General features: G+C 72.3%; 103 protein-coding genes and 5 pseudogenes. 44 read left to right on the top strand and 64 right to left on the bottom strand.

The features are described from left to right. Positions 1-144 precede the first annotated feature (144 nt). Positions 145-888 carry an acyltransferase gene (locus PV796_RS06520; protein WP_274911959.1) on the top strand — a complete coding sequence of 248 codons (744 nt, stop codon included), beginning with the start codon at positions 145-147 and terminating at the stop codon, positions 886-888. A gap of 60 nt (positions 889-948) precedes the next feature. Next, positions 949-1506, top strand: coding sequence for a YbaK/EbsC family protein (locus tag PV796_RS06515; RefSeq protein WP_274911958.1), 558 nt, complete (start codon positions 949-951; stop codon positions 1504-1506). 17 nt (positions 1507-1523) lie between these two features. Here the strand turns inward: PV796_RS06515 and PV796_RS06510 are convergent, their stop codons facing one another. The 3 genes from PV796_RS06510 to PV796_RS06500 are packed head-to-tail and all read right to left on the bottom strand — an operon-like array spanning position 1524 to position 3396. Further along, positions 1524-2033, bottom strand: coding sequence for a GNAT family N-acetyltransferase (locus PV796_RS06510; RefSeq protein WP_274911957.1), 510 nt, complete (start codon positions 2031-2033; stop codon positions 1524-1526). Positions 2034-2059: 26 nt separating this feature from the next. Further along, on the bottom strand, positions 2060-2467 hold the full coding sequence (locus PV796_RS06505; protein WP_274911956.1) for a CoA-binding protein: 408 nt from the start codon (positions 2465-2467) through the stop codon (positions 2060-2062). A 50-nt stretch (positions 2468-2517) separates the two neighbouring features. Continuing rightward, positions 2518-3396, bottom strand: a complete 879-nt coding sequence (locus PV796_RS06500; protein ID WP_274911955.1) for a helix-turn-helix domain-containing protein — start codon at positions 3394-3396, stop codon at positions 2518-2520. A gap of 203 nt (positions 3397-3599) precedes the next feature. Here PV796_RS06500 and PV796_RS06495 point away from each other — a divergent pair, with 203 nt between their 5' ends. Continuing rightward, on the top strand, positions 3600-4988 hold the full coding sequence (locus PV796_RS06495; RefSeq protein ID WP_274911954.1) for an MFS transporter: 1389 nt from the start codon (positions 3600-3602) through the stop codon (positions 4986-4988). A gap of 54 nt (positions 4989-5042) precedes the next feature. Here the strand turns inward: PV796_RS06495 and PV796_RS06490 are convergent, their stop codons facing one another. After that, a complete protein-coding gene (locus PV796_RS06490; protein WP_274911953.1) occupies positions 5043-5867 on the bottom strand; it encodes a sugar nucleotide-binding protein in 825 nt (274 codons plus the stop codon). A gap of 136 nt (positions 5868-6003) precedes the next feature. Continuing rightward, positions 6004-6768, bottom strand: coding sequence for a type VII secretion system-associated protein (locus tag PV796_RS06485; protein WP_274911952.1), 765 nt, complete (start codon positions 6766-6768; stop codon positions 6004-6006). Between the two features lie 237 nt (positions 6769-7005). Here PV796_RS06485 and PV796_RS06480 point away from each other — a divergent pair, with 237 nt between their 5' ends. Together PV796_RS06480 and PV796_RS06475 are read left to right on the top strand one after the other, a co-directional pair. Beyond that, positions 7006-7632, top strand: a complete 627-nt coding sequence (locus PV796_RS06480; protein ID WP_274911951.1) for a YigZ family protein — start codon at positions 7006-7008, stop codon at positions 7630-7632. A gap of 136 nt (positions 7633-7768) precedes the next feature. Beyond that, the gene (locus PV796_RS06475; RefSeq protein WP_274911950.1) at positions 7769-9238 is read left to right on the top strand and encodes an APC family permease; all 1470 of its coding nucleotides are present in this window, start codon (positions 7769-7771) and stop codon (positions 9236-9238) included. 52 nt (positions 9239-9290) lie between these two features. On the opposite strand, the gene PV796_RS06470 is transcribed toward PV796_RS06475, so the two are convergent. Beyond that, the gene (locus tag PV796_RS06470) at positions 9291-11696 is read right to left on the bottom strand and encodes a glycoside hydrolase family 65 protein (protein ID WP_274911949.1); all 2406 of its coding nucleotides are present in this window, start codon (positions 11694-11696) and stop codon (positions 9291-9293) included. Then, positions 11693-12457: an HAD family hydrolase gene (locus PV796_RS06465; protein WP_446750677.1), complete on the bottom strand. Its 765-nt coding sequence runs from the start codon at positions 12455-12457 to the stop codon at positions 11693-11695. The genes PV796_RS06470 and PV796_RS06465 overlap by 4 nt, the downstream gene beginning before the upstream one ends. 240 nt (positions 12458-12697) lie before the next feature. Between PV796_RS06465 and PV796_RS06460 the strand changes: the two genes are divergently transcribed. Then, on the top strand, positions 12698-13564 hold the full coding sequence (locus PV796_RS06460; protein WP_274911947.1) for a universal stress protein: 867 nt from the start codon (positions 12698-12700) through the stop codon (positions 13562-13564). A 13-nt stretch (positions 13565-13577) separates the two neighbouring features. On the opposite strand, the gene PV796_RS06455 is transcribed toward PV796_RS06460, so the two are convergent. The 3 genes from PV796_RS06455 to PV796_RS06445 form a co-directional block, all read right to left on the bottom strand. Continuing rightward, on the bottom strand, positions 13578-14939 hold the full coding sequence (locus PV796_RS06455) for a nicotinate phosphoribosyltransferase (RefSeq protein WP_274911946.1): 1362 nt from the start codon (positions 14937-14939) through the stop codon (positions 13578-13580). 73 nt (positions 14940-15012) lie between these two features. Continuing rightward, positions 15013-15312, bottom strand: a complete 300-nt coding sequence (locus PV796_RS06450) for a DUF1876 domain-containing protein (protein ID WP_274911945.1) — start codon at positions 15310-15312, stop codon at positions 15013-15015. Positions 15313-15450: 138 nt separating this feature from the next. Continuing rightward, positions 15451-16320 carry a universal stress protein gene (locus PV796_RS06445; protein ID WP_274911944.1) on the bottom strand — a complete coding sequence of 290 codons (870 nt, stop codon included), beginning with the start codon at positions 16318-16320 and terminating at the stop codon, positions 15451-15453. 277 nt (positions 16321-16597) lie between these two features. Here PV796_RS06445 and PV796_RS06440 point away from each other — a divergent pair, with 277 nt between their 5' ends. Then, complete coding sequence (locus PV796_RS06440; RefSeq protein ID WP_274911943.1) at positions 16598-17863, top strand: alpha/beta fold hydrolase; 1266 nt, start codon at positions 16598-16600, stop codon at positions 17861-17863. Positions 17864-17902: 39 nt separating this feature from the next. Here PV796_RS06440 and PV796_RS06435 read toward each other — a convergent pair whose 3' ends face one another. Further along, complete coding sequence (locus tag PV796_RS06435; protein ID WP_274911942.1) at positions 17903-19063, bottom strand: alpha-hydroxy-acid oxidizing protein; 1161 nt, start codon at positions 19061-19063, stop codon at positions 17903-17905. A gap of 139 nt (positions 19064-19202) precedes the next feature. On the opposite strand from PV796_RS06435, the gene PV796_RS06430 reads away from it, so the two are divergent. Next, the gene (locus PV796_RS06430; RefSeq protein WP_274911941.1) at positions 19203-20246 is read left to right on the top strand and encodes an Lrp/AsnC family transcriptional regulator; all 1044 of its coding nucleotides are present in this window, start codon (positions 19203-19205) and stop codon (positions 20244-20246) included. Positions 20247-20456: 210 nt separating this feature from the next. Here the strand turns inward: PV796_RS06430 and PV796_RS06425 are convergent, their stop codons facing one another. Beyond that, positions 20457-22175 (bottom strand): BCCT family transporter, encoded by a 1719-nt coding sequence (locus PV796_RS06425; RefSeq protein WP_274911940.1) that lies wholly within the window; start codon positions 22173-22175, stop codon positions 20457-20459. A 124-nt stretch (positions 22176-22299) separates the two neighbouring features. Further along, complete coding sequence (locus PV796_RS06420) at positions 22300-23169, bottom strand: class I SAM-dependent methyltransferase (protein ID WP_274911939.1); 870 nt, start codon at positions 23167-23169, stop codon at positions 22300-22302. Between the two features lie 47 nt (positions 23170-23216). On the opposite strand from PV796_RS06420, the gene PV796_RS06415 reads away from it, so the two are divergent. The 4 genes from PV796_RS06415 to PV796_RS06400 all read left to right on the top strand — a co-directional run bounded on the left by PV796_RS06415 (position 23217) and on the right by PV796_RS06400 (position 29161). Further along, positions 23217-23798, top strand: coding sequence for a helix-turn-helix domain-containing protein (locus PV796_RS06415; RefSeq protein WP_274911938.1), 582 nt, complete (start codon positions 23217-23219; stop codon positions 23796-23798). A 57-nt stretch (positions 23799-23855) separates the two neighbouring features. After that, positions 23856-24389 carry a GNAT family N-acetyltransferase gene (locus PV796_RS06410; protein ID WP_274911937.1) on the top strand — a complete coding sequence of 178 codons (534 nt, stop codon included), beginning with the start codon at positions 23856-23858 and terminating at the stop codon, positions 24387-24389. 483 nt (positions 24390-24872) lie between these two features. Continuing rightward, positions 24873-26039 carry an exonuclease SbcCD subunit D gene (locus PV796_RS06405; RefSeq protein ID WP_274911936.1) on the top strand — a complete coding sequence of 389 codons (1167 nt, stop codon included), beginning with the start codon at positions 24873-24875 and terminating at the stop codon, positions 26037-26039. Beyond that, a complete protein-coding gene (locus PV796_RS06400; RefSeq protein ID WP_274911935.1) occupies positions 26036-29161 on the top strand; it encodes an AAA family ATPase in 3126 nt (1041 codons plus the stop codon). Before PV796_RS06405 ends, PV796_RS06400 begins: the two co-directional genes overlap by 4 nt. Before the next feature lie 36 nt (positions 29162-29197). Here the strand turns inward: PV796_RS06400 and PV796_RS06395 are convergent, their stop codons facing one another. From PV796_RS06395 to PV796_RS06380, 4 genes are all read right to left on the bottom strand, one after another. Next, positions 29198-29644 carry an Lrp/AsnC family transcriptional regulator gene (locus PV796_RS06395; RefSeq protein ID WP_274911934.1) on the bottom strand — a complete coding sequence of 149 codons (447 nt, stop codon included), beginning with the start codon at positions 29642-29644 and terminating at the stop codon, positions 29198-29200. A gap of 132 nt (positions 29645-29776) precedes the next feature. Then, positions 29777-31471 (bottom strand): DUF885 domain-containing protein, encoded by a 1695-nt coding sequence (locus PV796_RS06390; RefSeq protein WP_274911933.1) that lies wholly within the window; start codon positions 31469-31471, stop codon positions 29777-29779. Between the two features lie 70 nt (positions 31472-31541). Further along, positions 31542-32969: a GNAT family N-acetyltransferase gene (locus PV796_RS06385; protein ID WP_274911932.1), complete on the bottom strand. Its 1428-nt coding sequence runs from the start codon at positions 32967-32969 to the stop codon at positions 31542-31544. An 83-nt stretch (positions 32970-33052) separates the two neighbouring features. Beyond that, on the bottom strand, positions 33053-33280 hold the full coding sequence (locus PV796_RS06380) for a hypothetical protein (RefSeq protein WP_274911931.1): 228 nt from the start codon (positions 33278-33280) through the stop codon (positions 33053-33055). Positions 33281-33495: 215 nt separating this feature from the next. Between PV796_RS06380 and PV796_RS06375 the strand changes: the two genes are divergently transcribed. Together PV796_RS06375 and PV796_RS06370 are read left to right on the top strand one after the other, a co-directional pair. Further along, on the top strand, positions 33496-33918 hold the full coding sequence (locus tag PV796_RS06375; RefSeq protein WP_274911930.1) for a VOC family protein: 423 nt from the start codon (positions 33496-33498) through the stop codon (positions 33916-33918). Positions 33919-34048: 130 nt separating this feature from the next. Beyond that, positions 34049-34984 carry an RNA polymerase sigma-70 factor gene (locus tag PV796_RS06370; RefSeq protein ID WP_446750564.1) on the top strand — a complete coding sequence of 312 codons (936 nt, stop codon included), beginning with the start codon at positions 34049-34051 and terminating at the stop codon, positions 34982-34984. Here the strand turns inward: PV796_RS06370 and PV796_RS06365 are convergent. Next, on the bottom strand, positions 34970-35632 hold the full coding sequence (locus PV796_RS06365) for an aspartate/glutamate racemase family protein (RefSeq protein WP_274911929.1): 663 nt from the start codon (positions 35630-35632) through the stop codon (positions 34970-34972). The two genes, PV796_RS06370 and PV796_RS06365, sit on opposite strands and share 15 nt — an antisense overlap. Before the next feature lie 355 nt (positions 35633-35987). On the opposite strand from PV796_RS06365, the gene PV796_RS06360 reads away from it, so the two are divergent. Next, entirely contained in the window at positions 35988-36734 is a 747-nt protein-coding gene (locus PV796_RS06360; protein ID WP_274911928.1) for a GntR family transcriptional regulator, read from the top strand. Positions 36735-36824: 90 nt separating this feature from the next. Here the strand turns inward: PV796_RS06360 and PV796_RS06355 are convergent, their stop codons facing one another. Further along, positions 36825-37982 carry an ROK family transcriptional regulator gene (locus PV796_RS06355; RefSeq protein ID WP_274911927.1) on the bottom strand — a complete coding sequence of 386 codons (1158 nt, stop codon included), beginning with the start codon at positions 37980-37982 and terminating at the stop codon, positions 36825-36827. Between the two features lie 265 nt (positions 37983-38247). Here PV796_RS06355 and PV796_RS06350 point away from each other — a divergent pair, with 265 nt between their 5' ends. Next, complete coding sequence (locus PV796_RS06350; RefSeq protein ID WP_274911926.1) at positions 38248-38775, top strand: hypothetical protein; 528 nt, start codon at positions 38248-38250, stop codon at positions 38773-38775. Between the two features lie 70 nt (positions 38776-38845). Here PV796_RS06350 and mug read toward each other — a convergent pair whose 3' ends face one another. The 5 genes from mug to PV796_RS41995 form a co-directional block, all read right to left on the bottom strand. Beyond that, positions 38846-39349 carry a G/U mismatch-specific DNA glycosylase gene (gene mug, locus PV796_RS06345; protein WP_274911925.1) on the bottom strand — a complete coding sequence of 168 codons (504 nt, stop codon included), beginning with the start codon at positions 39347-39349 and terminating at the stop codon, positions 38846-38848. Positions 39350-39554: 205 nt separating this feature from the next. Beyond that, the gene (locus PV796_RS06340; RefSeq protein WP_274918885.1) at positions 39555-40259 is read right to left on the bottom strand and encodes an IS6 family transposase; all 705 of its coding nucleotides are present in this window, start codon (positions 40257-40259) and stop codon (positions 39555-39557) included. Between the two features lie 215 nt (positions 40260-40474). Beyond that, positions 40475-41065, bottom strand: a complete 591-nt coding sequence (locus tag PV796_RS06335) for a hypothetical protein (RefSeq protein ID WP_274911924.1) — start codon at positions 41063-41065, stop codon at positions 40475-40477. A 647-nt stretch (positions 41066-41712) separates the two neighbouring features. After that, positions 41713-43851: an MMPL family transporter gene (locus tag PV796_RS06330; protein WP_274911923.1), complete on the bottom strand. Its 2139-nt coding sequence runs from the start codon at positions 43849-43851 to the stop codon at positions 41713-41715. A 428-nt stretch (positions 43852-44279) separates the two neighbouring features. Then, positions 44280-44432, bottom strand: a complete 153-nt coding sequence (locus PV796_RS41995) for a hypothetical protein (RefSeq protein ID WP_342456889.1) — start codon at positions 44430-44432, stop codon at positions 44280-44282. A 719-nt stretch (positions 44433-45151) separates the two neighbouring features. Between PV796_RS41995 and PV796_RS06320 the strand changes: the two genes are divergently transcribed. The 3 genes from PV796_RS06320 (at position 45152) to PV796_RS06310 (ending at position 49944) form a co-directional block, all read left to right on the top strand. Then, the gene (locus PV796_RS06320) at positions 45152-46432 is read left to right on the top strand and encodes a cytochrome P450 (RefSeq protein ID WP_274911922.1); all 1281 of its coding nucleotides are present in this window, start codon (positions 45152-45154) and stop codon (positions 46430-46432) included. A gap of 415 nt (positions 46433-46847) precedes the next feature. Continuing rightward, positions 46848-48128 carry a wax ester/triacylglycerol synthase domain-containing protein gene (locus tag PV796_RS06315; RefSeq protein ID WP_342456888.1) on the top strand — a complete coding sequence of 427 codons (1281 nt, stop codon included), beginning with the start codon at positions 46848-46850 and terminating at the stop codon, positions 48126-48128. Positions 48129-48291: 163 nt separating this feature from the next. Then, positions 48292-49944, top strand: coding sequence for an AMP-binding protein (locus tag PV796_RS06310; protein ID WP_274911921.1), 1653 nt, complete (start codon positions 48292-48294; stop codon positions 49942-49944). Positions 49945-50311: 367 nt separating this feature from the next. Here the strand turns inward: PV796_RS06310 and PV796_RS06305 are convergent, their stop codons facing one another. Together PV796_RS06305 and PV796_RS06300 are read right to left on the bottom strand one after the other, a co-directional pair. Continuing rightward, positions 50312-51139 (bottom strand): SDR family oxidoreductase, encoded by an 828-nt coding sequence (locus PV796_RS06305; protein ID WP_274911920.1) that lies wholly within the window; start codon positions 51137-51139, stop codon positions 50312-50314. Positions 51140-51304: 165 nt separating this feature from the next. Further along, on the bottom strand, positions 51305-51862 hold the full coding sequence (locus tag PV796_RS06300) for a hypothetical protein (protein WP_274911919.1): 558 nt from the start codon (positions 51860-51862) through the stop codon (positions 51305-51307). A gap of 197 nt (positions 51863-52059) precedes the next feature. On the opposite strand from PV796_RS06300, the pseudogene PV796_RS06295 reads away from it, so the two are divergent. The 3 genes and pseudogenes from PV796_RS06295 to PV796_RS06285 all read left to right on the top strand — a co-directional run bounded on the left by PV796_RS06295 (position 52060) and on the right by PV796_RS06285 (position 56429). Continuing rightward, a pseudogene (locus tag PV796_RS06295) lies at positions 52060-52815 on the top strand (transposase family protein). Between the two features lie 213 nt (positions 52816-53028). Beyond that, positions 53029-54099 (top strand): tyrosine-type recombinase/integrase, encoded by a 1071-nt coding sequence (locus PV796_RS06290; protein WP_274911917.1) that lies wholly within the window; start codon positions 53029-53031, stop codon positions 54097-54099. Then, positions 54096-56429 (top strand): tyrosine-type recombinase/integrase, encoded by a 2334-nt coding sequence (locus PV796_RS06285; RefSeq protein ID WP_274911918.1) that lies wholly within the window; start codon positions 54096-54098, stop codon positions 56427-56429. The genes PV796_RS06290 and PV796_RS06285 overlap by 4 nt, the downstream gene beginning before the upstream one ends. Before the next feature lie 322 nt (positions 56430-56751). On the opposite strand, the gene PV796_RS06275 is transcribed toward PV796_RS06285, so the two are convergent. The 4 genes and pseudogenes from PV796_RS06275 to PV796_RS06260 all read right to left on the bottom strand — a co-directional run bounded on the left by PV796_RS06275 (position 56752) and on the right by PV796_RS06260 (position 61580). After that, positions 56752-57258, bottom strand: a complete 507-nt coding sequence (locus PV796_RS06275; protein ID WP_274919401.1) for a hypothetical protein — start codon at positions 57256-57258, stop codon at positions 56752-56754. 131 nt (positions 57259-57389) lie between these two features. Continuing rightward, positions 57390-57872, bottom strand: a pseudogene (locus PV796_RS06270) (transposase family protein); the annotation flags it as partial. Positions 57873-58179: 307 nt separating this feature from the next. After that, on the bottom strand, positions 58180-60513 hold the full coding sequence (locus tag PV796_RS06265; RefSeq protein ID WP_274911918.1) for a tyrosine-type recombinase/integrase: 2334 nt from the start codon (positions 60511-60513) through the stop codon (positions 58180-58182). After that, positions 60510-61580: a tyrosine-type recombinase/integrase gene (locus PV796_RS06260; RefSeq protein WP_274911917.1), complete on the bottom strand. Its 1071-nt coding sequence runs from the start codon at positions 61578-61580 to the stop codon at positions 60510-60512. Before PV796_RS06260 ends, PV796_RS06265 begins: the two co-directional genes overlap by 4 nt. A 251-nt stretch (positions 61581-61831) precedes the next feature. Between PV796_RS06260 and PV796_RS06255 the strand changes: the two genes are divergently transcribed. Further along, positions 61832-62080 (top strand): hypothetical protein, encoded by a 249-nt coding sequence (locus tag PV796_RS06255; RefSeq protein WP_274911916.1) that lies wholly within the window; start codon positions 61832-61834, stop codon positions 62078-62080. Positions 62081-62108: 28 nt separating this feature from the next. Here PV796_RS06255 and PV796_RS06250 read toward each other — a convergent pair. The 4 genes and pseudogenes from PV796_RS06250 to PV796_RS06235 all read right to left on the bottom strand — a co-directional run. Next, positions 62109-62204 (bottom strand): annotated as a pseudogene (locus PV796_RS06250) (mismatch-specific DNA-glycosylase); the annotation flags it as partial. A 12-nt stretch (positions 62205-62216) separates the two neighbouring features. Continuing rightward, complete coding sequence (purB, locus tag PV796_RS06245; protein WP_274918883.1) at positions 62217-63650, bottom strand: adenylosuccinate lyase; 1434 nt, start codon at positions 63648-63650, stop codon at positions 62217-62219. A 111-nt stretch (positions 63651-63761) separates the two neighbouring features. Further along, positions 63762-63917 carry a hypothetical protein gene (locus PV796_RS06240; RefSeq protein WP_274911915.1) on the bottom strand — a complete coding sequence of 52 codons (156 nt, stop codon included), beginning with the start codon at positions 63915-63917 and terminating at the stop codon, positions 63762-63764. Positions 63918-64090: 173 nt separating this feature from the next. Beyond that, positions 64091-64927 carry an SGNH/GDSL hydrolase family protein gene (locus PV796_RS06235; protein WP_274911914.1) on the bottom strand — a complete coding sequence of 279 codons (837 nt, stop codon included), beginning with the start codon at positions 64925-64927 and terminating at the stop codon, positions 64091-64093. A 102-nt stretch (positions 64928-65029) separates the two neighbouring features. Here PV796_RS06235 and PV796_RS06230 point away from each other — a divergent pair, with 102 nt between their 5' ends. Beyond that, positions 65030-65656, top strand: a complete 627-nt coding sequence (locus tag PV796_RS06230) for a TetR/AcrR family transcriptional regulator (protein WP_274911913.1) — start codon at positions 65030-65032, stop codon at positions 65654-65656. Here the strand turns inward: PV796_RS06230 and PV796_RS06225 are convergent. From PV796_RS06225 to PV796_RS06200, 6 genes are all read right to left on the bottom strand, one after another. Next, positions 65628-66878, bottom strand: a complete 1251-nt coding sequence (locus tag PV796_RS06225) for an FAD-dependent oxidoreductase (RefSeq protein WP_274911912.1) — start codon at positions 66876-66878, stop codon at positions 65628-65630. The genes PV796_RS06230 and PV796_RS06225 overlap by 29 nt on opposite strands. Before the next feature lie 155 nt (positions 66879-67033). Further along, a complete protein-coding gene (locus tag PV796_RS06220) occupies positions 67034-68053 on the bottom strand; it encodes a hemolysin family protein (RefSeq protein ID WP_274911911.1) in 1020 nt (339 codons plus the stop codon). Then, complete coding sequence (locus tag PV796_RS06215) at positions 68050-69384, bottom strand: hemolysin family protein (RefSeq protein WP_274911910.1); 1335 nt, start codon at positions 69382-69384, stop codon at positions 68050-68052. The genes PV796_RS06220 and PV796_RS06215 overlap by 4 nt, the downstream gene beginning before the upstream one ends. A gap of 456 nt (positions 69385-69840) precedes the next feature. Further along, a complete protein-coding gene (locus PV796_RS06210; RefSeq protein WP_274911909.1) occupies positions 69841-70731 on the bottom strand; it encodes an LLM class F420-dependent oxidoreductase in 891 nt (296 codons plus the stop codon). 80 nt (positions 70732-70811) lie between these two features. Continuing rightward, positions 70812-71213 carry a phage tail protein gene (locus PV796_RS06205; RefSeq protein ID WP_274911908.1) on the bottom strand — a complete coding sequence of 134 codons (402 nt, stop codon included), beginning with the start codon at positions 71211-71213 and terminating at the stop codon, positions 70812-70814. A gap of 204 nt (positions 71214-71417) precedes the next feature. Then, positions 71418-72080, bottom strand: coding sequence for a GntR family transcriptional regulator (locus tag PV796_RS06200; RefSeq protein ID WP_274911907.1), 663 nt, complete (start codon positions 72078-72080; stop codon positions 71418-71420). 210 nt (positions 72081-72290) lie between these two features. On the opposite strand from PV796_RS06200, the pseudogene PV796_RS06195 reads away from it, so the two are divergent. After that, positions 72291-73091: pseudogene (locus PV796_RS06195) on the top strand (multidrug resistance efflux transporter family protein); the annotation flags it as partial. 9 nt (positions 73092-73100) lie between these two features. On the opposite strand, the gene PV796_RS06190 reads toward PV796_RS06195, so the two are convergent. After that, positions 73101-74582, bottom strand: a complete 1482-nt coding sequence (locus PV796_RS06190; RefSeq protein WP_274911906.1) for an APC family permease — start codon at positions 74580-74582, stop codon at positions 73101-73103. A 205-nt stretch (positions 74583-74787) separates the two neighbouring features. On the opposite strand from PV796_RS06190, the gene PV796_RS06185 reads away from it, so the two are divergent. Together PV796_RS06185 and PV796_RS06180 are read left to right on the top strand one after the other, a co-directional pair. Next, entirely contained in the window at positions 74788-75075 is a 288-nt protein-coding gene (locus PV796_RS06185) for a hypothetical protein (RefSeq protein WP_274911905.1), read from the top strand. After that, the gene (locus tag PV796_RS06180) at positions 75072-75443 is read left to right on the top strand and encodes a fic family toxin-antitoxin system, toxin component (RefSeq protein WP_274911904.1); all 372 of its coding nucleotides are present in this window, start codon (positions 75072-75074) and stop codon (positions 75441-75443) included. Before PV796_RS06185 ends, PV796_RS06180 begins: the two co-directional genes overlap by 4 nt. A 90-nt stretch (positions 75444-75533) precedes the next feature. On the opposite strand, the gene bioD is transcribed toward PV796_RS06180, so the two are convergent. The 3 genes from bioD to bioB form a co-directional block, all read right to left on the bottom strand. Beyond that, positions 75534-76265 carry a dethiobiotin synthase gene (gene bioD / locus PV796_RS06175; protein WP_274911903.1) on the bottom strand — a complete coding sequence of 244 codons (732 nt, stop codon included), beginning with the start codon at positions 76263-76265 and terminating at the stop codon, positions 75534-75536. An 85-nt stretch (positions 76266-76350) separates the two neighbouring features. Then, positions 76351-77655, bottom strand: coding sequence for an adenosylmethionine--8-amino-7-oxononanoate transaminase (locus PV796_RS06170; RefSeq protein ID WP_274911902.1), 1305 nt, complete (start codon positions 77653-77655; stop codon positions 76351-76353). Further along, entirely contained in the window at positions 77648-78787 is a 1140-nt protein-coding gene (gene bioB / locus PV796_RS06165; protein ID WP_274911901.1) for a biotin synthase BioB, read from the bottom strand. Before bioB ends, PV796_RS06170 begins: the two co-directional genes overlap by 8 nt. Before the next feature lie 229 nt (positions 78788-79016). On the opposite strand from bioB, the gene PV796_RS06160 reads away from it, so the two are divergent. Then, positions 79017-80255, top strand: coding sequence for an 8-amino-7-oxononanoate synthase (locus PV796_RS06160; RefSeq protein ID WP_274911900.1), 1239 nt, complete (start codon positions 79017-79019; stop codon positions 80253-80255). Positions 80256-80531: 276 nt separating this feature from the next. Continuing rightward, the gene (locus PV796_RS06155; RefSeq protein ID WP_274911899.1) at positions 80532-80960 is read left to right on the top strand and encodes an ATP-binding protein; all 429 of its coding nucleotides are present in this window, start codon (positions 80532-80534) and stop codon (positions 80958-80960) included. 86 nt (positions 80961-81046) lie between these two features. On the opposite strand, the gene PV796_RS06150 is transcribed toward PV796_RS06155, so the two are convergent. The 3 genes from PV796_RS06150 to PV796_RS06140 form a co-directional block, all read right to left on the bottom strand. Beyond that, positions 81047-81520 (bottom strand): C40 family peptidase, encoded by a 474-nt coding sequence (locus tag PV796_RS06150; protein ID WP_274911898.1) that lies wholly within the window; start codon positions 81518-81520, stop codon positions 81047-81049. A gap of 416 nt (positions 81521-81936) precedes the next feature. Then, a complete protein-coding gene (locus PV796_RS06145) occupies positions 81937-82242 on the bottom strand; it encodes a hypothetical protein (RefSeq protein ID WP_274911897.1) in 306 nt (101 codons plus the stop codon). Positions 82243-82249: 7 nt separating this feature from the next. Next, entirely contained in the window at positions 82250-82885 is a 636-nt protein-coding gene (locus tag PV796_RS06140; protein ID WP_274911896.1) for an ATP-dependent Clp protease proteolytic subunit, read from the bottom strand. 59 nt (positions 82886-82944) lie between these two features. Here PV796_RS06140 and PV796_RS06135 point away from each other — a divergent pair, with 59 nt between their 5' ends. Next, positions 82945-83259, top strand: a complete 315-nt coding sequence (locus tag PV796_RS06135; protein ID WP_274911895.1) for a type II toxin-antitoxin system Phd/YefM family antitoxin — start codon at positions 82945-82947, stop codon at positions 83257-83259. A gap of 57 nt (positions 83260-83316) precedes the next feature. Here PV796_RS06135 and PV796_RS06130 read toward each other — a convergent pair whose 3' ends face one another. Next, positions 83317-84246 (bottom strand): M28 family metallopeptidase, encoded by a 930-nt coding sequence (locus PV796_RS06130; RefSeq protein WP_446750676.1) that lies wholly within the window; start codon positions 84244-84246, stop codon positions 83317-83319. A gap of 537 nt (positions 84247-84783) precedes the next feature. On the opposite strand from PV796_RS06130, the gene PV796_RS06125 reads away from it, so the two are divergent. The 6 genes from PV796_RS06125 to PV796_RS06100 all read left to right on the top strand — a co-directional run bounded on the left by PV796_RS06125 (position 84784) and on the right by PV796_RS06100 (position 89422). Continuing rightward, positions 84784-85086, top strand: a complete 303-nt coding sequence (locus PV796_RS06125) for an urease subunit gamma (RefSeq protein WP_274911893.1) — start codon at positions 84784-84786, stop codon at positions 85084-85086. A gap of 17 nt (positions 85087-85103) precedes the next feature. Next, positions 85104-85415, top strand: a complete 312-nt coding sequence (locus PV796_RS06120) for an urease subunit beta (protein WP_274911892.1) — start codon at positions 85104-85106, stop codon at positions 85413-85415. Then, entirely contained in the window at positions 85408-87129 is a 1722-nt protein-coding gene (locus PV796_RS06115; protein WP_274911891.1) for an urease subunit alpha, read from the top strand. Before PV796_RS06120 ends, PV796_RS06115 begins: the two co-directional genes overlap by 8 nt. A gap of 42 nt (positions 87130-87171) precedes the next feature. Next, complete coding sequence (locus PV796_RS06110; RefSeq protein ID WP_274911890.1) at positions 87172-87846, top strand: urease accessory protein UreF; 675 nt, start codon at positions 87172-87174, stop codon at positions 87844-87846. A 62-nt stretch (positions 87847-87908) separates the two neighbouring features. Then, the gene (gene ureG / locus PV796_RS06105) at positions 87909-88604 is read left to right on the top strand and encodes an urease accessory protein UreG (protein WP_274911889.1); all 696 of its coding nucleotides are present in this window, start codon (positions 87909-87911) and stop codon (positions 88602-88604) included. Beyond that, positions 88601-89422, top strand: a complete 822-nt coding sequence (locus PV796_RS06100; protein WP_274911888.1) for an urease accessory protein UreD — start codon at positions 88601-88603, stop codon at positions 89420-89422. The genes ureG and PV796_RS06100 overlap by 4 nt, the downstream gene beginning before the upstream one ends. Positions 89423-89427: 5 nt before the next feature. On the opposite strand, the gene PV796_RS06095 is transcribed toward PV796_RS06100, so the two are convergent. The 4 genes from PV796_RS06095 to PV796_RS06080 all read right to left on the bottom strand — a co-directional run bounded on the left by PV796_RS06095 (position 89428) and on the right by PV796_RS06080 (position 91639). Beyond that, positions 89428-89802, bottom strand: a complete 375-nt coding sequence (locus tag PV796_RS06095; RefSeq protein ID WP_274911887.1) for a hypothetical protein — start codon at positions 89800-89802, stop codon at positions 89428-89430. A 127-nt stretch (positions 89803-89929) separates the two neighbouring features. Next, a complete protein-coding gene (locus PV796_RS06090; RefSeq protein WP_274911886.1) occupies positions 89930-90325 on the bottom strand; it encodes a roadblock/LC7 domain-containing protein in 396 nt (131 codons plus the stop codon). A 70-nt stretch (positions 90326-90395) separates the two neighbouring features. Continuing rightward, positions 90396-91247: a hypothetical protein gene (locus tag PV796_RS06085; RefSeq protein ID WP_274911885.1), complete on the bottom strand. Its 852-nt coding sequence runs from the start codon at positions 91245-91247 to the stop codon at positions 90396-90398. An 8-nt stretch (positions 91248-91255) separates the two neighbouring features. Beyond that, a complete protein-coding gene (locus PV796_RS06080) occupies positions 91256-91639 on the bottom strand; it encodes a hypothetical protein (RefSeq protein WP_274911884.1) in 384 nt (127 codons plus the stop codon). 1019 nt (positions 91640-92658) lie between these two features. Here PV796_RS06080 and PV796_RS06075 point away from each other — a divergent pair. Next, positions 92659-94293 carry an alpha/beta hydrolase gene (locus tag PV796_RS06075; RefSeq protein ID WP_274911883.1) on the top strand — a complete coding sequence of 545 codons (1635 nt, stop codon included), beginning with the start codon at positions 92659-92661 and terminating at the stop codon, positions 94291-94293. A gap of 224 nt (positions 94294-94517) precedes the next feature. Here PV796_RS06075 and PV796_RS06070 read toward each other — a convergent pair whose 3' ends face one another. After that, complete coding sequence (locus PV796_RS06070; RefSeq protein ID WP_274911882.1) at positions 94518-95246, bottom strand: lysophospholipid acyltransferase family protein; 729 nt, start codon at positions 95244-95246, stop codon at positions 94518-94520. A 282-nt stretch (positions 95247-95528) separates the two neighbouring features. On the opposite strand from PV796_RS06070, the gene PV796_RS06065 reads away from it, so the two are divergent. Continuing rightward, on the top strand, positions 95529-95945 hold the full coding sequence (locus PV796_RS06065) for an SSI family serine proteinase inhibitor (RefSeq protein ID WP_274911881.1): 417 nt from the start codon (positions 95529-95531) through the stop codon (positions 95943-95945). 36 nt (positions 95946-95981) lie between these two features. On the opposite strand, the gene PV796_RS06060 is transcribed toward PV796_RS06065, so the two are convergent. The 5 genes from PV796_RS06060 to PV796_RS06040 form a co-directional block, all read right to left on the bottom strand. After that, positions 95982-96140, bottom strand: coding sequence for a hypothetical protein (locus PV796_RS06060; protein ID WP_274911880.1), 159 nt, complete (start codon positions 96138-96140; stop codon positions 95982-95984). A 145-nt stretch (positions 96141-96285) separates the two neighbouring features. Continuing rightward, positions 96286-97245, bottom strand: coding sequence for a cytochrome c oxidase assembly protein (locus tag PV796_RS06055; RefSeq protein ID WP_274911879.1), 960 nt, complete (start codon positions 97243-97245; stop codon positions 96286-96288). A gap of 116 nt (positions 97246-97361) precedes the next feature. Beyond that, the gene (locus tag PV796_RS06050; protein ID WP_274911878.1) at positions 97362-98387 is read right to left on the bottom strand and encodes a 6-phosphofructokinase; all 1026 of its coding nucleotides are present in this window, start codon (positions 98385-98387) and stop codon (positions 97362-97364) included. 185 nt (positions 98388-98572) lie between these two features. After that, a complete protein-coding gene (locus PV796_RS06045; RefSeq protein WP_274911877.1) occupies positions 98573-99301 on the bottom strand; it encodes a type 1 glutamine amidotransferase in 729 nt (242 codons plus the stop codon). 29 nt (positions 99302-99330) lie between these two features. Then, complete coding sequence (locus PV796_RS06040; protein ID WP_274911876.1) at positions 99331-100569, bottom strand: MurT ligase domain-containing protein; 1239 nt, start codon at positions 100567-100569, stop codon at positions 99331-99333. Between the two features lie 187 nt (positions 100570-100756). Between PV796_RS06040 and def the strand changes: the two genes are divergently transcribed. After that, positions 100757-101323: a peptide deformylase gene (gene def, locus PV796_RS06035; RefSeq protein ID WP_274911875.1), complete on the top strand. Its 567-nt coding sequence runs from the start codon at positions 100757-100759 to the stop codon at positions 101321-101323. An 11-nt stretch (positions 101324-101334) separates the two neighbouring features. Here the strand turns inward: def and PV796_RS06030 are convergent, their stop codons facing one another. Then, the gene (locus tag PV796_RS06030) at positions 101335-102015 is read right to left on the bottom strand and encodes a TetR family transcriptional regulator (RefSeq protein ID WP_274911874.1); all 681 of its coding nucleotides are present in this window, start codon (positions 102013-102015) and stop codon (positions 101335-101337) included. 178 nt (positions 102016-102193) lie between these two features. Between PV796_RS06030 and PV796_RS06025 the strand changes: the two genes are divergently transcribed. Continuing rightward, a complete protein-coding gene (locus PV796_RS06025; RefSeq protein ID WP_274911873.1) occupies positions 102194-103444 on the top strand; it encodes an acyl-CoA dehydrogenase family protein in 1251 nt (416 codons plus the stop codon). 71 nt (positions 103445-103515) lie between these two features. Here PV796_RS06025 and PV796_RS06020 read toward each other — a convergent pair whose 3' ends face one another. The 5 genes from PV796_RS06020 to PV796_RS06000 all read right to left on the bottom strand — a co-directional run bounded on the left by PV796_RS06020 (position 103516) and on the right by PV796_RS06000 (position 108390). Further along, complete coding sequence (locus PV796_RS06020; RefSeq protein ID WP_274911872.1) at positions 103516-103689, bottom strand: hypothetical protein; 174 nt, start codon at positions 103687-103689, stop codon at positions 103516-103518. A gap of 160 nt (positions 103690-103849) precedes the next feature. Then, on the bottom strand, positions 103850-105178 hold the full coding sequence (locus PV796_RS06015) for a glycosyltransferase family 2 protein (protein WP_274911871.1): 1329 nt from the start codon (positions 105176-105178) through the stop codon (positions 103850-103852). Positions 105179-105218: 40 nt separating this feature from the next. Continuing rightward, a complete protein-coding gene (gene wecB, locus PV796_RS06010) occupies positions 105219-106352 on the bottom strand; it encodes a non-hydrolyzing UDP-N-acetylglucosamine 2-epimerase (RefSeq protein ID WP_274911870.1) in 1134 nt (377 codons plus the stop codon). A gap of 203 nt (positions 106353-106555) precedes the next feature. After that, on the bottom strand, positions 106556-107254 hold the full coding sequence (locus tag PV796_RS06005; RefSeq protein ID WP_274911869.1) for a response regulator transcription factor: 699 nt from the start codon (positions 107252-107254) through the stop codon (positions 106556-106558). Then, positions 107251-108390 carry a PAS domain-containing sensor histidine kinase gene (locus tag PV796_RS06000; protein ID WP_274911868.1) on the bottom strand — a complete coding sequence of 380 codons (1140 nt, stop codon included), beginning with the start codon at positions 108388-108390 and terminating at the stop codon, positions 107251-107253. The genes PV796_RS06005 and PV796_RS06000 overlap by 4 nt, the downstream gene beginning before the upstream one ends. A 265-nt stretch (positions 108391-108655) precedes the next feature. Between PV796_RS06000 and gcl the strand changes: the two genes are divergently transcribed. From gcl to PV796_RS05980, 4 genes and pseudogenes are all read left to right on the top strand, one after another. After that, on the top strand, positions 108656-110437 hold the full coding sequence (gene gcl / locus PV796_RS05995) for a glyoxylate carboligase (protein ID WP_274911867.1): 1782 nt from the start codon (positions 108656-108658) through the stop codon (positions 110435-110437). A 126-nt stretch (positions 110438-110563) separates the two neighbouring features. Then, positions 110564-111403 (top strand): TIM barrel protein, encoded by an 840-nt coding sequence (locus PV796_RS05990; RefSeq protein WP_274911866.1) that lies wholly within the window; start codon positions 110564-110566, stop codon positions 111401-111403. 26 nt (positions 111404-111429) lie between these two features. Continuing rightward, positions 111430-111591 (top strand): annotated as a pseudogene (locus PV796_RS05985) (NAD-binding protein); the annotation flags it as partial. Positions 111592-111876: 285 nt separating this feature from the next. Continuing rightward, the gene (locus PV796_RS05980; protein WP_274911865.1) at positions 111877-112104 is read left to right on the top strand and encodes a hypothetical protein; all 228 of its coding nucleotides are present in this window, start codon (positions 111877-111879) and stop codon (positions 112102-112104) included. Positions 112105-112235: the final 131 nt, after the last annotated feature.

Genomic DNA, 112235 nt, shown 5'->3' with positions numbered 1-112235 from the left:
CTGCGCTTCTCCTCGCCTCTCGGGTGCCGCGCCACCAGCACCGTAGACGACCAGGTGGCCGGGTGGCGGGGGTGGTTGCGGGTGGGGCGAAGATCACAGCACGGTGCGCGGTCGGCGGCCGGGCGTGCTGAGTACCGTGAGCGGGTGCCGATAGACAAGAACGTGTTCTCGTCCCTGACGGCCTGGCGGCGCCGCGCGGTGTCGCGGGCCGTCCACAGCGGGGCGCACTGGGTGCGCCGGGCCGCGGCCGTCACGGTCGAGCGCCCCGGCCCGTACCGCTTCCGCCGGATCGGTACCGGCACCCGGCTGGCGTTCCCGCAGGGCACGATCTTCGGCGACCCCTGGATCGAGGTGGGCGAGCACTGCATCATCGGCCAGGACGTCACCCTCACCGCCGGCATGATGCCGGACCTGGACCTCGGCCCGGACCCGATCCTGACGCTCGGCAACGGCGTGGTGCTGGGCCGCGGCAGCCATGTGATCGCCGACGTCCGGCTGACCATCGGCGACGACTGCTTCTTCGGCCCCGGCGTCTACGTCACCACCACCAACCACAGTTACGACGACCCCGAGACGCCGGTCGGCAAGCAGTGGCCGCGCAGCGCGCCGGTCGCCATCGGGCCGGGCGGTTGGATCGGGACCGGTGCGGTGATCCTCCCCGGCGCCCGGCTGGGGCGGAACGTGGTGGTGGCGGCCGGGTCGGTGGTCCGCGGGGAGGTCCCGGACCACGCGGTGGTCGCCGGGGCGCCCGCCCGGATCGTCCGCCGCTGGGAGCCCGGCGAGGGCTGGCGGCCGCCGCTACGGACGCCGGCGCCGGTGCCCATCCCGGAGGGCGTCACCCCGGAGCAACTGCTGGCCCTGGGGGAGTGGGAGAAGGCGCAGGGGTAGCGCCGCGGCCGCTCGTTTCCGGCGGCCCACCGGCCGTGCGGCGACTGCTAACTTGGCGGCATGCCCGTGCCGATGGATGCCTTCGACGTGGTCCGGCCCGCCACCGAGTGCCTGGACCTGCTGACCGAACCGGTCGCCGCCGCGCTGCGCGCCTGGCGCGGCTCCGTCCCCGTCGAGGAGTTCCGCTTCGTCGACACCGACCCGGCCATCGCGGACACCGAACGCCTCGTCGCCCACTACGGCCAGTGGCTGCTCCAGCAGTCCGCGAACTGCGTCGTGGTGGCCGGCAAGCGCGGCGGCGAGGTCACGCTCGCGGCCTGCGTGGTGCTCTCCACCACCCGCGTCGACGTCAACGGCGTGGTCCGTCGCCATCTGGGCGCCCGCAAGGCGTCGTTCGCGCCGATGGACACCGCGGTCGGCGAGAGCGGCATGGAGTACGGCGGCATCACCCCGGTCGGCCTGCCCGCGGCCTGGCCGCTGTTGGTGGACGCCGCGGTCGCCGACACCCCCTACGCCCTGATCGGCAGCGGCAGCCGCCGCGGCAAGCTCATCGTGCCCGGCAAGGCACTGACCGAACTGCCCGGCGCCACGGTCCTGGAGGGGCTGGGCGTCGGCTGACCGCCCCGCCCGGCCGGTCAGTCGGCCCGCGCCTCGCGCCACCGCCGCAGGTCCAACGACAGCGGCGTGGCGTGCTCGGTGAACCCCAGGCTGCGGTAGAGCCCCTCGGCGTCGTCCGTGGCGTGCAGGTCGACCCGGCCGATGCCCTGCTCCGCGAACCACCCCAGCAGCGCCTCGGTGGTCGCCCGGGCGTAACCCCGGCCGCGGTAGCCGGGATCGGTGCAGACGTTGAACACGAAGCCGCGCCGGCCCGTCGGGTGCACCGGCGACGGCAGCCGCTCGTCGATCGTGCCGAGCGCGCACGCCGCCAGCCGGGGCCCGGCCGCGCCGGCGGTGTCCCCATCCGCCTCCACCACGAAGCCGACCATCCGGCCGTCCGGCCGGGCCAGTTGCCGGCGGGCCACCGCCTCCGCGTCCCGCTCCCAACTCCCCGGCTGGTCCCGCCCGTTCATCGCCAGGTACATCAGCCGGCGCAGCCGGACCAGCTCGGCGGCGTCCCCGGGGGCCGCGGCACGTGGTGTGATCATGGCTGGCACGCTAGCGCACCCGGCGCTCAGCCCAAACGGGGAATCTCGATGGCCGGACAGCGGTCCATCACCATGTCGAGACCGGCGGCCCGGGTGCGCCGGTACGCCTCGTCGTCGGTGACGCCGAGCTGGAACCAGACCGCCCGGGCACCGATCGCCACCGCCTTGTCGGCGACGTCCCCGGCCAACTCGCTGCGGACGAACACGTCGACGACATCGACCGGGAACGGCACGTCGGCCAGGGACGGGTAGCCCGCCGCGCCGTGCACCGTCTCGGCCTTGGGGTGCACCGGCACGATCCGTTTGCCGTGGCCCTGGAGCACCTCCGCGACGTGGTACGCGTCGCGCTGCCGGTTCGCGGACAGTCCCACGATCGCCCAGGTGTCCCCGAGTTCGGTGAGGATCTTGCGGATCGTCGCCTGGTCGCCGTGCATGGGCCTCCTGCCGTCGATGGTGGGGGCAGCGTACGCCCGGCGGGCGGCCGCTACCGCCCGGCCTCCTCGGCCAGCGCGCTCCCGGCGGGACTGGCCATGTCCAACAGCACCATCGCGTCGTGGTCCGGGGTGCCCGCCGGCGCCTGGTACGTGACCAGGCGCTGGCCGTCGGTGCGGAAGATCTCCATCACCTCGAAGCTCAGGCACATCGTGCCGACCTCCGGGTGGTGGAAGTGCTTCTGCCCGCCGCCGCGCAACCGCACCTCGTACCGCTCCCACCGGCGGGCGAACTCCGGGCTCTTGACGACGAGTTCGCCGACGAGCTGGGCCAGTTCCGGCATGTCGGGGTCGGCTCCGGCCATCGCCCGCAGATGGGCCGCGCTGTGCCCGGCCATCTCCTCCCAGTCAGGGTAGAGCCGGCGGCTCATGGGGTGCAGGAACAGGTAGCGGGTGAGGTTGCGGCGCTCCGGCGGCCAGTCCGTGATGCCGGGGAAGAGCCGCAGGCCGGGGCGGTTGGCGGCCAGCAGGTCGTTGGTGCGGCCGACGACGCACGCCGGGTGCGGGCGCAGCGTCTCCAACAGGGCGCGCACCGACGCGCGGACCGTGCGCGACCCGCCCGGGTCCGCCGGCGGTGGGGGTGCCTGGCCCGCGGCGAGCGCGGCCAGCTCGTGCAGGCGGTGGAGCGCCTCGGGGGAGAGGCGGAGTGCCTGGCCGAGCGCGGCGATCACGGCGGGCGAGGGACGGGTCTCCCGGCCGCGCTCCAACCGCGTGTAGTAGTCGACGCTGACGCCGGCCAGCGTCGCCAACTCCTCGCGGCGCAGCCCCGGCGTGCGGCGGATGCCCGTGCCGGCGGGCAGACCCACGTCCCGCGGGCGGATCAGTCCGCGGCGGGCCCGCAGGAAGCGGCCCAACTCCGTGCCTTGGCTCATCCGGCCATTGTCGCAAGGCGCGGCGCGCGGTGGGGGGCCGTATCAGGGCCAGGCACGGCGCTCCCCCGCACCGCCCGGTCTGGTGGGCACCGGACCGGGCGAGCAGGCTGCTGTCCGGATCCGGCGTGTGAAGGCGCCGTGTGGGGGCAGGGCCACCGCACGGCGGGAGCAGGGGCCGGCGCAACGGTGAGGAGCGGCGCACGATGAACGGGATACGAGCCTTTGCGGGCACGGGAGTTGAGCCGGGGACGGGGACCCCGCAAGGGTCGGGTCCCGTCGTCGCGGCCCTGGTCGCCGGCGTGCTCGGATTCTTCGTCATCACCGTCGACGTCTCCGGTGTCAACGTCGCGCTGCCCGCCGTGGGGCGGGAGTTGGGCGGTTCGCTGGCCGGGCTGCAATGGGTCGCCGACGCCTACACGTTGATGTTCGCCGCGCTGATGCTCTCCGCCGGCGCGCTCTCGGACGCGGTGGGCGCGCGGCGCGCGTACGGCTGGGGGCTGGCCGCCTTCACCCTCGCCTCGCTGGTCTGCGGGGTGGCGCCGACGCTCGGGGCGCTGACCGCGGCGCGCGTCGTCCAGGGCAGCGCGGCGGCGGTGATGGTGCCCGCCTCGCTGGCGCTGATCCGGCAGGCGTTCCCCGAACCGGGCGCGCGGGCGCGGGGGGTCGCGCTGTGGACGCTCGGCGGCGCGGTGGCCATCGCCGCCGGGCCCGTCCTGGGCGGGCTGCTCACCACGACCTGGACCTGGCGCGCGGTGTTCGCCCTCAACGCGCCGGTAGGGGTGGCCACATGGCTGATCCTGCTGCGGACGGCGCCCTCCCCGCGGTACCGCGCGGCGTTCGACCTGCCGGGGCAGGCGACGGCGGTGCTCGCGCTGGCCGGGCTGACCTTCGCGGTGATCGAGGGCGGGCACCGCGGGCTCACCGCCACCGTGCTGGTCGCGGCCGGCGTCGCGGTGGTGTCCGCGGCCGGTTTCGTGGCCGTCGAGGCGCGGCGGCGCGCGCCGATGCTGCCGCTGGGGCTGTTCCGGCTGCGCGGCGTCGCCGTGCCGGTCGTCGCGGGCTTCGCCACCAACGCCGCCTTCTACGGCGGGGTGTTCGTGCTCAGCCTCTTCTTCCAGCAGCAGCGGGGCCAGTCGGCGCTGTCGGCCGGGCTGATGTTCGTGCCGATGGCGGCGGCCACCGCGCTGCTCAACTACCTCTCGCCACGGACGGTTTCCCGCTTCGGCCCGCGCGCGGTCATCGTGGTGGGGCTGCTGATCGTCGCGGCGGGCTGCGGTGCGCTGTGCGCCGTCGGCGTCACCACGCCGGCCTGGGCGATCGCGCTGGTGATGATCCCGTTGGGCGCCGGCGGCGCCCTGGCGATGCCGGCGATGACCTCGCTGCTGCTCGACAGCGTCGCCGCCGAACGGGCCGGCACGGCGGCGGCGCTGCTCAACACCAGCCGTCAGACGGGCGGGGCGCTCAGCATCGCCGTCTTCGGCGCGCTCCTCGCCGGCGACTTCGCGACCGGCATGCGGGAGAGCCTGCTGAGCGGCGCCGGTCTGTTGGCGGCGATGGCGCTGGCCGCGGGGGCGCTGCTGCCGCGGCGTTGATGGCCAACGAGTAGGCGTCGACGGGGAGTTGAGAAGAGTTCGACGGCGGTCCGGCTACCGGCTCCGCAGGAACTCCCGGGCGCCGCGCAGCCGGGTCCGCAGCCGCCGCCGGGTGGCGCGGCCGTCCAGCCGGACGTCGAGGGCACCGGGCAAGGCGGAGTCGGCGCGCCGCCCGGCGGCCAGCCGGTCCGGGTCGAGGCCGTCGCGCCGGGCGATCAGCACGCCGAGCTCATGCCGGCTGAGGGCGTCCGCCCCGCCCAGGTGGCAGACCCCGGCGCGCTCGGACGCGGCCAGTTCCCACAGGGCCGCGGCCAGGTCCCGGACGTGCACCGGACAGCGGACCTCATCGGTGAACAGCACGCCGCCGCGCTCCCCGGCGGCCACCGTGTGCACCAGGCGCTCGTGGACGGACCCGCCGTCCCCGATGATCAACGAGGTGCGGGCCACCACGGCGTCCGGCAGCAGCAGCCGAACGGCGCTCTCCGCGGCCGCCTTTGCCGCGCCGTACGGCGTGACCGGATCCGGCGGGCACCCCTCGTCGTAGTGGACCCGGGCGCCGGAGAACACGGCGTCGCTGGAGACGTGGACCAGCCGGCAACCGCGCCGCGCCGCCGCCACTGCCACGCGGATCGCGCCGTCGGCGGTGACCGCCCAATCGCCCTGCCCGCTCGTCGCGTTGACGACGACCCGCGGGGCGACCGCGCCCAGCACCTCGTCGACGTCCCCGGGGGCGCGCAGGTCCAGCCGGCGCCAGGAGACCCCGGGCAGGCGGCCGGGTCGGGAACAGAACGTCGCGACCGTCTCCCGCTCCGCCGCCGTCGCCTGGCGCACCAGTTCCGTCCCCAGGAACCCGCTGCCGCCGATCACCAAGACCGTCATGCCGGCACGGTAGGGCAGCCCGGCCCCGGGGCGAACGGGCAGAACCGGACGTCATTTCGCGTGCCGCCCCGGCCCGCGGCAGCAAAGCGCCCCGCCCGAAGGGGAAGACGGGCGGGGCGGGTTCAGGGGGCGGCGGTCAGCCGGAGCGACCGGCGCCCACGACGCGGGTGCTCGCCGAGCGGGCCGGCTTGCCGATCGCCCGGCCGCTGCCCACCGGCTCGGGCGTCCCGGCGCCGGTCCCCGGGCGCAGCGCCGCGACGTCCGCCTTACGGGAGCGCCGCCCCACGCCGACGCCCTCGGCGGCGGCCAGCGCCGCGCGCAACGGCTCCGGCTCCACGAGCATGCTCACCGCGCCGGCCGGATTGAGGTACAGGGCGTGGCCCGGCGGCAGTTCGTCGAGCAGTTCGGCGGCCGGCCGCTGGTCGTAGAGCAGCCGGCCCGCCGACTCCAGTTGGGCCTCGCAGGTGTAGACGGGGAGCACCGGGGCGCCCTCGGGGGAGGCGGCGGCGAGCGGCGTGCCGGCCGCGGTGACCAGGACGGAGACCTCCGCCCGCGCCAGCTCCGCGCAGACCGCCTGGTCCGGACCGTAGCCGGTGGCGGCCAACTGCACCGCGCGGTCCACCGGGTCGGTGGGGTCCGCCCAGTCCAGCATCTGCGGCGACGGCCGGTACTCCGGGTTGTCGCGCCACTCCACGATGTCGCCGTCCGACCCGGACCGCCACTGGCCGATCACCGCCCACAGTGGCGGGGCGCCGTCGCCCGCCCAGGTCAGGTCCACCATGGCCAGCCAGTGGTCCGGCGCCTCGCGGGCCGCCTCGACGACCTCCGGCGGCGGCGTGGGCATCTCCTCGCCGGTCACCGGAGGGCCGGCCGTCATCGCCGCCTGTGTGCTGTCGTCCATCGAGCCCTCCGCCGAGCCGCCGATCCGTCCCGCGGGCCCCCGACCGCCGTGCGGCGCGGGGCCCGCCCGCGGCCAACAGTGCCCATGGGCCCCGCGGACGTCTCCCCGACGCACCGTGCGGAGGGCCCGGGTACGCCCCCCGGAGTGCCCCCTGCGCCCGTACGGCGGACAGCGCCGGGGAGCACGGGACACCGGGGGGCCGGCCCGCCCCGCCCGGTGGCCGCATAGGCTGGGCGGATGCAGGAGCAGTACCGGACGCTGGCCCGCGAGGGCGTCCACGAGATCGAGATCAACAAGTCCCGCTTCATCTGTGCGCTCGCGCCGGTCGCGACGGAACAGGAGGCCCAGGACTTCATCGCGCGCATCCGCAAGGAGCACCCGGCGGCCCGGCACAACTGCTTCGCGTACGTCCTCGGGGCCGACGGCGGCGTCCAGAAGGCCAGCGACGACGGCGAACCGGGCGGCACGGCCGGGGTGCCGATGCTCCAGATGTTGGTGCGGCGCGAGATGCGTTACGTGGTCGCCGTGGTCACGCGGTACTTCGGCGGGATCAAGCTGGGCGCCGGCGGGCTGATCCGGGCCTACGGGGGCGTGGTCGGCGAGGCGCTGGACGCGCTGGGCACGGTCACCCGGCAGCGGTTCCGGCTGGCCACCGTCACCGTGGACCACCAGCGCGCGGGCCGGCTGGAGAACGACCTGCGGACCACCAGGCGGGCGGTGCGCGGGGTGACCTACGGGGCCGAGGTGCGCATCGAGGTGGGGCTGCCGGAGGCGGACCTGGAGGGCTTCCGGGCCTGGCTGGCGGACGTCACGGCCGGCACGGCCCACGTGGAGCTCGGCGGCGAGGCGTACGGGGAGGCGTAGCCGGGAGGCGCCTAACGGGGGCCGGGGCGGGGCGAGTTCGGTCCGTACCGGTGCGCGGGGGCGGGTGGCGTGTCAGCCTGGCCGGCGGAACGGGCCGCGACCGGCGCGCCCGCCGGCACGGGAAGGGACTCCACGCATGCCGGACCTCCTGGGGGAGCGGGTGGGATTCGCCCGCCGGATCGGACTGTTCCAGGCCACCGCCATCAACATGAGCCAGATGTGCGGGATAGGCCCGTTCGTGACCATCCCGTTGATGGTGACCGCGTTCGGCGGGCCGCAGGCCGTCATCGGCTTCGTGGCGGGCGCGGTGCTGGCGCTCGCGGACGGGCTGGTGTGGGCGGAGTTGGGCGCCTCACTGCCCGGCGCGGGCGGCAGTTACGTCTATCTGCGGGAGGCGTTCCAGTACCGCACCGGGAAACTGATGCCGTTTCTGTTCGTGTGGACGGCCATGTTGTTCATCCCGTTGGGGATGTCCACCGGCGTCATCGGCTTCGTGCAGTACCTGGGGTATCTGTGGCCCGGGATGAGTCAGGGGCAGGGGGACGCGGTCGGGCTGGTCGTCACGGTGGGGATCGTGGCGCTGCTGTGGGGCCGAGTGGAGCGGATCGCGCGGCTCGCCGTCGTGCTGTGGGCGGTGATGATCGCCGCCGTCGGCCTGGTCATCGTCGCGGCGTTCACCCACTTCAGCCCGGAGCGGGCCTTCACCTACCCCGCCCATGCCGTGGACTTGACGGCCAGTCACTTCTGGATCGGGTTCGCCGGCGGCCTCACCATCGGCCTCTACGACTACCTCGGCTACAACACCACCGCCTACATGGGCGCCGAGATCAAGGAGCCCGGCCGCACCCTGCCGCGCGCCATCCTCTTCTCCATCGCCGGCATCATGGCGATCTACCTGCTGCTCCAGATCGGCACGCTCGGCGTCGTCGACTGGCGCGAGATGCTCGACCCGCACAGCACCGCCGGCTCCTCGGTCGCCTCCGCCGTCCTGGAACGCACCTGGGGCCGGACCGCCGCCGACGCCATCACCGTGCTCATCCTGATCACCGCCGTCACCTCCGTGATGACCGGACTGCTCGGCGGCTCCCGGGTCCCGCACGACGCCGCCCGCGACCGGGTCTTCTTCCGCCCCTACGGGACGCTGCACCCGCGCCACCGCTTCCCCGTCCTGGGCCTGTTGACCATGGGCGGCATCATGGCCGCCGGCTTCCTCCTCGGCCGGCACACCGATCTGGCCACCGTGATCCAGTTGTTGACGACGGTGATGGTGCTGGTGCAGTCGCTGGCCCAGGTCGCCGCGGTCACCGTGCTGCGCCGCCGCCAACCGACCCTGCACCGCCCCTACCGGATGTGGCTCTACCCGCTGCCCAGCCTCGTCGCCCTGGTCGGCTGGCTGCTGATCTACGGCTACGCGGACCGCAACACGCCCGGCCGGCACCCCATCGAATGGTCGCTGGCCTGGGTCGCCGCGGGTGTCGTGGCGTTCCTGGCGTGGGCCCGCTACGAGCGGGAGTGGCCGTTCGGGCCGAAGCGGATCAGTGAGGAGTACCTGCGGGGCGGGGAGCCGGACGGGGCGGCGGAGGGGGAGGGCGCGCCCGTGCGTTGAGTTCTGGGTTGCGCGCCGATGTGGCGTCAAAGCCCCACAGTCGCCCGGCCGTTCAGTCATCGGGAAGCTCGAAGTGGCGCGTCGTTCCCGGGGCCACGGTGTAGGGGCGGCCGCGCAGCCGGACGCGGATTGCCGCCTGTTCCGACTCCGGGACGGTGATCCCGACCCGGTGGGTGCGGATCCGCAGGTCGATGTCCCGGTGCCGGCGGTAGCGGATCCGCACGCCGAACTTGGACAGTTGGGGGAGCGGTGCCGGGTCCAACCACAGGGCGCGGGCCCGGGTCTCCAGTCCGGTCATCCCGCGCTGCACGAAATCCAGGGTGCCGGCCATCGCCCCCAGGTGGATGCCCTCCGCCGTGGTGCCGCCCTGGACGTCCGCGATGTCGCCGGTCAGCGCCTCCGCGCAGTAGCCCCAGGCATCGTCCCGGCGGACCCGCGCCAGCACCCAGGCATGGACCACGGCGCTGAGCGTCGAGCCGTGACTGGTGCGTTCCAGGTAGTGGTCGACGGTCGCCCGCCAGGTCTCGTCGTCGAGTCGGTAGCCCAACTGCTCGAAGAGGGCGGCCAGTTCGGTGGGGGAGAAGAGGTAGCCGAGCATCAGCACGTCGGCCTGTTTGGACGCCTGGTAGCGGTTGACGGTGTCGCCCTCCGCCTCCAGGATGCGGTCCAGCCGCCGGATGTCGCCGTAACGGGCGCGGTAGCCCGCCCAGTCGAGCTCGGCGAGCCGCTCGTAGCCGGCGAACTGGCTGATCACGCCCCGATGGTGCGGGACGTACAGCCGGTGCGCGAGGTCGTCCCAGTGCTGCCGCTCGTCGTGCGAGAGCTCCAGCCGCTCGAACAGCGGCCGCCGGCGCGCCTCCGGCAGCGTCCGGCACAGCTCCAGGGCCCGGGACAGCACCCAGGCGGCGGTGACGTTGGTGTAGGCGTTGTCGTCCAGGCCCGGCCGGTCCGCCCCCGGATAGCCGTCGTGGTACTCGTCGGGGCCGACCACCCCGCGGATCCGGTAGCGGCCCAACCCCGGGTCCCAGTCCGCGCTCGACGCCCAGAAGCGGGCGATCTCCAGCAGCATCTCCGCGCCCTTGGTGTGCAGGAACCCGGTGTCGCCGGTGGCCTGCCAGAACTGCCACACGTTGTAGGCGATCGCCGAGCCGACGTGGTGCTGGAGGTGCGAGTGGTCCGGCAGCCAGCGGCCCGAGCGCGGATTGAGGTGCAGGAGCTGGGTCTCCTCGCGGCCGTCACTGCCGCTCTGCCACGGGTACATCGCGCCCGCCCGGCCCGCCTCCAGCGCCGCCCGGCGGGCCGCCGGCAGCCGCCGGTGGCGGTAGGACAGCAGCGCCCGCGACACCTTCGGGAAGTGCAGGTTCAAGAACGGCAGCACGAACAGCTCGTCCCAGAAGACGTGCCCCCGGTACGCCTCGCCGTGCAGCCCGCGCGCCGGCACCCCCACGTCCAGCCGCGCGGTGTGCGGGGAGAGGGTCTGCAACACGTGGAAGACGTGCAGCCGCAGGATCCGGCCCGCCTCGCCCGGAACGTCCCACCGCACCCGGTGCCACAGGTGTTGCCAGGCTCGGTGGTGCGAGGCCAGCAGCCGGGGCACCGCCGGCGCCCGACGGATCGCCGCCAGCGCGCCGGGCACCGGCGCGGTGCGGGCCAGGTCCTGGGAGGTGTGCAGCGCCACCGTCTTGTCGACGGTGGCCGGGGCGCCCGGCCGGACCGGGACGGTGTGCAGCCGCCAGACCCGGCGGTCCGCGACCCGGGTGCGGGCGGTGCCGCCGCGCGGCGCGACGTGGGTGCGGGCGGCCAGCGCGACGCTGATGCCGGAGGTGAGGGTGCGGCAGCGCAGCCAGAACACCCCGTCGCCCTCGCCGCCGGTCTCCCAGTCGGTCAGATGGGCATCGGCCAGGTCGCGGTAGCGCGCCACCCCGCGGTTGCGGATGTCGCCGTCCAGCCCGGCCGCGACCTCCACCTGCCCGGACCAGCCCTCGGCGGTGAACACCGCGCGCTGCACGGCGAGATCGGGCTCCGACATGTGCACCAGCCGGCGCTCGGTCACGGTCAGCCGCCGCCCCTGCGCGTCCTCGTAGGACGACCAGCGGGTCAGGGTGCCGCGGCGCAGGTCCAGGGTCCGGCGGTGGTCGGTCAGTTGCGGGTGGTCGGGGGAGAGCCACGGGCCGGGCGCCGGGGCGTCGTCGGGGCGGATGCGGTAGCGCAGCGGCAGCCAGTCGGGGAGGTTGACCAGGTCCTCGTTCTCCACCGCGCGGCCGGCGACGGTGGAGGTCAGCCGGTCGTAGACGCCGGCCGCGTAGGTGCCCGGGTAGTGGGCGGGGCCGCGCGGGGTCTCGGGGGCGGCGCCGCGGGTGGCGAACCGGCCGTTGCCGAGCGTGCACAGCGCCTCCCGCAGTCGCTCGTCCTCGGGGTCGTACCCCTCGTACGTCCACGTCCAGGCCCGCGCCGTCATCGGGCCGCCCCGGGCACCAGCAACTCGGCGAGGTCGGCGACCACCAGGTCGGCGCCGCGGCGGTGCAGCTCCGCCGCGTGCCCGCCGGTGCCGCTCCGGTCGACGCCGACGACCAGGCCGAAGCCGCCGCGCCGACCCGCCGCCACGCCGGCCAGCGCGTCCTCCACCACCGCCGCGTCCCCGGGCGGTACGCCCAGCCGCCGGGCCGCCTCGACGAACAGCGCCGGGTCCGGCTTGCCCGGCAGCCCCAGCCGCGCCGCCTCGTTGCCGTCCACCACCGCGCCCAACAGGCCGCGCAGGCCCGCCCGTTGGAGCAGCTCGGCGGCGTGCCGGGACGCCGACACCGCGGCGCACGCCACGCCCTCGTCGCGCAGCGCGTGCAACAGCCGCACGCTGCCCGGCCAGACCTCCGCCCCCCGCTCCCGCAGCAGCGCGGTGAAAACCTCCTCCTTACGGGCCGCGACCGCCGCCACGCTGCCGGTGCCCGGCGCGTCCTTGGGGGAACCGGGCGGCAGCTGCACCCCTCGGGAGGCGAGGAACGCGGCCGCGCCGTCCAGCCGGGACCGGCCGTCGACGTGCCGGAGGTAGTCGTCCACCGGGTCGAAGGGGCGCTGCCCGCCCACCGCCGCCAGACAGGCGTCGAACGCCTCCCGCCAGGCCGCGGCGTGCAGCCGCGCGGAGTCGACGAGCACGCCGTCGGTGTCGAGGACCACGGCCCGCACCGGGCGGAGACAGGTGGCCAGCGGCGACGCCTCGGCCATGACGGATCCCTTCGGCATCCCCCGATCGGACTCGTCCCTCCATGGCACCACGACATCCGGGGCGGGGCCGCTCGTGCCCGGTCCCCGGGCCCTGGCGTGCCCCGGGGGACCGGGCTCACGATGGAAGGGAGCCGAGGCGCATCCGGTCGCCGCGGCCGACGCCCCGCACCGCCGGCCGCGCCCGCCGCGGCGCCCGCCCCGGCCCGGCCACGACCCGAGCGGCGGAAGGCGGTGGGGACGATGGAACTCCCCCTGGTCGTAGGCGTGGACGGATCGGACGCCGGGCTGCGCGCCCTGGACTGGGCGGTGGACGAGGCGGCCCGCCACGGGCTGCCGCTGCGCCTGGTCCACGCCTCCCAATGGGAGCGCTACGAAGGCGTCGCCCCACCGGAACACGCCCCCGCCGAACAGGCCATCGCCGACCGCGTCATCGGCACCGCCGCGGAACGGGCCGCCCGCCGCAACCCCGAGGTCGAGATCTCCGTCCAGGTGCTGGCCGACGACCCGGTCACGGTGCTGCTGCGCGAGGCGCCCTACGCCACCGCCGTGGTCCTCGGCTCCAAGGGCCGCGGGGAGTTCGCCGACCTGCTGCTGGGCTCGGTCAGCCTGTCGGTGGCCGCCCGCGCCGCGCACCCCGTGGTCGTCGTCCGCGGCGACAAGGCCGGCCTGGAGAGCGGCCACGACCGGGTGCTGCTCGGCGTCGGGGACACCGCACCGGGCTCCCCGGCCGTCCGCTTCGCCTTCCGGGAGGCCGAGGCCCGCGGCTGCGTCCTGGACGCCGTCCGCGCCTGGCGCTGCCCCGCCTACGAGACCGCCGACCGCGCCGAGCGCGCCGCCGGGCCCGAGCACCACTACGAGCAGCGGGCGTCGGCGCTGGTCGACGCGGCGGTGGCGGCGGAGGCCGAGGAACACCCGGCGGTGCGCGTCCGCCGCACCACCGTCGAGGGGCCGGCGCACAAGGTGCTGATCCGCCGGTCCGCCGCCGCGGACCTGCTGGTCCTCGGCGCCCGCCACCGGCACGGCCACTTCGGGCTGCAACTCGGCCGGGTCGGGCACGCCGCGCTGCACCACGCCGCCTGCCCGGTCGTGGTGGTCCCGCGCCGCTGAGCCGGGCCGACCCTCACGCGGGGTGCCCGTACGGCGCCAGCACCGCCCGCTCGATCCGCCGCCGCACGTCCGCCGCCAGTGCAGCCAGCGGCGCGGAGACCGAGGCCGTCACCGGCACCGGCGAGCGGATCGCGCGGGCCGCCGCCGGCAGCTCCGCGAGGTCCGCCGCCAGCCGCGCCCGGGCCTCCGCCAGCGGCGTCCGCGGCGCACACCGCACCCCCTCGCGCAGCAACGTCTCCAGCAACGGCACGCTGCCCGCCGGCACCGGCTCCTCGGCCAGCCCGATCACGTCTTGGCACCCCCGGTGCCGGAACACCTGCTTGCGGCCCGGCGCGGTGACCTTCGCCGCCGACAGCTTCATCACCGGCCGCCCGTCGTAGGCGACCAGCTTGTACGCCGAGTCCAGGTACGGCGCATCGGCGCTCACCCCGACCCGGGTGCCCACCGCGAACACGTCGATCGGCGCCCCGGACCGCACCAGGTCGTCCACCGCGAACTCGTCCAACCCACCGCTGACCACGATCCGCACCCCCGGCAGCTCGGCCCGGTCCAACATGGCCCGCGCCCGGACCGCCAGCGCCCCCAGGTCGCCGCTGTCCAGCCGGATCGCGGAGCCCTCGGCGCGGTCCAGGGCGTGCAGCACCCGGGCCGCGGCCGCCACCCCGGAATCGACGTCGTAGGTGTCCACCAGGAACGTCACCGGACCCGGATGGGCCCGCGCGAAGGCGGTGAACGCGCTCTCCTCGTCCTCGAACGCCTCGACGTAGGAGTGCGCCATGGTGCCGACCGCCGGCAGTCGTTCGGCGTGCGCCGCCGCCACGTTGCTGGTCCCCGCGAAGCCCGCCATCGCCGCCAGCCGCGCCGTCCGCAGCCCCGCCTCCGTCCCGTGCGTCCGCCGCAGCGAGAAGTCCACCACCGGTCGGCCGCGGGCCGCCAGCACGCACCGGGCGCACTTGGACGCCACCGTCGTCTGGTGACTGAGCTGGTTCAGCACGAAGGTCTCCACCAACTGCGCCTGCGGCAGCGGCGCGGTGACCTCCAGCAACGGCTCACCGGCCAGCACCACCCGCCCCTCCGGCACCGCCCGCACCTCCCCGGCGAACCGCATCCCCAACAGCGGCGCCAGCTCGGCGGTGGGCCGGCGGAGCGCCTGCGCGAACACCTCGACGTCCTGCGGCCCGACCCGGAAGCGGCCCAGGAAGTCGAGCACCGACTCCACCCCGGCGGCGACCAGGAACCCGCGGTCGGCGGGGAGCTCCCGGACGAAGCAACTGAAGGTGGCCGGCCCGGTCATCCCCTCGCGCAGATACGACAGGGCCATGGTCACTTCGTACAGGTCGGTCGTGGTCGGACCGGCCGTCGTCGGCTCCGGCATCGCCGGCTCCTTCCCGGGCCCCGCGCGCCGGCGGACGCCTCCGCACGGCCCGCGGCCGGCCCGTGGGCGGACGTCAGGCCAGCTCGTCCGTCCAGCCGTAGAGGGTGTGCCGCTCGTGCCCGGGGGGCGCGGCGCCGACACCCGCCAGGTCGCGGTCGGCCAGCTTGATCAACTGTCCGGCGAGGTCCTTCATCGCCCGGCCGGCCGCCAACTCGTCGCCGATCACCGGGACGTCCGGGTCAGCGGGGTTGCAGCGGGCCCGGCCGTGCCCGGTCAGCGTCCGGGTTCCGGTGTCCAGCTCCGCCCGCGCCCGGGTCGTCCCGTCCTCCTCGGTGAGGACCAGCCGGACCGGCCACTCGGTGGTCTTCGCCATGGCTCACCTCCGCGGTGTCCGCCGGGGCGCCCCGTCTCCTCGCCCCTGCACCCATTGTTGGGAGAAACGGGACGGGGCGCCTGTCCGTGGGGCCGGATCGCAGACCGGGGGCCGGGGCTGCGGAACGGGACGGCCCACTCACTCGTGCGGCACGATCGCCACCGGGCACGGCGCGTGATGCACCGCCGCATGCACGACGTGCCCGATCCGCGACGCCGGGAAGTGCAGCTTGTGCCGGCGCCCGACGACCAGCAGCGCGGCGTCCGTGGCGTCCCGCAGCAGCGCCCGCGCCGGGCCCTCCAGCTCCACCCGGGGGGCCACGGACACCTCCGGGAACGTCTCCCGCCAGGGCCGCAGCGCCGCCACCAGCTCCTCCCGGGCGTCCGCCGCCGTCTGCTTCGCCACGATCGGCTCGACCCCGCCGCCCCGGTTGTACGCGAACGACGGCAGGTGCCGGCCGTGCACGACGCGCAGCGGGGCGCCCCGCCGGGCCGCGCTCTCGAACGCGAACTCCAGCAGCGCCGCACACGGCTCGTGCAGGCTCAGCCCGACCGCCACCGGGGCGTTCGGCGCCGGCGCCGCCGCGCCCGCCCGGGACCGCACCAGCACCGTGGGGGTGCGGGTGTGCGCCACCACCTTGAGGCCGATCTCGCCCAGCACGTACCGCGCCATCGCGCCCAGGTCCCGCGAGCCCAGGACCAGCAGGCTCGACTGGTCCGCCGCCTCCTCCAGGGCGAGCTGCGGGTCCTTGCTCACCAGGCACTCGTCCACCGGCAGGTCCGGGTGGCGGTCCCGGACGGCATCGTGGACGTCGCCGAGGATCCGGTGCGGCCAGTAGTTCTGCTCGTCCTCCCCGGCCACCCCGTCCTCAGGCTCCGGCGCCAGCAGCACCCAGGCGTGCAGCAGCCGCAGCCGGGCCCGCCGCAGCCCCGCCTCGTCCGCTGCCCAGAGCGCGGCCGCCGTCGCCTCGGGCGTTCCGTCGACGCCCACGGTGATCACGTCCTGCATGACCTCACCTCGTTCCCGGTCCACCCACCGCCGCCGGACGCCGTGGCGCTCCCCACCACGGCCCGCGGTGCGCAGCACCTCCAGTCTCCGCCGAACCGGCCCCGCTCGCCGTGCCTGCCCCGACCGCGGTGCGTGCGCCCCGGGTGACGGGCGGTGGCGCCCGCCGGAGGGCGCGGCCCCTCGTGGCCCGAGAATGGCCCACAGGCCGCGCCAACCCGCCACGGCCTGCCGGTCATTGAGGCCCGCACCCACCACGACCCACGGGAGACCACCACCGATGAACCCCGCACACGCCACCACCGACCACGTCTTCACCGTCCCCCTGGACCACGCCGCCCCCGACGGCGCCACCCTCCGGGTCTTCGCCCGCGAGTTCGTCGACCCCGCCCGCGCCGGCGAGGAGCTGCCCTGGCTGCTGTTCCTCCAGGGCGGGCCGGGCGGCAAGTCGCCCCGCCCGACCGGCACTTCGCCGGGCTGGCTGGCGCACGCCCTGAAGACGCACCGCGTCCTCCTCCTGGACCAGCGCGGCACCGGCCGCTCCACGCCGCTCACCGCCCGCGCCGCCGCCCGCTTCCGCGATCCGGCCCAACTGGCCGCCCACCTCGGCCACTTCCGGGCGGACTCGATCGTCGCGGACGCCGAGCTGATCCGCCGCGCGCTGAGCCCCGACCGCCCCTGGGAGACCCTCGGCCAGAGCTACGGAGGCTTCCTCACCCTCACCTACCTCTCCCGCGCCCCGGAAGGGCTCCGGGCGTGCTACGTCGCCGGCGGACTGCCGGGCCTGGCCGCGACCGCCGACGAGGTCTACGCCCGCACCTTCCCCCGGGTCCGGGACCGGGGCCACGCCTTCTACGCCCGCTACCCCGACGACGCCGGGCGCCTGCGCCGCATCGCCGACCTCCTCGCCACCCGGGACGTGCGGCTCCCCGACGGCGACCGGCTCACCGTCCGCCGCCTGCGCACCCTCGGCCTCGTCCTCGGCATGGGCGACGGCTTCGAGCGCCTGCACTGGCTCCTCGACGAAGCGCTGGACGACGACGGCGAGTTGACCGACACCTTCCGCTACCAGGTGATGGCCCTCACCGGCTTCACCGACAACCCCCTCTACGCCGTCCTCCAGGAAACCCTCTACGGCCAGGGCGCCGGCCCCACCGCCTGGGCCGCCGACCGCGCCCACGCCGCCCTCCCCGCCTTCGCCGAGGACGCCGACCCGCTGCTGCTCACCGGCGAGATGGTCTATCCCTGGATGTTCCGGGACGTCCGCGGCCTGCGGCCGTTCGCCGAGGCCGCGGAACTCCTCGCCCGGCGCGCCGACTGGCCGCCGCTGTACGACCCGGCGCGCCTGGCCGCCAACACCGTCCCGGTCGCCGCGGTCGTCTACCACGACGACATGTACGTGGACGCCGGCCTGTCCCTGGACACCGCCCGTACCCTCGGCGCCGCCCGGGTCTGGGTCACCAACGAGTGGGAACACGACGGCCTCGCCGCCTCCGGCGACCGGGTCCTCGCCCGCCTGATGGACCTGGCCGCGGGGCGCGCCTGAGCCCGTCGGGCGGGCGAGGGGGAACCGGACCGTCCCGCGTCAGCGGAGACGCTGGAGCGCGTCGGGCGTGAGGTCGGCCAGGGTCGGGTAGCCGTCGACGGCCATGAGCAGATCGGCCTCGGCGAGCAGCGAGCGCAGGACGTGCACGATGCCGTCGGCGCCGTCCAGGGCCAGGCCGTAGGCGTAGGGGCGGCCGACGCCGACGGCGGACGCACCCAGGGCGAGCGCCTTGACGACGTCCGTGCCGGAGCGGACGCCGGAGTCGAACAGGACGGGCAGCCCCTCCGCCGCCTCGACCACCCCGGGCAGGCAACGCAGCGCCGGCAGACCGCCGTTGGCCTGCCGGCCGCCGTGGTTGGAGCAGTAGATGCCGTCCACGCCCCCGTCCCTGGCGCGGCGGGCGTCGTCGGCGTGGCAGATGCCCTTCAGGATCAGCGGCAGGTCGGTCAGCGACCGCAGCCAGGGCAGGTCGTCCCAGGTGAGGGGGTTGCCGAAGAGCTGCGCCCAACGCAGCACCGCGGCCCCCGGATCGTCCTCGGGGGACTTGGTCAGGCGGGAGCGGAAGACCGGGTCGCTGGTGTAGTTGGCCAGGCAATGGCCGCGCAACTGGGGGAAGTTGCTGACGGCCAGGTCCCGGGGGCGCCAGCCGGTGACCCAGGTGTCGAGGGTGACCACGATGCCCTTGAAGCCGGCGGCCTCGGCCCGGCGGACCAGGCTCTCCGCCAACTCCCGGTCGGTGGGCGTGTAGAGCTGGAAGAAGCCGGGAGTGGCGCCGAACTCGGCGGCCACCTCCTCCATCGGATCGACGGACAGCGTGGAGGCGACCATCGGCACGCCGGTCCGGGCGGCGGCCCGCGCGGCGGCGAGGTCCCCGTGGCCGTCCTGCGCACACAGCCCGAGCACGCCGACCGGGGCCATGAACAACGGCGAGGGCAGCCGCAGGCCGAACAGCTCGACCGACAGGTCCCGTTCGCTCGCACCGACCAGCATGCGCGGCACCAGGCCCCACTCCCCGAAGGCGGTGACGTTGGCCCGCTGGGTCTGCTCGTCCCCGGCACCCCCGGCGACGTAAGACCGCACCGACGGGGGCATCGCCGCCTGCGCCGGCGGCTCCAACTCGGCGTAACTCATGGGCAGCCGCGGTACCACCCCGCGCAGCCCGTCGAAGTAGATCTCGTTCTGGTAATCGGCGAACGCCACGATCCGCTCCTCCTGGTCCCGACCTGCTGACTTCCGCGGCCCACCCGCCCCATGCGAGCGGGCCCGCCGCTCCCTACAGTGCGAGACTGGTCATCGGGATGAGGGAAATCGCAGGAATCTCGCCAAGAGGCGGCCACGAATGCAGGAAGCTGTCACGGACGCCACACCACTCAGCGAGGACGACCTCGCGCTGATCCATGCGCTCCAACTCCGGCCGAGGGCCTCGTGGACCGAGCTCGGCCGCGCCCTCGCCGTCGACCCGGTCACCGTCGCCCGCCGCTTCCACCGCCTCACCGAGCACGGCACGGCCTGGGTCGGACTCTCGCCGGGCCCACGGATGCTGGACCGGATGTGCGTCTGCTTCGCCCAGATCGACTGCGCCCCGGACACCACCGCCGCCGTCGCCCGGGCCCTCGCCGGCCACCCCCACATGCTCACCATCGAGCGCTCCGCCGGCGCCCACGACATCCTCGCCACCGTCGCCACCCGCGACCTGCCCGCCCTCTCCCGCTACACCCTCGACCTGCTCCCGCACGTCCCCGGCATCACCGCCGTCGACGCCCGGATCGTCACCCACATGTTCACCGAGGGCGGCCGCTGGCGCATCGCCGCCCTCGCCCCCGACCAACGCGCCCAACTCACCGCACCACCCCCGCCCCCAACGCCCCGGCGCGGCCCCGGCGACCTCACCACCGCCGACCGCGCCCTCCTCACCTGCCTGGCCCGCGACGGCCGCGCCTCCTACCAGACACTGTCCACCGCCCTGGGCGTCAGCCTCTCCACCGTCAAGCGCCGCATCGAGCAGCTCACCCGACTCGATGTCCTGCGATTCCGCTGCGACTTCGCCCGCCCCCTCGGCGGCTGGCCCGTGGCCCTCACCTTCTGGGCCAAGGTCCCGCCCGCCGACCTGCCGGCCGTCGGCCACGCCCTGATCCGCCTGCCCGAGACCCGCAACTGCGCCGCCGTCAGCGGCCCCCACAACCTCCTCGTGCAGGCCAGCCTCCACTCCGTCACCGACGCCCTGCGTCTGGAGACCCAACTCGCCACCGCCCACCCCACCCTGGACATCGTCGACCGCGTCGTCACCCTCCGCCACGACAAACTCCTCGGCCGCCTCCTCGACCCCCACGGCCGCTCGATCGGAGTGGTTCCCCCCGACGTCTGGGCCGAGCCGCACATATGACGCCCCGTCAATGTACTTGTGGGCGCCGTGGTGTGACCGTGACCGTGACTGTGACCGCGGCCCCGTTCCCGCGTGCGGGACGTCGGAACGGGCACCGCGCCGGCGCTGCACACCCTGGGACGGCTGAAGTTGTCGATGCGGAGGGGGAGTTGAGGGTCCCGGTGGTGCGGCACTCCCAGGCGTGCTGCACCGTGTCGCGGGGCGGGGCCGTCACCGCACCCCGTCGTCGCCGTCCCCGTCCCCGTAGTCGCCCTCGCCGCGTCGCGTGCTGGCCGCGCGGCGCAGCCGTTGCAGGCGCGGGTGTTGGGGCCGGCTGTGCTCGGTGACCGCCTCGCCGACCATGGCCGTCACCGCGTCCCGCAGTCCGTGCAGGGCGTGTCGCGGGGCGCCGGCGCCCGGGTCCTCGCGCAGTTCGGCCAACAGTGCCCAGCACAGCGCCAGCATCACCAGGACGAACGGCAGCGCCACCAGGATCGTCGCCGTCTGGAGCGAGCTGAGCCCGCCGGCGATCAGCAACACGGCCGCGACCGCGGCCATCAACACGCCCCACAGGACGACCAGCCAGGTCCGCGGGTGCAGCGCGCCCCGACTGGTCAGCGAGCCCATGACGAGCGAGGCGGAGTCGGCGCTGGTCACGAAGTACGTCATCACCAGCACCATCGCCACCCACGAGGTGAGCGTGCCCAGCGGGAGGCTGTCCAGCAGCCCGAACAGGGACGCCTCGGCGCCCTTGGCGACCATCGACGCCAACTCGGCCCGGCCGTTGGCGTCCAGGCGGATCGCGCTGCCGCCCATGACGGAGAACCAGACCATGGTCGCGCCGCTGGGGACCAGCAACACCCCGATGAGGAACTCGCGGATGGTCCTGCCGTGCGAGATGCGGGCCAGGAAGGTGCCGACGAACGGCGCCCAGGACAGCCACCACGCCCAGTAGAAGATCGTCCACTGGCCCAGCCAGGCGGGGTCGGTGAAGGCGCCGGTCCGCGAGGCCATCGGCAGCAGTTCGCTGAGGTAACCGCCCAGGCTCGCCGGGATGGTGTTCAGCACGTACACGGTCGGGCCGGCCACGAAGACGAAGACCATCAGCAGGGCCGCCAGCGCGATGTTGAGGGTGCTCAGCCACTTCACGCCGCGGTGCAGCCCGGAGAAGGCGGAGGCCACGAAGGCCGCCGACAGCGCGGCGACGATGATCAGCTCCAGGGTCCGGGAACTGGGCGCGCCCGCCGTCAAGTTGAGGCCCTCGGCGACCTGGAGGGTGCCCAGGCCCAGGCTGGTCGCGGTGCCGAAGACGGTGGCGAAGACGGCGAGCAGATCGATCGCCTTGCCCGGTCCGCCGTTGGCCCGCCGCTCGCCGATCAGCGGGACGAAGGCCGAACTCAGCCGGTTGCCCCGGCCCTTGCGGAAGCCCGCGTAGGCCAGCGCGAGGCCGGCGACGCCGTAGATCGCCCAAGGGGTGAGCGTCCAGTGGAAGAAGGAGTACTCCATGGCCGTGCGGGCGGCGCTCAGCGTCTTGGCGTGCACGCCGGAACCGGGCGGCGGCGACACGTAGTGCTGGAGCGGTTCGCCCACGCCGTAGAACATCAGGCCGATGCCCATGCCGGCGCTGAACATCATCGCGATCCAGGCGAGGTTGGTGAACTCCGGCTCCGCGTCGTCCCGGCCGAGCCGGATCGCGCCGAACCGGCTGAACGCGATGACGACGCACAACACCAGGAAGAAGTCGGCGCCCACCACGAACAGCCAGCCGAAGTTGGCGAATACCCAGTGCAACGCGGTGTCCGAGACGGTGGCGAAGTTGTCCTTCCCGATGGACGCCCACCCCACCACCAGCAGGACCGCCACCACACCGATGGTCACGATCGTGGGGTCCGGGGGCTGTTGTGGGGGCTTCTGGTCGGGGGCGACGGGATACGAGGGCTCCGTGCTCATGGCGCCCCACTATGGTGCGGAATGCGGTGATTTGCGGGGCTGGCGCGCCGTTCGGGCCGGTGCGCATCCCATCTGGCCGGTGGGCGGGGCGGGCCGCTCGGCCGACTCCCCGCGGGCGCGCGGTTCAGGGGCGGCGGGCCGCCCAGGCGATCCGGCGGCCCCGGACGATCAGGTCGTCGCGGTGCAGCACGGACTCGGGGGCGTCCACCGCCAGCAGCCGGTCGAGGGTGTCGAGGTCGTCGGCGGCCAGTTGGTCGGCGAGGCCGTGGCGCAGGGTGCGCAGGACGCCGTGCGCGTAGCGGTGGGCGGCGGGTGGCGCGGGATGGATGTCGAAGGTGAAGGCGCGTTCCGCCACGTCCGCGAATCCGGCCCGCTCCAGATGGGGGCGCCAGTTCGGGTACGCGTTCCAGCGCGCCCGCGCCATGGCCTCCTTACCGCGCGCCTCCAGACCGGGGCAGCCGATGCCGAGGTCGTCGGGGAGGAAGCGCGGCATGCCGTCCATCTCGATGACCACCAACAGGCCGCCGGGGCGCAGCGCGCCGTGGAGGTCGCGGAGCAGTCGGTCCGGGTCCTGGGCGTGGTGCAGCGACGAGGCCAACCACGCGAGGTCGACGGCGCCGATCTCGGGCCAGGCGACGTCCAGATCGGCCGGGACCACGCGCAGCCGTTCCGCCAGCCCCTGGGTGCGTGCCGTCGCCGCGACGCGGTCGAGCATGACCGGCGAGCGGTCGACCGCGACCAGCCGCGCCCCGGGGAAGCGGCGGGCCAGCGCCGCCGTGCCGGTGCCGGTTCCGGCGCCCACGTCGACGATCGCCCGAGGGGCGGCCCTCGTCTGCCCGCGGACCCAGCCGGTGACCTCGTCGAGGAACGGGCCGAGCACCTCCGCGTCGAGGTCCAGCAGGTCCGCCAGACCGGCCTCGTGGTCGCGGTGCTCCTGGTGCTCCTCTGGCTGCTTGTGGTGGTGGAGGTGCTGGTCGTGCCGGTGCGGTGTCATGCCTTCACGCTAAGCGCGCCGTGCGCGAAATGCATACACTCTTGCCCATGGAGCAAGAATTGGATCTGGACGCCGTGATCCGCCGACGGATCCGCGGGCTGCGGCGGGCCCGCGGCTGGACGTTGGACGCGCTCGCCGCCCGGTGCAACCTCAGCCCGTCCAACCTCAGCCGCATCGAGACCGGGCGCCGCAGGATCGCCCTCGACCAGTTGGTCCCGATCGCCCGGGCCCTGGACACCACGCTGGACCAGCTCGTGGAGTCCGACGAGGACGAGGACGTGGTGATCCGGCCGCAGCCCTGCCACACGCCGGGGATCACCAGTTGGCTGCTGTCCCGCGAGCGCTCGGTGCACGGGGTGACCGTGGCGAAGATGCGGATCACCCCCGAGCGGCCGACCGGCCCGGAACACCTGGCGGTGCACCCCGGCAGCGAGTGGTTCACGGTGCTGTCCGGCACCGCCCGCCTCCAACTCGGCGAGCGCGTCCTGCTCATCCAGGAGGGCAACGCCGCGGAGTTCTCCACCATGACCCCGCACTCCGTCGGCGCGCACGAAGGCCCAGTGGAGATCCTCACCCTCCTCGACCACAACGGCGAACGCGCCCACCTGCACGGCGCCGACGAGGCTTGAGGGGACAGGGGCGACGTGCGCGCGGCGCACGCTGCGGGACCCCTCTAGGCTGCCGCCGTGAACGACGACACCACACGAGGGATACGGATCAGGCCCGGCGAACCGTCCGACGCGCCGGCCGTCTTGGGGATGCTCGACGCCGCGGTGGCCTGGATGAACGCGCGCGGCAACACCGAGCAGTGGGGCACGACCCCGTATTCGCGCAAGCCCGGCGGGGTGGCGCGGGTGGAGCGGTACCTGACCGAAAACGAGCCGCACATCGCGGAGTTGGACGGGGTGCCCGTCGGGACCCTGGTGCTGGACACCGGCCCCAACCCGCAGGTGCCGATCCCGCCGGCGGGCGAAGCCGAGCGGTTCGTCCGGCTGTTGGTCTCCGACCGGCGGCAGGCCGGCCGGGGCGTCGGGGCGGCGCTGCTGGCGCACGCCGTTGCGGAGACCCGGCGGGCCGGCGTGGCGCTGCTGCGGGTCGACTGCTGGGCGGGCGGCGGGGGCGAACTGGTCGCGTACTACGAGCGCAACGGCTTCACGCCCACCGACGCTTTCCTGGCCGGCAGTTGGCCGGGGCAGGTCCTGGCGATGCGGGTCGACTGACGGCGCGGGTGCGGGTGTTGGCGGTGCGGGCGCGCGGGAGGCACGAGTGGTCGCGAGCTGAACCAGGCGGTGCCGGGCGCCCGTTGCTGTCCCGTGCGTGACGTGCCGCGCGGCGCCGGCCGTCAGGGGCGCACCCGGCGGGCGCGGGGCTCCGGGTAGCGCTGCTCGGCGCGGTGGCCGCGTTGGTATACCGCAGCCAGGCCGCCGGCGTCATCGCCGCGGCCCGCTTCGCCGGGCCGGCCGCCCCGGTCCTCGCCGTGCGCCCGCGGACGGACGCCGGCTCGGCGCCCGCGGTGCCCGAGCCCGAGGCCGGTGGGCCGGTAGCCCCGCCCCCGCCGAACCCGAGGGCGGTGCGGGCCGGCGCGGCGGCAGCCGCTAGGGTCGGCCGTGCGCTCGCGCGGGCCCGCGCCGGCGCGATAACGGGTCGGTGCCCGGCGAATCGGTACCGGGAGAAGGGGAGAAGATGCAGGTCGGAGCGGTGTCGTGAGGCTTCTGCACACCTCCGACTGGCACCTGGGCCGGTCCTTCCACCGCGTGAACCTGCTCGCCGCCCAGCGCGCGTTCCTCGATCACCTCGTCGAGACCGTGCGGACCCGGGACGTCGAGGCGGTGCTCGTCGCCGGCGACGTCTACGACCGCGCGGTGCCGCCGCTGGCCGCCGTGGAACTCTTCGACGACGCGCTGCACCGGCTGGCCGCGCTCGGCGTCCCCACCGTCATGATCTCCGGGAACCACGACTCCGCCCGCCGGCTCGGCGTCGGCTCCGGACTGATGCGGCGGGCCGGCATCCATCTGCACACCGACCCGGAGGAGTGCGGCACGCCCGTCCTCCTGGCGGACGCGCACGGCCCGGTCGCCTGCTACGGGCTGCCGTACCTCGAACCGGCCATGGTGCGCGACTCCCTCGGCGCCCCGCGCGCCGACCACGCCGCGGTGCTCGGCGCGGCCATGGACCGGGTCCGGGCCGACCTCGCCGCCCGGCCCGCCGGCACCCGTTCCGTGGTGCTGGCGCACGCCTTCGTCACCGGCGGCACCGCCAGCGACAGCGAGCGGGACATCACCGTCGGCGGGGTCGCCTCCGTCCCCGCCGCGGTCTTCGAGGGCGTCGACTACGCGGCCCTCGGCCATCTGCACGGCTGCCAGACCCTCACCGAGCGGATCCGCTACTCCGGATCGCCGCTCGCCTACTCCTTCTCCGAGGCCGCCCACCGCAAGTCCTCCTGGCTGATCGACCTCGACGCGGAGGGCACCGTGCGCGCCGAGCGGGTGGACTGCCCGGTGCCCCGCCCGCTCGCCCGGCTCCGCGGCCCCCTCCAACACCTCCTGGACGACCCGGAGTTGACCCGCCACGAGGACTCCTGGGTCGAGGCCACCCTTACCGACAGCGCCCGCCCGGCCGAGCCGATGGCCCGGCTCGCCAAGCGCTTCCCGCACACCCTCAGCCTGGTCTTCGACCCCGACGAGTCCCCGGAACGGCCCTCCGTCTCGTACGCCCAGCGGCTGCGCGGCCGCAGCGACCAGGAGATCGCCGAGGACTTCGTCGCCCACGTCCGCGCCGGCCGCGGCGCCGACGACGACGAACGGGCCGAACTGCGCTCGGCCATCGACGAGGTGCGGACCGCCGACGCGGCCGCGGAGGTGGCGCGATGAGGCTGCACCGGCTGACCCTGACCGCCTTCGGCCCGTTCGCCGGCAGTCACACCGTCGACTTCGACCGGCTCGCGCGCGACGGACTGTTCCTGCTGCACGGGCCGACCGGTGCGGGCAAGACCTCGGTCCTGGACGCGGTCTGCTTCGCCCTCTACGGCTCGGTGCCCGGCGCCCGGCAGGGCGGCCAGGCGCTCCGCAGCGACCTGGCGGACCCCGCCACCCCCACCGAGGTCGTCCTCGAACTGACCGTCGCCGGCAGGCGGTTGGAGATCACCCGGCTGCCCGAGCAGCCCCGCCCGAAGAAGCGCGGCGCCGGTACCACCAAGGAGAAGGCGGTCAGCCGGCTGCGGGAGTTCGCCCCCGCCCCGGACGGCGACCCGACCGCCGGTGCGTGGCGCGCGCTCAGCCGCTCCCACCAGGAGATCGGCGAGGAGATCGGGCAGCTCCTCGGCATGAGCAAGGAGCAGTTCTGCCAGGTGGTGCTGTTGCCGCAGGGCGACTTCGCGCGCTTCCTGCGGGCGGACGCGGAGGCCCGGGCGAAGCTGCTGGGCCGGCTCTTCGACACCGGGCGGTTCGCCGCGCTGGAGGACCAGCTCACCGCCCGCCGCAAGGCCGCCGCCGACCGCGTCGCGGCCGGCGACGAGCGCCTGCTCGCGCTCGCCCACCGGATCGCCCAGGCCGCCGGCGACACCCCCGACCTCGACGACCCGTCCGTGCCGGCGCCGGCCGCCCGCGCCGCCGTACCGGCCCAGGCCGGGCGCGGCCCACGCACCCCCCGGAGCGCGGCGCCGACCGCCCCCGCCGACGCGGGCACCGCACCCGGACCCGGCGAACCCGGCTTCGCCGACGCGGTGTTGGCCCGCGCCGCCGTCGCCCGGGTCGGCGCCCGCGAACGCCTGGCGCTCGCCCACCGCGCGGTGGCCGCCGCCGAGACCGACGAACGCGCCGCGGCCGACCGCTGGGAGGAGGCCCGCGACCGCGACCGCCTCCAACGCCGCCACGCCGACGCCCGACAGCGCGCCGAGCAGCTCGCCGCCCGCGCCGACGAACGCGCCCGTATTCAGGCGCGGTTGGAGCGCGCCCGCACCGCCGCCGAGGTGGCCCCCGCCCTCGCCCTCCGCGACGCCGCCCGGCGGGAACTGACCGCCGCCCAGGACGCCGAACGGCGCCACCGCGCCCCGCTGCCGGCCGCCCTCGCCGACGCCGAGGGCGGCCGGCTCGCCGAGCAGGAACGCCAGGCGCGGGCGACCCTCGGCTCCCTCGCCGCGGCCCGCCGGGCCGAACGCCGCGCCGCCGAACTCGCCCGGGAACGCGCGGACGTGGACCGCGAGGCGCACGCCGACGAGCAGACGCTGCTGGACGCCGCGGAGTGGCTGACCGGCTGGGACGCCGCCCGCGGCACCCACCAGCGCCGCATCGACGAGGCCCAGGAGGCCGTCCGGCGCGCCGAACAGCTCGCCGGGCAGCTCGCACCGGCCGTCGAACGGCTCACCGCCGCCCGCCGCCGCGACGACCTGACCGACGAACTCGCCGCCGCCGACAAGCAGTTGCTCATCGCCCGGGAGCGCGCGGCGGCCGCCCACGAGCACTGGCTGGACCTCAAGGACCGGCGGCTGCGTGGCATCGCCGCCGAGCTCGCCGCCGAGCTGACGGACGGTCAGTCGTGTGCGGTGTGCGGCTCCACCGCGCATCCGGCGCCGGCCCGCCCCGGCGCCGGCCACGTCGACCGGGCGACCGAGGACGCCGCCCAGGCCGCCCACCGGCGCGCCGAGGACGCCCGCCGGCGCGCGGAGGACCACCACCAGGGGGTCAAGGAGGCGCTGGCCGCCGCCAGCGCCGCGGCCGCCGACACCCCGACCATCGAACTCGCCGCCCACGTCGAGGAGTTGACGCGGGAAGTGGCCCGCGCCCACGCCGCCGGCGCCGCACTGCACGCCGCCCGCGAGGCGCTGGCCCGCGCCGAGCGGGAGCACGAGCGCCGCCGCGACGACCAGCGGCACGCCGAGCGCCGGGCCGCCGCCCGCACCTCCCGCCGCGAGGCCCTGGACCGCGAACGGGACGCGCTGGAGGGCGAGTTGACCGAGGCCCGCGGCGACTGCGCCAGCGTCGCCGACCGGGCCGACCGGCTCGAACGCCAGGCGGCGCTGCTCTCCGCCGCCGCCGAGGCGACCCGCACCGCGGCGGCCTGCGCGGAACGCCTCAGGGACGCCGACACCCAACTCTCCGCCGCCGCCCACCGCGCCGGCTTCGCCACCCCTCAGGACGCCGCCGACGCAACGCTCCCCGAGGCCGAACGCCGGGCGCTGCAACGGCAGTACGACGACGGGCAGGCCGAGGCCGCCGCCGTGGCCGCCGAACTCGACCGCCCCGAACTCCGGGCCGCCGCGGCCCTCCCGCCCGCCGACCCGGACACCGCCCGCGCCGCCCACCAGGCCGCCACCGCCCGGCTCCGCACCACCACCGCGACCCTCGCCGCCGCCGGCGAGCGTTGCACCGCCCTCGACCGGCTCTCCGCCGCGGCCACGGCCGACGCCCGCCAACTCGCCCCGCTGCGCACCGCGTACGAGCGCATCGCCCGGCTCGCCACGCTCACCGCCGGCACCTCCGCAGAGAACGCCCGCCGGATGCGACTGGAGTCCTACGTCCTGGCCGCCCGCCTGGAACAGGTCGCGGCCGCCGCCACCGCCCGCCTGCACCGGATGTCCGCCGGCCGCTACACCCTCGTCCACTCCGACGAACGCGCCGGCGGTGCCCGCCGCTCCGGCCTCGGCCTGCACGTCGTCGACGCCTGGACCGGCCGCGAACGCGACACCGCCAGCCTCTCCGGCGGCGAGACCTTCTTCGCCTCCCTCGCCCTGGCCCTCGGCCTCGCCGACGTCGTCACCGACGAGGCCGGCGGCACCCGCCTCGACACGTTGTTCATCGACGAGGGCTTCGGCAGCCTCGACGAGCAGACCCTCGACGAGGTCCTGGACGTCCTGGACGGCCTCCGCGAACGCGACCGCAGCGTGGGCATCGTCAGCCACGTCGCCGACCTCAGGACCCGCATCCCCGCCCAACTGGAGGTCGTCAAGGACCGCACGGGTTCCCGGGTGCGGCACCGGGGGCCGGTGGCGGACTGACGGCCAACGGCCCGGCGGCCAAGCCCCGTTGGAGGGTCAGGTGCTGACCGAGCGGCGGGGGAGCGGCGAGGAGTACACCACGCTCGTGGCCACCTCGCCCAGGGCGCCGATGCGGCCAGAGACCTCCTCCAGGTGCTTCATGGAGCGCGCGGCGACCTTGAGGAAGAGGCAGTTCTCGCCCGTGACGTGGTGGGCCTCCAGGATCTCCGGGGTGGCCGCCAGCAGGTCCCGGAAGGGTTTGCCGTTCCCGCCGGAGTGGCGCAGCCGGACGAAGGCCAGCACCGGCAGCCCGACCCGTTCCGGCTCGATCACCGCCGCGTACCCGGAGATCACCCCGGACTCCTCCAGGCGTCGTACCCGCGTGGCGACCGTGCTCGGCGACACGTTCACCGCCCGGGCCAACTCGGCGCGGCCCACCCGCCCGTCGTGCTGGAGGACGTCGAGGATGCGCCGGTCGACGGCATCAGGGGAGTATCCGGTCATCCCCGCTGTCTAGCAGGGAATTCGCCGGCCGGGCAAGGGCCTTGGGGCAGCCCTGACGGCCGGAGGCGCGGAGCCGGCCGCGGCCGGCCACACCCCGAAGGCGGGTGGCCGGCCGCGGTGCGCGGCCCGTCGTCAGAGCGCCGAGAGCTCGGTCAGCAGGTCGTCCAGGCCGAGCGAGCCCTGGGACAGCGCCGCCATGTGCCACGCCTTGAGGTCGAAGTCCGCGCCGTGCCGGGCCCGGGCCGCCTCCCGGCCCTGGAGCCAGACCCGCTCGCCCAGCTTGTAGCCGATCGCCTGGCCGGCCATGCCCTGGTAGCGGATGATCTCGCTGTCGACGAAGTCGGCCGGCCGGCTGCTGTGCCCGGCCATGAACGCGTGGGCCAGCTCCGGCGTCCAGCGCTCGCCGGGGTGGAAGGGGGAGTCGGCCGGGATCTGGAGCTCCAGGTGCATGCCGATGTCGATGATGACCCGGATCGCCCGCATCATCTGGGCGTCCAGGTAGCCCAGGCGCCGCTCCGGGACCGTCAGGAAGCCCAGTTCGTCCATGAGGCGCTCGGCGTACAGCGCCCAGCCCTCGGCGTTGGCGCTGACCAGGCCGACCGTCGTCTGGTAGCGGGAGAGCCGGTCGGCGACGTACACCCACTGCGCGAGCTGGAGGTGATGGCCGGGCACGCCCTCGTGGTACCAGGTGGAGACCAGGTCGTAGGCCGGGAAGCGGGTCTGGCCCATGGTGGGCAGCCAGGTGCGGCCGGGGCGGGAGAAGTCCAGCGACGGCTGGGTGTAGTACGGGGCGGCGGCGCCACCGGGCGGGGCGATCTTCGACTCGACCCGGCGGACCGGCTCGGCGAGGTCGAAGTGGGTGCCGTCCAGCGCGTCGATGGCCTCGTCCATCAGCGACTGGAGCCACTGCCGGGTCTCCTCGACGCCCTCGACCGCCTCGCCGTGCTCGTCGCACCACGCCAGCGCCGCCCACGGCGTCTTGGCGCCGGGCAGCACCTTCTCGGCCTCGGCCGTCATCTCGGCCAGCAGCCGGTGGAATTCGGACCAGCCGTACGCGTACGCCTCTTCCGGGTCGATGTCGGCGCCGTTGTAGTAGCGCGCGAGCCGGGCGTACCGCTCGCGGCCCACCACGTCCGGCGCGCCCTCGACCGCCGGGCCGTAGACGTCCCGGAACCAGTCGCGCAGCTCCACCAGGGCGCCGGTGGCCACCTCGGCGGCCGCGTCCAGTTCGGCGCGCAGCGCCTCGGGGCCGGCGGCGGTGAAGTCCGCGAACCAGCTCCGCTCGGTGCCGATCCACTCGGCGAGCTGCCCGATGACGGTGGTGACCTGGAGCGGACCGCCGGGCAGGTCCTTGTCCAGGCCGGCCTGGAGGGCGGCGCGGTAGCCGGTCAGCGCGTCGGGCACGGCGCGCAGCAGCCGGGCGATCGCCGCCCAGTCCGCCTCGGTTTCGGTGGGCGTGAGGTTGAGGGCCTCGCGTACGTGGTGCAGCGGTGAGCTGATGTTGCTGACCGTCCGCAGCCCCTCACCGGCGTCGTGGACCGCGAGCTCCGCGGAGAGCCGTTCGCGCAGCAGCCGCGCACAGACCTTCTCGGCGGCGCTGTCCGCGCCCGGCCGGGCCTCGGCCGCCGCCAACTCGTCCAGCGTCGTGCGGGCGAGCCGGGCCACCGCTTCCTGACCCGCGGGGGAGAAGTCGGGGAGCTTGCCGAAGCTCTCGGGGATGCCGAGGAACGTGCCGGTGATCGGGTCCAGTTCGACGAGCGCGTCGACGTAGGCGTCGGCGACCTGGCGGGGCAGCGGACCGCCCGTGGGGGTAGTGGTGTTGGACATGCGGGCCATCCTCGTATGGATCAGCCCGCCGCGTCACCATCATTCCGGCTCACGTTGCTGACGCGTCCCCTCAGCCCCGGCGGGACCCGTCCCGGACCCGGATCGCCTCCCGTGACTCCCGGGGCTCCCGGTGGTCCCAGGCGCCCGTCGGGCGCGCCGTGATGACCAGCGTGCCCTCCTCTATCTGGTAGTCCAGCGGCAGCCCCAGGCCGCGCATCGCCGTCACCATGCCGGTGTTGGACGCCTGGGTGATCGCGTAGACGCTCTTGCTGCCGGTCTCGGCGGCCATCTCGACCAGCCGGCGCAGCAGTTCCGCGCCGATGCCGCGCTGCTGCCAGGCGTCCTCGACCAGCAGCGCCACCTCGGTCTCGTCGCCGTCCCACAGCAGGTGGCCCAGCGCGACCAGCCGCCCGGAGACGGTCTCCGCGGCCAGCGTGCGGCCGAACCGCGGGCTGAGCAGGTGGTCGAGATAGCGGTCGGCGTCCCCGACCGGGCCGTGGTAGCGCCGCACCAACGTCCGCTCGGAGCAGCGCAGGTGCATCGCGCGGGCGGCGGTCAGGTCGCCGGGGCCGGCGCGGCGGACCGTGAGCGCGTTGCCCTCGGGCAGCGTGAGCACCTCGCGGCGCGGCGGTACGCGCTGACCGAGCCGGGTGTCCAGCTCGACCAGCGCGCGCACCCGGGCGAACTCGGTGGGGGTGAACGGCAACTGCGGCCTCTCGATGGTGAGCGAGCCCCCGGAGGGATCGCGGAACGTCATGGTGTGCTCCTCCAACACGCCCTCGGCGGGCACGGCTTCGGCGAGCGGCTGGCCGGTCAGCGACCGGGCCGGCACCGAGTGGAGCGTGCAGCGCCCAAGCAACTGCCGGAGAGCCAGCGGGAGTTCGGCGGAATCCAGGGCGGTGCGGGTGGCCAGGCCCAACATCCGGGTCGGCGCGTCGACCAGGTCGTGCGCGTCGGCCCGCTCCAGCCAGGTCTCCGCGCCGCCCGCGGCGGCCACCGCGGCCGTCAGGTGACGCGGCGCCAACTCCGCCGGGGCGCGCAGCAGGAACTCGTCGACCGTCCCGGAGGACAGCGGGTGGGCCTGGAGGCTGAGGATGTCCACCCGGCGGGCGGCCAGCGCCGTGCACAGGGCGGCCAGGCTGCCCGGCTCGTCCCGGACGGTGGTACGCATCCGCCACAGCGCCGCCTCCCGGGTGCCGCCCTCGGGCGCCGGCGCTGCGGTCGCCGTGGCGGTCGGCCCGTCGGCGGCGGGCGTATCCCCGGCGTCCGTCGGCGGTGGGGCGTGTTCATGCCGGCGCGCCCACCAGACGTGGAAGCCGGTCGTGGCCAACAGTGCGGCCGCGCCGGCGCACAACAGCACCGGACCGGAGGGGCCGTGGGCGACGGTGTTGGCGGCGGCGTCGGCCACCGCCACGGCTGTGAACAGGGCGGCCAGTTCGACGACGTCCCGACGCCAGTGGTGGCGTCGGGTGGAACGGGCGGAAGTCGCGTCAGTCATGCGGACAGCCTCGCGGAACGGTGTTGCCTGGTCGCCAACACCTTGTGTCGGACGGGTAAAAGACACAATCGACGCATTGGTCTCTACTGCCCCACCCATCCTGGTTGCAGCGTCTTGGTGAACAAGCTCCCGCCGCCTTCGTCACCGGCCTGCACGCCCCAGGAGGCGCGCGGCCGCCCGCGGCGCACCAGGGCCGGCGCGGCCCCGGCCGGAACGGCGCCGGTCACCGCGGGCGGCACCAGTCCCACGGAGCCCGCCGCCCCGTGGAGGAGCGACCGCCGTCCGAAGCCGCTGCCCGTACCCTGCGCCATCTGCTACCTCCGTGCTGCCGCCCTCGCGTTCGTTACGCCCCCGTTCGTATCGCCATCCGGTGCCGCGCGGGCGAACTCCCGGTGAACTACGCCCACATGGGGCGGGAACCGGGACCGGAGTCGCAGGACCACCGACCGATCGCCAGGAACCGGACCGGACCTCTACGCTCCGGTAACACGCCGCCGCCCGGCCGGCCCCATGGAAGGCGACCGCCATGCCCGCCCTCGGTTCCGCACACCTCCGGCTCGCCCGTCCGACCCGCGACCTGACCGCCGCCGGCCGCTTCTGGCGCGACGGGCTGGGCCTGCGCGAACTCCACCGCCACACCGCCCAGGAGGGCGAGCACTCCCTCCTCATGCTGGGCTCGCCGGACGCCACGTGGCACCTGGAGCTGACCCTCGACCCCACGGGCGCGCTCCGCCCGACCCCGACACCGGACGACCTCCTCGTCCTCTACCTGGACGGCCCGGTCCCCGACGACCTCGTCGCCCGGTTGGAACGCTGCGGCGGCACCCGCGTACCGGCCCACAACCCCTACTGGGACACCTGGGGCGTCACCATCGAGGACCCCGACGGCTACCGCCTGGTCCTGTGCACCCGCGACTGGAACAACGCGCGGGTCCTGGAAGCGTCCTGAACCCCGGCCGCCCGCACCCCACTTGACGAGGCGCCGCCCCACTGGGCGGCGCCGGCCAGGAAGACCCGACCGGACGGGTCCGACGAGACGAAGGCAACACCCCACAACGGCAGGTGACCTGGCCTCCCGGGTGGACAACGCGGTGCCCGCCCGCTGGGATGGAACGGTGCTGCCCGATCCCGCCGACGACGCCACCACGGTCTTCGAGGCCCACCGCCCGCTGCTCCAGGGAGTGGCCTACCGGATGCTCGGCCGGGTGGCCGACGCCGAGGACGTGGTCCAGGACGCCTGGCTGCGCTGGTTCGCCGCGGACCGGGCGGAGGTGCGCGAACCGCGCGCCTATCTGGTCCGCATCACCACCCGGTTGGCCATCGACCGGCTCCGCCAACTCCAGTCGCGCCGCGAGTCCTACGTGGGGCCCTGGTTGCCCGAACCCCTCGCCACTGACGTGCTGGCCCCCGGGCAACCCCTCCCCGACGGCGCCGAGCGGGCGGCGTTCGCCGAGACCGTCACCCTCGCCGTCCTCGTCGTGATGGAGGCGCTCTCCCCGTTGGAGCGCGCGGTGTTCGTGCTGCGCGAGGCGTTCGGCTACCCGTACGCGGAGATCGCCGCCGTCCTGGAGCGCAGCGAGGCCGCGGTGCGCCAACTCGCGGGCCGGGCCCGGCGCCACGTGGCGGAGGGCAGACCGCGGTTCGACGTCGACCCGGGCCGGCAGCGGGAGTTGACCGAGCGGTTCCTGTCGGCCGCCGCCGGCGGCGACCTGGAGGCTCTGCTGGCCATGCTCGCGGCGGACGCCCGGCTGGTCGGGGACGGCGGCGGCAGGGCCAAGTCCTCGCTGCGGATCATCGAGTCCGCCGACAGGGTCGCCCGGTTCCTCATCGGCGTCATCGCCATGCTCCCGGCGGGCCTGGAGCTCGACTTCCTCGAACTCAACGGCGGGATCGCGCTGCTCGCCCGCGTCGACGGAACCCCCGACTCGGTCGTCCAACTCGGCATCCGGGACGGCCGGATCGAGACCGTCTACATCCTGCGCAACCCGGACAAGTTGGTCTCACTCGCCCGCTAGCCGGGCCGCGGCCCGCAGGCCGCTGCGCGGACTCGCCAGCACCGGCACCTCGTTCCCGCCCGATCCGCCGGCCGCGCACCGTTCCGCCACGGGAGCCATGGACGCCTGCGCCAGGACGAGGACATCGGCCCGGCCGCCGTCCCGCTCCCGCCGCGCCGCGTCGGCGACCGCCGCCAGATAGCCCGCCCGGTCACCGGCCTCGAACCGCTCCCAGGCGCCCGCGACGAGGACGTGGCGCACCCGCGCCGGCCGCCCGGCCCGGTGGGCCTCCTCGGCGATCAGCTCCTCGGTGGGCGTCAGGGTGCTCTCCAAGGCGGCGAGCACCGCGATCCGGGGTCCGTGCGCGACGGCCGCCGCGGCCATCGGCCGGTCCACCCGCAGCACCGGCAGGCCCGCCGTCGGCCCGGCCGCCTCGGCCACCGACCCGAGCGTCGAGCAGGTGCACAGCACCGCCCGGGCCCCGGCGCGGACCGCCTCGCCGAGCGCCTCGGCGACCTCCCCCGCGACCCCTTCGGGCCCCGACTCCCGCGCGCCCGCCAGGAGTTCCGGCCGGACCAGATGCCGCAGCGGCAGCCCGGGCGCGTCCGCGTCGCGCAGCGCATCGAAGACGGGGACGTGGACCGGTGAGGTGTGCAGCAGGGCGAGCATGCCCGCGAGCCTAACGGCCGCCCCGGGCGCGGCGGATGGCCGGTTGCCCCGTGGACGGTGCCGAACGGGTGCTGGTGGCCCGGTGAAGACGCGGCGAGCGGGCGGAAACGGATGGGGGATTGGTCTTGACCAAGGGTGGGGGTGGTCATATCGTCGAGATACTGCAACAACCTTTAATAAAGAAGCGCGCATTACTCGGACCCGTCAGGGGCCGGGTGTCTACGGACCCGCTAGGGGCCAGGTGTCACGGACCCGCTAGGGGCCGGGTGTCACCGGCTCGTTCGCGGGTCGGTTAGCACGTCATCTCGTTACGCATCAGCATGGGGTCCGCGCGGCGGGCCCGCGGCCTCGGGGGGTGGGGATCACGCAGCTGGAAACGGCTCCGGAGCCCAAGTACTGGCATCTCAAGACGGTGCTCAGCGACGCGCTGGACAAGGAGTTCGCGGTCGGGGAGATCCTGCCCAACGAGCGGGATCTGGCGGCGCGCTTCGGCGTCGCCCGGGCCACGCTCCGACAGGCGCTCGAACAACTGGAGTTGGAGGGCCGGCTCCAACGCCGCCGCGGCGTCGGCACCACCGTTGCGCCGCCCCGGGTCGGCGTCGCCGTCGGGCCGGCACGCCACACCTGGCCGGGCGCCGCCGGCGACGACTGGCAGCCGGTCGACGCGATCGAGACCGACGAGCTGCCCGCCGCGGTGGCCCGCCTGTTGGAGACCGCCCCCGGCGAGGTGGCCCACCTCGTCCGCCGCAGCCGGGTCTCGGCCCAACAGCCGGTCGCCGCCGAGCTGTTGTACGTCCGGGCCGACGCGGTACCGGCCGACGCCGACGCCCCGCCCGTCGACTCCGCCGCCCGCGCCCGCGCCGTGCTGGGCGCCCTCCAGGAGCTCGACCTGGACGGCCAGGACCGCACCGTCGAACTGGGCTCGGCCCGCGCCGAGGACGCCAGGCAACTGGACCGCCTGCCCGGCGCGCCCGTCCTGGTCGTCACCACCCGCTATGTCTCCCGTGGCCGGGCCGTCGCCGTCGCGGTCTCCACCTACCGCGCCGACACCTGCCGGCTCACCTTCGGGGAGCGCGAGACGGAACCGCTGCTCGCGAGCTGACCTACGGGTCGGCCGCGCCACGTCGGACGGGCCCGCACCGGACGCCCCGGTGCGGGCCCGCCGCCGTCCACCGCACCGCGGGCGTGCCGCTCACCGCCGCGCGGTCACCGTGCCCTCCACGGCGAAGAGTTCGCCCTCCACGTGGTCCAGCGCCAACCGCAGCGCTCCGGTGGCGATCGCGGCCTGCCCCAGCCGCGACACCACCACCTCCGGCGGGCGCAGGCAGTACCGCGCCAACTCCCGCCGCAGCGGCGTCAGCACGCCCGCCAGACCGGACGCCCAGCCGCCGACCACCACCAACTCCGGGTCCAGCGCCAGCACCAGCGCGGCCACGTCGTGCACCAGCCGCCGCAGGAAGCGGTCCACCGCCTCCCGCGCGTGCGCGTCCCCGTCCCGGGCCGCCGCGAACACCGCCGCCACCTGCGCCTCGTCCAGCGGTTGCAGCGGTTCCCCGGTGGTCGACAGCAGGGCCTCGGGCTTCGCCTCCCGGCCCAGCAGGTGGAGCGCGCCGATCTCCCCGGCGGCGCCGCCGAACCCGCGGTGCAGCCGCCCGCCGATCAGCGCCCCGGCGCCCGGACTCAGCCCCGCGAGGACGAACACCACGTCGTCGGAATGGGTGGCCGCGCCCTGCCAATGCTCCGCCACCGCCGCCGCGTTGGCGTCGTTCTCCACCAGCACCGGGCAGCGGAACGACCGTCGCAGCCGCTCGCCGAGCGGCAGCCCGGTCCAGCCGGGCAGCGCGGTGCCCAGCCGCACGGTGCCGTCCGCCTCCACGATGCCCGGACTGGCCGCGCCGACCGCCCGCAGCGAACTGCGGGCCACGCCCGTCCGGCGCAGCAGGTCGGAGACCACCGCCCGGACCCGCTCCAGCCGTTCGTCGGCCGGCGCTGACTCCGCCACGTCGCGCTCCGCCGCGTCCACCACCTGGCCACTGAGGTCGGCGAGGACCACCGCGACCCGGTGCGCCCCGATCTCGATGCCCAACAGGTGCCCGGCCTCCGTGACGAACCGGAACCGGCGGGCCGGCCGGCCCTGCCGCCGGATCTCGCCCTCCTCGGCGGGCGCCTCGGCCACCAGCCCGGTCTCGATGAGCCCCTCGATCACGCCCTCGACCGTCGGCCGGGACAGGCCGGTCACCTGGACGAGATCGGTGAGCGTGGGGGAGTCCGCGGCGCGCAGCGCGTGCAGCACCACCGCGGAGTTGATCCGTCGCAGCAGGGAGGGGTCCCCGCCGGTGAGCCGACCCAACGTCCGTCTCCTCGCCTCGCCTGTCTGGCGGATCGTAGCCGGTCAGCGGGTGTGCGGCGAGTCCCGCGAGCCGCGTGGCCGCCGGGGCTTGGCCGGCTCCGCGGGGCTGGCCCGAACCGGCCGCACCCCGTGCGCACGGCCAATTGTCAGACCCCAGCGGTTTACTGACGGTATGACGCCACAGACGCCAGAACCACAGCGCAGCCAGCGAACCGACCCGACGATCCCGCCGCCCCGCACACCGACCGCCCCGACCGCTTCCGCCATGCCCGATACCCCCGCCGTGCCCACCGCGCCGCACGGACCCGAGCCGCCCGGCGGGCCGCCCACCGCGCTCGCCCGGCTCGACGCCCTTACGTCCCGCCCGTTTCCGGAGCGCAGGACCCCCACCGATGTCGGCGAGAGCGGGCCGGGCTTCCACGTGGCGCCGCTGTGGGCGAGCGGCCCGCTGTGGGACGCGGACCCGGCGGACGCCGCGACGGCCCGCGAGGAGTGCACGGAGCAACTCGCCGCGCTGGTCGCGGTGGTGTCCTTACGGTGGGGCGAGCCGGTCGTCCACGACCTCACGGACGCGCTGGAGCGGAGCGCGCGGGGACTGCCCGTCCCCGCGCCGCTGGACCTGCTGTGCACGTTGGTGCCGCGGGTGTACGCGTGGCGGGACGGCGGCCGCTGGATCGCGGTCGGCGCCGGGCCGTTGGAGCCCGGGCAGCCGCGCCAGGTCCTGGGCGCGGTGGCGGCGCGGCCACCGGGGGAGGGCGAAATACCGGGCGGGGACGACACCCCCGCGCCGTAGCCCGGAGCCGCCCGGGCGCGCCCGGGTCCGGGCGCCCGGTACCTGCCCCGACGCCCGTCGTCCCACCCCGTCAGGACTCGGCGAACGCCGCCGTGCGCAGTCGTCCGTACTCCTCCGCCATGGTCGCCAGCGTCCAATGCGCGTTCAGGCCACTGGGGTTGGGCAGCGCCCAGATGCGGGTGGCGCCCAGGGTGCGTTCCTGGGGGCCGATCGCGGCGTGCTTGTCGCCGAAGGCGACGCGGTAGGTGGTGACCCCGGCGACCGCGAGCCAGCGCGGCTGGAGCCGGGCCACCTTCTCGGCCAGCAGCCGGCCGCCCTCGCGGTACTCCTCGGCCGTCAACTCGTCGGCCCGGGCGGTCGGCCGGGCCACGACGTTGGTGATGCCCAGCCCGTGGTCGAGCAGTTCGCCCTGCTCGGCGGGGCGGAACTGCCGGGGCGTGAAGCCGGCGGCGTGCAGCACGGGCCAGAAGCGGTTGCCCGGGCGCGCGAAATGGTGCCCGGTGACCGCCGTCATGAGCCCGGGGTTGATGCGGCAGTTGCAGACACTCTCATCGGGGCGCCGGTCCCTCAGCACTGGATAGGCAGCTTCTCGTTACCCCTGACGGTTGTGAGTTCTCTCAGCCGGAGGGGTTGTGGACCTGTTCTTCGTGAGCCAGGCATATGTGCAGGCACGGCCTGAGCTGTGCGGGCAGGCGGGTGGAGGGGCTTGTCAAGTTGCTGGAGTTGCAGGCGGGTTGGAGCGTGCTGAGGGTGTTCGGGGGCGGGCGGTGGCCGTGTGTTCAGCCGGTCATGGCCATGCGGGCGGCCCCGGTGATCTGGTGCCAGACGGTGAAGCGGTTGGTCATCTTGGTGCGGTAGTCGGGGGCGGTGTACAGGTGGGGGCGGAAGTGCGGGGAGATCCGGCTGAAGGCGGTGAGGAACCTCTGTGCCGGGCCGGCCCTGCGGAAGCCCTGCATCGCGTATTTCCGCTGCCGGGTGGGCAGGTGTGAGTTCTCGGCCCTGTTGTTCAAGTACTTCGAGCTGCGGTGTTCCACCGAGGGCATGACCTGGTGGTGGGCGGCGCCGTAGGAGCGGAGCCTGTCGGTCACGATCACCCGCGGCACGGTCCCGGTGCCCTTGAGGAGCTTGCGGAAGAACCGCCTGGCCGCGGCCGTGTCACGCTTGCCGGTGACGAGGATGTCGAGGACGTTGCCGTCCTGGTCGATGGCCCGCCAGAGGTAGCGCATCTTCCCGTTGATCTTGAGGAACACCGCGCCCAGATGCCATTTATCGCCCGGCCTCGGCTGTCGCCGACGCAGCCGGGCGGCGCACTCGGGCCCGAACCGCTCGCACCACAGGCGCACGGCCTCGTAGGAGACCGTGATCCCGCGCTCGAACAGCAGCTCCTCCACATCACGGAAGGGCAGGGGAAAACGGTGGTACAGCCAGACCGCGTGCGCGATCACCTCCGGCGGGAACCGGAACCCCTTGTACGGCGGGGGCATGTCCACGAGCAGGCCTTCCCACGACGATCCCCACCAAGATCATCACGCTCACCGCCACGAACTTGACAACGCCGAGCAGAGCGAACTGCCTGTTTGTAGGCGGTGTTGAACCGCCTGGTCGAGCAGGTGCGGGCCGGCGTCGAGTCGGCTGGTTCCGTGGCTCCGATATCGGCGAAGGTGGCCGGGCGGGCGGTACCCAGCACCGCAACGGTTCCTCAGGCTCGGAATGTCACTTTCCCGCTTCCCTGGATGCTGTGCAGTCCGCCCAGGAGGCAGCCGCTGACGTTGCTGGTGGGTGTGGCACTGCCGGCGACGCGGGCACCGGACATCAGCCCCCGGGTGACGGTGCCTCCCAGGAGAACGTCCCCGGGGTTGTAGGTGGTGATGTGGCGGAGCGTGGGTCTGAGCGTCGAGGTGCCGATGGTGTGACCGTGGGCATCGTGCCAAGTGATGGTCCCTTGGCCGTGGATGGCCTGGGCGCTGGTGCATGTGGATTTGCTGCTGCCGTTGAAGGCGAACTGGCCGGAGCGCAACTGCTTCAGCTTTTTGTTGCGAGTGGTGCAGTCGGTCAGGGCCAGTCGGCCGTGCATGGTGATCGTGTCCTGGATCAGGCTGAGGGGTGGGTCGAAGGTCAGCGGCCTACCGCGCGGCGTGCTGACCGCACATGTCAAATTGGCGTTTTGGACGACTTGTTGGACCTGGCGGGGCAGGGCGGCGCTGTTCGCGGGCGAGCCTTGCAACGGAAAGCCGGCCAGCAGGATGAGGGCCGAGGCCCTGAGGAGGCGTGCGGGGTGGACATGAGGCATGTTCGGTCCCTGGGAATGCTGGCGCTCCGAGGAGCGGGTGTGGCCGATGCTGGGTGGCTGTAGATGGTTCATGGGGAATTGCCGTCTGGTTCTCTGCGACGCTTCGAGGCCATTGCGAGTGGGGGTCTTGTCGGCGGCAGGGCGGGGGCTTCGGACGTGGAGGCGCCGATGGTGGTGGAACGGAGCAACAGGTTGGGGTAATCGGGATGTGCTGAAGGCGCGGATATGGGTTGGTGGCGATGCCAGGCGAGGGGTACCACTGGGCGGTAGCGGTTGGCACCGGGGAAGGGGCTTTTTCGGTGGGGGGCAACGACGAGGTGCAGGTCTTCGCGATCGTCGGACCGCCTGTTGCGGTCCGAGGAGGCGCGGTAAGCGGTGGACATGTCCGCAAGTGCCGCCATCCTGCGGATTCTGCCGATCGATTGTGGTCGGCAGGCCGTGTCCGTTCCCGGTTGCACGGTCGGTTGCGAGTCTGGGCCTATGGGGTGCGGATTACGAGGTCGCTCCGGGCCGATCAGGCCCGGATGTATCAGGGGGTCCGCTGAACCATCCTGAGCTGTTTTGGGCTGAACGGCTGTTGAAGACCTACCGGGCTGGTCTGATCGTCGGCCAGAACCGGCTGGGCAGCTGGCAGGCTGCTCCGCCGGTCAGGAATACGGCTTGGCACAGTCATGGAAGTTCTCCCCAGGGGATCCGGTCTGCGGTTCGGGGACAGCGATGGCTGGCGCCGAACCGTCCGTACGTTCAGAAACAGTGGATACGTCGCCTGGTAGGAGGCGGACCAGTGGCTGCGGCAGCCACCAGTTGCGGTGGTCCAGCAGCCGCATGAGGGAGGGCACGAGGACAACGCGTACGAGGGTGACGTCGATGGCGATGGCTGCTGTGACGGCCAGGCCTGTCTGCTGGAAGTCCTGGCGGTGCGTGGCGAGAAGCCCTGCGAAGGTCACGACCATGACCGCGGCCGCGAGCGTGATGGTGCGAGCGGTGTGCTGCAAGCCGTGGGCGACGGCTGCGGTGTTGTCACCGCAGCGCCGGTAGTGTTCGGCAACGCGGTGGACCAGGAAGACCTCGTAGTCCATGGACAGGCCGAAGACCAGGGCGAGGACCAGCGGTGGGATCAGGACGTTGATCTGCCCTGCCGACGCCGTGGACCCGGAGGCGAGGGTGAGCACGCCGAAGGCGGCGCCGAGGGCCAGGACGTTCATCACGATGGCCTTCAGCGGGATGAGCACGCTGCGGAAAATCAGCAGCAGCAGGATGAAGGATCCGGCCAGTACGATCGCCGTCACCTGCCACAACCCGGTGACGGCCGTGTGCTTGAGGTCTTGTAGCGCGGCCGCCGGCCCTGCGATGAGCACTTGTTGCCCGGGGGGTAGCAGCCGCGGCGCCAACTGGCGGAGGTCGTTGAGGAGTGCGGCGGAGGCGGTGCTGTCGGGAGGGTGGCGTTCACCGATGGTGAGCATGGTCAGGTCGGTGCCGTTGTCCAGCGCCCCGGTCAGGGCGACGCGCGGATCAGCGCGCAGCGCCGCAGCCAGGTGCGAGGTCTCCACCGGCGGAGTCCCTGGCGGATGGGGCAGTGCGAGGACGGTCACGCTGGCGAGATGGTCGTGCTCCATGCGCAGGAGCCCGCGGCCGGTCTCGGTATGCGCGATGGCGGTGCGGTCGTAGTGCAGTCCCAGGTGCAAGTCCAGTGCCGGGAGGGCGGTCAGGACGAGCGCGGTGAGTGCCGCGAGGAGGTACGGCCAGGGGCGGCGCATCAGATGTCGTGCCCAGCGTGCCCACCAGCCCTCCGCTCCGGAAGCCGCCGTGGTCCGGGCGCGGTGGCGCACCCGGCCCAACTCCAGCAGGCGGTCCAAGCGGGGCAGCAGAGCGGGCAGCAGGGTCAGTGCGCCGCACAGGGTGACGCCGGCCGCTGTCATCGCGCTCAGGGCCAGCATGCGTACCGATCGGACGGGAATCGTCAGCAGCGCACTACTGGTGGCGATGACCACGAGGGCGCACCAGGAGACGGTAGTGCCGGCAGTCGCGGTGGCCCGGCCAACGGCCTCTATCGGGCTGCAGCCATCCGAGCGGGCCTGTCGGTAGCGCAGCAGAATCAGCAACGCGTAGTCCAGGCCGAGACCGAGGCCGACTGTGGTGGTCACGGTGAGCACGGTGGTGTCGACGGGCGTCAGCAGGCCCAGAGCCAGTATCACGCCCGTCCCCGTCAGGATCGCGGGCATGGCGACGAGCATCGGGACACAGGCGGCACCGACGGTGCCCAGGCCCAGAACCAGCAGCAGGCCGGCTACGGGCACGGTGACGGCCTCGACAAGCTGCAGATCACTCAGATCGGCGCGGACCAGCTCGGCCAGGACAGGCGTCAGCCCGACAACGGCCACGGAGACACGGCCGCCAGAGGCCTCGCGTGCGGCGCGGTAGGCGGTCTCCTGCAACAGGGGCAGGTTCCGCTGCCGGGTCGCTGCATCCCCTCGGATGCCGATGGCCACATAGCAATGCCGGGAATGCTGGCCGGCCACCTGCGGCACCGGGAGAACATCGCCCACGCCCGCCCGGCCGGTCAGCGCCCGCGCGGTCGCCGACACCGCCTTCTGATAAGCCGGATTTGTTGCGGGGATATCCGGTGAATCGAAGGCGAGCAGCATCTGTTCGCTGCCCAGGCGGGGGAATCCCCTGCTGATGACCGTGGCGGCTTCCAGCGCAGGCGAATCTTCCAGATCGGCGGCAGGAACGCTCAGTGCACCCAGCCGGAGAGGCAACAGCACCGCCGAGATGATGACGAGCATCAGCCACACTGCGACCACAGAGCGCGGATGACGGGCAGCAGCCATACCGAGCCGCGCCGCACGGCCGGTCCGCACGGCAGGGGAAGGGGGCATATCGCACTCCGGATTTCTCATGCAGGCCTCAGCACGATGTATCCGATCTCCTGGTCCGGTCCGTGCCCGGCGAGCCGGACGCGACGACCAGCACGCTGGGTCTGTGGAACGTGTGGCTCACGATGGCATAGCCGCCCCCTACGGCCCTCCCACCAACTGCGTGTCTGCCAAGGTTCTTTCACTGGACTTGTCCGACCGATCATGTGACTACTTCGGGGTGGGTTCGTTGATGTGGGTATAGGGCGGGGTGGGACAACTCGACGCCGACGGCTCAGTCATCTGCTGGGCTTCCTACGGCCCTGATCTGGCCGAAGCCGTCCGTGGGCTGCGAGCTGTCAGGCAGCGCGGTCGATCATTTCCACAACACGTTCTAGGCCCAACTCGCAGCCGACACCCGCAGGTTCTTCCACCGCAACCAGCGCCAACCCCACACCTTCCGCGGCTACTTCGGCGGCCTCCACGACCGCTACATCCTCGAAGGGAACCATTTGAGTTTCTGATCAGTGGGTGCCGCCCCTGGAAGCATCGCTCTTGGAGGCTTGACAAGGCCGTAGGCACCGGCTCGGCCTATGCGAAAGTCAATTCGGCGAGTGTCCGTACACGATTGGTCGTGAACGTATGAGGCAACTGGGTGGCCTTGATGGCCTCGGTCGTACCCTCCGGCGGTCAACTACGTTTCACTCCCGTTTTGTGATGACGTCGCCTGCGCTGGGACATGAGAGACCGCCACGGATGAAGACAAGGCCCGGTGAGGTGACAGGACTTCAGTCACGGTCACACCGGCCACCACAGCCATCGAGTTTGAGGCTGCGGATGGCTGTCCTGCCCGTCCAAGTCTTGTCGCGTGCGCAGGAAGCGTCTCATCACCGTCTGCCGACGGGCCGCGATGAGCGATAACCTCCGGCCAGGCAGAGGCCGCCTGACGGCCAATCCGCCCTTAGCCTGGAGACCTCCGGGTACGTCACCGCGTTATTGCCCCAAGCAGTGCGATTGCCTGGCCTGAGCGGGCGCATCCGCTGGCCAGCGGCTCTTATGAGGCTGCCTGCACCGCCCTGATTGCATCACGCTGAGTGTCCACCATCCGCATGATCCTCTGCCTCACGGCCGAGCCGGCAGAGTTCGGTTTCGCGGGCCCGGTTCCAAGAGTGTTCATGTGTGATTCCGAACAAGGGGAGAGACCACTGTGGGTTCAGGCTCTGCTCAGGTAGTGCAATTCGCTTCCGGCACATGGCACCTGGACGCCGGCGCTCATTCCCGGGGCGAACTGCCCGATTGGCGAGAACTGCGCGAGGCCGGAGGGGTTCAACGGCTGCAATTGCCGGGCGGTCCACGAATCTGGGCGGTCACGCGGTACCACGACGTGCTGGACTTCTGGCGCGCGGAGGAACTGACCCGCGACTGGCGACAGGCGCAGAACCCCGATTGCGGATACGGGACGCAGCGCTATCCGGAGGACTACTTCGCAGCCACCCCCCGAAACTTGTTCAACACAGAGGGAGCAGATCACGCAAGGCTGTACGGACTCACCGTGCCCTTCTTCACCAAGCAGCGAATCGACGTATGGCGGCCCTTTGTGACCGAGACGGTGAACCGTGCGGCTGACCGGCTCGGCGCCAAGGCGAGGGCCGAGCTCGTGGCGGAGTTTGCGGTCCCCGTCCCGCTGACAGTCATCGGGCGGCTGCTCGGCATCCCGGACGAACTGCACGCGCAGTTCGCGGAACACCTTCGCACAGTCAGCGCCTGGCTCGATCCAGCCACTCCCCAATGGCAACACGCCTCGCGTGAACTGCACCGGCTGGCACTGCGCGTGATGGCGCGGAAGTGGAGCGGCAGCGGTGACGATCTCATCGCAATGCTCATCGACTCCCATAAGCAGCACGGCACGATGAGCCGCCAGGAGATCGCCTCAATAATCGTCATCCTGCTGGCGACGGGCTACGAGACCACCGCCGCGCTGCTTGCGGAGGGCGCCCTGGCCATGGTCGCCGACCCTGCGCTGCGGCAACGGCTCACGGGCGCTGCGGACAAGGCCGGAGGGGCCATCGACGAACTCCTGCGCCGCACCCCGCCCTCGCCGTTCGGCCAAGTCAAACTCGCCCTGCGGGACACGCAACTGGGCGGGGCCGCAATCCACGCGGGCGACCTCGTCTTCCCTCTTATCGACTCCGCCAACCGTGACGACACCGTCTACCAGGACCCTGACCGGCTCTGCCCGGCTGGGCGCGAGCCACGACACCTGTCCTTCGGCCGGGGGCGCCGCCGCTGCATGGGCTCCGAACTCGCCCGGCTCGTTGCCAGAGTGGCGCTGACCACCCTCGCCAGGCGCTTCCCCGCCATGGCACTAGCCGAACCGCAGGACAAACTGACGCGCTCCGGCATCCTCCATCTCCGGATTCTGGACAAGCTGCCAGTTCACGTGCACGGCCCAACACCTACACCAGGAACGACAGCACCGGAGGAAGTGTTGATCCGTTCGGAGGAGAGATGAGGCAGATACCTAGGGGTGCAACCGTATGTCCTGTTAGCTTCTGCAGGGCGCGGGGCCAAGCGAGCACTACGCACCACTCGGGTTTTCGAGGGTTCCCCGGCATCGTCACCTCGCTGGTAACGGACGGCCCACACCACGCTTCACCCCCTTCCTAGACACATTGAGGCCCAGTGCGCATTCAGGTATTCCTGCGAGCGGGAGATACCGGTCAGATTGGGCCAGCATGTGTCCTGCGGTAAATCGTCGTGTGCGCCGAGGGCAGCGGATCAAGGTCCTGGAAGCCTGTGCGGCTACGCACTCCTGATGGCGCGCACAGCCTGTCGACAGGATTTTTCCTGGTGACGCAACATCCGCGGAAAGACATGAATACCTTGGCATCACGCGCGTTGCTACTGACATGCCGTAGGAGCAGTTCATGAATCATGCAGTTCTTGGACGCACACCGACCAACCGGATGCTCCCCGCCGACGCGATGATGTGGCGCCTTGGCCAAGACTCCCGGACTCGGTCTAACGTCGTCATCACCTACCTGCTGGATCGCACACCGGACTGGGAGATGCTTCGCGCAGCCCATCACAACGTGAGCAAGCATGTCCGCCGCGCTCGGCAGAGTGTGAGATCTCCGAGAAATCCCTGGGCGAGCCCCACGTGGTGTGACATCCGTTCCTTCTCCGTGGACCAGCATCTGCACCGGGTCACGCTGGCACCGGGCAGCGGGATGGAAGGGATCTTGGAACTGTGCCGTCGGGCGCAAGCCAAGCAATGGGCCCCGAACAGGCCCCTGTGGGAGGCCTCGTTGGTAGAGGGCTTCGACAATGGCCGGGCCGCTTACATCCTATCCTTCCATCATTGCCTGACCGACGCGCAGGGCCTAAGCGGGCTTACCGCCGAGATGATGAAAAAGACTGCCCCGTCACCACGCCCGTCGAAAATCCGTTCAGATAGCTCTCTGCCCCGGCGGGTTATCGCGCCTATCAAGGGGGCGCTTCTTTTCCCGCCCTATCTCTTTGCTTCCCGCTCCGTTCTATGGCGAACTCGGAGCACTGAACGGCAACTCATCACGCTTGACGTACCACTGGACTGGCTCAAATCAGCTGGACGCGCGGCAGGCGGGACGATCAACGACACCTTCCTCGCCTCAGTCCTCGCCGCCATGTCGCGTTATCATGAACGCTTCGGAGTACCGTTGAAGAGAGTTCCAACCGCCTTCCCAGTGGCTGTCGCACCACCTAGCCCCGCTCAGCCGGGAAATCAGTTCAGAGGTCTCTACTTCGTGGTGCCCGATTCCGAGACGGATCCACTGAAGCGGATCCGTCGGGTCAATCGGATCGTACAGCGCTCCGCAGAAACCAAACATCTCACCCGAGCTATGGCCTGGCGGTTGGTCAGTCCCGTAGTCGTTCCCATCACCCTGCGATGCATGGCACAGTCTGATTTTCTCACCAGCAACGTCAAGGGGCCGTCACGCCCCTTTAACATGTTCGACGCCCGTGTCGAGGCAATCTACGGCTTTGCTCCGCTCGTCGGTTCTGCCGTCATGCTGTGCCTAACCAGCTATCAGGGAATGTGCCATATCGCCATCACTCTCGACCCCGCTGCAATCCGGGACGCGGCGTACTTCCGCATGTGCCTGGACGAGGCCGTCAGCGAACTGCGCGACGCCGTAACACCTCAAACCGATTCCGGCGTGCGCTGAACACCGGAAAACCACGGAACCCGCAGCAAAAAGAGCCATCGCTGAAAAATCCTTCATTAATGGTCACCGACTGCCCACTGTCGACCATAAAGGAATTGCGGACTACATGCCGGGGTCAACACTGCGCTGCAACCACATTAACCCGCCACCCCAGGAAGAGTAGATGTCCCACGGTATCGGAATTCCAACGGCATTCTCCGGTGAGAGCTTCTTTCGCTATTCCGCCGAAGAAAAAGAGCGTGTCGCGGTCTTCGATGTCGAGGAGCAGATCACTTTCGGTGCCCTCGCCTCTCGCGTCCACCGACTGTCGAACGCCCTACGATCACTGGGGCTCACGGTCGGAGACGTCGTCGCTGCCGCAATGCCAAATGGGGTTGAATTCTTGGAAATCGCCCTGGCGACCGGGCAAATTGGACTGTATTTTGTGCCGGTGAATCATCATCTCTCCGGCCCGGAGATCGGATATATGGTCCGCGATAGCGGTGCCAAAGTCATTATCGCGTCGACGGACTGCGCCAGCGCACTCACGGCCACAGTGCCCGCCGGACATCTGCCCGCACACCGCTTCTTGACAGACAGCGAGGCTCCGGCGAAGGGCTGGCAACCATACGGTGAGCTGTCAGCCGGCTACCCCAGCAGCGCCCCGCGCGACAGAAGTGCCGGCTCCATCATGGGATACACCTCGGGAACCACCGGGCGGCCTCGCGGCGTGCGGAGAAGGCTGAGAGGGCGTACCCCAGAACAGTCCGCAGCCGCCCTTGCCTCGTTGACAGGGCTGTACGGCTCCATCCCCGGCACCGGCACACACCTGGTCTGCTCCCCGCTCTACCACGCGGCCCCGGGCACCCATGCGCTGGCCTATTTGCACTCCGGCCACACCGTGCTACTGCGTGACCACTTCGACGCCGAGGGCTTTCTGCAGGATGTGGAACGGTACCAGGTGACGAGCACCCACATGGTGCCAACTCACTTTCACCGGCTGCTGTCCTTGCCCGACCGCGTCCGCCGCACCTACGACCTCTCGAGTTTGCAGTGCGTCATCCACGCCGGCGCTCCGTGCCCCGTTGCCCTCAAACAGAGAATGCTGGAGTGGCTGGGCCCCGTACTGTGGGAGTACCTGGGGGCAACGGAAGGCCTTGTGACTCTGGCAAGCCCTGAAGAATGGATGGCCAAACCAGGGACCGTAGGACGGCCCTGGCCCGGCAGCATTGTCAGCATTCTCGACGACAACCATGTTCCCTCCCCTCACGGTGAGGTGGGGACCATCTACTTCGGCGTCCAAGGCCAGGCGCCCGCCTTCGATTACCATAACGACCCCGCCAAGACGGTCGGTATGCGAGCAGGCAACCTGATCACAGTAGGGGATATCGGATACATTGACGAAGAAGGTTACCTGTTTCTTCTCGATCGCCGAGACGATCTCATCGTCTCAGGCGGGGTAAATATTTACCCGAACGAGATCGAACAGCTCCTGCTGAAGCATCCAGAAGTCGCCGACGTCGCAGTCATCGGAATCCCTGACTCCGAGTGGGGTCAAAGCGTGACCGCCGTCGTCCAGCCAGTCATTCAGGACCGCGCTGGAGGGCGGCTCGCCCGGGAACTCAAACACTTCTGCACCACCAAAGCCGCCTCCTTCAAATGTCCACGACGCATTGAGTTCATGGCCGAACTTCCCCGCACTGAGACCGGAAAACTACAGCGCCGGGCAGTACGTGACGTCTACAGCCTGCCCCGTAACCAACGAGAACCTGACAGTACCTATAAGAAAGCACCCGGATCGAGTTCGCACCCTTCCTCCAGTTCGACGTCAGGATAAGGCGAGTTGGGTACTCAATAGATGAAATTGGCGGACCTTTGTGCTTAATCAGCCTATGGAGCCATCGCATTGCCGGTGGGGCCGGTCCTTCTCCGCCTCGGTCAGCGATCGGTGCAAGGGCTTCTTGTACGGGGTCAACAAGGTGTACCCCCAGTGGTGATGACCACGGCTGGGACACGATCCGGAGGTCCACCCTGGCTTCGCATTACTGAGGTTCGAAATTGGGGTTGACGATCCGTCTGGTGATGCCATTCCGTGGTGATAGGAGATGGGACTGACGCAGGAGGGACGTCGCGTCCGGGAATCCTGTGGGCATGGCGAGAGGAGCGTCGAAAGGGACCGGCCGAGCCTTTCGTGGCCATGCCGCTCAGGTGCGGTGTCGGTCCGGGGCTGCCCGCCCGAGGCCTTGGACGTACGGGTCCGGATAGCCGTATCCCATCATGCCGCCGTCTACGGGGATGACTGCCCCAGTGATGTAGGTCGACTGCTCACTGGCCAGCCACAGCGCGGCCTGAGCGATGTCGCTAGGCAGGGCATGCCTGCCCATGGGGTAATAGCTGGCCGACTCCTCCTCACGCCCCTTGTACATCCAGTCGGCGAAGCCGGTTTCGATGGTGCCTGGGGCGATCGCGTTGACCCTCACTCGGGGGGCGAGTTGCGCTCCGAGAGCTTGCGTAAGGTAGATCAGCGCCGCTTTCGAGGCGCCGTACACGGTGACGGGGGGCACCTGGGCCCAGCCTGAGATGGAGGCGTGGTTGATGACCACCCCTCCGTTGTCCCGCATCCACATGTCCCATGCCTGCTGTATGTATCCGAGCGGGGCGAGCACGTTGACCTGCATGATCTTGTCTGCCGCGGAGGTAGGGATATCGATGCAGGGGCCCACGTAGGGATTGACGGCGGCGTTGTTGAACAGGATGTCCACCGATCCGTACTTGCTCAGACACAGTCCGAGGGACACGTGACGATCGTCCTCCAGCGCCACGTGCGCCTTGATCCCGTCGACCCGGTAGCCGTGTCTGTCCGCGAGCCGTTGAACGACGGAGTCGACCCTGGCCTGGTCCCGGCCGGTGATCACGACATTGGCGCCTGTGGCAAGGAACGCCTCGGCTGTTCCCAGGCCCGCGCCTCGCGTGCCGCCCGTGATCAGAGCGGTCCTGCCGCTGAAATCGTATGTGCCCGCTGTTCCAGTCATCGGCACCTCTCGCACCTTCGGTACAACACGTGCTTTCGCTGGAAATCCTTGCGCCACAAAGTTCCGGCCCGCAACGAACAGAGGTGGGATTCTCAGCGCGATGGAGAGGAAGGGGCGGGAGGTGTATGGTTCCAGCTCCCGTCCCCTTCTATCTTTCTTGCGGGGTCAGCCTTGTGGGCCACTTCCTTCCGCGGGAAATTTCTTTGCTATCTCATCGCCACGGGCATCGACTTCCACATCGAGGTCATTAGCGATGTTCGCGTACAGCTCATAGATCGCTTCCAGGATCAGAATCTCCACGATCTGTCCGTCGTTGAAATGGGACGCGAGATGCCGCACAGTCGCTTCGCTCCAGGACTGCAGGGAATCCCGTGAGCACAGCGCTGCGTACAGCGTCTGCTCCGAAGCGTCCAGACTTGCCACGTTGCCTCGAAGGATCTCGGCGGGCGCCAACTCGAGTCGTACCATGGCTGGTTGATGATTCGCCATCACATAGGCGCAACGCCCCTTGCGTCTGGCGGTGGCGAGGACTATCAGTTCACGACACCTGGGGTGAAGCGTGGTGTGAGCGAAGCTCGCTCCGGCCAGCTTGATGACGTAGGCTGCCAAGTTGTCAGCGTTACTGATGATGTGGTTGATGTTGAGGTCGACTCCGAAGTCGCGCAACGCGTTCCTCGTGTGCGCACGCAATCCCGCCTCGTCTGGGTACCCGACTCTTGCCATGGCGTCACCTCCCTCCCTCTATTAAGTAATGTTGAAAGCGTTGAAAGCGAATGTCCTGCACGAATCCCACACGGCGGGATTACGGAATGAGCCCTTTCCAACCTGACGTTTAAGTCCGGCAGTTGGGCTGGCAACATGGTGAAGCCCCTGGTAGATGGGTTTTCGACCAAGAGAACCGTCTCCACCAGAGGCTTCACGTGCTTGATTACCCGTCGGGCGTCGACGTGTCCAGCTCTGCCCTGCGCTTCCTCGCCCAGCAGTTGCGGCGGCACCGCCACGAGATCGGCTCGCGTTGGCGGCGCTTGAGTGCTGGCCGCCAGGCCCTGCTCACGCTCGCTCACCTGCGAGTGGGCCACACGTATGCCCAGCTCGCGGCAGGGTTCGGCGTCGGAACCACGACGGCCTAACGCTACGTCACCGAGGCTGTCGAGTTCCTGGCCGCCCTCGCCCCCAGCCTGGCCGACGCGGTGCGAACCGCGTCGGTGAAGGCATATCTGGTCCTGGACGGCACGCTCCTGCCGATCGACCGCATTGCCGCGGACCGCCCGTTCTACTCCGGCAAGCACCAGAAACACGGGATGAACGTGCAGGTCCTCGCCGACCCCTTCGGTCGGCTGCTGTGGGCCTCACCGGCGCTGCCTGGCGCCGTCCACGATGTCCGCGCAGCTCGTGAACACGGCATCGTCGACGCCTTGACCGAGGCCGGGATCAAGTGCTGGGCCGACAAAGGCTACCGAGGTGTCGGCGGCACGGTCCGCATCCTGTGCTGGGGCCGATGGGAGACCCTTTCCGCAGGCCAGAAGGCAGTGAACCGGTCCCACGCGAAGATCCGAGCACTCGTCGAGCGGGCCATCGCAACCCGCAAGTCCTGGTGGCTCCTTCGCAAACTGCGGTGCTCGACCACTCGGATCACCAAACTCGTCCAGGCCGTCCTCACTCTCGGCGACGGGTGAACGGTGGTTCTGGATCACTTTCCGTGCTGAGCTGACGGACGGTCACTGGCCGGGCCGGGCCGGACGCCGGGGCACGCGGCGAGGAGTACGCGCTTGCGCAGGAGGTCCAGGCCCGCACGGCCGAACATCTGCCGCTTAAGAGTCTTAGAAGTTACGTGGAATCTGCCGGGGTGATCATGTCTCTCCGGTGCAACCACGGACTTGGGAGATGGCTTGAGCGGCACGACGGTGCTCACGGAGAAGTGGCCGGTGTTCGGCCGGCACGAGCAGGCAGCGGCCTGGCTGACGGTCTGGACGGATCTCGGACGTGCACCCCGCACGATCGACGCCTACGGCCGGGGACTGGCCGAGTACCTGCTGATGTGCGAGCGGGAGGGTGTCGACCCGGTCGCCGCGAACCGTTCCCATATCGCCGTCTACGTACGGGAGTTGACCTCGCGGCCGCACCGCCGGGGTGCGAACGTGATCTCGATCGACTCGGGGGCGGGGCTGGCGAACGCGACGATCCAGCAGCGGCTCGTGCCGGTCCGCCTGTTCTACGACTTCCTCATGGAAGAGGGGCTGCGGGAGTCCAACCCCGTCGGCCGGGGGCGCTACACCCCCGGCCGACGGAACGGCGGTCCGCAGCGCGGCCTGGTGCCCCGACTGACGAAGCTGCCGTGGATTCCCGGCGAACAGCAGTGGCTGAACGTCCTGGAGGTCGCCAAGCGCGAGCCGGTACGCAACCGCGTGATGCTCGCCCTGGCCTACGACGCCGCCCTGCGCCGCGAGGAACTGTGCTCACTGCGGACCGACGACGTCGATCCGGCCCACCGCACGCTGCGGATACGAGCGGAAACGACGAAGAACCGGCTGGAGCGGGTGGTGCCCTACTCGGCACCGACCGGGGTACTGCTGTCGGACTACCTCGCCCACCGCGCCCGGATCAGCCGGGCCCGGGGACCGCTGTTCCTGTCGGAATCGCGGCGCAATCACGCCCAGCCGCTGAGCCTGTGGACCTGGTCAAAAGTGGTCCGCAAACTCGCGCTGACCTCCGGTGTCGAGCGGTTCTCCACGCATACCACCCGGCACCTGTGTCTGACCGATCTGGCCCGCATGGGCTGGGAGTTGCACGCGATCGCGTCCTTCGCCGGACACCGTCACACCGACTCGACCCTTCAGTACATCCACCTCTCCGGCCGGGACCTGGCCGACAAGCTGGCCCGCGGCATGGACCACATTCATGCCTGGCGAATACAGATGCTCACCGCCCCGGCCGGCGCGACGGCGGAGGTGTCGCGGTGATCGCATCGTCGCTGGCCATCGTCCCCGAGGACGTCGGCGGTCGCTGGTCCTGGCCGATCATCCCGGACCGCTACGACACGACCGTCAAGGTCCGCCCCGCGGAGACACAGGCCGTCCTCGAACTCGGTGTGCGCAATCTGCGCCGGCTGCAGTACCACGACCCGGCCGCACCGGGCTGGCGCATGATCGCACGGCTGCTGGGTCCGCTGGAGGCGGTCAACTCGGCACTCGACTCACCTCCCACTCCGCACCGCCGAAGGGCCATGCTCGACGTCGTTGCCCTTCTGCTGACGCACAGCGCGCAGACCAGACGGGCCTACTGGGGGTGGACCACGCAGGAGTGGGCCCATCTACTCGGCCGCACCCAGGCCGAGTTCCGGCAGAACGCACCCGCCTGGGCCGGGGACGAAGTCCGCCCCTACCTTGCGGCGCACGCCTACCTGCTCGGCTCCTTCAACGAGTTCCACCAGCTCGGCAGCTTCCAACGCCTCACGCTGTCCTGGAGGATCTTCGGACGCGACCGCGTCACCAGCGAGATCGCCCGCCTCCGCACGGTCCTTGGCGCCTGGGGCTATCAACTGGGCCAGGACGACGACACACTGCTGCCGGCGGTCGCCTGCCAGCTGTTCCTGCTCAACCGCAGCCCGCACCTCGAGGACATGGACACCGCACTGTTCGACAGGGTCCGCCGCGACCGGCTGCTGGAGGGCGCCCGGCTGAACACCCTGCACGCCCTGCAGCGGGCGGTCGCCGCGCTCGGCTTCTGCGATCCACCCCTGCAGAGCACCGGCCGTCACTCGGCGCGGGCCACTGGCGGCGCCAAGATCTGGGAACAGTGGGCCGACCGCTGGCACGACACCTCCACCCTCACCCCGCGCGTCCGCGGCAGCATCCGCTCCACCCTCCTGCGGGTCGGCCGGTGGATCGCCGCCGAACAGCCCGACGCCGCCGATCCCACCGACTGGACCCGGCAGACCTGCGCGACCTGGATCGGCGCACTGGACCGGATGAAAGTCGGCGACTACGTCCAGCGCACGGTCGGCCTCAAGGACCGGCTCGGCAAGCCGCTTGAGGCACCCACCAAGGCCGGACAGATCACTGCGCTGCGGACCTTCTTTCGGGACTGCCAGGAGTGGGAGTGGCTGCCCCGCCGCTTCGACCCACTACGCGCTCTGGCGATCCCCCGCAGCATCACCGCCCTCCTCGGCCCCGACCCACGGGTGATCGCCGACGAGGTCTGGGCGAAGCTGTTGTGGGCCGGCCTCAACCTCGACCCCGCGGATCTTCCACAGACCCGCTCCGGACACTTCTACCCCTTCGAACTGGTCCGCGCGGTCACGCTGACCTGGCTGTTCTCCGGTCAACGCAGCAACGAGATCGCCCGGCTGAGACTGGGCTGCATCCGCTGGCAGCACGACGGGAACTCGATCGCAGGCGACTCGCAACAGGTGCTGGCCCGCGATGCGGTCTGCCTGCTCGACGTCCCGACCCACAAGACCGGCACCGCCTTCACCAAGCCGGTCGACCCGATCCTCGGCCAGGCCATCGACGTCTGGCAGGCCGTCCGCCCGGACCAGCCGAAGTTCACCGACCGCCGCACCGGCGAGCACGTCGAGCTGCTGTTCGCCGTCCGCGCCCGCCGCGTCTCCACCAGCTACATCAACAACACGATCATCCCGATGCTCTGCCGCAAGGCCGGCGTCCCGGACGCCGACGTCCGAGGGAACATCACCAGCCACCGGGCCCGGTCCACCATCGCCAGCCAGCTCTACAACGCCAAGGAACCGATGACGCTGTTCGAGCTGCAAGCCTGGCTCGGACATCGATCGCCACAATCCACCCAGTACTACGCGAAGATCACCCCGAACACTCTGTCCAAGGCGTACTCCGAGGCGGGCTACTTCGAGCGGAACGTCCGCACCATCGAGGTCCTGGTCGACCGCGACGCGGTCACCTCCGGCGCCGCCGCGACCGGCGAACCCTGGCAGCACTACGACCTCGGACACGGCTACTGCACCTACACCTTCTTCGAGCAGTGCCAGCACCGCATGGCCTGCGCACGCTGCGACTTCTACACCCCCAAGGACTCCACGAGAGCCCAACTACTCGAAGCCAGGGGAAACTTGCAGAAAATGGCCGTCTCGATCCCACTCACCGAAGATGAACAAGCAGCCGTCACCGACGGCCAGAGCGCGCTCGACCGCCTCCTCGACAGACTCGCCGACACCCCCACCCCGGCCGGACCGACACCCCGCCAACTCGACGTCCCACCGAACACGCCCCTCCTTCCGATCCTCGACGTCCGCCAGGGCAAACCGCAGCAAGCTTGACAATTCTGATTCCACAGAATGATCCGGTTCACCTGCCCCTCCACCGCGCCCGAGCTGAACGGCAGGCTCAACCCCGCCACCACCGCCCCGAGATCAGAACCGATCCCGTTCACGAACGACACCAATTCGGGCAGGCCGGCGGCCTTCACCTGGTCGATCCAGCTGGCCAGCTGGGTGCGTCCGGTGCGGGCGGTCATCATCTCGGCGAAGGTCCGGACGTGGTCGGCGGTGGCGTCCAACAGTGGGCAGCGGGTGAGGATGCCCTTGAGTTTGAGGGTCTCGTCCGAGGTGAGGCTGTCGGGGTGGCGGGTGATCCAGCTCGTCACGTCGCGGACCGAGGCGGCCGGGTGGAGCGGTCCTGCGGTTGGGTGCCGGATCGCAGGGGACGCAGGTAGTCGCGCAGGACCGTCAGTCCGCCTGAGTAGCCGGCGGCCTTGATCTCGTCGAAGAGTGTCTTCGCGGTGGTGCAGCCCTCCTGCCTCCGCTGGTGCAGGTGGGGCTTGTAGTCGTCCAGGACACTGGTGCGGCCCTGCCACTTGCCCGTTGTGAGTTCCTCGGCGGTGGCGGCGCGGGCGAACTTGCGCACGGCGTTGCGGGCCAGGCCCAGCCGGCGGCCGATCTCCCGCTGAGGCATGCCCTGGGTAAGCAGGTCATGCACGGCTCGGTGGCGCTCGCGGGTGCGGTCGGCGCAATGGTGGGCGGCCCGGTTCGTCTTTGCCGCTGCGGTGCTCGTCTCCAGTTCGGCGAGCGCCGCCGCGGACTCCTCGGTGGTGGGAACCTGGGCGGGTTCGCGCAGTTGGGTGGAGTGCCGGGTGACGCAGCGTTCCACGGCCTCGGTGAGGTTGTGGAGCGAGTGCCAGCGGTCCGCGACCTGGACCGCGTCCGGTGCGCCGAGCCGGCGCCTTCGGCATAGCCGGCGGCACGGTCGCGGCAGATGACCTCGACTCCGGGGTGGTCAGTCAGCCAGCGGGCCAGGGTGGCGGACTCGCGGTCGGGCAGCAGGTCAACGGGCCGGCGGGTCTCAACGTTGATCAGGACGGTGCCGTAAACGTGGCCCTTGAGCAGGGCGAAGTCGTCGACCCCGAGCACCCGAGGCGTCGTTGTCACCGGGTCGGGCATCGCGCGGATCAACCGCAGCAGGGTCGAGCGACTGACCTTGGAGCTGAGCACGTCGGCCAGCCGAGCGCCGGCGCGCCCGGCCAGCATCAGCGCCACCGCCTGCAAAATCACGTGCAGTCGCAGGCTCCGACGGCCGTAGCGGAAGGTGACTCCTGCGACCTGCTCGACGAACGTCGTGTGGGAACACGACACAGCCAGGCAGCGGAAGCGTCGGACCTGCAGCTTCACGACCGCCCGGCGCCCACCGACCGCAGAGTCCGCCAGCCGGCGTTCGTACCGACTGTGGACGCGGCGCGATCGTTCGCCGCATGCCGGGCAGACCACGTCCCGCGCACCCGCCCGGGCCGCGACCGTCACACTGTCGTCGCCGACCTCGATGTTCGCTATCTCCAAGCCGTCCAGATGAGGGAACAGGATCTCCTCAACAACCAAGCAGCTCACGGCCGTTGATCATCACGTACGCGGTGCGAACCGGGCCGAGAAGCACCGAAAGTGATCACAAGTCGTTGGTGTCGTTCGTGAACGGGATTGGTTCTGATCTCGGGGCGGTGGTGGCGGGGTTGAGCCTACCGTTCAGCTCGGGCGCGGTGGAGGGGCAGGTGAACCGGATCATTCTGTGGAATCAGAATTGTCAAGCTTGCTGCGGTTTGCCCTGGCGGACGTCGAGGATCGGAAGGAGGGGCGTGTTCGGTGGGACGTCGAGTTGGCGGGGTGTCGGTCCGGCCGGGGTGGGGGTGTCGGCGAGTCTGTCGAGGAGGCGGTCGAGCGCGCTCTGGCCGTCGGTGACGGCTGCTTGTTCATCTTCGGTGAGTGGGATCGAGACGGCCATTTTCTGCAAGTTTCCCCTGGCTTCGAGTAGTTGGGCTCTCGTGGAGTCCTTGGGGGTGTAGAAGTCGCAGCGTGCGCAGGCCATGCGGTGCTGGCACTGCTCGAAGAAGGTGTAGGTGCAGTAGCCGTGTCCGAGGTCGTAGTGCTGCCAGGGTTCGCCGGTCGCGGCGGCGCCGGAGGTGACCGCGTCGCGGTCGACCAGGACCTCGATGGTGCGGACGTTCCGCTCGAAGTAGCCCGCCTCGGAGTACGCCTTGGACAGAGTGTTCGGGGTGATCTTCGCGTAGTACTGGGTGGATTGTGGCGATCGATGTCCGAGCCAGGCTTGCAGCTCGAACAGCGTCATCGGTTCCTTGGCGTTGTAGAGCTGGCTGGCGATGGTGGACCGGGCCCGGTGGCTGGTGATGTTCCCTCGGACGTCGGCGTCCGGGACGCCGGCCTTGCGGCAGAGCATCGGGATGATCGTGTTGTTGATGTAGCTGGTGGAGACGCGGCGGGCGCGGACGGCGAACAGCAGCTCGACGTGCTCGCCGGTGCGGCGGTCGGTGAACTTCGGCTGGTCCGGGCGGACGGCCTGCCAGACGTCGATGGCCTGGCCGAGGATCGGGTCGACCGGCTTGGTGAAGGCGGTGCCGGTCTTGTGGGTCGGGACGTCGAGCAGGCAGACCGCATCGCGGGCCAGCACCTGTTGCGAGTCGCCTGCGATCGAGTTCCCGTCGTGCTGCCAGCGGATGCAGCCCAGTCTCAGCCGGGCGATCTCGTTGCTGCGTTGACCGGAGAACAGCCAGGTCAGCGTGACCGCGCGGACCAGTTCGAAGGGGTAGAAGTGTCCGGAGCGGGTCTGTGGAAGATCCGCGGGGTCGAGGTTGAGGCCGGCCCACAACAGCTTCGCCCAGACCTCGTCGGCGATCACCCGTGGGTCGGGGCCGAGGAGGGCGGTGATGCTGCGGGGGATCGCCAGAGCGCGTAGTGGGTCGAAGCGGCGGGGCAGCCACTCCCACTCCTGGCAGTCCCGAAAGAAGGTCCGCAGCGCAGTGATCTGTCCGGCCTTGGTGGGTGCCTCAAGCGGCTTGCCGAGCCGGTCCTTGAGGCCGACCGTGCGCTGGACGTAGTCGCCGACTTTCATCCGGTCCAGTGCGCCGATCCAGGTCGCGCAGGTCTGCCGGGTCCAGTCGGTGGGATCGGCGGCGTCGGGCTGTTCGGCGGCGATCCACCGGCCGACCCGCAGGAGGGTGGAGCGGATGCTGCCGCGGACGCGCGGGGTGAGGGTGGAGGTGTCGTGCCAGCGGTCGGCCCACTGTTCCCAGATCTTGGCGCCGCCAGTGGCCCGCGCCGAGTGACGGCCGGTGCTCTGCAGGGGTGGATCGCAGAAGCCGAGCGCGGCGACCGCCCGCTGCAGGGCGTGCAGGGTGTTCAGCCGGGCGCCCTCCAGCAGCCGGTCGCGGCGGACCCTGTCGAACAGTGCGGTGTCCATGTCCTCGAGGTGCGGGCTGCGGTTGAGCAGGAACAGCTGGCAGGCGACCGCCGGCAGCAGTGTGTCGTCGTCCTGGCCCAGTTGATAGCCCCAGGCGCCAAGGACCGTGCGGAGGCGGGCGATCTCGCTGGTGACGCGGTCGCGTCCGAAGATCCTCCAGGACAGCGTGAGGCGTTGGAAGCTGCCGAGCTGGTGGAACTCGTTGAAGGAGCCGAGCAGGTAGGCGTGCGCCGCAAGGTAGGGGCGGACTTCGTCCCCGGCCCAGGCGGGTGCGTTCTGCCGGAACTCGGCCTGGGTGCGGCCGAGTAGATGGGCCCACTCCTGCGTGGTCCACCCCCAGTAGGCCCGTCTGGTCTGCGCGCTGTGCGTCAGCAGAAGGGCAACGACGTCGAGCATGGCCCTTCGGCGGTGCGGAGTGGGAGGTGAGTCGAGTGCCGAGTTGACCGCCTCCAGCGGACCCAGCAGCCGTGCGATCATGCGCCAGCCCGGTGCGGCCGGGTCGTGGTACTGCAGCCGGCGCAGATTGCGCACACCGAGTTCGAGGACGGCCTGTGTCTCCGCGGGGCGGACCTTGACGGTCGTGTCGTAGCGGTCCGGGATGATCGGCCAGGACCAGCGACCGCCGACGTCCTCGGGGACGATGGCCAGCGACGATGCGATCACCGCGACACCTCCGCCGTCGCGCCGGCCGGGGCGGTGAGCATCTGTATTCGCCAGGCATGAATGTGGTCCATGCCGCGGGCCAGCTTGTCGGCCAGGTCCCGGCCGGAGAGGTGGATGTACTGAAGGGTCGAGTCGGTGTGACGGTGTCCGGCGAAGGACGCGATCGCGTGCAACTCCCAGCCCATGCGGGCCAGATCGGTCAGACACAGGTGCCGGGTGGTATGCGTGGAGAACCGCTCGACACCGGAGGTCAGCGCGAGTTTGCGGACCACTTTTGACCAGGTCCACAGGCTCAGCGGCTGGGCGTGATTGCGCCGCGATTCCGACAGGAACAGCGGTCCCCGGGCCCGGCTGATCCGGGCGCGGTGGGCGAGGTAGTCCGACAGCAGTACCCCGGTCGGTGCCGAGTAGGGCACCACCCGCTCCAGCCGGTTCTTCGTCGTTTCCGCTCGTATCCGCAGCGTGCGGTGGGCCGGATCGACGTCGTCGGTCCGCAGTGAGCACAGTTCCTCGCGGCGCAGGGCGGCGTCGTAGGCCAGGGCGAGCATCACGCGGTTGCGTACCGGCTCGCGCTTGGCGACCTCCAGGACGTTCAGCCACTGCTGTTCGCCGGGAATCCACGGCAGCTTCGTCAGTCGGGGCACCAGGCCGCGCTGCGGACCGCCGTTCCGTCGGCCGGGGGTGTAGCGCCCCCGGCCGACGGGGTTGGACTCCCGCAGCCCCTCTTCCATGAGGAAGTCGTAGAACAGGCGGACCGGCACGAGCCGCTGCTGGATCGTCGCGTTCGCCAGCCCCGCCCCCGAGTCGATCGAGATCACGTTCGCACCCCGGCGGTGCGGCCGCGAGGTCAACTCCCGTACGTAGACGGCGATATGGGAACGGTTCGCGGCGACCGGGTCGACACCCTCCCGCTCGCACATCAGCAGGTACTCGGCCAGTCCCCGGCCGTAGGCGTCGATCGTGCGGGGTGCACGTCCGAGATCCGTCCAGACCGTCAGCCAGGCCGCTGCCTGCTCGTGCCGGCCGAACACCGGCCACTTCTCCGTGAGCACCGTCGTGCCGCTCAAGCCATCTCCCAAGTCCGTGGTTGCACCGGAGAGACATGATCACCCCGGCAGATTCCACGTAACTTCTAAGACGCTCAAGCGGCAGATGCTCGGCCGTGCGGGCCTGGACCTCCTGCGCAAGCGCGTACTCCTCGCCGCGTGCCCCGGCGTCCGGCCCGGCCAGTGACCGTCCGTCAGCTCAGCACGGAAAGTGATCCAGAACCACCGTTCACCCGTCGCCGACACCTCACCCTCCATCTGACCAGCTCAGAGTGAGGATGGAAAACGCTCAGTGGCTCGACGAGGATGGGCACCCGCGGGTGGCGGTCGAGGCGCGGATGGGGCACGAGCTCGGGGGCGTGGAGGGTGTGTACGCGAACGTGACGCCGGGGATGGAGCTGCGGATCGCGGAAACGCTGCAGGAGCGATGGGAGAAGTTCATGGGAGAGGAGCGGAATGTGTGGCTGCCGCCTGTTCCCAGTCTTCTCCCAGTTGATCTTTCAAATCGTGTTCCCACGTAGGTCAGCGCGCATGTTTCTCTAGGTGTCGATTGATGCCGCAGAACAGCACCCGCAGCCCGCTCGCGACCACGTCCGGGACGACGCGGTCGCGAGCGGCCTCCAACTCCTCGGGGGTGAAGCGCATGTCAGACCTTGGTCAGAGGATGGCGCCCGGCGCGTAGGCGGCGGCCTCGGGGTGCCGCTTGGCGATCTCCTCGATGCGGGCGACCACCGTCGCCACCTGGTCGCCGGCCGCGCCGGTGAAGGAGAGCTTGTCGGCCATCAGCTCGGCCAACTGCGCCTGGTCCAGCGGGATCCGGGCGTCCGCGGCCAGCTTGTCCAGCAGCTCGTTGCGCTCCGCGCCCTGCTCGCGCATGGCCAGCGCCGAGGCGACCGCGTTCTCCTTGATCGCCTCGTGTGCCTCCTCGCGGCCGACGCCGGCGCGCACGGCACCCATCAACACCTTGGTCGTGGCGAGGAAGGGGAGGTAGCGGTCCAGTTCGCGGGCGACGACGGCGGGGAAGGCGCCGAACTCGTCGAGCACGGTCAGGAAGGTCTCCAGCAGACCGTCCAGCGCGAAGAAGGAGTCGGGGAGCGCGACCCGGCGGACCACGGAGCAGGACACATCGCCCTCGTTCCACTGGTCGCCGGCCAGCTCGCCGGCCATCGAGGCGTAGCCGCGCAGGATCACCATCAGGCCGTTGACGCGCTCGCAGGAGCGGGTGTTCATCTTGTGCGGCATCGCCGAGGAGCCGACCTGGCCGGGCTTGAAGCCCTCGGTCACCAGCTCGTGCCCGGCCATCAGCCGGACCGTCTTGGCCAGCGACGACGGCGCGGCGGCCAACTGCACCAGCGCGGTCACCACCTCGTAGTCCAGGGACCGCGGGTAGACCTGGCCGACGGAGCTGAACGCCTGCCCGAAGCCGAGGTGGGCGGCGATCCGCTGCTCCAGTTCGGCCAGCTTCGCGGCGTCCCCGCCGAGCAGGTCGAGCATGTCCTGGGCGGTGCCGACCGGCCCCTTGATGCCGCGCAGCGGGTAACGGGAGAGCAGTTCCTCGACCCGCCCGAAGGCGACCAGCAGTTCGTCCGCGGCGGTCGCGAAGCGCTTGCCGAGCGTCGTGGCCTGCGCGGCGACGTTGTGCGAGCGACCGGCCATGACCAGCTCGGCGTGCTGGGCGGCCAGCGAACCGAGGCGCGCCAGCACCGCGACCGTGCGGTCCCGCACCAGCTCCAGCGAGAGCCGGACCTGGAGCTGCTCGACGTTCTCGGTCAGGTCCCGGGAGGTCATGCCCTTGTGGATCTGCTCGTGCCCGGACAGGGCGTTGAACTCCTCGATCCGGGCCTTGACGTCGTGCCGGGTGACCTTCTCCCGCTCGGCGATCGAGGCCAGGTCGACGGTGTCCAGCACCCGCTCGTAGTCGGCCAGAGCCGCCTCGGGGACCGCCACGCCCAGGTCCTTCTGGGCGCGCAGCACCGCCAGCCACAGCTTCCGCTCCAGCTTGACCTTGTACTCGGGGGACCACAGGACGGCCAGCTCCGCGGAGGCGTAGCGGCCGGCCAGGACATTGGGGATGCGAGGCTTCGCAGACACAGCAGTCACGTGGTGAGAGTCTACTGGCGGTTTGCGCAGGCCAGCGCCCCGGTCCCGGCTGTGCTTTCCTACAGGCGCGGGCCCGCGGAGGGCGCGCGCATCTCCAGGCCGTCAGTCCTCGTCGTCTTCCGCCCGGCGCTCGCCCTCCGCCTGGGACGGCTGGGTGCGCATCGTCTCGGGGTGCCGCGGCTCGTTGGGGTCCCTGTCCTCGTCCAGTCGCTCGCCCTCGGCCTGCGACGGAGTGGTGTACTCGTCGTACTGGCTCATGGCCGCCTCCGCACGAATCGGAACGGGTGCGTGCACAACGAGCGTAACGCTTGGCGGAGGTGTCGGCCCGGGCCCGTTCGCCGCGCGACGGGCGCCCGGACGGCACGGGGCGCCCGCGGTCGTGCGGACCGCGCGGGCAGGCGCACAGCGGGTGGCCCGGCAGGCCGCGCGGATCAGGGTCCGACCGGTCGCCAGCCCGTCACGGGGCCGGGGTCGGTGTGGTCCGTCGGCGATATCCAGAAGGGCCGGCCGAGTTCGGCGCTGAACTGGGCGCCCGTCCGGCCGTCCCCCGTGGAGCGTCCGGTGAGCCGGCGGCCGATCCACGGCACCAGGTGCGCGCGGGCGAACCGCAGGTCGGCGGTGCGCCGGTCGGTCCAGCGCGGTGGGACCGGGGGCGGCAGCGGCGCGTCCCAGTCCGACTCCGCCGGCAGGCCCAGGGCCTGCCAGACCGCCTCGGCGACCCGGCGGTGCCCCTCGGCGTTCAGGTGCAGCCGGTCCTCGGCCCACAGCCGCGGATCGGCCAGCGCCGCGGAGGAGTAGAGGTCCACGACCAGCGCGCCGTGCCGGGCGGCCAGTTCGTCGATCCGCGCGAACAGCCGCTCCATCCGCGGCCGGAAGCGCTCCAGCACCGGTCCGCGGCGGCCCGGGCTGCGCATCAGCACCAACTGCCCGCCGCCGCGCGCCAGTAGCTCCGCGCACTCCGCCAGCCGCGCGCAGACCCGCTCCACGTCGCACTTGGGGCGCAGCACGTCGTTGAGCCCGCCGACCAGCGTCACCAGGTCCGCGCCCATCGAGGCGGCCGGGCCGCACTGTTCGTCGGCGATCTGGTCGATCAGTTTGCCGCGCACCGCGAGGTTGGCGTACCGGAAGCCGGGCGCCCTGGTGGCCAGGCGGGCGGCGAGCAGGTCCGCCCAGCCCCGGTAGGAGCCGTCCGGGAGGTCGTCCGACATTCCCTCGGTGAAGCTGTCGCCGACCGCGACGAAGTTGGTGTAGGGCGCATTCATCTCCATGGCGCGGTGATCCTATCCCGCGGTGTACGGTCGACGGCGGTCGGAGTGCCGGTCGCGAAGAGGCGCCGCGAAGAGGCAGTGAAAGGCAGAGGTGGGCGTGGGATGAGTCCTCGGCGGAGCGCGGATCCCGAGGCGGCGACGTTCACCGAACGGGCCCGGCGGCAGCAGTTGATCGACTGCACCATCGAGCTGATCTCCACCCGCGGTTACCCGGCGACCTCGCTGTCGGCGATCGCCGAGCGGGCCGGTGTCTCCAAGGCCGCGGTGCTCTACCACTTCTCCTCGAAGGACAACCTCACCCGCGCGGCGCTGACCCAGGTGCTGGACCAGTTCGGCGGCTACGTCCGCGAGCGGGTGGAGCGGGCCGCCGACCCGCTGGCCGCCGTCGTCGCCTACGTGCACGCGATGATCGGCTACCAGCGGGACAACCGCCGCCAGGTCCGGGTGATCACCGAGATGCTGCTCGACGACCACGGCGGCACCCGGCTGAAGACGCCCGGTTCGCACGACACCTACGACCGCTGGCAGGGCCTCGCCGCGCTGCTGGCCGAGGGCCAACGGGCCGGGGTGCTGCGGGAGTTCGACACCCGCGCGGTGGCGCTGGCGATCGGCGGCGCGATCGACGGACTGATCGGGCACTGGCTCGCCCACCCGGACCTCGATCTGGACGCCGCCGCCGCGGAGTTGGAGACCTTCACCCTCAACGCCGTGCTGCGCTCGGCCTCGTGACCCCGCCCCGGGCGAAGTCCGGGGTCGGCTCGGGCCGGAAGCCGATGCCGCCGAGGTAGCCGGTGACGGTCCGCAGCGCCGGCACCCGTCGCAACAGCCGCATCGGCACCGGGAGTCGGTCCCCGTGGAGCGTGCCGTTCAGCGCGGAGCGGATCATGGCGTGCTCGCCCTGCTGCGACTTCTGCACCATCGCCATCGGCCACTCCCGCCGCCGCTGCACCCGGGCCAGGTCCTCGTCGCCGACCGTCCCGCGGCGCAGCGGCCCCGCCAGGATCCGGGCGGCGGCCACCGCGTCCTGGAGGGCGAGGTTGACGCCGACCCCGCCGACCGGCGACATGGTGTGCGCGGCGTCCCCGATGCACAGCAGGCCGGGGCGGTGCCAGCGCCGCAGCCGCCCGAACGCCACCTCCAGCAGCTTGACGTCGTCCCAGGAGCCGATGGTGGCGGTCACCCCGTCGTCCCAGCCGAACAGCGCGCCCAGCCGGTCCCGCAGCCACTGGATGTCGTGGCTGCGCATGGCGGCGTCCTGGCCCTTGCCGATGAGGTAGGACGTCTGGAAGTAGCTGCCGCGGTCCATGGTGACCGCGACCTGGCCGCCGCCGAACCGGGCGAAGACCCGGCCCTCCTTGAGGGCGTCGCTCGGGGCGTCCACCCGGATCTGCCAGACGTCCATCGGGACGTCGAGGTACTGCTGCCGCATCCCGGCGGCCGCGCGGATCGGCGAGTTCCGGCCGTCGCAGGCGAAGGTCAGGTCCGCGGCCAACTCCCCGGCACCGCCGTGCTCGTCGACGTAGGTCACCCCGGTCACCCGGCCGTTCTCGGTGCGCAGCCCGGTGGCCCGGGTGCGCATCCGCAGGGTGAAGGCGGGCTCCTCGGCGGCGGCGCGGGCGATCAGGTTGAGGAAGTCCCACTGCGGGACCATGGCGAAGTACTTGTGCGGTCCGGGGATGCGTCGCATGTCGGCCATCACCACGGTGGTGTCGTCGACCTGGATCCGCATCTCCTCCAGCTTCGGGAACGGCAGCCGGGCGAACTCCGCGCCGAGGCCGAGGTCGTCGAGCAGGTTCAGGGTGGACGGGTGGACGGTGTCGCCGCGGAAGTCGCGGAGGAAGTCCCCGTGCTTCTCCAGGACGGTGACCTCGATGCCGGCCCTGGCCAGCAGCAGCCCGAGCATCATGCCGGCCGGGCCGCCGCCCACCACGCAGCATGTCGTGCGGTCCATGGTGTTGCCCCCTCGTCGCGTGCGCGTACGGATGCGTGACCGGGGCGTCGCGGCGGCACGCGCACGCGACTGACCGATCGGTTAGCAATCTAACCGATCGGTCAGTGACGGTGTTTCCGGGGGGTCGCGCCGCCCCGGCGGGCGCCCGCGAGGGGTCAGGCCGTGGGCTGTTGCAGCACCAGCTCCCGCAGCACGTCCTCCATGGTCACCAGCCCCGCCAGCCGGCCGTCGTCGCCGATCACCGCGGCCACGTGCGTACGCGAACCGCGCAGCGCGGTCAGCACGTCGTCCAGCGGGGTCGCGGCCTTGACCCGGGCGATCGGGCGCAGCGCCGACACCGGGAACGGCGCGGTCCGCGGGGCGGTGTCCAGGGCGTCCTTGACGTGCAGGTAGCCGAGGATGCGGCGGGTGTCGTCGACGACCGGGAACCGCGAGAACCCGGACTCGGCGGCCAGCCGCTCCAACTCCTCGGGGGTGATCCCCATCCGCGCCGAGACCACCTCGGCCACCGGCAGCACCACGTCCCGCACCGGGCGGCGGCCCAGCTCCAGGGCGTCCCGGAGCCGCTCCTGGGCCCGCTCGTCGAGCAGCCCGGCGGCCCGCGAGTCCTCGACCAACTCGGCTAGCTGGGCGTCCGAGAAGACGGCCGCGACCTCGCTCTTGGGCTCCACCCGCAACAGCTTGAGCAGGCCGTTGGCGAGCGAGTTGATCGAGAAGATCACCGGGCGCAGCGCTCGGGTCAGCGCCACCAGCGGCGGCCCCAGCAGCAGCGCGGTGCGGACCGGCTCGGCCAGCGCCATGTTCTTCGGCACCATCTCGCCGAAGAGCATGTGCAGATAGGTCGCCGCGGCCAGCGCGATCACGAACGAGATCGGGTGGACCAGCGCGTGCGGGATCTGCACCGCGTCGAAGAGTGGTTCCAGGAGGTGCGCGATGGCCGGCTCCGCCACCGCGCCCAGCACCAGCGTGCACAGCGTGATGCCCAACTGGGCGGCGGCCAACAGCGCCGAGACGTGTTGCAGGCCCCACAGCACGCTGCCGGCCCGGCGGTCCCCGGCCTCCGCGTGCGGCTCGATCTGACTGCGGCGGACCGAGATCAGCGCGAACTCGGCGCCGACGAAGAAGGCGTTGACGACCAGGGTCAGCAGGCCGACGAACAACTGGAGCGCGATCATCGGCCGGCCTCCTCGCCGCCGGCGCCGGCCGGCGGGGCGTGCAGCAGCACCCGGGCCGCGCGGTGCCCGGAGGCGTCCAGCACGTCCATCGTCCAGCCCGCCACCTCCACGCTGTCGCCGGGCGCGGGGATGCGGCCCAGTTCGGTCGCGATCACGCCGGCCAGGGTCTCGTACGGGCCCTCCGGCAGCCGCAGGCCGATCCGCTCCAACTGGTCGGTGCGGGCGGCCCCGTCGGCCTGGTAGACCGCCCGCCCGTCCGCGTCGGAACCGGCCGCGGCCAGGTCCGGGGTCTCCAGCGGGTCGTGTTCGTCGCGGACCTCGCCGACGACTTCCTCGACGATGTCCTCCAGCGTGGCGACCCCGGCCGTGCCGCCGTACTCGTCGATGACCACGGCCATCGTCCGCCGGCCCGACAGCCGGTCCAGGAGCCGGTCCACGGTCAGCGTCTCGGGCACCAGCAGCGGCTCGCGCAGCAGCTCGGAGACCGGGTGGCGGGCACGCAGCTCGGCCGGGACGGCCAGCACGTCCTTGATGTGCGCCACGCCCACGACGCTGTCGAGGTTGCCGCGGTAAACGGGGAAGCGGGACAGCCCGGTGGCCCGGCACGCGGTGGCGACGTCCTCGGCGGTGGACTGCACCTCCAGGGCCACCACCTGGACCCGCGGGGTCATCACGTTCTCCGCGGTCAGGTCGGCGAGGTTCAGGGTCCGGACGAACAGCTCGGCGGTGTCCGCCTCCAGGGCGCCCGCCTTGGCGGAGTGCCGGGCCAGCGCCACCAGCTCCTGCGGCCCGCGGGCCGACGCCAGCTCCTCGGCCGGCTCCAGGCCCAGCCGGCGGACGCTCCGGTTGGCGGTGTTGTTGAGGTGGGTGATCAACGGTTTGAAGGCGGCGCTGAAGCCGCGCTGGGCGGTGGCGACCCGCTTGGCGACGGCCAGTGGGCTGGAGATCGCCCAGTTCTTGGGCACCAGCTCGCCGATGACCATCAGGACGACGGTGGAGAGCGCGGTCCCCAGGACCACCGCCAGGGAGTCCGCGGCGGCGCGCGGCAGCCCGAGCGCCAGCAGCGGACTGTCCAGCAAGGTGGCGATGGCCGGCTTGGAGAGCATGCCGATGAGCAGGCCCGTGACGGTGATGCCGAGCTGGGCGCCGGACAGTTGGAAGGTCAGCCCGCGGACCGCCTTCAGGGCGCTGTCCGCGCCGCGCTCGCCGCGGGCGGCGGCGCGCTCCAGATCGCCGCGCGCCACGGTCGTCAGCGAGAACTCCGCCGCGACGAAGACGCCGCAGGCGAGGGTCAGCAGAAGCGCCACGGCCAGCAGGAGCAGGTCGGTCATCGGGTCACCTCCGTCCCATGGTCGGACACGTTCGGGAGGATCGCGCCCTGTTGCGGGTCCTTCGCAGGGACCCGCGACGTCCTTCGCAGGGGCGTACGACAACTAGGAGGCTCGGCCATGGCCGGACGCTCACACACCTTTCGCCGGAGGGCGGCCGGGATCTTCGGTGTCCCGTGCCGGAGAGCCCATGGTAAAGGGTCGGCAAAGGGGTGTGCGTTCCGTTTTGTGGCCCACGTTGTCGGCTGCCTCGCCGTGGGGCGTTGTTCTGCGCCTGCGGCGCGGGGCCGCTGCGCGGGGCTTCGGGGTGCGGTGACGGGCCTCCGGGGCAGGGGTTCCGGACTGCTTCGCTTGACGTCCGGAACCCCTGCCCCTCCGGCCCGTCCCCTCCCGTTGGGGTGGGTGAAAGACGGTGGGGGCACGTCCTGTTGGTGGGCCGGCTTGGGATTCTGGGGCTGGTCAGGTGCCCTTGAGGTGTGCGATGACGGGGGCGAAGGTGTCCATCGCCGCGTCGAGGACGGTGAGGTAGGAGAAGCCGTAGCGGTCTCGGTGTTCGCGGAGTTGGTCGGCCATCTGCGCCGGGGTGCCGAGGAGGAGGGTGGGGACCTGGAGCGCCTCGTCCTCGGTTACGCCGATGTGCTGTGCGGTGAGGTCGCGGGCGGCTGCGCGTCGGTCGTTGGTCACCTCCACCCGTTGGATGAGCAGGTTGAGCTCGGCCGGCTCCGGGCGGTCCGCGGCGTACTTCTGGTACGTGGCGACCGACCCGGCCAGCTCGTCGGCCGGGAGCAGTGCCAGCGTGCCCTCCGGCTTGCCCGGCGCCTGGCGTGCGCCAGTGAACGCCGCGATCTTTGCGTGCCGCGCCGCCAGCCGCAGCATCCGGGGGCCGTTGCCGCCGATCAGCAGCGGCGGGCGGGGGCGCTGGGCGGCCCGCGGGAGATGCCCGGGGTCCCCCAGCAGCCGGTCCAACTCCTCGATGGTGCGCTCCAGATGGGTCACCCGCTCACCGGCCGTCCCGAACGGCAGCCCGGCGTCGTCGTGTTCGCGCTTGACGTAGCCGGTGCCCAGGCCCAGCTCCAGCCGCCCGTCGGTGAGCGCGTCGGTGGTGGCCACCTCGCGCGCCAGCAACGAGGGGTTGTAGAACGCGGCGTTGAGTACGAAGGTGCCCACCCGCGGGTGCGTGGTCGCCTCGGCCGCGGACACCAGCGCCGGGAACGGCGCCGGCCACCCCAGGTGGTCCGGGACGAGCAGCACGTCATAGCCCAGCTCCTCGGCGTGCCGGCACTTCGCGCGCCAGGCCGGGCCGGAGTCGAGGGTGAGCAGGGTGACGCCGAAGCGGAACGGCCGCGTCATGGGGCCCCCTTGGGTACGGGGTCGACGTCGAGTCGTACGACCCTCAACGGACATGCAACCACGGCGGGTTGGCCGCTGGGTCAGGTGGTGACGGTCAGTTCCTCGTACGTCAGCGTCACGGATTCCGCGGGTGCGCCGTCCTCCGGGGTCTCCCAGGTGGTCGGGCGGGCGCCGGCCAGTCGGTAGCGGCGCAACGGGGTGCGGTCGGCGGCGTAGTGGACTACCGTCACCGTCTGCCGGGGCCGGTCGACGGCGCGCTCGGCCAGGCATCTGGTGAGCCAGTCGGTGAACGCGGCGCTCTGGTCCGGGCCGCGCACGATGGTGATCTCGCCGGGGCGCCCCGCCCCGTCGGGGAGGCCGCCGGGTGCCGCGGCGCCGAACGCCGTTCCGGACACCGAGCGGACCGTCTCGACCTGGAACGCGCCGAGTTCGACGGTGACCGCCGACGGGCGCCGGGTCTCGGGGGTCTCTTCGAGGGTCATGGGCTTCCTCCGCGCACAGGGGCGGGGCCGACCGGCCCCGTGTCGATAGCCCGACCGCTGCCCGACCCGCTCCGGGCGCATTCCGCGGCTCGCTCGAACGGCGGCAGGAAGAACGATTCGGTTCGCTCGAAAGGGGCGGTGTCGGCCAACTCCTGGGCAGGAACCGGCCGTCGACGTCCGGTCGCCCGCGCCGTCCGGCGGCGGTCACCGCGCGTCGGACGCGCCCGCCGCCTCCTCCGCGTCGAGGCCGCCCCAGATCTCGCCGGACAGCGCCACCGCGGCCTCGGTGTCGCCGGCGGCGCAGGCGTCGATCAGTGCGTCGTGCCGGTCGGCGGAGGCGCGGGCCGCGGCGCTGGAGAAGCGGCGCCGCTCCAGCCGGCGCAGCAGCGGGGTGTAGCGGCGGACGGTCTCGGCCAGCGCCTCGTTGCCGCACACCTCGATGGGCACGGCGTGCAGCGCGTCGTCGGCGGCGACCGCGGCGGCGGGGTCCTCGGCGTCCAGCGCGGCGACGAACGCGGCGTTGGCCGCCCGCATCCGCGCCAGGTGCTCCTCGGAGAGGCGGGGCGCGGCCGTGCGGACCGCGAGGGCGTGCAGTGCCTGCACGACCGCGAGCGCGTCCCGGATCTCCTCGGCCACGACCGGGGCGACCCGGGTGTAGCTCTGTGGCTTGGACACCACCAGTCGCTCGGCGGCGAGGCGGGCCAGCGCCTGCCGTACGGGGGCGCGGGAGAGGCCCAACTTCTCGGCGAGCGCGCCGTCGTGGAGCTTCTGCCCGGGGGGCAGTTCGCCGGAGACGATCGCCTCCAGCAGCGCGTCGTACGCCTTGTCGCGCAGGAGCCTTCTCGGCACCGGTTCCAGTGCGGTCACCCCCCGATCCTAAGCGGCCGACCCCGGTGCCGGGCCGCCGGTGGGGCACACTAACATTTCAGATGTCAGTGCGCGCGGCGATCCTCGCCGGCGCCTCTCGCCGAACGGGGAACCGCAGGTCAGCCGGTCGAAGAGCGCTGTCCCGCGGTTCCGGAAGGGAGCACCGTGCCGATATCCGCGCGGGGCGCACGGGCCGGCGTCGGCCTCCCCATGGGCCTCGGCGTGCTCGCCGCCGCCTGCTTCGCCACCACCTTCGTGCTCAACCGCATGATGAGCCTGGCCGGCGGCTCCTGGATGTGGAGCGCGAGCCTGCGCTACCTGTTCATGGTTGTCCCGCTGGTGGCGCTGGTGGCCCTGCGCGGCGGACTGCCCGCGGTGCTGCGCAGCCTGCGGGCCCGGCCGGGGGGCTGGGCGCTCTGGTCGACCGTCGGCTTCGGGCTCTTCTACGCCCCGCTGACCTGGGCGGGGGAGCACGGCGCCGGCTGGTTGGTGGCCGCCACCTGGCAGTTGGTGATCGTCGCCGGCATCGCGCTCGGCGCGCTCGGCGGCGACCGGGTCCCGCTGCGCACCCTCGGCGTCTCCGCGCTCATCGTGCTGGGCGTCGTCCTCACCCAGCTCCGCAGCGCCGGCGGCACCGGGCTCGGCGACGCGCTGAAGGTGGTGCTGCCGGTCCTCCTCGCCGCGGTCGCCTACCCGCTCGGCAACCGCCGGCTGCTCGGGCGCGACGGACTGGACGGGGTGCAGCGGACGCTCGCCATGACGCTCGGTTCGCTGCCGCTGTGGCTGGCGCTGGCCGGCACCGCGGCGGTCACCCAAGGTCCGCCCTCCGCCGGCCAGTTGACCCAGTCGCTGATCGTCGCGCTGCTCTCCGGCGTGCTGGCCACCACGCTCTTCTTCCGCGCCACGGACCTGGTCCGGAACCAGCCGGCCGCGCTCGGCGCGGTGGAGGCGACCCAGGCGGCCGAGGTGCCGTTCACCCTGCTCGGCGAGGCGTTGCTGGCCGGCGTCGCGGCGCCCGCGCTATCGGGGCGGGCGGGGCTGGCGCTGATCGTCGCCGGACTGTGTGCGCACGCGCTGGGTCACGTACCCGGCGGCGGCGACCGCCAGCAGCAGCCCGACGGTGCTCAGGGTGAACGTCTCGAACGTGAAGCGGGAGACGCCCCACATGGCGCGGAAGGGGTATCGGACCCCGATCGCCGCCTCCAGGGTGCCGGGGAACAGCGCCACCCATGAGCCGAGCAGGATCCAGGCGTACACCAGGAGCGCCGCGACGGTGAACCCCGGGGTGCCGAACGGGACTTCGTAGGGCCGGGGCGCCTCGGGGTGGCGCAGCCGGAGCGCCAGCAGCGCGGGGATCACCGCGAGGTAGGACAGCAGCAGCGTGGTGATCGCCACCGACAGCACCACGCCGAAGACGGCGGAGGCGTTGCCGTGCGCCAGGTGCATCGCGGCGAGCATGAAGGCGGTGGCGGCGACGCCGGAGAGCAGGTTCATCCGGACCGGGGTGCCCAGCCGCGGGTGGAAGGCGCGCAACGCCCGGGTGAAGAAGCCGCCGTCGGCCGCCGCCATCGCCTGCATCCGGTCGGCGACGATCATCCAGGCGCTGCCCTGGGTCAGCAGCGCCACCGCGAACAGCACCGCGACGCCCGTCAACAGCGGCCCGCGCCACCTCCCGTAGATCCCGAAGACCAGCTCGGCGGCGTCCATGAAGCCGGCGATCCCGGTGATCCGGCCCGGCGGCGCGGCCGACAGGATCGCCGCCACCGGCAGCAGGTAGCAGCCGGCGGCGACGGTGCCGGAGACCCCGATCGCCACCGGCACGTCGGCCTGCGGATCGTGCATCTCGTCGCCGGCCGCGTTGGGCGCCTCGAACCCGACGTAGGCGAAGAGCAACACCGGCACCAGCGCCAGGAACCCGGCGGTGGTGGGCGCGAAGCGGGCCTCGGCCAGCCCCCGGAAGCCGTGGTGGACGCCGTAGGCCACCGCCGTGGCGGTGAAGAAGGCCAGCGCCAGCACCTTGGCCGCGGCGCCCGCCGTGGTGATCCACTTGCCGCGGCGCAGCGAGACCACCGCGGTGAGGATGGCGGCCCAGATGAAGACCAGTTTGAAGGCGTAGTCGGCGGCGGTCCCGGAGCCGAGCGGGAAGACGAAGCCGTGCCAGGCCCGGGCGGCCAGGAAGACCAGCGAACCGCCCAGCCAGAACGGGTTGGTGACCCAGTAGAACATCGTCGTCAGCGCCGCCGGCAGCCGTCCGAACGCCACGTCCACCCACACGTACGGGCCGCCCTCCTGCGGGAACGCGGCGCCGGTCTCGGCGAACAACAGGGCGTACGGCAGCAGGAACGCCATCCCCAGCACCGCGATCCAGGTGAGGGCCTGCCCACCGCCCGCCGCGATCTGCCCGATCACGTCGAACGACACCACCGCGGCGACCCCCATCGCCATGATGTCGAACCGGCGCAGGCTGCGCCGCAGATGAGGGACGGGGGCGGGGACGGACACGGCGGCGATCCTCCTGGGCGCGGGGCCGCCGGACGGTCGCGCGGTCCGGCGGATCACATCGTGCGACACCGGCTCGGGGGCCCGGCCGCGGCGCGGCGGTCGGATCGCGCCGGTCGCCCCGATGGCCCGGGCGCCGGCGGGTGTTCGTGAGCCCCGCTGACCACGGCCCTTGCCGGTGCTAGCGGATGCGCGCTAGCTTTGAGGGGTGGCGAAAACCCAGTTGAACGTCCGGGTGGACGAAGCCACCGCCGAAGCGGCGCGGGAGCGCGCCCTCCAGCGGGGAGTCAGCGTGAACCGCTACATCGAGGAGCTGGTCCTCAGGGACGCCGGTGAGGTCGGCCAGACCTTCGTCGAGGCCGCTGCGGACTTCATGAAGCAGTACGAGCGGGTCTTCGCCGAGGAGTTCGGCGCCGACCCGGGCCCCGGCCGCCTCCGCTCCACCCCCGACCACCCCGACGCCCTCCACCGGGAAGGACAGCCGGGCACAACGTGACACTGCGCATCGATCTCGCCTGGCTCCTCCTGATCGCCGAACAGCACACGCCGGGAGACCCGCAGGTCTCCGACTGGGGCGCCCTGATGGCCGCGGTCGGCCGCCACGAGGCGGAGATATTCGGCGTCCCCGTCTACCCCGAGCCCCAGGATCGCGCCGCCGCGCTGCTCCAACTGCTGCTGAACGTACCGGCGTTGGAGCGCTCCAACGCCATGTTCGCGAGCGCCGTCGCCTACGGCTTCCTGGTCGCCAGCGGCCTGAAGGTCACCACCTCGCCCGAACGGGTCCGCGATCTGGCCCGGTTGGTGAAGGAGGGCACCACGGACGTCCAGGCCATCGCCGACGAGCTGCGCACCTGGACGGTCTGAACCGGCCGGCCGCCGCGCGAGGGCGATGGTCTCCGGGGCGCCCTGAGCGCGCGGCCGGTATCCCACCGGAACGCCGTAACGGAGGGTCAATTATCCTGCGGCGGTGGGTCGTTGAGTCCCGAGGCGGGTCGGGTCGAAGGTGCCCGAGCCGCCCAGTTCCGGGGCCAGCCAGTCGGGGGCGGCGGCGCGGAAGGCGTCCGGCGACAGGGTGCCGGAGCCCGCCGGGACGGCGCCGAGGAGCGGGGCGCCGGCGGCCTCCGGCAGGTCGGCGAGGTTGCAGCGGGCCGCGAGCCCGGGCTCGGCCGGCCAGCTGCCGATCACGACGCCGGGGGAGTCCAGGCCGTGCGAGCGCAGCGCCAGCGCGGTCAGCGCCGTGGTGTTGAGGGTGCCGAGCCCGGCCTCGACGACCACCAGGACCGGCGCGCCGGCCATCCGCGCGGCGTCGGCCAGGGTGTTTCCCTCGTCGTCGAAGCGGACCAGCAGCCCGCCGGCGCCCTCGACCAGGACCAGGTCGTGCGAGGCGGCCAGCTTCGCCGCCGCCTCGGCGATCTCCTGCGGGCGCACCGCCGGCATTCCGGCCCGCCGGGCGGCCGTGTTGGGTGCCAACGGCTCGGGGAAGCGGGCGAGTTCGCTGAGGGTGACCGGACCGGCCAGCCGCCCGACTTCCGCCGCGTCGCCCGGCTCGTCCACCGCCAGCCCCGTCTGGGCGGCCTTGAGGACCGCCACCGAACGACCTCGGCGGAGCGTCGCCGCGGCGACCGCGGCGGTGGTCACGGTCTTGCCGATCTCGGTACCCGTACCGGACACGAACAGCACCGACATGTGGTGTGCGCCTTTCCAACTCTTCGCTGGTGGTGGGGGTTTGGGGAGGGGCGGGGCCGGCGGCCCCGCCCCGTGACGTACGGCGTCAGCCTGCGCGGGCCGCCGCGCACACCGCGGCGCAGATCCGCGCCACGTCCTCGTCGCCGGTGATGTACGGCGGCATGGTGTAGATCAGGTCCCGGAACGGGCGCAGCCAGACGCCCTCTTGGACGGCGGCCCGGGTCGCGGCCGCCATGTCCACCTCGTGGTCGAGCTGGACCACGCCGATCGCGCCCAACACCCGGACGTCGCGCACTCCGGCGCCGCCGGCCGCGGCCGCCAGCCCGTTCCGCAGCCCGGTCTCGATCCGCTTGACCTCCTGCGCCCAGTCCTGGGACAGCAGCAGCCCGATCGACGCGTCGGCGACGGCGGCGGCCAGGGGATTGCCCATGAAGGTGGGGCCGTGCGCCAGCACCGGCAGCTCGCCGCGGGAGATCCCCTCGGCCACCTCCGCGGTGCACAGCGTCGCCGCCAGCGTCAGATAGCCGCCGGTCAGCGCCTTGCCCAGGCACATCACGTCCGGCACGATCCCGGCGTGCCCGGCCGCGAAGAGGGCACCGGTCCGGCCGAAACCGGTGGCGATCTCGTCGAGGATCAGCAACACCCCGTGGGCGTCGCAGGCTTCGCGGAGCACCCGCAGATAGCCGGGGGAGTGGAACGCCATCCCGCCCGCGCCCTGCACCACCGGCTCCACGATCACCGCCGCCAACTCCTCCGCATGACGGGCGATCATCTCCCGCAGATGCGCCGCGTACGCCGGGTCCGGCGGGGCGTCGAAGCCGGCCGGCGGCGCGTCCGCGAAGAGCTGCCGGGGCAGCACGCCCTGCCACAACTCGTGCATCCCGCCGTCCGGGTCGCACACCGACATCGGCTGCCAGGTGTCGCCGTGGTAGCCGCCGCGCCAGGTCAGCAGCCGTTGCTTGCCCGGCTTGCCCCGCGAACGCCAGTACTGGAGGCACATCTTGACGGCCACCTCCACCGACACCGAACCGGAGTCGGCGAGGAAGACGTGCCGGAGCGGTTCGGGGGTGATGTCCACCAGCCGCTTGGCCAGCCGGACCGCGGGCTCGTGGGTGAGCCCGCCGAACATCACATGGCTCATCCGCTCCAACTGGCCACGGGCCGCCTCGTTGAGCACCGGGTGGTTGTAGCCGTGCACCGCCGACCACCAGGACGACATGCCGTCCACCAACTCCGTTTGCCCCTGGGCCGGTTGGGCCAGGCGCAGCCGGACGCCGCTGGCCGACTCGACCAGCAGCGGCTCGCTCCGGCCAGGCATCGGCCCGTACGGGTGCCAGACGTGCTGCCGGTCGAGCGCCAACAGCTCGGCGGGGGCGAGCGACTCAGGCATTGGGCGGCAGGTCGGTGCCGGCGCCGCGGCGGCGCACCGCGACCAGATCGCGCCGGGTCTCCTCGGAGGGAGCCGGCACGGTGGCCTCGGGGGTGGCCGCCGGCTCCGCGTCCGCGGCCGCCGCGTCCCTGCGGTGCGCCGGCAGCGTGGCGGTGTCGGTGCCCTCCACCTCGAACCCGGCGTCCGCGATCATCGCCAGGTCGTCCTTGCCGGCCTGCCCCTCGCTGGTCAGGTAGTCGCCCAGGAAGATGGAGTTGACCAGGTGCAGGGCGAGCGGCTGGAGGCTGCGCAGATGCACCTCGCGACCGCCGGCCAGCCGGACCTCCACGTCCGGGCAGACGAACCGGACCATCGCCAGGATGCGCAGGCAGCGCTGCGGGGTGAGGTGCCACTCCTTGGCCAACGGAGTGCCCTCGAAGGGGATCAGGAAGTTGACCGGCACCGAGTCCGGGTCCAGCTCGCGCAACGCGAAGACCACGTCCACCAGGTCGGCGTCGGACTCGCCCATGCCGGCGATCAGCCCGGAGCAGGCGGACATGCCCGCGGACTGGGCCTGTTGGACGGTGTTGACCCGGTCGGAGAAGTCGTGCGTGGTGCAGATGTCGCCGTAGGTGGCTTCCGAGGTGTTGAGGTTGTGGTTGTAGGCGTCGGCGCCCGCCGCGCGCAGCCGCTCCGCCTGGCCCGCGCCGAGCAGCCCCAGGCAGGCGCAGACCTCGATGCCCTCGTTCTGCTCCTTGATGGTGGAGATGGTCTCGGTGACTCGCTCCACGTCCTTGTCCGTCGGCCCCCGGCCACTGGCCACCAGGCACACCCGCTTGGCGCCGCCGGCCACCCCGGCCGCGGCCGCCTTGGACGCGTCGTCCGGCTTGAGCCAGGTGTACTTGAGGATCTCCGCCTTCGAGCCCAGCCGCTGGGAGCAGTACGAGCAGTCCTCCGGGCACAGGCCCGACTTGAGGTTGACGAGGTAGTTGAGCTTGACCCGCCACCCGAACCACTCGCGGCGCACCTTCCCCGCCGCGGCCACCACATCGAGCAGTTCGTCGTCGGACGTCGCCAGCACGGCGAGCGCCTCGTCACGGGTCGGCACCTCGCGCCGCAGTCCCTTGTCCACCAGTGTGTTCAGCAGGTCCATGGCCCTGATCCTGGCGTACGCGCGGGGCTCCGGCCAAGGAGGATTCCCACAATGCCCGGCGATCGGGGTGTGTGTATCACCACACCGTCTCCGGGCGGAACGACCACTAACGTCTATCGACAGCCCACAATCGAGGCCCCGCAGGCCCGTTGCCGGGACCGCTCCCCGACACCCGCGCACCGGGCCGGGGATGAGGCGCGGTGCCCGGGCCGACAGACGAAGGACGCCGATGCCGCAGGACCACGCTCCGACGCTGCCGTACGACACCCCGGACGCGCCCGCCGCGGCCCCCCGGCCGTCCTCCGGCGCCGTCCCCCGACCCGCCTCCGGCGTGGCGTTCGACTGGATCGACGACGCCCGCGCCGAACGCCACCGCGCCGGCCTGGTCCGCACCCTGCGGCCCCGCCCGGCCGACTCCGCGATGTTGGACCTCGCCGGCAACGACTACCTCGGGCTGGCCCGACACCCCGAGGTGACCCGGGGCGCGGCCGAGGCCGCCCACCGCTGGGGCGCCGGCGCGACCGGCTCCCGGCTGGTGACCGGCAGCACCGAACTCCACGCCCAACTGGAGCGCGAAATCGCCGCGTTCTGCGGTTTCGAGGCGGCGCTGGTGCTGTCCTCCGGCTACGCCGCCAACCTCGCCGCGGTCACCGCGCTCACCGCCCCGGGCACCCTGGTCGTCTCCGACGCCGGCAACCACGCCTCCCTCATCGACGGCTGCCGGCTCTCCAAGGCCCGCACCGAAGTGGTCCCGCACGCCGCCCCGGAGGCCGTCCGCGCCGCGCTGGCCGGCCACTTTGGCCGGGCGCTGGCGCTCACCGACTCGGTCTTCTCGGTGGACGGCGACGCCGCGCCGCTGCCCGCGCTCGCCGACGCCTGCCGGACCCGGGACGCCGCGCTGGTGGTCGACGAGGCGCACGGGCTGGGCGTGTTGGGCGAGGGCGGCCGGGGCGCGCTGGCCGCCGCGGGGCTGGCCGGCGACGCCGACGTGGTGGCGACGGTGACCCTCTCCAAGTCCCTCGGCTCCCAGGGCGGCGCGGTGCTCGGCCCGGCCCGGGTCATCGAGCATCTGGTCAACACCGCCCGCTCGTTCATCTTCGACACCGGGCTGGCGCCGGCCGCGGTCGGCGGCGCGCTCACCGCCCTCCGGCTGCTGCGCCGCGAGCCGCACCGCCCGGCGCGGGTCCGGCAGGTGGCCAGGGAACTGCACGCCCGGCTCACCGCGGCGGGATTGACGGCGGTCCGCCCGGACGCCGCGGTGGTCTCCGTCCGCGCCCCCTCCCCGGAGGCGGCGGTCCGTTGGGCCGCGGACTGCCGGGCGGCCGGGCTAGCGGTCGGCTGCTTCCGCCCGCCGTCGGTGCCCGACGGGATCTCCCGGCTGCGGCTGACCGCCCGCGCGGACCTGACGGACGCTCAGGTCGCCACGGCGGCCGACACCGTCGTGGCGACCGCGCCGGTGGCCGGATAACGCCGCCCGGCGGCACCGGTGTCACGGTCACACCGGCCGCGCCGCCGCCCCTGGCGCCCCATACACCCCAAACGCCGTTCACCGCACCAGAGTTCACCGCATCAGGTGAGCGCACGGCGAGAGAACTCTGGATATCTTGGGTGATCACCCGCCACACCGGCAGCATGGGTGGCAGTCTGGCGCACAGTACACATCCGAGGACGTCGGGCCCCGGCCGGGAAGCGCGTTTCCCCGTGGGTCACGGCCGCGCCTCGGTGGGAAAGGGACGGCGTCGTCATGGCAGACCACCAGGAATCCACCCGCACGCTGCCGAGCCTGGACGCCTCGGTCGCCGCGGCCCGGGGACACGTCCGGGACGTCCTCGTCCAATGGGGCCTACCGCCCGACGCGGCGGCCGTCGACGACCTCGTCCTGATGGTCTCCGAACTCGCCACCAACGCCGTCCAGCACACCCGCGGCTGCTCCCCGCACTTCACCGTCGCGCTCCGCCTGGACCGCGACGAACGGCTGTGCCTGGGCGTCGCCGACGGCCAGTCCCGCCCACCGCGGCGGCTGCCCGCCGCGGTGCAGCAGGACAACGGCCGGGGCCTGGTCATCATCCGCTCCCTGGCCGCGGAACGCGGCGGACGACTCTGGGTCGAACCCACCGCCGGTGGCAAGACGGTCTGGGTAACGGTGCCTTGGCCGCCCACCACCTCCCGATGACCACACCGTGACGGCAACGTCTTCCCGACCCCACCGCCAACTTACCGAGCCCCACTGACAGTTGACCGGCCGTCGGCGTCTCCCGGTCAGCGCACCCGCCCGTACCAGACGGTGCGGCTCCAGATCCGCTCCAGCCGGACCACCGCGCCGGCCTTGGGCGCGTGCCAGATCCGGTCCTCGCCGGCGTAGATGCCGACGTGGTAAATGCCGCTGCCGGCGTGGAAGAAGACCAGGTCGCCGCCCCGGCGGGCGGAGCGCGAGACGTGCTCGGTGTGCCGGTACTGCTGCGCCGCGGTGCGCGGCAGGGCCCGTCCGGCGCGCCGGTAGGAGTAGAGCGTCAGCCCCGAGCAGTCGAAGGCGTTCGGCCCTTGGGCCCCCCACCGGTACGGGGCTCCCTCCTTGGAGGCGGCGATCCGCAGGGCCTTGGTGGAGACGGAGGCTAATTCGGGCTCCGCGGCCGCGCCCGGGGCCGGTGCGGGACCGCCCAGGGTGACCAGAGTGAGTGCGGAGACGGTGCCGGCACGCACCAGGAGGTGCGGCTTCTGCATGCGCATAGCCATGCGCAACCCTTCGTCAGCCGGTGATCCGGACCGCGATGGTCGCCGCTGGTCCGGACCGCCCCGTCGCTGTGGCGGGGGCTTGTCGTCGAAGGGATCGTCACGCACCACCCACCCGATTTCCGAGCTGAAATTGCAGTGTGTGACATTGGTCACGTTTAGTGTGAATGGGTGGATTTGTTCTTAACGGCCCGGCGGTCGGCGCGTCGGCGGGCCCGGGACCAGCGTCGAAACCCAAGGGGGGCGGGAAATTCCGGCAACTCGCGCAATTCCTCGCCCCCTTACCGTAGCCCCGCCCGCTACGCCGTCTGTGCACCAACGCGTCGTACGTGTCCCCAAAGCGCCCGGCCCGTACCCCCGTGACGCGCCCCGCGCGAGGGCCCGTACGACTCCCGCGGGCGCGCCCCGCGACGGTCGGATCAGGGCTCCTCCCGCGGCGGCACGGTCACCCGCCGCGCCCGGCGCTCCCCGTCCAGCACCCGCAGCGCCCGGCCGAGGGTCGCGCTGTGCAGTTCGCTCTCCCCGCGGTCGTGCATCAGGGCCAGCGCCTCCCGTAGCTCGGTGGACTTGCTTACCAGGGCCTGGGCGGCGCGCAGGCCCTGGTAAGTGGTGGTACCGCGGGCCGGGTTGATCCGGCCCAGGAGGTCCAGGACCTCCAAGTAGCAGTCGACCAACCGGCCTTCGGCCCGGGTGAGGGCCGGCAGCGGCGGCAGTTCCGGCAGCACCGGAACCTCACCTCCCCAGGGGCGAGGGCCCGGCGTGCTTGTGGCCGTGGGTGAGGGCGTCGATGAGCCCGTACTCCAGGGCGGCGGGGGCGTCGAAGAAGGTGTCCCGCTCGGTGTCCGCGGCGATCCGCGCGCGGGGCTGCCCGGTGTGCTCGGTCAGCATCTCCTCCAGTTTGTCGCGGGTACGCAGCAACTCCTCGGCCCGGATCTGCAGGTCGTCGGCCTGGCCCTGGACCGCCTCGCCGAGCGCGGGTTGATGGATCATCACCCGGGCGTGCGGCAGCGCCAGCCGCTTCCCCGGAGTGCCGGCGGCCAGCAGCACCGCGGCCGCGGAGGCCGCCTGGCCCAGGCAGATCGTCTCCACGTCACAGGAGACGAAGCGCATCGTGTCGTAGATCGCGCACATCGCGGTGAACGAGCCGCCGGGGGAGTTGATGTAGAGCGAGATGTCCCGGTCCGGCGCGGCGTGTTCGAGGTGCACGAACTGCGCCATCACGTCGTTGGCGGAGGCGTCGTCGATGGGCGTGCCCAGGAAGACGATCCGCTCGTCGAGCAGCTTGGAGTAGGGGTCCAGGGTCCGGGTCCCGTAGCTGGTGCGCTCGGTGAACTCCGGCAGGACGTAGCGGGCCGTCGACCGCAGCATGACTGCTCCCTTCCGTCTGTAAAAAATGTACAGGACGTACATCCCGTTAGAATGGGAGCATGGCCTACGAAATTCCGGTGACGCAAGCCCGGGCCGAGCTCGCGGATCTGATCAACCGCGTCGTCTACGGCGGTGAGCGGGTGGTCGTCACCCGCCACGGCAAGCCCCTGGCGGCGCTGGTGTCCGCCGCTGACCTGGAACGACTTGAGGAGTGGGGGCGGAGCGAGCAGGCCGAGGAACGGGACCAGGTGATCAGCACGGTCTCGTCCGTGCGGCCCCTGCCGTCCGCTCCGGGCGAACGCCGCCGCTTCGGGATCGCCGCGGAACACCGCGACCCGGCCGCCGGGGATCGGCGACCGGGTCGGGAGGGATGACCTCGGTGGAGCGCGGGGCGGCCGCGGGGGGCCGCGTCCGTCAGTGCCTCCGGGGCGTCAGGAGCTGAGCTGCCAGACCGCGTTGGCGATGGCGTCCGCGTGGTTGTGCAGCGCGGTGTCGTCGATGTTCTTGGACGTGTCGCAGGCGCGGTGGTAGCAGGCGTCGAACGCCTTGCCCGCGGTGCCGCCCCAGTTCTTCGCCTGGGCGTCGGTCTTGATGTAGTCGGCGCCGGAGAAGAGGCCGCCGACCGGGATGCCGGCGCGCTGGAAGGGGGCGTGGTCGGAGCGGCCGTCGCCCTCGGTGTCCCATTCGGTGGCGATCTTCTTGGTGCCGAACCAGTCCGTGAAGACCTTCGCCAGCTCGTCGTTGTAGTGGTAGACGAAGTAGCCGGGGTTCGGCGAGCCGATCATGTCGAAGTTCAGGTACGCGGAGATCTTCGAGCGGTCGGCGCCGAGGGTGTCGACGTAGTGCCCGGAGCCGACCATGCCGTCCTCCTCGTCGCCCCACCAGGCGAAGCGGAGGTGCTTGGCGGGCTTGAGGTGTTCCTTGGCGACGGCCAGCGCGACCTCCAGGATGCCGGCCGAGCCGGAGCCGTCGTCGTTGATGCCCGGGCCCGCGTCGACCGAGTCGAGGTGCGAGCCGACCATCACCGTCGAGTCCTCGGCGCCGCCCGGCCAGTCGGCGATCAGGTTGTAGCCGGTGGCGCCGCCGTTGGTGAACTCCTGGATGCTGGTGGTGAATCCGGCCGCGTCCAGCTTGCCCTTGATGTAGTCGACCGACGCCTTGTAGCCGGGCTGGCCGTGGGCGCGGGTGCCGCCGTTGGCGTCGGCTATGGACTGGAGCTTGTCGAGGTGGGCCTTGATGCCGGCCACCGGGATGTCCGGCGCGGATGCGGTGCGGGGCGCGGTGGCCTGGGCGGCCGTCGTGGTGCCCAGCAGTGCGGCGACGGCGGTGGCGGCGCCGGCGGCGAGGGCCGCGCGGCGCATACGGGGTGAGCGTGACACGGAGGGCTCCGATGCTGTTGTGGGGGGTGAAGCGCAGCGGAATTCTTGACGCGTGCATGAGGATCGCTAGAGGCTTTCCTTGCAGTCAAGAGCGGATATCAGACAGCCGTGTCCGGGCGTCGGGGCGCCGTCTGGTTTCGGCGGATACTTCCCCTTGATCGCGGGTTATCCCGACCGATTTTCCGCACTCCGGAAGGGGGTTGGGGTGTGGAATTCGCCACCCGGGTTTTCGTGCAACCCCGGAGGTCGGGGCGGGGGAGCGCGGTCGCCGGACGGTAACAGCCGGTGATTTCAGGTGGGTTACGCCAGGCGCGACACGGTGCGCGCAATTCCTCGTCCGTCGTAACGGCGTCGAAATCTCGCCGAACTACCCTTCCGTCATGAGGTAGTTACTGATCAACTAGTGGAAATCGGTTTGCTCGCCCTTTAAACATTGTGTGGTACATCTAACTGCGCAGGTATGTTCGCGCCTGTGACCTGGGTAAATGCGCCCGGGTGGAAACCTGTGAGGTGGAACGTATGCAACTGACCCCGCATGAGCAGGAACGGTTGTTGATTCATGTGGCGGCAGACGTGGCCGAAAAGCGGCGGGCCCGGGGTGTGAAGCTCAACCACCCGGAAGCCATCGCCCTGTTGACGGTGCACATCCTCGAAGGCGCGCGGGACGGCCGCACCGTCGCCGAGCTGATGTCCTCCGGGCGCAGGGTGCTCACCCGCGACGACGTCATGGACGGCGTCCCGGAGATGATCCACGACGTTCAGGTCGAGGCCACCTTCCCCGACGGCACGAAGCTCGTCACCGTTCACGAACCCATCAACTGACCACGGGAGCGCAGAAAATGATCCCGGGACAGATCCTCTACGCCGACGAGCCGGTGCGCCTCAACGAAGGCCTCCCCCTCACGCGCATGACCGTCCTCAACTCCGCCGACCGCCCAGTCCAGGTCGGCTCCCACTACCACTTCGCCGAGGCCAACCCCGGCCTCGACTTCGACCGCGCGGCCGCGCACGGCCTGCGGCTGAACGTCGCGGCCGGCTCCGCCGTGCGCTTCGAGCCCGGCATCCCCACCGAGGTCGAGCTGGTCCCCATCGCGGGCAAGCGGATCGTCGTCGGGCTGCGCGGTGAGACCGGAGGTCCTCTCGATGGCTGAACTGACGCGCCAGGAATACGCCGACCTGTTCGGCCCCACGGCCGGCGACCGGATCCGGCTCGCCGACACCGACCTGGTCATCGAGATCAGCGAGGACCGCTCCGGCGGCCCCGGCCGGGCCGGTGACGAGGCGGTCTTCGGCGGCGGCAAGGTCATCCGCGAGTCGATGGGCCAGTCCCGCGTCACCCGCGCCGAGGGTGCCCCGGACACCGTGATCACCGGCGCCGTGGTGCTCGACCACTGGGGCATCGTCAAGGCCGACGTGGGCATCCGGGACGGCCGGATCACCGCGCTGGGCAAGGCCGGTAACCCCGACACCATGGACGGTGTCCACCCCGACCTGGTCATCGGCCCGGAGACCGAGGTCATCGCGGGCAACGGCAAGATCCTCACCGCCGGCGGCATCGACACCCACGTCCACTTCATCTGCCCCCAGCAGGCGGACGAGGCGCTGGCCTCCGGCGTCACCACCCTGGTCGGCGGCGGCACCGGCCCCGCCGAGGGCAGCAAGGCCACCACCATCACCCCCGGTGCCTGGCACATCGCCCGGCTCTTCGAGGGCATGGACAACGTCCCCGTCAACGTCGGGCTGCTCGGCAAGGGCAACACCATGTCCCTGCCGTCGATGCGCGACCAACTGCGCGCCGGCGTCCTCGGGTTCAAGATTCACGAGGACTGGGGCGCCACCCCCGCCGTCCTCGACGCCTGCCTGTCGATCTGTGAGGAGAGCGGCGCCCAGCTCGCGATCCACACCGACACCCTCAACGAGGCCGGATTCCTCGGCGACACCATCGCCGCCATCGCCGGCCGCTCCCTCCACGCGTTCCACGTCGAGGGCGCCGGCGGCGGCCACGCACCCGACATGATCGCGATGGTCTCCGAGCCCAACGTGCTGCCCGCGTCCACCAACCCCACGCGGCCGCACACCGTCAACACCGTCGAGGAACACCTCGACATGCTGATGGTCTGTCACCACCTCAACCCGGCGGTCCCGGAGGACCTGGCCTTCGCCGAGTCCCGGATCCGGCCCTCCACCATCGCCGCCGAGGACATCCTGCACGACCTCGGCGCCATCTCGATCATGTCCTCCGACGCCCAGGCCATGGGCCGGATCGGCGAGGTCGTGCTGCGCACCTGGCAGACCGCGCACGTCATGAAGCGCCGCCGGGGCGCCCTGCCCGGCGACGGCCGGGCCGACAACCACCGCGCCCAGCGGTACGTCGCGAAATACACCATCAACGCGGCCCTCGCCCAGGGCATCGACCACGTCGTCGGCTCGGTCGAGAGCGGCAAGCTGGCCGACCTCGTGCTGTGGGACCCGGCGTTCTTCGGCGTCAAGCCCCAACTGGTCATCAAGGGCGGCCAGATCGCCTACGCGCAGATGGGCGACGCCAACGCGTCCATCCCCACCCCGCAGCCGATCCTGCCCCGCCCGATGTTCGGCGCCACCGGCAAGGCCCCGGGCAGCAACTCGTTCAACTTCGTCTCCCAGCAGGCCATCGAGGACGACCTCCCCGAGCGCCTCCCGCTGGCGAAGTCCTTCGAGGCCATCCGTTCCACCCGCGGTGTCAAGAAGGCCGACATGCGCAACAACGACGCCCTGCCGCGCGTCCATGTCGACCCCGACACCTTCACGGTGACCATCGACGACGAGGTGGTCGAGCCGGCCCCCGCCGCCGAACTCCCCATGGCCCAGCGGTACTTCCTCTTCTGACGTACCGTTCATGACGTCACGACACGATCCGGAGCACCATCGATGAGCCGCGCTGCGCTGCTCGTCCTCGCCGACGGCCGGTTCCCCGCCGGAGGGCACGCCCACTCGGGCGGCGCCGAACCGGCCGTCACCGCGGGGCACATCAAGGACGCCGCCACCCTCGCGACCTTCTGCCGGGGCCGGCTGCACACCGCGGGCCTGGTCGCCGCGGGGCTCGCCGCCGCGGCCGCCGCGGGTCTGGACCCGCTCGTCCTGGACGACGCCGCGGACGCCCGCACACCCGTCCCGGCGCTGCGCCAGGTCGCCCGCCGGCTCGGCCGGCAGATGATGCGGGCCGCCCGCGCCACCTGGCCGGGGCCCGAGCTCGACGCGCTGGCCGCGGCCCGCCCGCGCGGCGCCCACCAGCCGGTCGTCCTCGGCCTGGCCGCCCGGTCCGCCGGGCTGACGCCCGTGGACGCCGCCTACGCGGTCGCCTACGAGAACATCAGCGGCCCGGCCACCGCCGCGGTCCGGCTGCTCAGCCTGGACCCGTTCGACGCCACCGCCGTCCTCGCCCGCCTCGCCGACGACCTCGACCAGGTCGCCCAAGCCGGCGCCGACGCCGCGCACCGCGCCGTCACCGAGGGCCCGGACGCCCTGCCCGCCGCCTCCGCGCCGCTGCTCGACATCGCCGCCGAAGCGCACGCCGCCTGGCCGGTACGGCTCTTCGCGTCCTGAGCCGCCACCCACCCATCCACCGCGCCGCACACCCCGCGGCCCCACGCACCACCGGAGTCACCATGCACCTCGACCACCAGGACGGCTTCCCGCACCGGCACACCTACAGCGCCGCCGAACCGATCCGCCCCGACGGCACCCGGCGCGCCCTGCGCATCGGCCTCGGCGGCCCGGTCGGCACCGGCAAGACCGCCACCGTCGCCGCGCTGTGCCGCGTGCTGCGCGACGAGTTGTCCATCGCCGTCGTCACCAACGACATCTACACCCGCGAGGACGCCGAGTTCCTGCGCCGCGAGGCGGTGCTGCCCACCGAGCGGATCACCGCCGTGGAGACCGGCGCCTGCCCGCACACCGCCATCCGCGACGACATCTCCGCGAACCTCGAAGCCGTCGAGGACCTGGAAGAAGCCGTCGGCCCGCTCGACCTGGTCCTGGTCGAGTCCGGCGGCGACAACCTCACCGCCACCTTCTCCAAGGGCCTGGTCGACGCCCAGATCTTCGTCATCGACACCGCCGGCGGCGACGACATCCCGCGCAAGGGCGGTCCCGGCGTCACCACCGCCGACCTGCTGGTCATCAACAAGACCGACCTCGCCCCCTACGTCGGAGTGGACCTCGACGGCATGGCCCGGGACGCCAAGGCCCAACGCGGCGACCTGCCCGTCGCGTTCACCGCCCTCAAGCAGCCCGGTGGCGTCAAGCCGGTCGCCGACTGGGTCCGGGCGCAGCTGGCGAACTGGACCGCGGCCCAGGCATGACCACCCGCACCCTCCCGCTCCCCACCGCACCGCAGGCCACCGCCCTCCCGGCGGCCGGCCTGCGGGCCACCGCCCGCATCGTCGCCCGCGCCGACGAGCCGGGCGGCACCACCCGGCTGCCGGTCCTGGACGGCGGCGGCCCGTTCGCGCTCCGGCGCGTCCAGTCGCACGCCGACCAGGCCCGGGTCTGCCTGGTCGGTGCCATGAGCGCCCCGCTCGGCGGCGACCGGCTGCGCATCGAGGCCACCGCCGAACCGGGCACCTCGCTCCGCATCACCGCGGCCGCGGCGACCGTCGCACTGCCCGGCCGGACCGGCGAACTGGCCACCTACGACGTTCACTTGACGGTCGGCGACGGCGCCCGGCTCGAATGGCTGCCGGAGCCGCTGATCTCCGCCCAGGGCAGCGACCTGCGGATGACCACCACCATCGACCTCGCGCCCACCGCCAGCCTGGTGTTCCGCGAGGAACAGGTGCTGGGCCGCGCCGGCGAGCACACCGGCGCGCTCCGGAGCCGCCTGACGGTCCGCCAGGCCGGCCGCACCCTCCTCGACCAGGAGACCGCCTACGGCCCCGGAGCCCCCGGCTGGGACAGCTCCGCGGTCCTCGGCGGCCACCGCGCCGTCGGCCAACTCCTCCTCTGCGGAACGGAGTTCGCCGACCATCCGGCCGAGGTGAGGTTGCTCGGCGGAGCCGCCGGCGACGGTGCCGGCCAGGGAGTCCTGGCCCCACTCGCCGGACCCGCCGCCCTGGCCACCGTGGTCGCCCCCGACGGTCTGACGCTGCGTCGACTGCTGGCCGCGGCCGCGGCCGGCTGAGCGGCTCACACCTCCAGATCGGCCTCCAGGCGGGCGAGACGGTGGCGCGCCAGCGCGAGGTTGGCGCGCTTGCGGTCCAACACCAGGTACAGGAAGAGACCGTTGCCGCTCTTGCCCGTCAGCGGCCGGATGATGTGGTACTGCGAGGTCAGCGTGATGAGCATGTCCTCGATGGCGCCCTTGAGTTCCAACATCTCCATCGTGCGCAACTTCGCGCGCACCACATCGGTGTTCCCGGCCGCCGCCACATTGAGGTCGAACGTCTGGGGATCGCCGAGCGTGGCGAGCGCCATGCCGCTGGTGTAGTCGACCAGCGCAACACCTATCGCGCCCTCGATCGTGGACATCGCTTCGCTGAGGGCGGTTTCCATCTGCGTCATGCGGGTGGGCCTTTCACTGAATTCGGTGGACTGGCTGGATCGGTCGGCAGGCTGGTCGTGCGGGACGGTCGGCGGATGCGGCCGAGAGTCGCCAAGCGCCGAGCGGCACAGGCTGGTTGCTGGCCGCCTAACGGCCCGGCGGGGTGTCGAGTAGGGCCGCGATGCGCGTGGCGGTGCGTCGGGCCTGGAGGTGGAGCCGGCCCACGTTGGCCTCCGGGCCCGCCACGGCCGTGAGTACCGCGCGGCTCCCGGCCGCGTACGCCGCGACGTAGCCGCGGCTGCCGCGGGTCAGGTACTCCTCGAACCCGCCCTGCCCGGTCGCGTCGGTCAGGCGTTTGGCGACGCCGATGGCCGCGGCGGTGAGCGCGGCCAGGCCGTCGGGTTCGATGTCCGGCAGGTCATGGGCGATCACCATCCCGTCCGCGCTCGCCACCATGCCGCCGTGCAGATGCCTGATGTGCTCGCGCAGCGCGCGCAGTTCGTCCCGGATCCCGGACGCGATCGCCTCGGTCTCGCTCGTCATCGGTGTTCTGACGCTCCTTCTTCTGGCGCGCAGTGCGAATACGCGCCTCATGGGCGGGGTTCACAAGGGTTCACAGGTTCTCCTCCAGTGCGGTGCGCAGGCGGACGAGGAGGGCGACATCCGGGTCCGCGGTCTCCAGGACGCCCGGGTCCGGGAGGCGCCACACCGCCGCGGCGTCCCGGCCCCGCCGCTCTTCCCGGAAGGCCCCGGGGCGCCGGCGCGGCAGCCCCGTCGCCACCCGCACCCGCCCGGCCGCGGCCAGCCGCCGCACCTCCAACAGGGTGCAGAACGCCGACTGGCCCAGCTCATGGGCGAGTTGGCCGGGGGTGCGCGCCCCGTCGGCGTGCGCGAGCAGCCGCCGCTGACGGCCGGTCAGGGGCGGGTGGCCCGGCTGCTCCGCCGGCAACGGCACCACCGGCGCGCCGTCGGCGGCCGCCCAGGCGCCCAACCGGTCGAGCTGCGCCCGCCGTCGCGCCACCGCGGCCAGCAGCGCGACCGCGCCGACCGGGCGGATCACCCCCAGCCAGTGCGCGTCGCCCGGGGTGAAGGAGGTGGCCCCGGAGGCCGGCGGCAGGACGAAGCACGCCGCGTCGAGCAGCGCGGCGAGCTGGCAGAGCTCCAGCTCGCCGCGGGTCAACCAGCCCTGCGTCAGCAGGAATTGACCGCCCTGGTGGGTCATTCCGGCCGCGGCCTCCGCGCGCCGCCAGCACTCCGGCGGCAACCGGCCGGCCCGCGCGAGCCGGGCCCCGATGTCGGGGGCCGCCGGGCACTCGACGCAGTAGACCGCGCCCTCGTGGAGGTAGACGCAGCCATCGGGGCCGCGCAGGGCGCCGGTGGCCCGTTGGGCGGCGTACCGGCCCAACGGGCCGGACCGGCCGTCGTCACCGATCGGGCCCCGGTGCGGGAGCGGTGTCCCAGCCATGTCGAGTGTCAGCCCGCCGCCAACTCCGCCGCCAACTCCCGCAGTCGCAATCGGGCGATGGCGAGGTTGGCCTGCGCCCGGTCCAGCCAGAGGTGGAGGCAGGTCTGGCTGTCGAAGGCGGTGGGCACCAGGCGGATCAGGTGGTAGCTGTTCCCCGCCGTGATGATCAGGTCCTCCAGCGGTTCCCCGTCCCCGCCCGCGGTGTCGAACGTGGCGTTGCGGGCCACCGCCTGCACCACCTCGGCGGCGTCCGCGGCCGCCGCCTCGTGGTCACCGTGCGGGGCGCGCCCAGCGGTGCCCAGTGTCAGCCCGCTGGTCCAGTCGGTCAGACCGGCCCCCTGGACCCCGGGGATCCCCATCGCGCGGGCCAACACCTCGTCGATACCGGGCACTTGACGTCTCCCTCCGACCGCTGCGCTCCGCGCTGCCAGGCACGACAAACGCGAGGCCCTCCCACATGGCGGTCGGTGGGAGAGCCTGCCCGGAAGGCTACTGAAGTCGGTACGTACCGCACCTGGCTATGCGGGTTGCCGCTGGCAATTGACCGGTTCTCGTCGGTGGGTGTCGCCATACCGCTGCGAAGTGGGCTTGCGGCCCACGTTGTTGGCTGTCCCGCCGCGCGGGTTGCTGTCCTTTGCGCCTTGCGGCGCGGGCCGGTCCGCTGCGCGGGGCTGTTGGGTTGCGGTGACGGGCCTCCGGGGTGGGGGTGCCAGACTGCTTCGCTTTACGTCTGGCACCCCCACCCCTCCGGCCCGCCCCCTCCCGTTGGAGGGTGGGAAAAACGGTGAGTGCCACGTCCTGCCGGTGGGTCAACTCGGGCTGCTGGGTTGAGTGGTGACCGTCGGGGGACGAGTACGCGTGTGCCTGCGTAGTGACCGTAAGAGGACAGGTGGCCCAAGCACCCGGGCGATGACCGTCAGGGGACCACAAGGACCAGCCCCATCCCAGAGAAAACCACCCCTCAACGGGAGGGGACGGGTCGGAGGGGGCGGTGTGCCAGACGTAAAGCGAAGCAGTCTGGCATGCCGCCCCCGGAGGCCCGTCACCGCAGCCAACAGCGCCGCGCAGCGGACACATCGACTCGCCAAGCGCAGCGGACCGGCAGCGGCCCCTCCCGCGCCGCAAGGCGCAAAACAGCAACCCGCGCGGCGGGATGGCCGACAACGTGGGCAGCAAGCCAAGCGCAGCGGACCGGCGGGATGGCCGACAACGTGGGCAGCAAGCCAAGCGCAGCGGACCGGCGGGGCAGCCAACAACGTGGGAAGCCAACAAGCCACCGCTCAATCCCTACGGATTGATAAAGAAGTTATGGCGCAATCTGTTCAAACATGGCCCGTACGCGCCAGGATGATCCCCCTGGAACTCGGTGATCATCGCCGCCAACGGCGGCCTACGCAGGGGGATCAACCACGTGAGACGAACAGTAGCGCTCGGTGCCGCCGGCAGCCTGGTGGCCGGTGCGCTTCTCGCCGGTGCGATAGCCACGCCCGCCGTCGCCGGCGAGCAGCGTGCCGGTGACAACCTGACCGCCGGCAAGACCACCGGCACCGCCGAGGCCCGCGGCGTCGCGCTCGCCGCCGCCCGGGCCGCCAAGGCCGGCATCAAGTGGCAGGAGTGCCCGGCCGATTGGGGCGTGAAGGCGCCGATCCAGTGCGGCTATGTCACCGTCCCGGTCGACTACGCCAAGCCGAACGGCCCGACCATCAAGATCGCCGTGGACCGGGCCGTCGCCACCGGCGGTCCGAAGCAGCGGCAGGGCGCGCTGCTCTACAACCCCGGCGGTCCCGGCGGTTCGGGCCTGCGCTTCCCGGCCCGTACGACCACCAAGAGCCCGCTGTGGGTCAAGACCGCCCAGGCGTACGACTTCGTGGGCTTCGACCCCCGGGGCGTGGGGCACTCCGCGCCGATCTCCTGCCAGGATCCGCAGGAGTTCGTCAAGGCGCCCAAGGCCGACCCGGTGCCGGGCAGCGAGGCGGACAAGCGGGCCCAGCGCAAGCTGGCGCGCGCGTACGCCCAGGGCTGCCTGGCGCGCACCGGCCGGGCGATGCTGTCGCAGATGACGACGCCGAACACCGCCCGCGACATGGACGTGATCCGCGCCGCGCTCGGTGAGAAGAAGCTCAACTACCTCGGCGTCTCCTACGGCACCTACCTGGGCGCCGTCTACGCCACGCTCTTCCCGGACCACGTCCGCCGGATGCTGGTCGACAGCGTCGTCAACCCGTCGCGGGAGAAGGTCTGGTACCAGGCCAACCTCGACCAGGACATCGCCTTCGAGGGCCGCTGGGGCGACTGGAAGAAGTGGGTGGCCAAGAACGACGCGGCCTACCACATCGGGAACACCCCCGAGAAGGTCCAGGCGGCCTGGGAGAAGCTGCGCGCGACCGCCAAGAAGCACCCCATCGGCGGCGTGGTCGGCCCGGCCGAGCTCATCGCCTTCTTCCAGAACGCGCCGTACTACGACAGCTCCTGGGCCGAGGTCGCCCAGGTCTGGAGCGCGTACCGCGCCGGTGACGCCAAGCCGCTGATCGACAACGCCGGGTCGCACCCCGACGACAAGGCCGGCAACATCAAGGCGGAGAACAGCAACGCGGTCTACACCGCCGTCGAGTGCACCGACGTCAAGTGGCCCACGAGCTGGGCGAAGTGGAACCGCGACAACACCCGGATCAACCGGCAGGCGCCGTTCATGACGTGGTCCAACGCCTGGATGAACCTGCCGTGCGCCTCCTGGCCGGTCAAGCAGCAGACCCCGGTCGAGGTCAAGACCGGCAAGGGCCTGCCGCCGGTCCTCATCGTGCAGAGCACCCGTGACGCGGCGACGCCGTACGACGGCGCCGTGGAGCTGCACAAGCGGTTCGCGGGCTCCCGCATGATCACCGAGCGGGACGCCGGTTCGCACGGCGTCACCGGCCTGGTCAACCCCTGCATCAACGACCGGGTCGACGCGTACTTCCTGAAGGGCACCACGGACCCGAAGGACGTCACCTGCGGCCCGCACGCCACGCCCGTCCCGGCGAAGCAGACGGCCAAGGCCGCCGGCTGAGTCAGCTCCGAGGGGCGGTCGGGAGCTCGTGTCCCGGCCGCCCCTCGGCTGGTGTGACGGGGCCGTCAGACCGGGAACTGCGCGGTGAAAGCAGTGCGGTTGGGGTCGTCGGCCCGGCGGTCCGGCACGGCGGGGACCACCCGGGCGACTCCCGGTGTCCATCCGTAGCCGGCGATCACCGTAGGGGCGGTCGACGCGCGCCGCGGACGGATGTCCCGCCCGCGTCAGCCGCCCTGCCCCCGCCGCCCGGGGCTCCGCGGCTCCGTCCGGGACGCCGCCTGTGCCGCGGCCTTGGCGTCCGTGGCGTACACGTCCACGTACTCCTGGCCGGAGAGCGTGAGGATGGCGTACATGATCTCGTCGGTGACGGCCCGCAGCGCGGTGCGCTCGTCCACCAGTCCCGCGTACCGCGCGAACGTCAGCGGCGGCCCGAAGCGGACCGTGACCCGCGTCGCCCGCGGCAGCCGCCGCCCGGTCGGCTGCGCCTCGAACGTCCCGATCACCGCGCACGGCACCACCGGCACCCCGGCCTTGAGGGCCAGCGCGGCCACCCCCGTGCGCCCCTTGTGGAGCCGCCCGTCGTGCGAGCGGGTGCCCTCCGGATAGATCCCCAGCAGCCGCCCCTTGCGCAGCACCGCCAGCCCCGACGACAGCGCCGCCGCCGAGGCCCGGCCGCCGGAGCGGTCCACCGGGATCTGCCCGACCCCGCGGAAGAACGCCGCGGTCAGCCGGCCCTTGAGCCCGGGTCCCGTGAAGTATTCGGCCTTCGCCAGGAACGTCACCCGGCGCGGCACCACCGCCGGCATCACGAAGTGGTCCGCGAACGACAGGTGGTTGCCCGCGATGATCGCCGGGCCCTCCTCGGGGACCCGCTCCAGCCCCTCCACCCGCGGCCGGAAGATCAGCCGCAGCAGCGGGCCCAACAGCACGTACTTCAGCAGTTGGTAGAGCACGGCGGCCCCCTTCACCCGTCCCCCGCCACCGTCGACGCGGCCGGATCGTGCCAGGTCACGGGGGCGACCAGGGCCGTCAGTGTAGGCGCGGAAGCGGTCGTCGGGAACCGCCTCGGGCGCCGTCGGAATCGCACGGCCGGCGCGGGCGCGGGCCCGTACGGGCGACCGCACGGCGTGGCCGCTTGTGCGCCGGGGCGCGGCGGGGTGCCCTGGGGCCGCCGGCGCCGCCCGCCGTCCCCGTGGGCCCCGGTGCCACCGCCCCGAGCGTTCCAGGAGATCCCGATGTCCGTGAACCGCCGACGCCGAACCTCCCGTGCCGCCGTGGCGGCTGGGGTGACCGTGGCGCTGTGCACCGCGCTCGGCGCGGCGACGGCCCGCGGCGCCACCGTCCCGGACCTGTCCGACGGACTGTTCCTGACCGTGTCCGGCGCCGGCGACACCTGGATCCACGGCGTGCGACTCACCTGCCCGGACACCCGCGGAGCCCATCCGCACGGCGCCGCCGCCTGCGACGAACTGGCCGGCGCGCACGGCGATCTGAACGCCCTGCGCGGCGAGCCGCACGGCTGCACCCGGGAGTACGACCCGGTCACCGTCGCCGCGTCCGGCACCTGGCACGGCACACCGGTCGACTGGCGCCGGGAGTTCGGCAACGCCTGCACGATGGACGCGGCCACCGGGGCGGTCTTCCGTTTCTGAGCGCCGCCCCCTCGGGCCGCCGCCCCGCACCGCGGGTCACACCTGCCGCGCCGTCACCACCCCGATCGTGACCAGCGCCAGCACCACCCACAGGAACCAGATCAGACCGTTGCCACCGAACGCCACGGTGTAGGCGGTCGCCAGCACCAGCCCGCACACCGTGCACACCGCCATCGCCCTGGCAGATCCGGGCATACCCGCAACCTCCTCACCACGGCGGCCGGCGGGCGGAAACGCCGCAGGCCGCGGCCACGGGACCATCGTCCCCGGCCGCGGCCCGTGCCGCCAGATCACCCCTGCCCGCCGCTGGCCGGTTCCGGCCGGTCGGGAGGGCGGTCGCTTACTGCCCCCGCGCGTTGAGCGACGCCAGATAGGCGTTGTAGTCCGCGAGGTCCTTGTCGCCGTTGCGCTCCGCGGCCCGGTCCGCGCGCTGCGAGACCCGCTCCTCGGACTTGTACCACTGGTAGACGAGCGCGATCAGCACCAGCACCGAGGGGATCTCGCTGAACGCCCAGGCGATGCCGCCGGCCGCCTGCTGATCGCCCAGCGCGTCGATGCCCAACGAGGCCGGCGGGTTGAGGAAGGTGTCCACCATCGGCTCGGACGCCATCATCAGCGCGATGCCGAAGAACGCGTGGAACGGCATGCCGGCGAACAGCTCCAGGATCCGCATGATGTGCCCGGGGCGGTGCGGGCCCGGGTCCACGCCCATGATCGGCCAGAAGAAGACCAGGCCCACCGCCAGGAAGTGCACCATCATCGCGATGTGCCCGGCCCGCGACTGCATCAGGAAGTCGAACAGCGGCGAGAAGTACAGCGCGTAGAGGCTGGCGATGAACATCGGGATGGTGAACGCCGGGTGCGTGATGATCCGCATGTAGCGGCTGTGCAACAGCGCCACCAGCAGCTCGCGCGGCCCCTTGCGCCCCCGCCCGGCGGCCGGCAGCGCGCGCAGCGCCAGCGTCACCGGTGCCCCGAGCAGCAGCAGGATCGGCGAGAGCATGCTGACGATCATGTGCTGGACCATGTGCACGCTGAACATCGCCATGCCGTAGTCGTTGAGCTTGGTGCACATCGCCACGGCCACCGTCAGCACGCCCAGCACCCAGGCGACGACCCGGCCCGCCGGCCAGGCGTCCCCGCGCCGTCGCAGCCGGAAGACCGCCCAGCCGTACACCGCCAGCGCCAGCAGGCAGCCGACGAGGAAGAACGCATCACCGCCGAACGCGAGGCCCCGCCCGAGCGTGAACGGCGGCAGGTCCATGTTCATGCCGTCCATGCCGTGCCCGCTGTGATGCATCCGCTCGCTCCTGATTCGTACCAATGCTCCGGCGACAAGCGTAGAGGCGCCCCCGGCCAACACGGCGGCCGGGGGCGCCTCTACGGGCGCGCGTCCCCTAAGGAGCTACGGGCACGTCACAGCACGCACTCGGCCTCGTCGTAGCGCTCGGCGGGCACCGTCTTCAGGCTGGCCACCGCTTCCGCGAGCGGCACCAGCGTGATGTCGGTGCCGCGCAGCGCGGTCATCATCCCGAACTCCCCGCGGTGCGCGGCCTCGACGGCGTGCCAGCCGAAGCGGGTGGCCAGCACGCGGTCGTACGCGGTGGGCGTACCGCCCCGCTGGACGTGGCCGAGGATGACCGGCCGGGCCTCCTTGCCGAGCCGGTGCTCCAGCTCCACCGACAGTTGCCGGGCGACCCCGGCGAACCGCTCGTGCCCGTAGACGTCGGTGCCGCCCTCGTCGAAGGCCATGGTGCCCTCGCGCGGTTTGGCGCCCTCGGCGACCACCACGATCGCGAACTTCTTGCCGGCCTCGAACCGTTCGGCGACCCGCGCGGTCAACTCCTCGATGTCGAACGGCCGCTCCGGCACCACGATCGCGTGCGCGCCGGCCGCCATCCCCGAGTGCAGCGCGATCCACCCGGTGTGCCGCCCCATCACCTCGACGATCATCACGCGCTGGTGGGACTCGGCGGTGGTCTTGAGGCGGTCCAGCGCGTCGGTGGCCACCCCCACCGCGGTGTCGAAGCCGAAGGTGACGTCGGTGACGGCGATGTCGTTGTCGATGGTCTTGGGCACCCCGACGATCGGCAGCCCGGCGTCCGACAGCAGCCGCGCCGCCTTGAGCGTGCCCTCGCCGCCGATCGGGATGATCGCGTCCAGGCCCAGCTCGGCGACATGGCCGCGGGCCCGCTCCACGCCGTCCCGCAGGTGCGCGGGCTGCACCCGGGACGAGCCGAGGATGGTGCCGCCGCGCGCCAGGATGCCACCCACGGCGTCCAGGTCCAGCTTGCGGTAATCGCATTCCAAGAGGCCCTTCCAGCCGTCCTTGAAACCGATCACCTCGTCGCCGTGGTCGGCGGTGGCGCGGTGGACGACGGACCGGATGACGGCGTTCAGGCCGGGGCAGTCGCCCCCGGACGTGAGGACACCAATACGCATTGTTCGCAGCAACCCATCGCAACTCAACCGGACGCCCGGACCCCGTCGTCCGGTGGGAATCCCGCTCAGCCTACAAGCGCGCGGGGCCCCGGCACACGGGCGCCCGCAGTGCGGACACCGGCTCGCGCGAAGCGGCCGGGTCCGGACCCGAGGGTCCGGACCCGGCCGCTTTCCGTCGGGGAGGATCAGGCGTTCTCGGTGGCCGCCGCGATCCGCTCCTGGCGCAGCGCCTCGTACCACCGGTTGTCGGCCGGCGGCAGCCCGTTGATGTCCAGCGCCAGCTTGATCAGCAGGTCCGCGATGTGCGGGTTGCGGGCCATGACGGGGCCGTGCATGTACGTCCCGAAGACGGTGTCGTTCCACGCGCCCTCGTAGCCGTCGCCGACGCCGTTGCCGTTGCCGAACCGGACCTTGGCGAACGGCCGGGCGCTCTGGCCCAGGTGCGTCACGCCCTGGTGGTTCTCGAAGCCGGTCAGCGGCGGCAGCCCCAACTGCGGGTCGATGTCGGCCAGTACGTCACCGACGCACCGGTCGCCCTCGCCGCGGGTGCTGACCACGTCCAGCAGCCCCAGGCCCTGCTGGCGCTCGCCGAGGTCGTTGATGAACTCGTGGCCCAGGATCTGGTAGCCGGCGCACACCGAGAACACGATCGCGCCGTTGGAGACCGCGCGGTCCAGGCCGCCGTCCCGGATCAGCCGCTCGGCCGCCAGCCGCTGCGGCCGGTCCTCGCCGCCGCCGATCAGGTAGATGTCCCCGGAGGTGGGGATCTGCTGGTCGGAGCGGACGTCCAGGCGCTGGACGTCCAGGCCGCGCTGGCGCGCCCGCCGCTCCACCACCAGGACGTTGCCCTGGTCGCCGTAGGTGCTCAGCAGGTCCGGGTAGATCCACACCACGCGCAGGCTGTTGTCACTCATGCTCGCTCGTCCTTGTCCGTGAAACGCGCTCAGTTGCCCACGCGGCGGCGCAGGTCCTGGAAGGCCGTGTAGTTGGCGATGACCTCGATGCGGCCGGGCGGGGCCATCCGCACGGCGTCGTCGAGGGACTCGCACACCTCGAAGTCGAGCCCGGCGACCTCCAGCCGCACCGCCAGGTCCAGCTTGCGGTCGCCCAGCACGAAGATCGGGTGCCCGGCCAGCCGGGTGTAGTCCACGTCCCACAGCCAGGAGGTGTCGGTGCCGTCCGCGCCGCGCGCGTTCACCGACATGATCACGGGGGTCGGCGGGCCGTCGATGAGCGAGAACGTCTCCAGCCAGCCGGCCGGGTTCTTCGCCAACAGCAGCCGCAGCTCCCGCTCTTGGAAGGTGACCACGTCGTAGCGCCCGGCCACCGCCTGCACCGCGAACATCCGCTCCAGGGCGACCTGCGGCGGCACGCCGAAGGCGGCCGCGACCGCGGCGGAGGTGGTGGCGTTGGCCTTGTTGGCGCGGCCCGGGAGCTGGAGCTTGATCGGCCAGGCGCTGCCGTGCGGGTCCAGGACGTGGTCGCCGGAGAGCGCCCAACTGGGCGTCGGGCGGCGGAAGCCGCACTCGGCGCAGAACCAGTCGTCGCCCGGCCGCTGCATGACCCCGCCGCACGAGGGGCAGGACCACGCGTCGTCCTTCCACTCCTGCCCGGCGGCGACCCACACCACGTTCGCGGACGCCGAGGCCGCCCAGACGATCAGCGGGTCGTCGGCGTTGGCGATGATCAGGGCCTTGGAGCCGGACAGCCCCTCGCGCCACCGCTCGGCCAGCATCCGGGTCTCGGCGGCCCGGTCGAGCTGGTCGCGCGAGAGGTTCAGCAGCGCTATGGCCTTCGGCGTGACGTCCCGGGCCACCGTCGCCAGGTACTTCTCGTCCACCTCGATGACGCCGAACTTGGCGTCCGAGCCGCCCGCCAGCGCCGAGGTGATGCCCGCGGGCATGTTGGCGCCCAGTGCGTTGGAGACCACCGGTCCGCTGGCCCGCAGCGCCTCGGCGATCAGCCGGGTCGTGGTCGTCTTGCCGTTGGTGGCGGACACCAGGACCACGTCCAGGTGCTTGGCCAGCGAGGCCAGCAGGTCGGGGTCGAGCTTGAGTGCCACCCGGCCGCCGATCACCGATCCGCTGCCGCGGCCCGCCGCGCGCGACACCGCTGCCGCGGCCTTGCCGGCCGTCACGGCCAGCTTGGCCCGCGGCGACAGCGGCTCCGTGTTGCCTGCCATGGTCCTAGATCCTCCTTGCATCCGGCGCACCCCTGCCCTGAGGGCTGCCGGGAGAACGCGCCTCCTCCGCGGCCGCCGACCGGCCGGAGGCTTCGGTCGAGGAGCAGCCTATCGAGATCCGGCGGCCGGCCCGAATTCCGCCACCTGCGTGACCCCATCCGGAATGCCCGACACGTACGCTGGGCCCATGCGCCACCGCACCATCCCCGGCAGTTCCGGCACCCCCCGCCCCCTGTGCCTCTACGGCGATCCGGTCCTCGCCGGGCCGTGCGCGGAGGTCACCGCCTTCGACGGCGAACTGGCCGCGCTGATCGAGGACATGTTCGCGACGATGTACGCCGCGAACGGCGTGGGCCTGGCCGCCAACCAGATCGGCGTCCCGCTGCGGGTGTTCGTCTACGACTGCCCCGACGACGAGGAGCGCCGGCACCTCGGGCACCTGGTCAACCCGGAGTTGGTGGAGGCGGACGGTCCGGTGGTGCGCGGGCCCGAGGGCTGCCTGTCGCTGCCCGGCATCGAGGCCGGCACCCCGCGCCACGACCACGCCGTGGTGACCGGTTTCGACGTCACGGGTCAGCCGGTGACGGTGACCGGCACCGGCTTCTTCGCCCGCTGCCTCCAGCACGAGTGCGACCACCTCGGCGGCGGCCTCTACCTCGACCACCTCACCGGCCTCCGCCGCCGTAGGACGCTGCGCGCGCTCGCCCGCGCCCCGTGGGCGGCGGCCGACGAGCGGGCGGCGGAGCCGGTCTGACGCCGACCGGGTCAGAAGCCCGGGCCGCCGGCGAGGTTCTGCGCGGTGGCCAGTTGGCCCCACAGCAGATCGGTGAGGTGGCGCACCAACTGCTCGCGGGAGCAGGGGCGTTCGCGCAGCCACCAGTCGCCGGCCGCGTGCATCATGCCGACGATCCCGTGCCCCCACACCCGGGCCCGCTCCGCGCCGTCCGGCCCCAGGTCGAGCCGTTCGGCGATGACCTTGGCCAGCTCCTCGCCGAGCCGGCGCAGCAGGGGAGCGGAGTGCCGGCCCACGTCGAAGCCGGACTCCGAGGGGACGTCCTCGTCCGCGGGGTGCATCAGGAAGCGGTAGACCTGCGGCCGGGTCTCGATGGCGACGAGGTAGGCGTCGAGGGTGGCCTCGACGCGCTCCCGGCGCAGTGCCTGGCCGTCCAGCGCGGCCCGGAGGTTGGCCAGCAGGGCGTCGGTGTGCCGGACGGCGAGGGCGCGGTAGAGGCCGCCCTTGTCGCCGAAGTGCCGGTAGAGGATCGGCTTGGTGATCCCGGCCTCGGCGGCGATGGCGTTCATCGACGCTCCCGGGCCGTCCCGCAGCACGATCCGCTCGGCCGCCTCCAGCAGCTCCCGTCGTCTGCGCTCGGTCGCCTGCTGCCGGTCGCCGTCCGTTGCGGCCTGCTCGGTGCCGGTCTGTCCGGCGCTGTCGATGCTCTCCATGGTCGTGCTCCCCACCCTTGTGAATCCGTGGCGCTCGCGCAACGTAACACCCGGACTCCTCGACGCCCGAACTCCGCGGCCAATTCGGCTCCCAGGAGGAGTTGACATCCATTACTGGCTGGTAACAGACTCCGGTTACCGGAAGTAACGGCTGGCCGTACGCACCACTGGAGGGGACATGGCCGAGTTCACCATGGAACTCAACGACGAGCAGAAGGAAGTCCGTGACTGGATCCACGGCTTCGCCGCCGACGTGATCCGCCCCGCGGCCGCCGAGTGGGACGAGCGCGAGGAGACCCCCTGGCCGGTGATCCAGGAGGCCGCCAAGATCGGCCTGTACTCGCTCGACTTCTACGCCCAGCAGTTCTTCGACCCCACCGGCCTCGGCATCCCGATGACCATGGAGGAGCTCTTCTGGGGCGACGCCGGCATCGCGCTGTCCATCGTGGGCACCGGCCTGGCCGCCGTCGGCGTACTGGCCAACGGCACCGAGGAGCAGATCGGCACCTGGGTCCCGCAGATGTACGGCGACGCCAACGACGTGAAGGTCGCCGCCTTCTGCTCCTCCGAGCCGGACGCCGGCTCCGACGTCGCCTCGATGCGCACCCGCGCCGTCTACGACGAGGCCAAGGACGAGTGGGTGCTCAACGGCACCAAGACCTGGGCCACCAACGGCGGCATCGCGGGCGTCCACGTCGTGGTCGCCGTCGTCGACCCGGAGTTGGGCTCCAAGGGCCATGCCTCGTTCATCGTCCCGCCGAACACCCCCGGCCTCTCCCAGGGCCAGAAGTTCAAGAAGCACGGCATCCGGGCCTCGCACACCGCCGAGGTGGTGCTGGAGAACGTCCGGGTCCCCGGTCACTGCCTGCTCGGCGGCAAGGAGAAGCTGGACGAGCGGCTGGCCCGGGCCCGCGAGCGCGCGAAGGGGAGCAAGGGGGTCTCTCCGGCCGGAGGCTGGGAGAGGGTGAAGAACGCCGCGATGGCCACCTTCGAGGCGTCCCGTCCGGCCGTCGGCGCGATGGCCGTCGGCACCGCCCGCGCCGCCTACGAGGAGGCGCTGGAGTACGCCAAGACCCGCGAGCAGTTCGGTCGCCCGGTCATCGACAACCAGGGCGTGGCCTTCCAACTGGCCGACATGCGCACCCAGATCGACGCCGCCCGCCTCCTGGTCTGGCGCGCCTCCTGGATGGCGGTCGCGGGCAAGAAGTTCGAGAGCGCCGAGGGCTCGATGTCCAAGCTGTTCGCCAGCGAGACCGCCAAGAAGGTCACCGCCCAGGCGCTCCAGATCCTCGGCGGCAACGGCTTCACCCGGGAGTACCCGGTCGAGCGGATGCACCGGGACGCCGCCATCTACACGATCTTCGAGGGCACCAGCGAGATCCAGCGGCTGGTCATCGCCCGGACGCTGTCCGGGGTGCCGATCCGCTAGCGGCCGCGATAACGGGCGGGCGGCCCGAGGGCGGCCGGGGCGCGAGGCCCGGGCCGCCCTCCGGCGCCGTTTCAGTTCTTGCCGTCCCGCGGGGCGAAGTGCAGCAGCCGGTCGGCCTCCCGCTGGGTCTCCTGCGCGGCGCGACGGCTCTCGGCGACCACGTCGCCGTGTTTGGAGACCAGGCTCTCGTAGATCGGTGAACCGCTCGCCGGGGCGGGCACGGGGGCTGGGACGGGGGCGGGCATGGGTGACTCTCCTGAAAATCGATCGGGCAGGCGGCGGCAGCCGGGCGCGGGCACGGGCGCGCCGCCGGCGCCCGACTACCCAACCACGCCCGGCCCATGCACCGCCGGCTATGTGATCAGTTACACGTTCACATGGTGAGACGCGGCGCTTGAGGGGCGGTCACGACTCCCGGGCCACCGGGCCGTCCGTCACCGGCTCCGCGTTGCGCCGGGTCTTCGCCCACCCGTTGCGGCCGCGCAGCATCCGCACGAAACCGCGGGCCGACACCACGAACAGGTGATACGCGTACAGCCACAGCGCCATGCCCCACAGCACCGCCGTCAACCGGGACGCCTCCGGCGCGTGGTCGCGACGGTATACCGGACCCCACAGCAGGAACGGGCCGATGGCCAGCGCCGCCAGGATCGCCGCCAGCGGCCAGAGCACCAGCGAACCGAAGCCGCCGAGCACCAGCAGCGCCGCGGTCAGCCCCAGCGTCACCAGGTGCGCCACCGGCTGGCAGAAGGTGTAGAGGGTCTCCAGCACGCCCCGGCCGCCGTAGTGGCGGGAGGAGACGATGCGCGGGGCGTAGCGGACGCACTGGAGGTTGCCCTGCGCCCAGCGGGTGCGCTGGGTCAGCAGTCGGCGCAGGTGCGGCAGGCCCTCCTGGGAGACCCAGGCGTCGGGGAGGTGGGTGACCCGGAAGCCGGCCAGGATCATGTGCAGGCCCAACTCGTAGTCCTCCAGCAGCGCGCCGCGCTTCCAGGGACGGCGCTCGGTGGCGGCTATCCGGTCCAGCGCGGACAGCCGGGTGAACTGGCCGTTGCCGCCCAGCCCCACCGAACCGGTGCGCATCCGCAGCAACTGCATCCCCGCGTTGGACACCGCGAACTCCATGTCCTGGACGCGAACCAGCAGCCGGGCCAGGGAGTTGAGGAACCGACCGCGCTCGGGCAGCGGGCGCTCGTCGTCGACGTTGCGCATCCGCACGCCCACCTGTACGCCGCCGACCTCGGGGTCGCCGAAGCCGGTCGGTCCCGCCGCCGCGGCCAACGCACCGCGGTCCAGCCGCCCGTCGGCGTCGACCACGCACACCACGACCCGCGAGCGGTCGGTGCCCTCCGGCAGGAACTCGCCGAGCTGGTCGTAGGCGGCGTTCAACGCATCGCCCTTGCCGGTGCGGGCGTCGGGGCGCACCCGGCGGACGAGGTGGACCCGGCGGTCCTCCTCGGCGAGCTCGGCGACGATGCGGCCGGTCCGGTCGTCGCTGTCGTCGTCGATCACCCACACGTGGGCGGCCGGGAAGTCGCCGCGCAACTGGCTGACGGTGGCGCCGACCACCGCCTCCTCGTCCCGGCAGGGGACGAAGAAGTGCCAGTCCAGCGCGGTCGGGTCGCCGGGCTCGGTGCGCGGGCGGGTGCGGTAGGAGTGGCGGGACCCGGCCCAGTAGAGCAGGAAGCAGGCCAGCAGGGCGAAGGGGAACAGGAAGATCAACAGGCTGTCGAACACGGGGGTCCTCCGATGGGGCGGCGCGGTCGGTCGGGCGCGGTCAGGCGGCCGCGGCATACGGCGCGGTGCGGGCGGTCACCAGGTCGGCGAGCAGCTCGGCGATCCGCTGGGAGGCCAGGCCGTCGCCGAACGGGCTGGGCAGCGCGGCCAGTTGGGCCCGGCCGGCCGCGCCCAGCGCCAGCCGTTCCCGCGCGGCCCGGCCGAGCTCCGGGCCCGGGGCGACCAAGGTGGCGAAGTCGGCCATCGCCTCCGGGCGTTCGGTGGAGTTGCGCACCACGACCAGCGGCCGGCCCAGGACCGTGACCTCCTCCTGGACGCCCCCGGAGTCGGAGACCAGCAGCGCCGCGTGCCGGGCCAGCGCCAGGAAGTCCCGGTAGCCGAGCGGGCGGGTCACCCGCAGCGGGGCGAGCAGCCCGGCCAGGCCGGCGGCCTCGGCGCGGGCCCGGGTGCGCGGATGCAGCGGCAGCACGACCGGCACCTCCTCGGCCAGCGCGGCCAGTTCGCCCAGGACGGCCCGCAGCGCGGCCGGGTCGTCGGTGTTCTCGGGCCGGTGGACGGTGGCCAGCAGATAGCCGTCCGGCGTCAGGCCGAGCCCCGCCAGGTACGCCAACCGCACCCGTTCGGCCGGGAGTTGGCGGTGCGCTGCCTCGACCACGGTGTTGCCGGTGACGTCGATGCGGTCGGCCGGGACGCCCTCGGCGAGCAGGTTGGCGCGGTTCTCGGGCGTCGCCGCGCACAGCACGTCGGCGATCCGGTCGATCAGCACCCGGTTGTGCTCTTCGGGCATGTTGCGGTCGTGGCTGCGCAGCCCGGCCTCGACGTGGACGAGCGGGAGGGCGCGGGCGTTGGCGGCGAGCGCCCCGGCGAGGGCGGCGTTGGTGTCGCCCTGGACGACCACGGCCCGGGCCGGTCCGTCCCGGAAGACCGCGTCGAGCTGCGCCAGCGCGGCCGAGACCTGCACCGCGCGGGGCTGCCCGCCGACCCCGGTCAGATACGTCGGCTCCGGTATCCCGAACTCGGCCAGGAAGCGGCCGGAGAGCTCCTCGTCGTAGTGCTGCCCGGTGTGCACGACGTGCGCGGCGGGCCCCAGCAGCCGGATCAGCTCGGTGAGCTTGACCAGCTCGGGACGGGTGCCGAGGACGACGGCGACGCTGCGGGGCGGCAGGGCGGGCATGGCGACTCCAGGGGAGGACCGGCGGGGAGGTCCCCCACGGTCGCCGCGGTCCGTTGCCGCGACGGCTGGCGTTCGGTTGCCCGAGGGTTGCTATCCCGCTCCCGCCCCCAAGAGGGGACCTGTGGCCGGTGGGACGTGGGACCTTGGTCCCGTCCCGTACGGGACCTGTGGTGCGCCGCGCCCCGGTCTCCCGGCCCCGCCGCTCAGGGGCCGCCGTCCCCGTCCGCCCGGTACCGGTAGCCCAGCCCGCGCACCGCCTCGATCGGGTCGCTCTCCAGGCTGCCCGCCGCCTGCTGGAGCTTGCGCCGCACCCGCAGCACCGCGAACTTCACCCGGTCCCGGCCGATGCCCTGCGGATCGTCCCAGACCTGGTCGAGCAGTTGGTCGGTGGTGACCACCCGGCCGCGGTTGCGGACCAGCACCTGGAGCAGCCGGTACTCGATGTCACTGAGCCGCGCCTCCTCGCCCCGCCAGATCGCCGAGCGGCGCTCGGGCACCAGCCGCAGCGCGTCGTCCTGCGCCGACCCGGCCCAGCGCGCGGGCGCGGCCCGCCGCAGCAGCGCCTCGATGCGGGCCAGCAGCTCGTCGTTGCCGAACGGTTTGGGCAGGTAGTCGTCGGCCCCGGCCCGCAGCCCCCGCACCCGGTCGCTCTCGGCCCCGCGCGCGGTGAGCAGCAGGACCGGCAGGTCGGTCATGTCGCGGGTGCGCTCCAGCACCTGCCAGCCGTCCAACCCGGGCAGTCCGACGTCCAGCACCATCAGGTCGGGGTCGTCCGCGAAGAGCCGGCGCAGCCCCGCCCGGCCGTCCTCGGCGGGGAGCACCTCGTACCCGGCCCGGGTGAGCAGCGTGCGCAGCGCGGTCGCCACGTCGGGGTCGTCCTCGACGACCAGGATCCGGGTCACCGCGGGCCCGCCCCGTCCGCCTCCGGCCCCGGCCCGCCGACCGGTAGCCGGACGGTGAAGACCGCCCCCTGGTCCGGGGCGTCCGCGACGGTGAGTTCGCCGCCGTGCCGGCGCACCACGTCCCGGCTGAAGGCCAGGCCGAGGCCGGTGCCCGGATAGCCGCCGTGCTCGGCGTTGGGCGCCCGGACGAACCCGGAGAAGATCTCCTCCCGGTACTGCTCCGGCACGCCGATCCCGGTGTCGGCCACCTCGATGCGCCAGGTGTCGTCGTCCGCCTCGGCGACGACCTCGACCCGGCCGTCGGGCGGGGTGAACTTGGCCGCGTTCTCCAGGAGGTTGTCCAGCACCTGCGCCAGCCGGTGCGCATCGCCGTGCAGCGGAGGGCCGGGCCGGCAGCGCAGCACGGTGAACACCCCGGCCGCCGTCAGCGTCGGCATCCGGTCCAGCACGGCGTGCTCGACCATCGTGGCCACGTCCACCGTGTCGAACTCCAGCCGGTGCCGCGGCTCGCGCAACACCGCGGTCTCCATCAACTCGGTGATCACCGACGCCATCCGCTCGGCGTTGCGGCGGATCGCGGCGAGGAACTCCCGCTGCTCCGGGTCGAGCGGGCCGGACGCCGGGTCGGCGAGCAGATCGCAGAAGCTGAGCACGGAGGTCAGTGGGGTCCGCAGGTTGTGCGAGGCGGTGGCGAGGAACGCGTTGCGCCGGCGGGCGAGTTCGGCCAGCGACGCGTTGTCCCGGTGCAGTGCGTGCTCGCGGCGCTTGGCCTCGGTGACGTCCTCGGCGGTCCACAGCGTCCCGAAGGGGTGCCCGTCCGCGTCGTACAGCGGCGCCGTCTCGCGCCGGATGATCCGGCCGTCGGCGAGCGGGAATTCGGCGACGCGGTGCACCCGGCGGGCCGCCAGCGCGGCACTGCGCGCCCCGGCCGGATCCGGCCGCACCGCGAACCGGCCGGCCACCTCCTCGACCACCGGCCAGAGGGGCGCGCCGGGGGAGTGGTCCACCCCGTCGAGCCCGAACAGCTCGATGAAGCGGCGGTTGACGGCGACGACGTGCGCGTCGCCGCTCTGCACGATCGCCGCCCGTGGCAGTGCCTCCAGGACGGCCTGTAGTCGGTCGCGCGCACGGTTCACCCCGCTCACGGTACGTGCGGAGCGGGGCGCGCTCACGGACCGCGGATCCGGCCGCCGCCCGCGCCGCGCGCCGAACGCTCCCCGGTGCGCGACGTCTCCGTGCCTGGCGCCGTCCCGCGGTCGCACCACACCTCTTGACGGGTCGAACGTCTCGCTCTACTTTCCTTCCATAAAGCAAAACATTAATTCCAAGATGCGGAATTGACGCAGTGACCCGACCCCATCGGTCGGACATGCCCGTGACAGGTCGACGCAGGAGTACTCGATGCCTCGAATGACAGCCGCCCGCGCTGCGGTGGAGATCCTCAAGCGCGAGGGCGTGACCAACGCCTTCGGAGTGCCGGGTGCGGCCATCAACCCCTTCTACGCGGCGCTCAAGGCCGCCGGCGGGGTCGACCACACGCTGGCGCGCCACGTCGAGGGCGCCTCGCACATGGCCGAGGGCTACACCCGGACCCACCCGGGCAACATCGGTGTCTGCATCGGCACTTCGGGCCCGGCCGGCACCGACATGATCACCGGCCTGTACTCCGCCATCGGCGACTCGATCCCGATCCTCTGCATCACCGGCCAGGCGCCCACCGCGGTGATCCAGAAGGAGGACTTCCAGGCCGTCGACATCGCCTCGATCGCCAAGCCGGTCGCCAAGGCCGCCACCACCGTCATGGAGGCCGCCCAGGTCCCCGGCGTCTTCCAGCAGGCGTTCCACCTGATGCGCTCCGGCCGGCCCGGCCCGGTCCTGATCGACCTGCCGATCGACGTTCAGCTCACCGAGATCGACTTCGACCCGGAGACCTACGAGCCGCTGCCCGCCTTCAAGCCGGCCGCCACCCGCGCCCAGGTCGAGAAGGCGCTCGCGCTCCTCAACGAGTCCGAGCGCCCGCTGATCGTCGCCGGCGGCGGCATCATCAACGCCGACGCGGCTGGCCTGCTGGTCGAGTTCGCCGAGCTGACCGGCACCCCGGTCATCCCCACCCTGATGGGCTGGGGCATCGTCCCCGACGACCACGAGCTGAACGCCGGCATGGTGGGCCTGCAGACCTCGCACCGCTACGGCAACGCGAACTTCCTGGAGTCCGACTTCGTCCTCGGCATCGGCAACCGCTGGGCCAACCGCCACACCGGCAAGCTGGACCTCTACACCAAGGGCCGGAAGTTCGTCCACGTCGACATCGAGCCGACCCAGATCGGCAAGATCTTCGCCCCGGACTACGGCATCGCCTCCGACGCCAAGGCCGCCCTCGCGCTGTTCGTCGAGGTGGCCAAGGAGCTCAAGGCCGCCGGCAAGCTGCCCGACCGCAGCGACTGGGCCGCCTCCACCCAGGAGCGCAAGGCCCAACTCCAGCGCCGCACGCACTTCGACGACATCCCGATGAAGCCGCAGCGCGTCTACGAGGAGATGAACAAGGCGTTCGGTCCGGAGACCCGCTACGTCACCACCATCGGCCTCTCCCAGATCGCCGGCGCGCAGATGCTCCACGTCTACAAGCCGCGCCACTGGATCAACTGCGGCCAGGCCGGCCCGCTCGGCTGGACCATCCCGGCCGCGCTGGGCGTCGCCAAGGCCGACCCGGAGACCCCGGTCGTCGCGCTCTCCGGCGACTACGACTTCCAGTTCATGATCGAGGAGCTGGCGGTCGGCGCCCAGCACAAGATCCCCTACGTCCATGTCCTGGTGAACAACGCCTACTTGGGCCTGATCCGCCAGGCGCAGCGCAACTTCGACATCGACTTCCAGGTCAACCTGGAGTTCGAGAACATCAACGCGCCGGAGCTGGGCGTCTACGGCGTCGACCACGTCAAGGTCGCCGAGGGCCTGGGCTGCAAGGCGATCCGGGTCACCGACCCCAGCGAGCTGGCCGCCGCCTTCGAGGAGGCCAAGAAGCTGGCCGCCGAGCACCGCGTCCCGGTCATCGTGGAGGCGATCCTGGAGCGGATCACCAACATCTCGATGGCCGCCGCGGAGATCGACAAGGTCAACGAGTGGGAGGAGCTCGCGACCGAGCCCGGTCACGCCCCCACCGCGATCAAGCCGCTCAAGGTCTGACCGCCGCCGTCGGTATCCGGACCCGATCCGGACGGTGTGCCGGGCGCGGCTTCACCGGCCGCGCCCGGCCCCGCAACATCCCGTAAAGCAAAAAGAAATCCGCTATTCGGAAGGAGCGCCGGGCCTATGGGTTTCACGGACACGCGCTTCAACGTCAATCTGTCGATCTTGTTCACCGAGCTTGCGTTGCTTGAGCGGCCGGCGGCCGCGCGGGCGGCGGGGTTCACGGCGGTGGAGCTGTGGTGGCCGTGGGTGGATGCTCCGACTCCGGATCGGTGTGAACTGGACGCGCTGGCTGGTGCGTTGCGTGATGCCGGGACGCAGTTGACCGGGTTGAACTTCTACGCGGGGCGGTTGCCGGGGCCGGATCGTGGTGCGTTGTCGGTTCCGGGTGAGGAGTCGGCGCGGTTTCGGGCGAATGTGCCGGTGGCGGTGGAGTTCGCCGCGTCGTTGGGCTGCACGTCCTTCAACGCCCTGTACGGCAACCGTGTGGAGGGGGTCAGTGCCGCCGAGCAGGACGCGCTGGCGCTGACGAATTTGACGTTCGCGGCGCGGGAGGTGGCTCAGGTGGAGGGCACGTTGCTGATCGAGGCGCTCAACGCGCCGGAGTCGCCGCAGTGCCCGATCGTCTCGGCGCCCAAGGCCATCGAGGTGGTCGACGCGGTCAACGCCGCCACCGGTGTGGACAACGCCAGATTCCTGATGGACCTGTACCACCTGTCGATGAACGGCGAGGACCTTGCCGAGGTCATCGACCGCTACACCGACAAGACCGGGCATGTGCAGATCGCCGACAACCCCGGCCGCGGCGCCCCCGGCACCGGCCACCTCGACTTCGACGCCCTGCTGGGCCAGTTGAAGAACAACGGCTACGACGGCTGGGTCGGCCTGGAATACAAGCCAGGCCAGGGCCCCAGCGCCGAGAGCTTCGCCTGGCTGCCCGCCCTCCTGCGCGCCGCCTCCTAAGCCGTCGGCACCACCACCGAACGCGGCACCACAAGGACATGGGCATCGTCACCGACGCCGCCCGCACGGTGGGCGCCCCCCTCCCCGTCGGCTCCCTCGTCGCCGCCCTCCGCGCCCAAGGCGACGGCGGCCTGGACCACTCCGCCCTCCTCGCCGGCGTCGAACGCCTCTCCACCCCCAAGGGCTGAGGTCTCAACGACCGACTCCTCAGGGGCAGTTGGCCAACGGGCCACGCCCCACGGCTCGTTGCCCAGGGGCGACGCCCCTGGTCCGCGACCGGGCCCCGGACCGCGGGCCGCGGTCCTCGACTGCGACCGCACCGGACCCCCGGCGCCGCGGCCGCCGCACTGCGACCGCGGCGCCGGCGCGTCGTCCGCCTCCCACCGCCGCCGCCCCCGGACCGCGGCCCTGCCGTCCGGGTGAGTTACCGCCGCCGACGTGCGAGCGCGCGGAGCCCGTCGCACGCTGGAGGCATGTCCGAGCATCCGCCTGTCATCGTGCACCCGCCGACGCCGTCCGGTGGGCGTCGGGTGACCGTGCACGGGCAGATCGTCGGCCTGGCACACGGCCGCGGCGACGTGGCCGAATTCCTCCGCCGCGCCGGGGTCACCGACCCCGCCGAGGACATCGCGCTGGACGACCCGCGCCTGGTCGAATGGCGCGGCGGCTCCCTGGACGACTGGCCGATGCCGCCGGCCTGACCCCGGCCCGGCCGCAGCGGTACGCGCCCGGTATCCGGGCCGTCGCAGCGCGTCCCCTCCGCAGACCCCCACCTCACCAGCGTCGCGTCTGATTTCCGCCAGAAGGCGGGCCCGGGATGGCGCACAGTAGG

It is taken from the genome of Streptomyces sp. WZ-12 (assembly GCF_028898845.1).
Classification (GTDB): Bacteria; Actinomycetota; Actinomycetes; order Streptomycetales; family Streptomycetaceae; genus Streptomyces.
The sequence above is the reverse complement of the archived record's forward strand: the minus strand, read 5'-3'. Positions and strand labels throughout refer to the sequence as shown.

Excerpts from the sequence above, each read along its gene's own strand:
- PV796_RS06495 (WP_274911954.1), top strand. The coding sequence starts at position 3,600 with ATGAACGGGATACGAGCCTTTGCGGGCACGGGAGTTGAGCCGGGGACG.
- PV796_RS06490 (WP_274911953.1), bottom strand. The coding sequence starts at position 5,867 with ATGACGGTCTTGGTGATCGGCGGCAGCGGGTTCCTGGGGACGGAACTG.
- PV796_RS06150 (WP_274911898.1), bottom strand. The coding sequence starts at position 81,520 with ATGGCTATGCGCATGCAGAAGCCGCACCTCCTGGTGCGTGCCGGCACC.
- PV796_RS41995 (WP_342456889.1), bottom strand. The coding sequence starts at position 44,432 with ATGGTTCCCTTCGAGGATGTAGCGGTCGTGGAGGCCGCCGAAGTAGCC.
- PV796_RS06095 (WP_274911887.1), bottom strand. The coding sequence starts at position 89,802 with ATGACGCAGATGGAAACCGCCCTCAGCGAAGCGATGTCCACGATCGAG.
- PV796_RS06455 (WP_274911946.1), bottom strand. The coding sequence starts at position 14,939 with ATGCCGGAGCCGACGACGGCCGGTCCGACCACGACCGACCTGTACGAA.
- PV796_RS05990 (WP_274911866.1), top strand. The coding sequence starts at position 110,564 with ATGGGTTTCACGGACACGCGCTTCAACGTCAATCTGTCGATCTTGTTC.
- PV796_RS06125 (WP_274911893.1), top strand. The coding sequence starts at position 84,784 with ATGCAACTGACCCCGCATGAGCAGGAACGGTTGTTGATTCATGTGGCG.
- PV796_RS06330 (WP_274911923.1), bottom strand. The coding sequence starts at position 43,851 with ATGCTCGTCATCATCTCGGCGGTGCTGTTGCCTCTCCGGCTGGGTGCA.
- PV796_RS06220 (WP_274911911.1), bottom strand. The coding sequence starts at position 68,053 with ATGATCGCGCTCCAGTTGTTCGTCGGCCTGCTGACCCTGGTCGTCAAC.
- PV796_RS06470 (WP_274911949.1), bottom strand. The coding sequence starts at position 11,696 with ATGACGGCGCGGGCCTGGACGTGGACGTACGAGGGGTACGACCCCGAG.
- PV796_RS06350 (WP_274911926.1), top strand. The coding sequence starts at position 38,248 with ATGCCCGATACCCCCGCCGTGCCCACCGCGCCGCACGGACCCGAGCCG.
- PV796_RS06120 (WP_274911892.1), top strand. The coding sequence starts at position 85,104 with ATGATCCCGGGACAGATCCTCTACGCCGACGAGCCGGTGCGCCTCAAC.
- PV796_RS06380 (WP_274911931.1), bottom strand. The coding sequence starts at position 33,280 with ATGGCGCAGGGTACGGGCAGCGGCTTCGGACGGCGGTCGCTCCTCCAC.
- PV796_RS06230 (WP_274911913.1), top strand. The coding sequence starts at position 65,030 with ATGAGTCCTCGGCGGAGCGCGGATCCCGAGGCGGCGACGTTCACCGAA.
- PV796_RS06385 (WP_274911932.1), bottom strand. The coding sequence starts at position 32,969 with ATGACTGACGCGACTTCCGCCCGTTCCACCCGACGCCACCACTGGCGT.
- PV796_RS06310 (WP_274911921.1), top strand. The coding sequence starts at position 48,292 with ATGTCCCACGGTATCGGAATTCCAACGGCATTCTCCGGTGAGAGCTTC.
- PV796_RS06425 (WP_274911940.1), bottom strand. The coding sequence starts at position 22,175 with ATGAGCACGGAGCCCTCGTATCCCGTCGCCCCCGACCAGAAGCCCCCA.
- PV796_RS06235 (WP_274911914.1), bottom strand. The coding sequence starts at position 64,927 with ATGGAGATGAATGCGCCCTACACCAACTTCGTCGCGGTCGGCGACAGC.
- PV796_RS06510 (WP_274911957.1), bottom strand. The coding sequence starts at position 2,033 with ATGATCACACCACGTGCCGCGGCCCCCGGGGACGCCGCCGAGCTGGTC.
- PV796_RS06430 (WP_274911941.1), top strand. The coding sequence starts at position 19,203 with ATGCAGGAAGCTGTCACGGACGCCACACCACTCAGCGAGGACGACCTC.
- PV796_RS06055 (WP_274911879.1), bottom strand. The coding sequence starts at position 97,245 with ATGCATCACAGCGGGCACGGCATGGACGGCATGAACATGGACCTGCCG.
- PV796_RS06395 (WP_274911934.1), bottom strand. The coding sequence starts at position 29,644 with ATGACCGGATACTCCCCTGATGCCGTCGACCGGCGCATCCTCGACGTC.
- PV796_RS06025 (WP_274911873.1), top strand. The coding sequence starts at position 102,194 with ATGGCCGAGTTCACCATGGAACTCAACGACGAGCAGAAGGAAGTCCGT.
- PV796_RS06045 (WP_274911877.1), bottom strand. The coding sequence starts at position 99,301 with ATGAGTGACAACAGCCTGCGCGTGGTGTGGATCTACCCGGACCTGCTG.
- PV796_RS06240 (WP_274911915.1), bottom strand. The coding sequence starts at position 63,917 with ATGAGCCAGTACGACGAGTACACCACTCCGTCGCAGGCCGAGGGCGAG.
- PV796_RS06465 (WP_446750677.1), bottom strand. The coding sequence starts at position 12,457 with ATGGCCGAGGCGTCGCCGCTGGCCACCTGTCTCCGCCCGGTGCGGGCC.
- bioB (WP_274911901.1), bottom strand. The coding sequence starts at position 78,787 with ATGGACCTGCTGAACACACTGGTGGACAAGGGACTGCGGCGCGAGGTG.
- PV796_RS06040 (WP_274911876.1), bottom strand. The coding sequence starts at position 100,569 with ATGGCAGGCAACACGGAGCCGCTGTCGCCGCGGGCCAAGCTGGCCGTG.
- PV796_RS06115 (WP_274911891.1), top strand. The coding sequence starts at position 85,408 with ATGGCTGAACTGACGCGCCAGGAATACGCCGACCTGTTCGGCCCCACG.
- PV796_RS06515 (WP_274911958.1), top strand. The coding sequence starts at position 949 with ATGCCCGTGCCGATGGATGCCTTCGACGTGGTCCGGCCCGCCACCGAG.
- PV796_RS06060 (WP_274911880.1), bottom strand. The coding sequence starts at position 96,140 with ATGCCCGGATCTGCCAGGGCGATGGCGGTGTGCACGGTGTGCGGGCTG.
- PV796_RS06050 (WP_274911878.1), bottom strand. The coding sequence starts at position 98,387 with ATGCGTATTGGTGTCCTCACGTCCGGGGGCGACTGCCCCGGCCTGAAC.
- PV796_RS06100 (WP_274911888.1), top strand. The coding sequence starts at position 88,601 with ATGACCACCCGCACCCTCCCGCTCCCCACCGCACCGCAGGCCACCGCC.
- PV796_RS06440 (WP_274911943.1), top strand. The coding sequence starts at position 16,598 with ATGAACCCCGCACACGCCACCACCGACCACGTCTTCACCGTCCCCCTG.
- def (WP_274911875.1), top strand. The coding sequence starts at position 100,757 with ATGCGCCACCGCACCATCCCCGGCAGTTCCGGCACCCCCCGCCCCCTG.
- PV796_RS06155 (WP_274911899.1), top strand. The coding sequence starts at position 80,532 with ATGGCAGACCACCAGGAATCCACCCGCACGCTGCCGAGCCTGGACGCC.
- PV796_RS06305 (WP_274911920.1), bottom strand. The coding sequence starts at position 51,139 with ATGACTGGAACAGCGGGCACATACGATTTCAGCGGCAGGACCGCTCTG.
- PV796_RS06475 (WP_274911950.1), top strand. The coding sequence starts at position 7,769 with ATGCCGGACCTCCTGGGGGAGCGGGTGGGATTCGCCCGCCGGATCGGA.
- bioD (WP_274911903.1), bottom strand. The coding sequence starts at position 76,265 with ATGTCGGTGCTGTTCGTGTCCGGTACGGGTACCGAGATCGGCAAGACC.
- PV796_RS06335 (WP_274911924.1), bottom strand. The coding sequence starts at position 41,065 with ATGCCTCATGTCCACCCCGCACGCCTCCTCAGGGCCTCGGCCCTCATC.
- PV796_RS06365 (WP_274911929.1), bottom strand. The coding sequence starts at position 35,632 with ATGCTCGCCCTGCTGCACACCTCACCGGTCCACGTCCCCGTCTTCGAT.
- PV796_RS06130 (WP_446750676.1), bottom strand. The coding sequence starts at position 84,246 with ATGCGCCGCGCGGCCCTCGCCGCCGGCGCCGCCACCGCCGTCGCCGCA.
- PV796_RS06140 (WP_274911896.1), bottom strand. The coding sequence starts at position 82,885 with ATGCTGCGGTCGACGGCCCGCTACGTCCTGCCGGAGTTCACCGAGCGC.
- ureG (WP_274911889.1), top strand. The coding sequence starts at position 87,909 with ATGCACCTCGACCACCAGGACGGCTTCCCGCACCGGCACACCTACAGC.
- PV796_RS06375 (WP_274911930.1), top strand. The coding sequence starts at position 33,496 with ATGCCCGCCCTCGGTTCCGCACACCTCCGGCTCGCCCGTCCGACCCGC.
- PV796_RS06135 (WP_274911895.1), top strand. The coding sequence starts at position 82,945 with ATGGCCTACGAAATTCCGGTGACGCAAGCCCGGGCCGAGCTCGCGGAT.
- gcl (WP_274911867.1), top strand. The coding sequence starts at position 108,656 with ATGCCTCGAATGACAGCCGCCCGCGCTGCGGTGGAGATCCTCAAGCGC.
- PV796_RS06500 (WP_274911955.1), bottom strand. The coding sequence starts at position 3,396 with ATGAGCCAAGGCACGGAGTTGGGCCGCTTCCTGCGGGCCCGCCGCGGA.
- PV796_RS06450 (WP_274911945.1), bottom strand. The coding sequence starts at position 15,312 with ATGGCGAAGACCACCGAGTGGCCGGTCCGGCTGGTCCTCACCGAGGAG.
- PV796_RS06020 (WP_274911872.1), bottom strand. The coding sequence starts at position 103,689 with ATGCCCGCCCCCGTCCCAGCCCCCGTGCCCGCCCCGGCGAGCGGTTCA.
- PV796_RS06030 (WP_274911874.1), bottom strand. The coding sequence starts at position 102,015 with ATGGAGAGCATCGACAGCGCCGGACAGACCGGCACCGAGCAGGCCGCA.
- PV796_RS06090 (WP_274911886.1), bottom strand. The coding sequence starts at position 90,325 with ATGACGAGCGAGACCGAGGCGATCGCGTCCGGGATCCGGGACGAACTG.
- PV796_RS06225 (WP_274911912.1), bottom strand. The coding sequence starts at position 66,878 with ATGGACCGCACGACATGCTGCGTGGTGGGCGGCGGCCCGGCCGGCATG.
- PV796_RS06110 (WP_274911890.1), top strand. The coding sequence starts at position 87,172 with ATGAGCCGCGCTGCGCTGCTCGTCCTCGCCGACGGCCGGTTCCCCGCC.
- PV796_RS06215 (WP_274911910.1), bottom strand. The coding sequence starts at position 69,384 with ATGACCGACCTGCTCCTGCTGGCCGTGGCGCTTCTGCTGACCCTCGCC.
- PV796_RS06170 (WP_274911902.1), bottom strand. The coding sequence starts at position 77,655 with ATGCCTGAGTCGCTCGCCCCCGCCGAGCTGTTGGCGCTCGACCGGCAG.
- PV796_RS06460 (WP_274911947.1), top strand. The coding sequence starts at position 12,698 with ATGGAACTCCCCCTGGTCGTAGGCGTGGACGGATCGGACGCCGGGCTG.
- PV796_RS06065 (WP_274911881.1), top strand. The coding sequence starts at position 95,529 with ATGTCCGTGAACCGCCGACGCCGAACCTCCCGTGCCGCCGTGGCGGCT.
- PV796_RS06505 (WP_274911956.1), bottom strand. The coding sequence starts at position 2,467 with ATGCACGGCGACCAGGCGACGATCCGCAAGATCCTCACCGAACTCGGG.
- PV796_RS06205 (WP_274911908.1), bottom strand. The coding sequence starts at position 71,213 with ATGACCCTCGAAGAGACCCCCGAGACCCGGCGCCCGTCGGCGGTCACC.
- PV796_RS06210 (WP_274911909.1), bottom strand. The coding sequence starts at position 70,731 with ATGACGCGGCCGTTCCGCTTCGGCGTCACCCTGCTCACCCTCGACTCC.
- PV796_RS06400 (WP_274911935.1), top strand. The coding sequence starts at position 26,036 with ATGAGGCTGCACCGGCTGACCCTGACCGCCTTCGGCCCGTTCGCCGGC.
- PV796_RS06160 (WP_274911900.1), top strand. The coding sequence starts at position 79,017 with ATGCCGCAGGACCACGCTCCGACGCTGCCGTACGACACCCCGGACGCG.
- PV796_RS06480 (WP_274911951.1), top strand. The coding sequence starts at position 7,006 with ATGCAGGAGCAGTACCGGACGCTGGCCCGCGAGGGCGTCCACGAGATC.
- PV796_RS06445 (WP_274911944.1), bottom strand. The coding sequence starts at position 16,320 with ATGCAGGACGTGATCACCGTGGGCGTCGACGGAACGCCCGAGGCGACG.
- PV796_RS06340 (WP_274918885.1), bottom strand. The coding sequence starts at position 40,259 with ATGCCCCCGCCGTACAAGGGGTTCCGGTTCCCGCCGGAGGTGATCGCG.
- PV796_RS06415 (WP_274911938.1), top strand. The coding sequence starts at position 23,217 with ATGGAGCAAGAATTGGATCTGGACGCCGTGATCCGCCGACGGATCCGC.
- PV796_RS05980 (WP_274911865.1), top strand. The coding sequence starts at position 111,877 with ATGTCCGAGCATCCGCCTGTCATCGTGCACCCGCCGACGCCGTCCGGT.
- PV796_RS06085 (WP_274911885.1), bottom strand. The coding sequence starts at position 91,247 with ATGGCTGGGACACCGCTCCCGCACCGGGGCCCGATCGGTGACGACGGC.
- wecB (WP_274911870.1), bottom strand. The coding sequence starts at position 106,352 with ATGCCCGCCCTGCCGCCCCGCAGCGTCGCCGTCGTCCTCGGCACCCGT.
- PV796_RS06300 (WP_274911919.1), bottom strand. The coding sequence starts at position 51,862 with ATGGCAAGAGTCGGGTACCCAGACGAGGCGGGATTGCGTGCGCACACG.
- PV796_RS06420 (WP_274911939.1), bottom strand. The coding sequence starts at position 23,169 with ATGACACCGCACCGGCACGACCAGCACCTCCACCACCACAAGCAGCCA.
- PV796_RS06390 (WP_274911933.1), bottom strand. The coding sequence starts at position 31,471 with ATGTCCAACACCACTACCCCCACGGGCGGTCCGCTGCCCCGCCAGGTC.
- PV796_RS06315 (WP_342456888.1), top strand. The coding sequence starts at position 46,848 with ATGAATCATGCAGTTCTTGGACGCACACCGACCAACCGGATGCTCCCC.
- PV796_RS06485 (WP_274911952.1), bottom strand. The coding sequence starts at position 6,768 with ATGGACGACAGCACACAGGCGGCGATGACGGCCGGCCCTCCGGTGACC.